The following is a 111365-nucleotide window of genomic DNA, read 5'->3' as shown; positions in this document are numbered from 1 at the left end:
TCCGCTGCGACGCGGAATTTCTCAGGGCAGAACAAGGCGGCGCCCGGCAACGCGGCGATGACTCTGCCGGCCAGCGCGATGCCGTGTTTGGTAATCGAGACGACGGCGATTTTCATGAAGTGGATGCTCTATCGGAGTCGGGTTATGGGTTTTCAGGCAGCGGGCGTTGCTGAGGCGTCGCCGGCTTCCTTACGCTTGCGGCAGCCACGGCGCAATTCGCCGCGCACGCGTTTCGGATTCTGTACCAGCATGAGCGACAGGTAATTGACCTTCTCGCCCTTGAGGCGGCTGACGTCGCGCACGATGCGCTCATCCGGCGCGCCAACCTTTTCGACAAAGACCGTGGTCGCCAGGAGATCGCGACGCTCCAGCAGGTCGACGACTTCATCCACCAGCGGTTTGACCTTGAGCAGCGCCAGGGTGTCGAACTCATCGAGGAGATGGCTAATGACTTCGACCCCGTAGGCGGCAGGAATAATGGCGAAGGTTTCATCTTCCTCGGCCAGCGTCACCCCGGTCGTAGCAGCAGCGGCAGCAAAAGAGGAAACACCGGGAATGGTCTCGACTTCGATTTCAGGCACCCGTTCGCGCACGACGCGTGCCAGGTGACCGAAGGTGGCGAAGGTCGAGGCGTCGCCTTCGACCAGGAACACCAGGTCACGGCCTTCGGCGAGGAGTTTGACGGTCTGCTCGGCGGCACGCGCCCAGGCCTTGGCCAGAATCTCGGCATCGCGGGTCATCGGAAAGACCAATTCGACTGCGTCGTCCGGCACGGCGATACCGCCGCGGGCGACGATGGACAAAGCGTAGGAGGATTCCTCGGCCTTCTTCACCGGGTACAGCCAGCGCGCGCCGGATTGCAGCGCCGCCCAGGCGCGGCGGGTGATCAGTTCGGGGTCGCCGGGGCCGAGGGAGGCACCTATCAGCTTGCCGTAGCATTTTTGTTGAGTCATTCGTTCTCCTTGTCTTGATGCCAGGCGCTCACAACCCAGACCGGGTTCTGTGCCGCCATGCGGTGCATGTCGAGAATGGGCTGGCTGCGGCTGGCTTGCAGCTGGACGACATCCCAGGCGGCGTCGATCTCCTTGAGCGTCGCCGTTGCCGTGGCAAGGTTTTCCAGCGTCACGAAATTCATCACCAGGCGGCCGCCCGGCTTCAGGCGTTTGCTGATCAGCTTGATCAGTTCCCCGAGTTCGCCGCCCGAGCCGCCGATAAACACGGCATCCGGGTCCGGCCAGGCATCGAGTCCGGCCGGGGCCTTGCCTTCCCGCAGCGTGTAGTTACCGACGCGGAATTGCGCGGCGTTAGCCCGCGCGTTGGCCGCATCGGCCGCGTTTTTCTCGATCGCCCAGACATGACCGTATGGCGCCAGCCGGGCAGCTTCGAGGCCGACCGAACCGGAACCGGCGCCAATATCCCAGACCACGGCATCCGGCCGCAGACGCAGCTTGGCAAGCGACAGGGCACGGGCTTCCTGCTTGGTGATCAGGCCCTTTTCCGGGGTACGCTGGATGTATTCGAGATCCTCCAGACCGAAACCGGGCATGTTTGCATCGCCGCTACGCTCAACCAGCGCGACGCAAGGCCCGGGAAACTGCATGTAGGCCGCCTTGGCCAGCGTTAACCCGGTGTAGATGACTTCATCGTCCAGCAGTAGCCGGCAGGCTACGGAAAGCCGGACATCGTCGTCATAACCCATGCTCAACAGGGCACGGGCCAGGCGGGACGGGTCGTTGTCCGGGCTAGTAAAGGCAAAAACCCGCCGGTTCAGCGCAATTGCCCGCATCAGCGGATAGAGGCCATGCACTGGCCCCGCGCCCGGCAGCCATTCGCCGGCATCCGCACTGTGGCATGAGGCCAGCACAACGTCGTGCCACGGTTTCTGCCAGCGGGCGAAAGCGATTTGCAGGGTCGACGGTGCCGGCAGGATGCGCACGCCGTCATGCCCCAGCTTGTCCAGCAAATAGGTGGCGATGCCATGGCACAGCGGGTCGCCGGTCGCCAGTACAGCAACCGACTGGCCGCTGGCAAGCGCCGACTTGATCCATTCCGGGCACCGGGTGAGCGCCCCATCCATGTCTCGCAAATCGGCCTGCGCCAGATACGGGCGGACCAGTTCGAGCGTGCGCCCAACGCCGATCACCAGCTCCGCCTGCTGCAAGGCCTGGCGGGCTGGATCGGCAAGTCCAGCCCAACCGTCGTCGAGGATACCGATAATGCTGACGCTCATGCCAGCGCCTCCGCTGCGTCCACTCGGCAGATGAACTGCCCTTCGAAATCACAGACCAGCACGGTGAGGTGGTAATTGCCCGGGTATTGCCCCTTCAAGCTGCGAATGGCTTTTTTCGCCAACTGGCGATGGAAGGCTTCGGCCAGGCCAAGCACAGCCAGCCGTTCGGCGGCAAAGCGCGCCGTTTCCGCAGCGCGAATTTCCTCGACCAGGTCGGCCGGCGCACCAACTTCCCGGGCCGATTCGGCAAGGATGTCGCGGTCGATTTCGGCCTTCCAGGCATGGGTTACCGATAAGCCCTGACACATCTTGGTCAGCTTGCCGACCATCGCGCCAACATAGATCCGGGGCGTTTTGTGTTTGACGGCGCTGGAGAAAGCCGCCTTGACGAAGTCGCCCATCTGCACGAAACAGGATTCGTCGAGTTCGGGCAACTGGCGCATGGCGAACTTTTCGGTACGCCCGCCGGTGGTGAACACCACGCTGGTCTGCCCCTGCTTCGCCGCGACATCGACCGCCTGCACGACGCTGGCGCGGAAGGCGGCGGTCGAGTACGGGCGGACGATGCCGGTGGTGCCGAGGATGGAAATGCCGCCGAGGATGCCGAGGCGGGCGTTCAGCGTCTTCTTCGCCATCTCGTCGCCGCCGGGCACCGAAATGCTCACTTCTAGGCCGTCGTGTTCGAGTAGTTCGCCAGCGACGGCGCGCACGTTGTCGAGAATGTTGCGGCGCGGCACCGGATTGATCGCCGGCCCGCCGACTTCCAGGCCCAGCCCTTCCTTGGTCACCACGCCGACACCCACACCGCCCTTGAGCACGATCTCGCCGGCGCGGTGCGGCAGCAGGCGGACGTCGGCGGTCAGGTGGGCGCCGTTGGTCGCATCCGGGTCGTCGCCGGCATCCTTGACGACGACGGCGTGCGCCAGCCCGGCCGCTTTCTCGACGCTGCCGTCGAGTATTGGAAAGGCCTGGTCCTGGCCGTTGGGCAGGCGGCTGACGATGGCCTCCGGCACTTCGCCCAGCAGCAGGCCGAGGCTGGCGGCGCGCGCCGCCGCCGCGGCACAGGCGCCGGTGGTGAAGCCGGTGCGATTGCCGCGCGCGCGCTTGCCGTCGCCCTTGCGGACCTTGGCGGGTTTTTCAGCGGTGCTCATGCGGCCTTTTTCTGTGCCGCTTCGGCCAGCGAGAGCATGGCGTGAATGGCAGCGACAACCAGCGTCGAGCCGCCCTTGCGGCCCTTGATCGCCACCCAGGGCACTTCATTGACGGTCATCAGCAAATCCTTCGATTCGGCCGCCGAGACAAAGCCGACCGGCATGCCGACAACCAGCGCCGGGCGCACGCCCTCCTCGCGGATCAGACGGACCAGTTCGATCAGCGCGGTCGGTGCGTTGCCGATGCCGACGATGGCGCCGTCGAGCTTACCGAGGCGCTGCGCCTTGCGCATCGCCTGCACGGCGCGGGTCGTGTCGGCGGCCTTGGCGGCCTCGATGACATCTTCGTCGGAAATGTAGTGGTGCGTGCTCAGGCCGAAATGCTGCAAGCGCGGCTTGGACAGGCCGACGCAGATCATCTCGACATCGGCGACGATGGGCGTGCCGCCCTTCAGCACGGCGTGCATGCCGGCCTGCATCGCATCCGGGTGGAAAGCGGTGAGGCCATTGAACTCGAAATCGGCGTTGGCGTGGATCATGCGGCGCACCAGCGGCCACTGCTCATCGGTGTAGCTGTGCGGACCGGCTTCCGCGTCGATAACGGCAAAGGAATCGTGTTCGATGGCCCGGCCGGCGGCGGTCAGTTGTTCGGTAATGGTGTTGGTCATGTTTCTCCCCTTGATCAGGCGTGGCTGTGGGCACAGCCATGATGTTCGTGAGCAGTGTTGTGCTCACGATGTCCATGCTGGGCGCAACCGATGGCGGTGTGGCTGTGGTCGTGCAAATGCTCTGCCTCAGCCAGTTCCCGGTACTTGCAGCCGTCGCATTCGAGCATGTCGCCAACCTGAGCATCGGACGAGACCCGGGCATCGAGCAGCTGAAAGATTCCGTCGTCGAAACCGAAATGGCTGCCCAGGCCGAAGGCAATCTGAGGATACTGATGGCGCAAACGGGCCACCTGCTCGCCGATGCGCTCGATCAGTACGCCGGTGAACAGATAGACCGGGATGATGACGATCTGCATCATGCCCAGCCGTGCCTGCCGCTGCACGACGCTTTCCAGCCGTGGCCAGGTGACGCCGGTAAAGGCGAGGTCGACCAGTTCATGCTCATTTTCCTCGTACAGCCAGCGCGCCATCTTGGCCAGTTCGCCGTTGGCGCCGGCATCCGACGAGCCACGCCCAAGCAGGATGACGCCGGTGGTTTGCGGGTCGGGCACGGCCAATTGCTTCATCTGACGGTCGAGCTGGGCTTGCAGGACAGCAAAAATCTCGCGTCCCATGCCGAGATGGCGAGTAAGAACGAACTTGACTGCGGGATGTCGGGCGCGGGCCGCTTCCACCGCCGCCGGCAATTCCATCTTGACGTGGCCGGCAGCGTTGAGGATGAAGGGAATGGCAACCACCGTCCGCGCCCCTTGGGCGGCGCGATCCAGTCCTTCCTCCAGCAAGATTTCGGCATGCTCGATGAAGCAAACCTCAATCCGCCAACCGGGATGACGCTCCCGCCATTGGGCGGCGAAGTGGATTGTTTCCTTGTTGCCGTCGCGGCCACGCGAGCCGTGGGCAACTAGGAGAATGGTGGTATCCGTATTCATGACGGGAGCTCCTGAGAAATAACTGGGGTAGCGGCCGCCTTGCGGAATCGATGGCCGAAGGCAGGGTCGTAGAGTTTGGAGCGCACCAGGTCCGTCCAGTCGGCGGCGCCCAGCGTCGGGCTGGCGACGATCATCGCCTGGCTGCCGATCTTCGCGGCCTGGCAGCGCTGCTTGATGTCGGCCAGGGTGCCGCGCACGATCTTTTCCTCGCCCGGCCAGCTCGCCTTCTGGACGACCAGAATCGGCGCATCCTCGGCCCAGCCGGCGGCGCGCAGCGCGTCCTGCACCTTGTGCAAGAGCGTGATCGACAGGTAGATGCACAGCGTGGTTTTGTGCGCAGCCAGGGCTTCCAGTTCCTCGCCCGGCGGCATCGGCGTGCGCCCGGCAACGCGGGTGAGGATCACCGTCTGCGTCACTTCCGGCAGGGTCAGCGTCTCGCCGGCCGCCGCCATCGAGGCCATCGCCGAGGAGACGCCGGGGACCACGGCCCAGGCGATGCCGGCGGCGGTGAGCGGCCGCGTCATCTCGATCAGCGCGCCGTAGAGGCCGGGGTCGCCGGTCTGCAGGCGGACCACGGTTGCATGCCGGGCGGCGGCGGCGAGCAGCCAGTCGGTCATCTCTTCGAGCGTCATGTCCTTGGAGTCGCGGATCTCGCAGCCGGCCGGCGCGTACAGCGTCGCCGCCTGATCGACCAGCGAACCGGCGAAGAGTACGGCGCCCGCCTGTTCGAGCAGCTTGCGCCCCTTGACGGTAATCAGGTCGGGATCGCCGGGGCCGGCGCCGACAAACCAGATTTTTCCGCTCATCGGCAAAATCCCACGGTCAACCGCCAAAATCGGGCAAATTTCATCGAGCTTCCTCCAGGGAAAGTTGCGCCAGCAGCGCGTCCAGGCTGCGGGCCGGTGCGCCGGCGGCGATGCCGCGCGCGGCCAGCGCGCCTTGCAGCGCAACCACCGCCGGCAGCGGCTGCCCGGCCTGTTTCAGCGCCTCGGCCTGCGTCGGCAGTTCGGCGGCGGCAAAGGACGCGAGGCAGCGGCCGGCGGCAAGCAGATGGATGTCGTCGGCCCAGCGGTAGGCGAAATCAACGTCGTGCGTGGACAGCACGATGGTGATGCCCTGCCCCGCCAGGCGGTCGAGCACGGCCAGCAGCTCGTGCTGCATGGCGGCGTCGAGCCCGGCCATCGGCTCGTCGAGCAGCAGCACTTCCGGCTGCATGGCGAGCACGCCGGCAATGCAAACGCGCTTTTTCTGGCCGAAGCTGAGGTGATGCACCGGCCGCCCGGCCTGCTCGCTCATTCCTACCGCCGCCAGCGCCTCGGCAACGCGCCCGCGCACCGTCGCCTCGTCGAGGCCGAGATTGAGCGGGCCGAAAGACACGTCCTCGACGACACTGGCCGAGAACAACTGGCGGTCCGGATTCTGGAAAACCAGCCCGACCCGCCGGCGCAAGGCGGCCAGCCCGGCGCGGCTCCTGTCGAGCGGCGCGCCGGCAAAGCGCAGGCTGCCGGCGCTCGGTTGCAGCAGGCCGTTGCAATGCATCAGCAAGGTGGTCTTGCCGGAACCGTTGGCGCCGAGCAGCGCATTGCGGCTGCCGCGGCGGATGGCCAGCGAACAGCCGTCGAGGCCGAGGCTGCCGTCGGCGTAGCGGTGGCTGAGCGAAAGCGCTTCGAGCAGCATCAGGACGCCCACCGCGCCAGGATCAGCAGGCCGCCGCCGGCCAGTACGGCGAGCGCAGTGTCGCGCCCGGCGTGGGCGAACTGCGGCGTCAGGAAGCGCAGGCTGCCGTCGCCGTTACGTGCCAGCGCCGCCAGATGCAACGCCTGCGCGCGCTGCCAGACCTGCAATGCCAGGTTGGCCGTGAGCTGCCCAAGCGAGCGCAGGCTGTGGCGCAGCGTCGCGTCGCCCAGGCGCGCCTGCTGCGCGGTGCGCACCTCGTGTACGGCCTGCGAGAAGATGAAGAGCATGCGGTAGCAGAGCACCATCAGGTCGAGCAGCACGGCCGGGCAGCGCAGGCGGCGCAGCAGCGCGATCAGGTCGGACAGCGGCGTCGTCAGCACCAGCCCGAGCAAGGCCGCCAGCGCGGCGAGCGAACGGCCGGCGAGTGCGGCGACCTGCGGCCAGGCTTCCGGCGCCCAGCGCCAGCCGCTGTCGGGATCGAGCGCCAGCAGCAGCCCGACGCAGGACAAGGCAAGAAAACCCACCGCCGGCGCCGCGACGCGCAGGTAGAGGCCCGCCGGCACGCCGGCACCAACGCAAGTCAGCATAGCGGAACACAGTGCCAAGCGCAGCGCCGCCCCCGGCGACACCGCGGCAAAAGCCGCCAGCAGCCCGGCCAGAGCGAACGCCGCCTTGGCCGCCGGGCTGACGCCGCGCCAGCGGTTGGCGTAGGCCGCCTGTTCAATCAGCATGCGGCGCCTGCTCCCTTGCTTCGCCCTGTTTGCGCAGCTTGTCGCGGGTTACCGCGCAGCCCAGCCAGTAACCGATGACGCCAGCCCCCAGCGCCGCCTGCAAGGCGAACAGCAAGGAGGCGATTTCGCCGCTGGCGGGTTCCAGCAGCGGCTCGAACCAGCGCTGGTAGTCCGGCGCAACGGTAGCGATGGCCTGTTGCGCCTTGTCGTCGGCGCCGCCGAACAACTCGCCCTCGTCGCTGCCGATGCCCAGATAAGGCACCAGCCACAGCGGCAGCACGGTCAACAGCACGACGGCGGCCAAAATCAACAGATTCTGCTTCTTCATGCCTTGCCCCCGTTTACGGCGAACAGCGGCAGCCCTTGCAGTTCCTGAGCGTTGAAGCGGGTCAGGGTATTGACCACGAGCACCGTCAGCAGCCCTTCGCTGATCGCCAGCGGAATCTGCGTGATCGCGAAGATGCCGCCGAACTTGAGCAAGGAGGCGGCAAAACCGCCGGCCGGATCGGGAAAGGCCCAGGCCAGCTGGATGGCGGTGGTCAGATAGGTGGCGAGATCGCCCAGGCAGGCGGCGGCAAAGACGCAGACGGCGAGCGACAGGCCGCAGCGGCGACCGAGGCGGAACAATCCAAAGGCGACGAAAGGCCCGACGATGGCCATCGAAAACACATTGGCACCGAGCGTCGTCAGCCCGCCATGCGCCAGCAACAGCGCCTGGAACAACAGGACGACGAAACCGACCGGCACCATCGCCAGCGGTCCGAACAACAGCGCGCCGAGCCCGACGCCGGTGGGATGCGAGCAACTGCCGGTGACCGATGGCAGCTTGAGCGCGGAGAGGACGAAGGCAAAGGCGGCGGCAACGCCGAGCAACATGCGCTGCTCCGGCTGCGCCTGCAGTTGCCGGCGCACCGAATGCACGCCCCAGGCCAGAAACGGCGCCGACGCCAGCGACCAGCCGAGGGCGTGCTCGACTGGAAGAAAACCTTCCATGATATGCATGACTTCATCCCCGAAGCATTCAGAAACACCGGGGAAGCAGACACGGATAGGGCGACGCCACGTAACAAAAGTACGCACGTATCCAAGAACCGCTCCTGTCACCCCGGAGATTGGCACTACCTGTTTCTGGGTCGGTCTTCTGGCTTACCGTCATCCTTCTCTGCGCCTTCCCATGCGAACACAGTGGCAAAAGCAGAGTCGTCAGGCCTACAGCAGCGGGGGCTGCGCCGGAATTACCACACAAAGTGGTGCACCGGCTTCCCGTTTCAATCAGCTATGGATTGGAATCAATAGCTAATACCCAAGAACGGCGGGATTGTAGCATGTGATCCACATCACGATGGCGAAAAAGCAGGCTGTAACACAGCGGTGTCGATGGACAAGATGGATACCGCCGTACTGAATGCTCTGGCAGAAAAGCCATTCACGCCGGAACGGGTCAAGCAAATTCTGACGCAGCTGCAAAAGCAGATCAAAGCCACTCAGGAAAAGGATGCTCAGGGCGTGAAGGCGTTGCAGGCTGAACTGAGCGAATTGCAGCAGACCAGCGAACGGCTCTTTGAGGCCGTGGAGAAAGGCATTCTGCCGCTGGATGAGCTTCTGCAGCAACACAGCCGGCGACTACAGACACGACGGCAGGAGGTGCTGGCTGAAATCGCCTCGCACAAACGCCGTGCCGACATGCCGGCCATTGGTCCGCGTCAGGTGAAACTATTCCGCAAGGCACTGACTGGCAATGTCTGTTGCAGAAACCAAAAAGGGCACTTCTGTTGAAGTGCCCAAATCTGTATTCGGTTGGCTCCCCGACCTGGGCTCGAACCAGGGACCTACGGATTAACAGTCCGGCGCTCTACCGACTGAGCTATCGGGGAATCGTTGCCAATGCCGTCTTGCGACAGCGGCGCGCATTATAACCAGCTTTGCGCCAAAGTACAGAAAAACTTTTTCAATCGTCGCTTTCGCCGCTGCCATCCGGCGATTCGGAGCTTTCAGCGGTATTGCCGGCAGCAGCTTTTGCCAGTTGCTCGGCAGCCCAGTTTTGAGCCCGCACTGCGCGCAATTCGGGAGTTTCCAGGCTGATGCGGCCGAGGGTGGCGGTGCGGTAGTCGTTCAGGAGAATGAGGCTGGCTTTTTCCAGATCGAACGCCCCGCCCTGCCCTTTGAGCAGACAGCCGCGTTTTCTGGCAATGGCTTCGAGCGCCGCCACACCGTCCAGCCCGTCGGTGGCAAAACCATAGCGGGCCTGCAGCAGCGCCGGATAGTGGGCGAGCAGATAATCGGCAAGCCAGGTGGCGACTTCGGTATCGATGTAGGCATTGACGCCGACAGCGTGGCTGGCAGCGAGCATCAGACCGTCTTCGGGGTGCTCGATTTTTGGCCAGAGCATGCCCGGTGTGTCGTAAATGGTCAGCCGCGAACTGATGTCGATGCGTTGCAGGCTCTTGGTAACGGCCGGCTGGTCGCCGACGGCGGCCACTTTTTTCTTGACCAGGGCGTTCATCAGCGTCGATTTGCCGACGTTGGGAATCCCCATGATCAGGAGACGCAGGGGTTTGACGGCGTCGTTGCGGTGCGGCGCCAGCTTTTGCGCCAGCCCGGGCACCTTGGCCACATCGCTCGCCTTCTTGCAGGAAATGGCGACCGCCTGCACGCCGGGTTGCCGCGAAAAATGCTCCAGCCAGGCTTTGGTCGCCTGCGGGTCGGCAATATCGGCCTTGTTGAGCAGTTTCAGGCAGGGCCGCTGGCGGGCGATGCGCAACTCGTGGATCATCGGATTGCTCGACGCCTGCGGTAGCCGCGCATCGAGCACTTCCACCACGACGTCGGCGTGGGCGAGCGTTTCGGCCGCTTTCTTGCGCGCCGAGGTCATGTGACCGGGAAACCATTGAATGCTCATCTGTGTCAGTCTCCAGTCATAGTGGGGGAAATTTCATGTTGCCGGTCCTTCGCTCAGAAAAACTGGCGCAAAGCCACCGCCAGGTGTGCGGAAATTCGTGGTCTGTCCCTGATAAAGCCGCGCCGCCACGCACAGCACTTGCCCGGCGTAAACGTAGCAACGGAAATCAGCCTTCAGTCTCTGGCGCTCGCCATCCACCTCGACCGGATGCTCGGAAGGCGGCACGATTTCCTGCGCGATGTACGGCCCTTGCAGGATTTCCTCGAACACCCGCCGTGTCAGTTTGTCGCCCCGGTAGGCTGCCCGGCTGCCAAAACCGGCCGCAGGTTTGAAGAACCAGCGCTTGCGCTCGGCCCACAAGGTATCCGCTGCAACCGACGCCACCTCGATGGTGCGCGGCACGCCGGCGAGCAGAATGGCCTGCTCACTCTCTCCTACCCCCAGCGCAGTCAGGCGCGCGGCATCGGACAACAACAGCAGACGACGTTTGTCGGCATGCGTGGCATGCACCTGCGGATGGGGCGTCAGCACTACTTGTCCGGCCAGGTAGGCGGCGCGCAACGCGGCACAGGCGGGGGTGTCGAGGTAAAAATCGGTCAGGCGGTTGTAGACCAGGTCGATTGCCGTAGCGCCACACCACAAACGCCCATCACACCATGCCAGTTCGCCCGGATCAGCGATCACGGCGGCAATGCCGTGCGCCATGAACAGCTCGCGGAACAGCTCGAATTCGGGCGCCAGGAATTGCGTCTCTGGCTGCTCATCGACAATCGCGATGCTGGTCAGCGCAGCCTCACCGCGCGCCCGTCGCCACTCTGCCGCGAACATGGCGAAGATGTCAGCACGCAGGGTCGCTGCGGCTGTTGCTGCGCCGCGCCCCTCAAGCAGGCTGGCGTTGAGCAGCGCGCCGCCGGCGTTGGTATTGATTTCAATCAGCCGTGGCCCCGTTGGGCTCAGATGGAAATCGTAGCCCATGCACACCCCCTGCGCCGCTTGCGGCAGCCGGGCAATTTCCGGTGCAGCATCCAGGGCTTCGGCACGACAGGTGGGCAGCGCCAGAACCTGTTCGCAGGCAGTAATGATGGCGCGCATGGCCGCCAGCACGTCCGCTTCAAGCGTGATGCTGGCAGCGGAAAAGAAGTGCGGCTGACGAGCTGCAAGTTGTTCGTAAGTAGTTGGCATGGCGGCAATCAACGGGACGCGGCGAAGAATTCGAGCACCGTACGCAATTCCTTGGTGCGTTGCATCGGCGGCAGACTTTGCCAAACTTTGCGGCCGTACGGTTTGGTCAGCATGCGTGGGTCGCAAATCATCAGCACACCACGGTCGCTTTCATCGCGGATCAGACGCCCGGCACCCTGCTTGACGTTAATGACGGCACGCGGCAGCTGGTATTCAATAAAGGCATTGCGCCCCTGTTTCTTCATTTCATCGATACGCGCTGACAGCACCGGATCATCCGGCGGCGCAAAGGGAATCTTGTCGATGACGACCAGCGACAGTGCTTCGCCCCGCACATCGACTCCCTCCCAGAAACTCTGGCTGCCGACCAGAATGGCCGCACCGTGAAAGCGGAAGCGCTGCAATAGATCGTTCTTGCTGCCCTCCCCCTGCACCAGCAACGGCACATCCAGGCCGGCCGCCTCGATCTTTTCCTGCAGCAGTTCGCGCGTGCGGCGCATGGCGCGCAGGCTGGTGCACAGAAAAAAGGTGCCGCCGCGCGCCGCCTGCACGGCGGGCCAGGCGGCTTCGACCACGGCTTCGGTAAATCGCCAGTCGTTTGGCTCGGGCATTCCCAACGGCGCGTACAGCACGGCCTGCTTGCCGTAATCAAAGGGGCTCTGCCAGCAGGCGGACTCCGGTTCTCCCAGGCCCATTTCGCTGCAATAGTGATGGAAGCGCCCCTGTACCGCCAGCGTCGCCGAGGTAAAAATCCAAGCGCGCGGATGCCCTCCCATCTGCTTGCGGAAAATCCCCGCCACGTCGAGCGGAGTTGCATTCAGTTGCAACGACTGGGTGAACGCCTCGCCCCAATAGACATAACCGGCTTCTTCCGGCTGCTGCCAGCGGCGCAGGTGATCCAGCAATTCGCCCGCACGCTGCCAGCACTTTTCCAGGCCTTCGGCACGTTCGGCCTGGGTTTCCAGAATGGCGGCAAAACGCTCCAGGCTTTCAATCAGCGTCGTCAGCGCCGCGTCGAATTCCGGTTTCTCATGCAACTGCGCGGCAGAAAAGCGGCCGGCATCAACGCCCACGGCAAGACGCAGGTCACGCGCCGCCTTTTCCGCCGCCTTGCCGGCCGGCGGCAGATCCAGGCAATCACGCGCATGCGTCAGCGCTTCGTTGCGCGCATCGCGCACCAGGTCCAGCACCTGCGCGGTCGAAATGCTGTCGCCAAAAAACAGGCTCGCCACTTCCGGCAACTGGTGCGCTTCGTCGAAAATCACCGTATTGCAGGCGGGCAGCAATTCCGCCATACCTTCGTCACGCAGCATCACGTCAGCAAAGAACAGGTGATGATTGACCACCACCAGATCCGCCGCCATGGCCGCCTTGCGCGCCTGCATGACGAAGCATTCCTTGTAATTCGGGCAATCCTGGCCCAGACAGTTATCGCGGGTCGACGTCACCTGCTGCCAGACCGGCGAGTTTTCATTGACTTCCAGGCACTCTGCCTTGTCACCACTGTGTGTCGTGCGCGCAAAGGCAGCGATGCGCCGCGCGTCAGCCGCATCTTCCCGGCTGAGGAAGCGCCCCTCACCCAACGCATTTTGCAGGTGATAGTGGCAGACGTAATTGGCCCGCCCCTTGAGCAGGGCGATCTGCGCCGGTGCGCGCAAAATGTCGCGCACCATGGGCAGATCCTTGTTGTACAGCTGATCCTGCAGGGTCTTGGTGCCGGTGGAAACAATCACCTTGCCGTTGGAGCGCAGAGCCGGCACCAGATAGGCAAAGGTCTTGCCCGTCCCCGTTCCGGCCTCGGCGATGAACACGCTGTTGCTCTTGATTGCTGCGGCAATGCGTTCGGCCATCTCCACCTGCTGCGAGCGGACGCGATAACCTTCAATGGCCCGCGCAAACGGCCCATCGGGCGAGAAGATTTCCTGGAGACTGGTCAAGGCGGGAATACGGGAAAAGCGCCTGAATGCGCGGGGGCATCTTACTACAGGCGGGGGCTGCCCCCGTGGCGGGCATAAAAAAAGCACCGCAGGGGTGCCTTGATCGATTACGGCCACTGAATTATTGGTTGTGCAACTGGCGCGCCCGGAGCGATTCGAACGCCCGACCCCTTGGTTCGTAGCCAAGTACTCTATCCAACTGAGCTACGGGCGCGCTGTGCAACACTGTTTCTGATTGGCGCGCCCGGAGCGATTCGAACGCCCGACCCCTTGGTTCGTAGCCAAGTACTCTATCCAACTGAGCTACGGGCGCGCTGTCAGAGCCGCGCATTATACGGAGGCAAAGGTGGATTGCAAGCTTTTTCGCCTGCCTCCCACCCTTTCGCCCCGGTCAAATGCGCAGCAAACGCGAAAAGAATCCCCCCAGCACACCCAGCTTCTTGTTCTTGAATTCAGCCGCATAGGCCTTGTCCTGCACCAGAATATGGTTGATCAACCAGTCCTTGAGGAAGTTGATCATGTCCAGGGAGACCGGTCCCCCCGCCTCGATTGACTGGCGTTCGCTGCGTACGCGTGAAATGAACTGGTCGTGCTGTTTCTTGTGTGCCTCGAAATTGCTGTAGCCATGGCTGCGCATGAAGGCTTCTTCGGCCGTGAAATGTGTCACCGTGTAGCGCTCCAGCTCATCCAGCGCATCCAGCAGCGGCGCCCCCTTTTCGCGGTTGATCACACTCGCCCACATGCCATTGATGATGTCGAACAGCACCTTGTGCTGGTCGTCGATTTCATCGAGACCGATGCTGTAGGCAGAATTCCAGTCAATCAAATGTTGCGTCACGTATATGTCTCCCCTGGTTGTTACGATCCAATAGTGAATTCAGCGTATTTCAAGCGACAAAGCGCAATGACAGATCCAGCGCTTTCACGTCCTTGGTGAGCGCCCCGATCGAAATCCGGTCAACGCCGGTTTCCGCGATGGCGCGCAGCGTTTCCAGCGTCACATTGCCGGAAGCTTCGAGCACGGCGCGTCCGGCGTTCACCCGCACCGCAGCCCGCAGGTTTTCCAATGAAAAATTGTCGAGCAGGATCATGTTCACCCCGGCATCCAGGGCCTGCTCCAGTTCGGACAGATCTTCCACTTCCACCTGGATGAACTTGCACCGCCCGGCGGCCTGTGCCGCAATCGCACGCGCGGCAGCAACGGCCTGGGGAATACCACCGGCGGCATGAATATGGTTTTCCTTGATCAGGATGGCGTCCCACAACGCCAGGCGGTGATTACCGCCGCCGCCAGCGCGCACCGCGTATTTCTGCGCAATGCGCAAGCCGGGCAAGGTCTTCCGGGTATCGACCACCTGCGCGCGCGTTCCGGCGATGGCATCAGCGTAGATGCGGGTCTTGCTCGCCACGGCCGACAATAACTGCAGGAAATTGAGCGCACTGCGTTCAGCCGTCAACAATGCACGCGCATCGCCTGCCAGCGTGCACAACACCTGCCCAGCCTCGATGCGCTCACCTTCGGCCGCCGACCACTGCACCTGCGCCGCAGGATCCAGGCGTAACACGCAGGCATCAAACCAGTCACGCCCGCACAGCACCCCTGCCTCACGCGCCACCACCGTCGCCCGTGCCGCCCGCGCCGCGGGCACCAGCGCCGCAGTAAGGTCCCCCGCACCCACATCCTCAGCCAACGCAGCATCGACGTTACGGGCAATTTCTTCTGCAAGGGGGTAATCGAATTCAACAGACATGACGCTCATCCATTAACAAACGGATCACATTGTAAGGGGGGCGAGCGAAAAGAGAATACCGGGAGTACGGTAGAAACAGCCTGTATCGGGCTGGTGGCAACACTTTGCGGCGCCCGCGCCCACACAGACTTGAGGCATGTGTGCCGTTTTGACGACGATGAAATGAGGATTACCGTTGCCCGACAGTCTCTTGCACCAGGTCCAGGAATACGATCCTGATTCAAAAAGCCTTCTGCACAACCGCGTTGCTAATCTCCGCGCAAGATACTGAATTCACGGAACAATCTACTAGGCAAAGGTACTGACAAGCGCCAATGAATATTCATTGGCTTCTGGCCTTCGGCACATTCCAATGTGACCGGACCGCACGTGCGGTAAGGTGCACCTTTTGCCAGGCGCACAAAAAGCTGAAAAACCCAGCCGTTACCGGGGCTTTCCAGATAGCGGCGTCCCGCAGCAGTGTTCGGGCCAGCCGAGTTTTGCGATTGCCAGTGGAATAGCTCAGGGCTGATGGCATAGTCGTGATAGGCAATTTGTGCGTGATAACCAGCGCTCTTATCTAGCGTAACGAACAGCAGCTCGACCCTACGCTCATGCAGGGCCAGCACTCCTGCCTGAAAAGGAGCGCGTCGTGTAGGAGTCAACCAGCCCACGGCTGTCAGGATTTCGCGGATACCGTAGGCGCCATGCAAGCAGAGCGGTACATCCTCCAGTCCTGGTATGGACCGCTGGCGCAGAACACTTCTAGCTTGCAGCACCTCGCCAAGTTCCGCTAGCTCAGCCAGATGCGCAGGATGCGCCCTCAATCGTTCGCGAAAAGCCTCACCAGTACCCAATTGGTTTTGCTGTGCATCAACCTGATAGGCCAACATTTGACATACACACTTCGCATGTTCATCTTGGGGCCGATAAGTTGCCGTCGGTTCAGCGATTTTGAATAGTTCGTCAATACGCACAGGATCGTCCACATGAAGTAACTCACCAAAGCGACGGCCGAAATAATCGTCTTCATCCCCTGCTGGCATCGTCAGCAAGCCGGCATCACGTTTCAGGTTGGCCCAACCGGATCGACCGCTATTACGGTAGAGGTCCTCCAGTTCTATTCCCTGTTCGTGCAGAAAATCAGCCAGTCGAATATCGTTGCGCCCTCTTAAGGCAGCAAAAGCCTGTAACTCCGTACGCAGACGCCGCCAGTTTTGCTGCACCAGCTTGCGCAAGCTGCGCAGTATTTGTTCGCGTGTTTGGCGCTGCAGTTGGATATGGCATCCCGGCGGCAAACTGCCAAATCCTTTTTCGACCGACTCGACCAACTGAGTGCGCGATAGGCCAGTCAGCGTGGATAACAGGCGATCAAAGCGGAACTCTTCGCGATGGCGCCCAACAAAATCAAGGATTAAGCAGCTCTCCTTGCCCTTGGCCAAACGCAGACCACGACCAATCTGCTGTTGAAATAGCACCGGGCTTTGCGTTGGACGCAAGAGCAGCAACGTATCGACCAAAGGCAGGTCCACACCTTCGTTGTAAAGATCACAGGTCACCAGTGCAGCAACCTCACCTCGTGCCAGCTTTTCAGGTGCCCGTCGCCGTTCATCTTGTGGCGTTTCACCTACCACGCATAGGGACTTTATTCCAGCCTGATTCAATTTTTCCGTCATGAATCGAGCATGAGCCACCGAGACACAAAAGAGCAGCGCTCTCCCTTTTCGTGGATCACCTGCCAACCTGTGCCATTCATTGAGCACCAGACGAGCACGAACCTCATTACCGGTCACCAGCTGATCAATTGCTGCGACCTCACCTGATTGTTGCCACGGCACTTCGGAAAAATCAGTGTCATCGTCGCAAGCGTAGTACTCGAACGGTGCCAGCAGTTGTTGCTCAAGGGCGTGCCAAAGACGTAATTCAACTGCCGGTGAACCATCCAGTCGATTCTGGAAGTAGCCCAAAATTGGTTTACCGTCGCTACGTTCCGGTGTCGCCGTTAGACCCAGCAAAATGCGCGGGGTGACTGTTGTCACGAAGGCATCAAAACGATCTGCTGCCAAACGGTGGCATTCATCTACCACCACCACATGCCAGTAATCGGCTCCGCAACGGCCCAGAAGATCACGGCTGCTGACGCTATCGATGGTGGCAAACAGGTGATCGAAACGCTCCGGCTGAACACCACCAATCAATAATTCACCGAAGGCGTGGTCGCGCAACACCTCGCGATAGGTACGCAAAGCCTGCTTCAGTATTTCTTCGCGGTGTGCGACAAACAGTAGCCGCGGCTGCCCACCGTGCAGCAGACAGATGCGTCGATAATCAAAGGCAGCCACCACCGTCTTGCCCGTTCCCGTCGCAGCGACGACCAAGTTGCGCCACCGCTCATGCTCGCGCTCTATTTCGAGTTGATCGAGCATCTCCTGCTGGTACGCCTTGGGCTCAAGATCAAAATAAGTTGGGCGAGCAATAATGTCTTCACCCGATTCGCGCTTGAGTGCCTCGCCAAGCGCCTGACGATGGAGAGGATTAGCCGGGTCATAGCGCTGAAATTCAGGGTCTTCCCATAGCGTTTCAAAATGCGCACAGGCCCGCTCGAATAACTCATTCTGGCCACGTTCGGTGAATTTCACCGTCCACTCCAGCCCCCCCCATCAGAGCAGCACCCGACAAATTCGCACTCCCCACATAAGCCGAACCAAATCCGGTCCGGCGCCGGAAAAGCCAGGCTTTAGCATGCAATCGGGTGCGACGACCATCTAGAGAAATACGGATTTCACACCCGGGCAGTCGGGCCAACTCATCCAGCGCAACAATTTCGGTGGCTCCGGTGTAAGTGGTCGTCAACACCCGCAACCTAGTCCGTGGTAAACCATCTGCGCCAATCGCTGTGACCGTTTGCAGAATATCAAGCAATTTACGCACGCCAGAATGCGTAATGAAACTGACCAGGATATCCACCTGATCACAGGCCGCCAGTTCCCGGCGCAATTCAGTCAGCAGGGAGGGGGAGCCTTTCCCTGCCGTGAATAACCAGGGTAATGACAAACCAGTTTCCGGTGCAACTGGGTACGCAGACTGCCGGTAAATAGCTCGCAGAACCTGTGGCGGCTTGACCAGCATATCAACCTCGGCAGCGCTGGTTTGCGGATTCAAACGCTGGCGCAAATTCACGAGTAGCGAATTCACCAGATCAAGCTGCGACAAAAGCTTCTCTTTGCCGTCTTCGCGTAAATCTTCAAGAATGGCCTTGAGCTGAGCCACCAGAGCATCCGCCAAATAACTCGGCGCTTCATCTTCGCGCAGCAGGTTGAGCAACCGGGTGTCTGCATTGGTCGTTGCAAACAATGATTGCCACAACTCCTCTGTAAGCAGTTGATCGTACAAACCATCTGGCAACGCCATACGTACTCCAACAATTCAGAATATTTCACCCTTGGCATTCTACTGTCCTACTCGCCGCCTTGTTGATCTGATCAAACCCTGGAGCACGCATTCGTTTGGGCAGCAGTGCTTGTGCATCAAATGATGCCCCCAAGTTTCCATGCAACATCATGCACAAAAGGCCAGCAGCGGACGCCTCCCCCCTCCCCTGCTAAAATCCGCCCCTTTCCCGCCTTTTGCCACCATTCCATGAGCAAATCTGCCGACAGCGCCAAACACACCCCGATGATGCAGCAGTACCTTGCCCTCAAGGCCAATCATCCGGACACGCTGCTGTTCTACCGTATGGGCGATTTTTATGAGTTGTTCATGGAGGACGCCGAGAAAGCGGCGCGTTTGCTGGATATCACGCTGACCACGCGCGGCCAGTCGGCGGGGGTGCCGGTGAAGATGGCCGGGGTGCCGTTTCATTCGTTGGAGCCCTATCTGGCGCGGCTGGTGAAGATGGGCGAGTCGGCGGTGATCTGCGAGCAGATCGGCGATCCGGCGACCAGCAAGGGGCCGGTGGAGCGGGCTGTGTCACGCATCGTGACGCCGGGTACGCTGACCGATGCGGCCTTGATCGACGACCGCCAGGATGTCTGGCTACTGGCGCTGGTCGTGCAGCGTACTACGGCGGGGATGGCGCGGCTCAATCTGGCGAATGGGGAATTCATCCTGCTCGAAGTGCCGGTGGAGCAGATTCCTGCCACGCTGGAGCGCATCCGGCCGGCGGAAATCCTGCACCCGGAGAGCTGGACTCCCGGAGCGGCCACGGCTGCGGCGTGCACGCGGCAGGCAGACTGGCATTTCGATATCGATTCAGCGCGCCGCCTGCTCTGTGAGCAGTTCGCGGTTGCCTCGCTCGCGGGGTTCGGGGCAGAAGGCCTGAAACCCGCCATCGGCGCGGCGGGGGCACTGCTGCAGTACGCGCAGGCGACACAATCGGGCAAGCTGCCGCATTTACGTGGCCTGACGGTGGAAATGGAGGCGGCTTATCTTGGCCTGGACCTGGCGACCCGCCGCAATCTGGAGCTCACCGAAACCCTGCGCGGACAACCCTCTCCCACCTTGTTTTCGCTGCTCGACAACTGCATCACCGGCATGGGGACGCGCCTGTTGCGGCACACCCTGCATCATCCGCTACGCGACCGCACCCTGCCGGCCGCTCGCCATGCGGCGGTGGCGGCGCTACTGGACAATTATGGCGAACTGGCCGCTGCGGTACGCAAGGCCTTGCGTGGCATGGCGGATCTGGAACGTATCGCCGGGCGCATCGCGCTCAGGAACGCCCGCCCGCGCGACTTGTCGAGCCTGCGCGAATCGCTCCTGCGGCTGCCGGAATTGCGGGCGCCGCTTGCCGGCACGGTGGCGCCGTTGCTGGCGCAGTACACCACGGCACTGACCACGCCCGACAACGCACTCGATCTGCTCAGCCGGGCCATCGCCAGCGAACCGGGGGCGCAGGTGCGCGACGGCGGGGTCATTGCCGCCGGCTTCGACCCCGAACTGGATGAGCTGCGCGCCATCAATGACAATTGCGGCACCTTCCTCATCGACCTGGAAATGCGCGAGCGTGAGCGCACCGGCATCGCCAGCCTCAAGGTCGAATTCAACCGGGTGCACGGCTTCTATATCGAAGTGACGCACGCCAATACCGACAAGGTGCCGGACGATTACCGGCGGCGCCAGACGCTGAAAAACGCCGAGCGCTACATCACGCCGGAGCTGAAAGCGTTCGAGGACAAGGCGCTGTCCGCCCAGGAACGCGCCCTGGCCCGGGAAAAGATGCTGTACGAGGGCATTCTCGATGCCCTGCTGCCTGCCGTACCGGATTTCCTGACTATCGCCCGGGCCGTCGCCGGGCTGGATCTGCTGGCCGGGTTTGCCGAAACGGCACGCCAGCGCAACTGGTGCCAGCCGCAATTCAGCGAGGAAATCTGCGTGCACATCGAAGGCGGGCGCCATCCGGTCGTGGAAAACGAACTGGCTCACCAGGCCGAAAGCTTCATCGCCAACGATTGCCAATTGCAGGAACTACGCAGGCTGCTGCTCATCACCGGCCCCAATATGGGCGGTAAATCGACCTACATGCGCCAGGTGGCGCTGATTGCCCTGCTCGCCCACATCGGCAGTTTCGTGCCGGCAACGCAGTGCGTGCTCGGCCCGCTCGACCGCATCTTCACCCGCATCGGCGCTTCCGACGATCTCGCCTCGGGCCGCTCCACCTTCATGGTCGAAATGACCGAAGCCGCCACCATCCTGCATCACGCCACGCCTCAGAGCCTGGTGCTGATGGATGAAATCGGCCGCGGCACCTCCACCTTCGACGGCATGGCGCTGGCTTTCGCCATCCTGCGTCAGTTGATCGAAAAAAACCGCAGCCTGACGCTGTTTGCCACGCACTATTTCGAACTGACCCGGCTCGCCCACGAGTATCCGGAGCTGGCGAACGTGCATTTAGGGGCTGTCGAGCACAACGACCGTATCGTCTTCATGCACGCAGTGGAAGAAGGTCCGGCCAACCAGAGCTACGGTATCCAGGTTGCCGCACTGGCCGGCATTCCGGCCAGCGTGGTGCGCGCAGCCCGCAAACAGCTGCGGGAATTCGAGCAGCGTGCCGTATTCGACCCGCACCAGCCGGATCTTTTTGCGGCGCCGCTCAGTACCATCGACAGCGCACCGGAAGAGCGCGCGCCCCACCCTGTTCTGAAAGAGCTCGCCGCCCTTGATCCGGACACGCTGACGCCGCGCGCGGCGCTGGAAGCGTTATATGCATTGAAAACCAAGCTGGCGGCGGCCTAGCCGGGCCAGCTTGCAAGCGGCCGCTCAGTCCTCGTCGTCCTCTTCGCTCTGGGCGTGGCCTTGCTCGATTTCTTCGGCGCTGGCCGGGCGGATGGCCGTAACGGTGCAGGTAAACACCAGCGCCATGCCGGCCAGGGGATGGTTACCGTCGAGCACTACCTTGTCGTTGGCGATGTCGGTGACTCGGTAGATGATGAAATCGTCGTCATCACCCTCTTCCGGCCCCCCCTCGAACTGCATGCCAACCTGCAATTCTTTGGGGAAATCGGCACGCGGCTCGATCTGCACCATTTCGGCATCGTATTCACCGAAGGCTTCATCGGGCTGCAACTTGACCTGGACTGATTCGCCAATGCTCTTGCCGTGCAGCGCTTCTTCGATCTTTGGGAAAATGTCGTCGTAACCGCCGTGCAGATAGACCAGGGCTTCGCGCCCTTCATCGACCACCTCACCATCCGGGTCGGTAACGTGGTAATCGAGGGTGACGATGTGGTTCTTGGCAACCAGTTGGCTCATGTGTCGAGTTCCTTGATGAGTTTCAACACTTCGGCCGCGTGGCCTTTGTAGTTGACGTTGTAGAGCGCCTGGCGGATGACGCCCTGGCGATCGATGATGAAAGTGGAGCGGACGATACCGTATTTTTCCTGTCCATCGACCTCTTTTGCCTGCCAGACGCCATATTTTTCGCAGACCGTGCCATCGCTATCGGAAAGCAGGGGCATACCGATGCCCTCTTTCTCGCGGAACAGCTGGTGTTTCTGGCTGTCGTCGCGATTGATGCCGAGTACCACCGCACCCAGGCGAGCAAAGTCGGCATCATGATCGGAGAAATCAGTGACCTGCTTGGTACAGCACGGCGTGCAATCCTTGGGGTAGAAAATCAGCACCACACGCTTGCCGGCGTAATCGCTGAGTCTGACCGTTTCCAGATCAGCATCGGGTAAAGCAAACTGGGGGGCCGGGTCGCCGATTTCGAGCCGCATATCGTTCTCCTTGTACACCTTGCAGGGGCGTTTTTGGGACGATTCTAGCGGAGCAAATGGGGTGTGGCTAGCAACGAAACCGATTACCAGAAATTTCCGCCAAGCCGCTCATGACAAGGGATTAGGGCGGACAGGCGCTGCACTCATGGCTGCTTTTCGGAGCGCTGCGGGCGATCGGGAATCTGCACGAAAACTTCATCCGGCTTGACCATGCCGAGCTCGAAGCGGGCCCGCTCCTCAATGGCTTCGTAACCCTGCTTGAGGTCACGCACTTCCGCGTCGAGGCCGGCATTGCGGATTTCCAGCTGCCGTGTTTCTTCCTTCTGTGCTTCCAGCTGCCGCCCGTATTCCCAGATTTTCAGCCAGCCGCCCTTCCCCAGCCACAGCGGGTACTGGAGAAGGACGAGCAAAGCCAGCAGGCCGGCGGTCAGCCAGCGCATGGAAGTGTCTTAACGCAGGTTGTAAAAGGTCTCGCGGCCCGGGTAGGACGCGGTGTCACCCAGATCTTCCTCGATGCGCAGCAGCTGGTTGTACTTGGCGATGCGGTCCGAGCGGCTCAGGGAACCCGTCTTGATCTGGCCGGCATTGAGGCCGACGGCGATGTCGGCGATGGTGCTGTCTTCGGTTTCACCGGAGCGATGCGAAATCACGGCGGTGTAGCCGGCACGCTTGGCCATTTCGATGGCGGCGAAGGTTTCCGACAGGGTGCCGATCTGGTTGATCTTGATCAGGATCGAGTTGCCGATGCCCTTCTGGATGCCTTCCTTGAGGATGCGGGTGTTGGTGACGAAGAGGTCATCGCCAACGATCTGCACCTTCTTGCCGAGGCGGTCGGTCAGCAGCTTCCAGCCGTCCCAATCGCCTTCAGCCATGCCGTCTTCGATCGAAACGATGGGGAACTGGTCGGCCAGGTTAGCGAGATAGTCGGTGAATTGCTCGGAGGTGAGCTGCAGGCCTTCGCCGGACAGATGGTACTTGCCGTCCTTGTAGAACTCGGAAGCGGCGCAATCCAGGGCCAGGAGGACGTCCTGACCGGGCACGTAACCGGCTTCCTCGATCGCCTGCATGATGACTTCCAGCGCTTCGGCGTGGCTGCCCAGGTTGGGGGCGAAGCCGCCTTCGTCACCGACGGCAGTCGAATGACCCTTCTTGTCCAGCAGCTTCTTCAGCGCATGGAAGATTTCGGCACCGCAGCGCATGGCTTCGCGGAAGGTGTTGGCGCCGACCGGCATCACCATGAATTCCTGGATGTCGAGGCTGTTGTTGGCGTGGGCGCCGCCATTGATGATGTTCATCATCGGCACCGGCATCTGCATCGGTGCCATGCCGCCGAAGTAACGGTAGAGCGGCAGGCCGGATTCTTCCGCCGCCGCCTTGGCAACCGCCATCGACACCGCGAGGATGGCGTTGGCACCGAGGCGCGACTTGTTGTCAGTGCCATCCAGCTCGATCATGGTCTGGTCGATAAAGGCTTGTTCCTGTGCATCGAGACCGATGATGGCTTCGGAAATCTCGGTGTTGATGTTCTCAACGGCCTGCATGACGCCCTTGCCGAGATAGCGGCTCTTGTCGCCGTCGCGCAGTTCGATCGCTTCACGCGAGCCGGTGGACGCACCCGAAGGCACAGCGGCACGGCCCATGACGCCGGATTCCAGCAGCACATCGGCCTCGACCGTGGGATTGCCGCGGGAATCGAGAATTTCGCGGGCGATGACATCAACGATGGAACTCATATTTCTTCCTTGTTATCAAAAGGTTGAAAGGTTTTATTAAAGTGATTTATAGGTCGGATTCTGCAAAACCTGCTGCCTTGACGGCACGATCGAGCGCCACCAGTGTCTGCAACAGGTTTTCCATACGCGCCAGTGGCCAGGAATTGGGGCCATCCGAAAAGGCTTTTTCCGGGCAGGGATGGGTTTCCATGAACAAGCCGGAAATCCCGACTGCCACCGCCGCCCGTGCCAGCACCGGGACGAATTCGCGCTGCCCGCCCGACACCGTGCCCTGCCCGCCGGGCAGCTGTACGCTGTGAGTGGCATCGAACACGACCGGACAGCCGGTCTCGCGCATGATCGCCAGGCTACGCATGTCGGAAACTAGATTGTTGTAACCGAAGGAAGCGCCGCGCTCGCAGACCATGAGGTTGTCGGCACCGCCGTTGACCTCCCGGGCCTTGGCGACGACATGCTTCATGTCGCCTGGCGCTAGAAACTGGCCTTTCTTGATGTTCACCGGTTTGCCGCAGGAGGCGACGGCATGGATGAAATCGGTCTGGCGGCAGAGAAAGGCCGGGGTCTGCAGGACGTCAACCACGCTGGCCACCTGTGCCACATCGGCCGCGTCATGGACATCAGTCAGCACCGGCACACCAATCCTGGCGCGTACCGTCTCCAGGATGCGCAGACCCCCCTCAATCCCCGGCCCGCGCACCGATTGCCCGGAACTGCGGTTAGCCTTGTCGTAGGACGCCTTGAAGATATAGGGAATTCCCAGGCGGCTACAGATCTCCTGCATCTGCCCGGCGATATCGACGCACAGCTGTTCGGATTCGGCGGTACACGGCCCGGCGATCAGGAAAAAAGGCTGGTCGAGACCGGCTTCAAAACCGCACAGTTTCATGCCTGTTTCTCCTGCTGCGCCTTGAGCGCTGCTTGTACATAGGAGGTGAACAGCGGATGACCGGTGCGCGGATTGGAGGTGAATTCGGGGTGGAACTGGCAGGCGACGAACCAGGGATGCACCACCGCTGGCAACTCGATCATTTCGCACAGATCGGTCCCCGGAGCACGCCCGGAAACGATCAGGCCCTTTTCTTCCAGCTGCCCCAGCAAGGTGTTGTTCACTTCATAGCGATGCCGGTGGCGTTCAGTGATTTCCGCTGCGCCATAAATCTGACGGGCCAGACTGCCTTCCTTCAACTGACACAACTGGCCACCGAGGCGCATGGTGCCGCCGAGATCGGAATCCTCATCGCGTTTCTCGATTTGCCCCGACGCATCGTGCCATTCGGTAATCAGGCCAATCACCGGATAAGGGGTATCGGTGACGAATTCCGTCGAATGCGCATCCTTCAAACCGGCCACATGACGGGCAAATTCCACCACGGCCATTTGCATCCCCAGACAGATGCCGAGGAACGGCTTACGCATCTCGCGCGCATAGCGGATGGCGGCAATCTTGCCTTCCGTGCCGCGCCGGCCAAAGCCGCCCGGGACCAGAATGGCATCCATGGCATCGAGTACGCCGGTGCCGTGTTTTTCGATGTCTTCCGAATCGATGTACTCGATGTCGATCTTGCTGCGGGTGTGGATGCCGGCATGCTTGATCGCCTCGATCAGCGATTTGTACGACTCGGTCAGATCGACGTATTTGCCGACGAAGGCCACGCGCACCGTATGCAGCGGATGCTCCATGGCATCGATCAGTTTCTCCCAGACGGTCAGATCCGCCGCCTTGGCGAGAATGCCCAGTTTGTGGCAGACGATTTCGTCCAGCATCTGCTCGTGCAGGGCGCCGGGAATCTTGTAGATCGAGTCGGCATCCAGACATTCGATCACGGCTTCCGGCATGACATTGCAGAACAGCGCGATCTTGCGCCGTTCTTCCGCCGGCACCGGGCGATCGGCACGGCAGAGCAAGATGTCCGGCTGAATGCCGATTTCGCGCAGCTCCTTGACCGAATGCTGGGTCGGCTTGGTTTTCAGCTCACCGGCGGTCGGAATATAGGGGAGCAGCGTCAGATGAATGAAGCAGGTGTTGTTGCGACCTTCTTCAATACCCATCTGGCGAATGGCTTCCAGAAACGGCAGCGACTCGATGTCACCGACGGTACCGCCGACTTCGACGATGGCCACGTCGGCCCCTTCGGCGCCAGCCTTGACCTTGCCCTTGATTTCATCGGTGATGTGCGGGATGACCTGCACCGTCTTGCCGAGGTACTCGCCGCGCCGTTCCTTCTTCAATACCGAGTCATAGACCTGACCGGTAGTGAAGTTGTTGCGCTTGCTCATGCGGGCGCTGGTGAAGCGCTCGTAGTGACCAAGATCGAGATCGGTCTCGGCGCCGTCTTCCGTGACGAAGACTTCGCCATGCTGGAAGGGGCTCATCGTGCCCGGATCGACGTTGATATAGGGATCGAGCTTGAGATGGGTGACTTTGATGCCGCGGGATTCCAGAATGGCCCCCAGCGACGCGGCGGCGATGCCTTTGCCCAAGGAGGACACGACACCACCCGTAACAAAAACGTATTTGGTCATGGAAAGACAGGCTGCGGGAAAGCCGAATGATAGCCGAAAGGGCGTGAAAGGTGAAACCTGAAACATGAAAACGCGCATCCCCTTTGGCGGATGTTTCACACTAAAATGGGCCTTCCCCCAACCATTCCAAGCATCCCATGTCCCAATTCTCTTTCGACGTTTCCCTTGCCGATTTTGAAGCTCAGGTCCTGCAAGCCTCCCTGCAGACACCGGTGGTGGTCGATTTCTGGGCGCCCTGGTGCGGCCCGTGCCAGACACTGAAGCCGTTGCTGGAAAAACTGGCGGCTGAATACCGGGGCCGCTTTCTGCTGGCCAAGGTGAATTCCGACGAGAACCAGGAACTGGCCGCACATTTCGGCGTGCGCAGCATTCCCACGGTCAAGGTGGTGTACCAGGGGCAGCTGGTTGACGAATTCACCGGCGCCCTGCCGGAAGGCCAGTTGCGTGCCTTCCTCGACCGCATCGCCCTGCCCGGCCAGGCGGAAGCCGGCCTGCGCGAACAGGCGGCCGCCTTGGTCGCTGACGGTCAGCTCGAAGCGGCGCTGGCCAAGCTGGTGGAAGCCAGCCAGGCGAACCCTGCCGACCAGGCCGTACAACTCGACGCCATCGATGTCCTGCTGCAACTCGGACGCAGCGATGAAGCCGCCCAGCTGCTGAGCGGCGAATTCAAGGAAGAGGCCGAGCGCGCGCAGACCCTGCGCGCCCGCCTGGCCCTGGCCCAGGGAGCGGCCGATCCGGCGCCACTGGAAGCCCGGCTGGCCGCCCACCCGGACGATCATGCCTGCCGTCTCGAACTGGCCAAGGCCTATGCCGCCCACCAGCGCTTCCGTGAAGCACTGGAAGCGGCGCTGGAAGTGGTCCGACGCGACCGCTTTTTTGGCGAAGGCGCGGGCCGGCAAACCCTGCTCGACTTTTTCACTGCCCTAGCCGGTGGTCAGCACGACGATCTGGTGCGCGAATTCCGCCGCAAGCTGTCGGCAACCCTCAACTGATCTGCCCGCACAATGCACGACGCCCTCTTCCTCAGCCCCAGCCTGCGCCGCCTGGAAACAGCCTGTGCCAGCATGCCGTTGATGCTGCGGGCGGGTACGGCTGTGGCGGCATTGGCGCGCCATTTGCAGTCGGACGACAGCGTGCCTGTACTCGTACTGGCGGGGCCCGGCAACAATGGGGGGGATGCCTTTGTTGCCGCCCGTCTGCTGCGGGCACAGGGCCGGCACGTGCAGGTTGTTGCACCCGACGGCCCCGAACACCCTCTGCCGGCAGACGCTCAGGCGGCACGGGCAGAGTTTCTCGCCAGCGGTGGCAGCATCGCCAGCGAAATCCCCGACTGTGCGACATGGGGACTGATCATCGACGGCCTGTTCGGGATCGGCCTCAAGCGAGCCCCGGCAGGCCATCACGCGGCATGTATCACGGCCATGAACCGGCTGGCACAGCGGGACAACTGCCCGCTCCTGGCGCTCGACTGTCCCTCCGGACTTGACGCTGACAGCGGTCAGGCGGCACGACCGACGGTGCAGGCTACGCATACGCTGTGTTTCATCGGCCTGCATCCGGGGCTGTACACCAACGATGGTCCGGATTACAGCGGCGACATCCAGTTGGCCCCACTCGATCTGCCGCTGGACGAAACAATCCAGCCCGACGGCCATCTGCTACGGCGCGAGACTTTTGCGACGCATCTACGCCCGCGCCGGCGCAACAGTCACAAAGGCAGTTACGGCAGCGTCGGCGTGCTCGGTGGCAGCCGGGCCATGGCCGGCGCGGCTTTCCTGTCCGCGCGGGCGGCGCTGATGCTGGGCGCCGGGCGCGTCTATCTGGGTCTGCTCGATGCCGATGCACCGAGCGTCGACCTGCTGCAACCGGAATTGATGCTGCGCCGCCCCGATCAGCTGCTGACTGCCGATCTGCACGCCCTGGCCTGCGGCCCGGGACTCGGTCAGAGCAGCGAGGCCGCCGATCATCTCGAACAGGCACTGAAAAGCCCCCTGCCCCTGGTCCTCGATGCCGACGCACTCAATCTGCTGGCGCACGACGGACGCCTGCAAGGCAATCTCTACAACCGTATCGCCCCATCCCTGCTCACGCCGCACCCGGCCGAAGCCGCCCGGCTGCTGGGCAGTTCAACGCGCGACGTACAGGCAGACCGCATCAGCGCAGCGCAGGAAATCGCCCGCAACTTCGCCTGTCCGGTTGCCCTGAAAGGCTGTGGCACGGTCATTGCCAGCCCGGAGGGTGCCTGGTGGATCAACACCAGCGGCAACCCCGGCCTGGCCAGCGCCGGCATGGGCGACGTCCTGACCGGTCTGTGCCTGGCCCTGCTGGGCCAGAACTGGCCACCACTGGCCGCCCTGCTGGCCGCGGTACACCTACATGGCGCCGCCGCCGATGCCCTGGTTGCCGACGGCAGCGGCCCCGCCGGGCTGACGGCGAGCGAAGTCATCCTCCGCGCCCGCACGCTGTTCAACAGCTGGTCGGCAGCCCACTGAGCGACATCCGGGCGCCACACGCACCAGGCGAAGACAAGGATCAGGCGCAAGGAAGCGCAGAACGCGCGGCGCCGTGCAGGCGCGCCTGCGCCTGGTGGAGGAAGTGTTCCAGCCGGCGTAGATTGGCAGTCAGCGGACCATCCAGGGGAAAATCCGCCGCCTGGGCCTGCCGACAGGACGCCAGCAGGCCGCGATAACAGGCGGCAAAGCGGCGGGGGTCGGCGGCAAAGTCGAGCACCCGCCGCAACAGGCGCTCGACCTGTTCGCGGTCGTCCAGCAGGCGCCGCGATTCCCAGTCCATGGGCTGCGACAAACCATGGCACGCATATTTAAGCGCCACGAAATCGGTGCGCTCGCCCTGGATACGGAACGCCATCACCCCGCGCGCGATGCGCTGCTCCCTGTCCATGCCGCGCCGGCCACGCAGGGCGAGGCGCACCCGTTCCAGGCTCTGGCTCATTGCCTGGGGGCGCCCCCAGGCGAGTTGGCGGGGCCGACCGGCCAGAGTTTCCTGCAACCGGGCCTGCAATTTTTCGAGTGCGGCCGCCATCTCAATGATCCAGAGGGCAGCGGAAATCGCCATCCAGCGACTGCTGGCGTGAGGCACCCCGGTGTTCACCCAGCTCACGAAATTCCAGACGCAGTTCGATGCGCCGGCTTTCCGCATCGCTGTCCTTCAGCGCATTGAAAGAGGCGCCGCTGACCAAAAACAGATCGCGCACCTGCAGCCGTTCAGCTTCGCTCAAGGCAGCCGCTGCCGGCGGGCCGGCCATGAGCACACACAGCACCCGTTCGGAGCGTTGCAGGGAAAGGTTGAGATTGTGCAGATAACTGCCCCGGGCATCGGCGAACCCTTCCACCACGATGCGTTTCAGCCATTTTTCGCCGAGCGGATCGCGGGCGGCCGCCAGCACTTTGGGCACGAAGGTGCGCAATAGCTGCGCCTGCGCCTCGTCGAGCCGGTGGCTGTTGGTGTCGAAACGGGCACGGTCACCGAAATCGACCACCCGGTCGCGCACGCTGACACCGGGAAAATCGGCGCTGGCAAGTTTCAGGCTGTGCATCAGCTGGGCGATATCCTCTTCCCGCGCCGCCTTCAGGTCTTCAGTTTCGGCAATTTCGTCGGTAATGGCCAGCAAGGCCACAGTCATGGCGACCAGGAACAACACCATCAGGGCCGTCATCAGGTCGGAAAAGGAAATCCAGAAGGGGCGTTCCGCCTCGTCGCGGCGGGCAGGTTTGGCCGCAGCCCGCTTGCCGCCCAGACTCATTTGCGCACAGCCAGGTTTTCCAGGGTGTCACCCAGCTCCTCGATAGCCCCCTTGAGGTAATCGACGGCGGTAGACAGCTCCTTGTGAAACTGGGAATTCCCCTGACGCAAGGTGCGCTCGACGTTCTCGGCAAAGCTGCCATGCGCCTCGGTCAGCACCCGGGTCACCCCTTCCAGGTAATCGCGGGCCTCAAGCTGAGCCCCGGCCAGGGCACCGCCCGCCGCCTCAAGGCGGGAGACCAGTTCGCTGGTGAGTGCGGCTTCACGCCGGGCATTTTCCATGGTGGATTTCAGATCGCCCAGCATCAAGGCGAAAGCATCCCGGGTTCGGCCCTGCTCACGCATCACATTGCCCGCCTCCGTCGCCGCTGCCGCCAGTGAAGAGGTGGCCGCCAGCAGCTGCGTGCTGGCCTGGGCAAAGGTGTCGGCAGCCCGCCCGACGCCGACGCCCGCATCCTGCAATTGTCCGGCAGCACTGCTCACGGCGCCCTGCCCGGCTCCGTCCAGGCGGGCGGCAACCCGGCCCAGCTCGCCAACCACCTTGGTCAACGATTCGGCCGTACGGGCCAGCAAGGCTTCCAGGCCGGACTGACCCTGACCAAGATTGGCTTCCATGCGGGCAACAAAACGTTCCAGCAGCGGCTCCAGCGTACGGGCCGTTGCCTCGCCCTGGCTGCTCCCGGCTTTTTCCACCGCACTGGCCATGCGCACCAGGGGCTCCCGCAGGGCCTGGCCCACCGCCAGCGAGACGGCGTTGGCAACAGCGGCTGCCATCTGCTCCTGCTGCCTGGCGAGCTGTTCGTTCTGCTGCTGTGCCAAGGCACCCAGGCTCTGACGCAATTCAACCACCAGAGCCTGGCGCAACTGGCTCCCCTGACTGGCAGAAAGTTCGCTGGCGCGCACCAGACGGGCGAGATACTCCTCTTCCACCCCACCCTCGAAGAGGCTGTCGATCAACTCGCTCAAGCGAGCGACCCTGCGGCAGGCCAGCGTCACCAGGGATTTTTCGATCCAGGTCGCAAGCATGGCCAGGGCAATCGCCAGCGCGGAAACCTGGAAGGCGTGACCAACCCCCTGGATCAAGGTCCGCAGGCTGAGGCGGACCGTATCTGCGTCGCTATTCACCTCGAAATGCGTCAGACCAACGATCAGTCCGGCAAACGTGCCGATGATGCCGATCCCGGTGAGGATGCCGGGCAGATGTTTGTAGAACTCGGTTTTCAGCGGCGTTTCCACCAGCGCCGCTTCGGTGAAATAGGTCTCGGCCATGGTCGTGGCACGCCAGGCACCGTGCCCGGCCTGGTTCTGGACAGCGCTACCGCTGATGCCGTGCAGGGTCTGGGCATATTCCCGCCACAGATGGGCCAGACGCGGCGTCACCATGACCTGCCGGGCAATCACCTCCGGATCGGCGGGCTGTCCGCCTGCCGCCAGTTTTTCCAGCTGCCCCACGGCCCGGCCCAGTTGCCGCAACAGAATCAGGGCCGGCAACACGAAGCGCAGGAGAAAACCAAGGCTGATCAGGACCAGCAGGGCAAAAACGAAACCGGTTCCCCCCGGGCCATTCCAGAGGGTGGCGAGCATGTCCATAAATCCGCTTTGAAGAGAGTGGGCACAAAAATCAAAGGCGTGATTTTAGTGCGTCCGTCATCCTTTCAGGCGCGGCAGCAGGAAAAAGTCTCGCGCGGCGCCCCTGGGGCCATGCCGACGGCAACCCTCCTCAATGCAAGCGCGCGTTCAATTCCTCGATCACCAGCGCCCACTCCGCATCTTCGATGATTTCTTCCTTGAGGAAGGCACGTTGCGCCGGGCTCCAGAAAGGGGCGCGGTAGAGCGCCACGCCGTTGGCCAATGGCCGCCGGGCAGTAATGAAATCTTCGATCTGCTGCGCTTCCGCCGGCAATCCCAGTTGCGCGAACAAATGGCTGAGGGTGTATTGACTGTTTTGCATGGCAGACCTCCCGAGTCGCACCTCAACGGACAGGGTGCATGTGTTCGATCCGTTCCGGCCAGCGGGGTTCCCAGGCGTGCCCATGCAAAACCCCGCGCAAAAAATACGGCACCCGCAAGGTGCCGTTTTTTCACCGCTCCAACCGTGACTTCCTGCCTTCACACAGCAGGAAGCAGGCCGGCATCACACCCGCTCGACGATGAACGCCTTGATCGCAGCCACGTCCGGCGCCATCACGACCACGTGTTGTGGAAGCTTTTCGATGCCGGCGAGCTCTGCCGGGCGCACCGGCTCGACATTGAGCGCTTCGCGGATGGTTTCCTCGAATTTCGCCGGCTGTGCGGTTTCCAGCACGATCATGGTCACGCCCGCTTGCCGGTGCTCCAGCGCCACCTTCAAGCCGTCGGCAGTATGCGTATCGAGCATCACGCCATACTTTTCCTGCGCCAGGCGAATGGTGGCGAGGCGGTCGGCATGCGTGCTGCGCCCGGAAACAAAGGCAAACTTCGGCAGATCAGCCCAGCAAGGCGCCTGCGACAGGTCAAAGGCTTCGCCGCCTTCGACCTTGGCCCACAATTCGCGCACTACCGCCGAATCGCGGCCAACCAGATCGAACACGAAACGTTCGAAGTTCGAGGCCTTGGAAATATCCATCGACGGGCTGGAGGTAACGCTGGTTTCGGCCGAGGTGCGCGGACGATAGACGCCGGTGCGGAAGAACTCGTCGAGCACGTCGTTCTCGTTGGTGGCCAGCACCAGCTGCTTGATCGGCAAGCCCATCTGGCGGGCGATGTGGCCGGCGCAGATGTTGCCGAAGTTGCCCGACGGCACGGTAAAGGACACCTGCTCGTCGTTCGAGCCATTTGCCCCGCCGGTAGCCAGGAAATAGCCCTGGAAGTAATAGACGATCTGCGCCGCAACCCGCGCCCAGTTGATCGAATTGACGGCGCCGATCTTGTACTGCTTCTTGAAGGCGGCATCATTGGAGACTGCCTTCACGATGTCCTGCGCGTCATCGAACATGCCGGTGACGGCGATGTTGAAGATGTTGGCATCGGTCAGCGAATACATCTGGGCGCGCTGGAAGGCGCTCATCTTGCCGTCCGGCGAGAGCATGAAGACCTTGACGTTATGCTTGCCCCGCATCGCGTACTCGGCGGCGGAGCCGGTATCGCCGGAGGTGGCGCCGAGGATGTTGATCGATTCGCCGCGCTTGTCCAGCACGTACTCGAACAGGTTGCCGAGCAACTGCATCGCCATGTCCTTGAAGGCGAGCGTCGGGCCGTTGGACAGTTCCTGCGTGTACAAGCCATCTTCGAGCTTCGTCAGCGGCGTGATCTGTGCCGCGTCACCACCGTTACGGGTAAAGCGGTACACCTCGGCAGTGTAGGTCTTGCGGACGATGGCGCGCAGATCGGCGGCCGGGATATCGTCGATGAAGCGCGACAGGATTTCGTACGCCAGGTCGGCATAGGAAAGCTTGCGCCAGGCGTCCAGATCGGCACGGCTCACCTGCGGATAGCTTTGCGGCAGATACAGGCCGCCATCCGGGGCCAGACCACCAAGAAGAATGTCGCAAAAAGCCTGGGGCGCAGCCTGGCCGCGAGTGGAGATGTAGCGCATGACGAAAATCCGGAAAGCGAAAAGCGGCGATTTTACCGCGTCCCCCGGGCAAATTCCGCACTATGTGCGTGCGATACGCAACGCCCGTAACAACTGCAGACCGAAGCCGGCAAGCGCGGCACAGAGCAGCACCGCACCCAGCAAATTGAAACCGGCCAGAATCAACACCGCAGCCGCCAGAAACGCCGCGGCCCGCCAGTGCGCGCCGACCAGCAGACAGGCACGCATGGCATCGCGCCCGGGCGGTTTGGGCCCAGGCCAGCGCCAGACGGGCAACAACTGCGCCAGTGCCGACGTCACCAGCGGCAGCAGGAACCCGGCGGCCCAGACGGCAAGCGCAGGCCGCGCCACGAGTAGCCCCGCCGCATGCAGATTGCCGGCCACCAGGCTCAAGGAAAAACCCGCCACAGCCGCGATCAACCCCGTCGCCACGCCATCGACCAGACGCTGCCGGCCAAAATGTCGCCACCAGTGCAAGGGCAGGCCCAGCACAATGGCCAGCAAAATGGCACTACCGACGACTGCCAGGGACCAGTAGAAAGCCGCGCCCACCGCCACCAGCAGCACGCCGGCCAGCAATGGCCACAGCTTGCGCGACAGCCAGGGCGCTGCCTGCGGATCGGCCTGCCCCAGCGCCGTCGGCAGCAACAGCGGAAGCGTGCCGAAAGCGGCCAGGCCCAGCAACCCCAGGGTATTAAGATGCAGGTGCAGCAGTCGCCAGCTTGCCCACTGCGCCGGCAGAAGCGGCATCAGGAGCACAGCGGCAAGCGCCGCCAACAGCAGGGCCAGCGCCGCCACGTACCAGCGCCAGCCAGGATGTGGCGTGCCCAGGCACTTGCGAGCGCGCCCCACGATCCAGACCAGCAGCGTGCTGGTCAGCAGGACTGCGAGCAAGGCCCCGGCAAACACGGCGTGATAGGGCAGGATGCCCTGCAGGGACAATACGATCAGCCCCCCCACCGCCTGCGCCAGCCAAGGCAGGCGCCCGACCCAGCGCGCGGGCTCGCCGGTGCGCGTCAGCACGGGCACGAAATGGATCATGGCGGCAAAAATCAGCGGCACGATCCCGATGGCGAAGGCCAGATGCGCTACCGCCGCCGGGCTACCCTGCCCGCTCACCGCTAGGGCAACGGCAAGAAACAAGGACAGCAAGGTGACGGTGACGGTAATCAGCACGTGTTCGGAAATACGGTAATGGCGCCCGGAGCGGGCAACAGACGCATGATAGGGCTTTACGGCCAGGCAGCAGAAACTGATCGCCCCAGGCCTGCCGAAAACGAATTCCGACAGCCCCAGGGCAAACCACCCGCATGGCCGCACAGCGAAAGCACAGCTATCCGGGTCTCGGCCTGCCCCTGAAATAGCGGCAGGCGAGTCATGGAAATTGCTGGAATATACGCTGCGTTTATTTATTTAACAATTGCTTACGAAACAATCTTAAAGTCAATTACGATAACGCCGGGTTCGCGCTGCACATATTCGATCACCACCCTGTCACCGTAACGTTGCTGCATTTGTGCCAGCAGCGGCAGCGGGTCGTGGTCATTGCAAAAGCGCATGGTCTCGCCGGGCACCAGGGAATCCAGGGCGCCAAAGATGGCCGCGTGCCGGAAACGCTTGGCAACGCCACGTGCGTCAAAGGGATAGAGGGCTTCCGGGGTGGTGTGGTTGCAGACGTGTATGGTTTTCATGAGAACTCCGTGAGTTGGATCAAAACAGCGCCGTCATTGTGCATAGCGTGCAACTGCCGCGTCTTTGATGCAGATAGGACTGCCAGAAGAAAATCCTCCGGCACGCTCCGTCACGAAAACCCACGCCACAATGCCGACCGGCGGCCTGCCGGCTTGGCAGCGCCCCACTCTACGCATAGACTAGGGTGGCCTGCAGCACATGCTGCGCACTACGCCCAAAAAGAGGAGCCGCAAGAAAATGAAGACACTGAAGCAGCTATTGGCAGAAAAAAACCGCCTACCGGTGGTCGTGTCACCCAAGGACATGGTGTTCCACGCCCTGCAGGTGATGGCGGATAACGGCGTCGGCGCCGTCCTGGTGATGGACGGAGAACGGCTGGTGGGCATCTTCTCGGAGCGTGATTACGCCCGCAAGATCGCGCTTGCCAACAAAAACTCCAAGGAAACGCCGGTCAGCGAGGTCATGACCAGCAAGGTCGCCTATGTCACCCCGGAAAACACCGTCAGCGAGTGCATGACGCTGATGACCGAACACCGCTTCCGCCACCTGCCGGTACTCGGCAATGAAGGCGAACTGCTCGGCCTGGTCTCGATTGGCGACATGGTCAAAGCCACCATCCGCGAACAGAAATTCATCATCGCACAGCTGGAGCACTACATCGCGCAGTGAATTTCAGGCCCATCAATAACAAAAAACCGCCGGACAATTTCCGGCGGTTTTTTGTTTATAAATAAAAAGTTATTACCAACAATTAAAGTATCACTGCAACTCTTCCAGGCGGATACGCTTGACCGCGCCCTTCACCGCCGACAGCGCTTCAATCTTGCCAATGGCGGCAATGGCGGCGCTTTCCAGACAGGTATGGGTGAGGATGATAATGTCGGTTTCACCTTCACCTTCTTCCGGCTCACGCTGCAGCATGGCGTCGATGGAAATCGAGTGATCGGCCAGGATGCGGGTCACGTCGGCCAGCACACCTGCCTTGTCTTCGACGCGCAGACGCAGGTAATTGCCGGTAATGACTTCACTCATCGGCAACACCGGCAGCGAAGACAGGGCATGCGGCTGGAAGGCCAGGTGCGGCACGCGATGTTCCGGATCGGCCGTCGCCAGACGGGTGACATCGACCAGATCGGCGATGACCGCCGACGCAGTAGGCTCGGCACCAGCGCCCTTGCCGTAGTAAAGCGTGGTGCCAACGGCATCGCCCTTCACCACGACGGCGTTCATGGCCCCCTCGACATTGGCGAGCAAACGCTTGGCCGGAATCAAGGTCGGGTGCACGCGCAATTCCACACCGTTTTCCTGCCGCTTGGCGATACCCAGCAGCTTGATACGGTAGCCCAGTTGCTCGGCGTACTTGATGTCCGCGGCTTCGAGCTTGGTGATCCCCTCGACGTAGGCCTTGTCGAACTGCACCGGAATACCGAAGGCAATGGCGCTCATCAGGGTTGCCTTATGCGCGGCATCGACGCCTTCAATATCGAAGGTCGGGTCAGCTTCGGCGTAACCCAGGCGCTGTGCCTCGGCCAGCACGTCGGCGAAGGGCAGCCCCTTGTCGCGCATTTCCGAGAGAATGAAGTTGGTGGTGCCGTTGATGATGCCGGCAGCCCATTCGATACGGTTGGCCGTCAAGCCTTCGCGCAGCGCCTTGATGATGGGAATGCCACCCGCCACCGCCGCCTCGAAAGCAACGGTGACACCCTTGGCCTGCGCGGCAGCAAAAATCTCGGTGCCATGCACGGCAAGCAGGGCCTTGTTGGCCGTGACGACATGCTTGCCATTGGCGATTGCCTGCATCACCACCTCGCGGGCCACACCGTAGCCGCCGATCAATTCGACGATGATGTCGATTTCCGGGTCATTGACCAGGGCGAAGGCATCATCGGTAATGCGCGCTGCGCCGCCGGTGACCTGCTCCGCTAGCGCAACATTCTTGTCGGCCACGGCCACGATGCAGATCGGACGCCCCGCACGACGGGTAATTTCCTCGGCATTGCGCTTGAGGACGTTCCAGGTACCACCGCCGACGGTGCCGATGCCGATCAGGCCAACATTGATAGGTTTCATTTTTTCTTTAGTAAGGAAAAGAGTGAAAAGAGGCAGATGCCAGAAAGTAAAACGTGAAAGCCGAGGTGCTTGTGCCTCAGCTTTCACGTTTCACCTTGCCTGCTCCGGGTCTGGAGCAGATGAAAGGTGAACCGCAGGAGAAGTCTAGACTTCTCCCTTTTCTTTTGTGCCTTCGCGGCCATGACGCAGACGGTACTGCGCGAGGAAGCCGGCCAGGCGCGAAATAGCCTCGCGCAGATCATCCTCGTGCGGCAGGAAGACAATGCGGAAGTGCTGGTTGTCAGGGAAATTGAAGCCGGAACCCTGCACCAGCATGACCCGCGTGGCCCGCAGGACTTCCATGAAAAACTGGCGGTCGTCGGCGATCGGATACATCTCCGGATCCAGACGCGGGAACATGTACAACGCTGCCTGCGGCTTGACGCAGGTCACGCCGGGAATCTGCGTGATCAGTTCATAGGCCAGATCGCGCTGGCGGCACAGACGGCCGCCCGGCTTGACCAGATCGTTGATGCTCTGGTAACCGCCCAACGCAGTCTGGATCGCCCATTGCCCCGGCACATTCGAACCCAGCTTCAGGTTAGCCAGCATGTTCAGCCCTTCGATGAAATCGCTGGCATCGGCCTTCGGCCCGGAAATGATCATCCAGCCGGCACGATAGCCGCAGGAACGATAGGCTTTGGAGAGGGAATTGAAGGTCAGGGTCAGCACATCGGTTGACAGGCTCGCCATCGAGGTGAAGGTGACACCGTCGTAGAGCACCTTGTCGTACACCTCATCGACCAGCAGCACCAGCTCATGTTCGCGAGCGATCTGGAGGATGCCCCGCAGCAGTTCGTTGGAATAGAGCACGCCGGTCGGATTGTTCGGATTGATGACCACGATGCCGCGTGTGCGCGGCGTGATGCGGGCGCGAATATCATCCAGATCAGGCAGCCAGCCATTTTCCTCGGCACAGCGGTAGTGCACCGGCGTCCCCCCGGACAACGATACCGCCGCAGTCCACAGAGGGTAGTCGGGCATCGGCACCAGCAGCTCGTCGCCATCGTTGAGCAAGGCATTGGTGGCCATCACGATCAGCTCGCTGGCGCCGTTGCCCAGATAGATGTCGTCGAGTGTCACACCGGCAATACCGAGTTGCTGGCTGTAATGCATCACGGCCTTGCGCGCCGCGAAAATCCCCTTGCTGTCGGAGTAACCGGCTGAATTCGGCAGGTTACGGATCATGTCCTGCTGGATTTCTTCCGGCGCATCGAAGCCGAACGGGGCCATGTTGCCGATGTTGAGCTTGATGATCTTCTGACCTTCATCCTCCATCTGCTTGGCAGCATCCACGATGGGACCGCGGACGTCGTAGAGGACGTTGTTCAGTTTGGCTGATTTCTTGATTTGCTTCATGGGGAAGAATCCAGGCGGGCAACCGGGAGAAAGGGCCGGGCGCAAAGGTATAATCCTACTATTCCATTTGCTGCACCGCAATGAAACTCCATCTCTCCCGAGCCGATGGGCTCAATCTGATCAAGGCCTACGAAGACGATTCCGTACGCGTCAATGGCATCGATTACGCCGGCAATCTGGTCGTCCTGCCGGAACAACTGCTGCAGGACTGGACCCTGGCCACGGCGGAGACGCTTACGGCAGACGATCTACGTCCGCTACTCGATTTGCAGGTCGAGGTGATCCTGCTCGGCACCGGCCCCCGTCTGCGCTTTCCTCCCCCACAGTTGCTGCAGCCTTTTCTCAGGCAAGGCATCGGCATCGAAGTGATGGATCGCCCGGCCGCCTGCCGCACCTACAACCTGCTTGCCAGCGAAGGCCGCAAGGTCGCAGCCGCGCTGCTGATCGCCTGAGGCAACGCCCCAGGGGCACAATTCTCAGTTGTTACCCGGCGGCGACACCACGCACCGGCAGTCCGATCCGGTGCGCCCGCGTTACAACCCGTCCGGGTTCATCGACTGCCAACGCCAGGCATCGGCACACATCTCGCTGATTCCACGCCCGGCCTGCCAGCCGAGCAATTCCCCGGCCAGCTGCGGATCGGCATAGCAGGTGGCGATATCGCCCGCGCGGCGGGCCACGATCTGGTACGGCACAGGCCGCCCGCTGGCCGCCTCGAAAGCGCGCACCATGTCGAGCACGCTATAGCCCTGCCCGGTCCCCAGATTCACCGTCAACGACTGGCCGCTGCGCGCCAGCGCTGCCAACGCCGCCAGATGCCCCTGCGCCAGATCGACCACATGAATGTAATCGCGCACGCCGGTGCCGTCGGGCGTCGGGTAATCGTTGCCGAACACCGACAATTGCGCCCGTTTCCCCACCGCTACCTGCGCCACGAAAGGCATCAAGTTGTTGGGAATACCGTTGGGGTTTTCACCAATCAAACCACTCGGATGCGCACCAACAGGATTGAAGTAGCGCAGGATGGCAATCTGCCAGTCGGTTTCGGCGCGTTGCAGATCGCGCAGCATCTCCTCGACCATCAGCTTGCTGCGTCCGTACGGATTGGTCGCCTGCAGCGGAAAATCCTCACGGATGGGAACGCGGTGCGGATCGCCATACACCGTCGCCGATGAACTGAACACCAGGCGACGAACACCGGCCTGTCGCATGGCCTGCAGCAGGCACAGGGTGCCATTGACGTTGTTGTCGTAGTAGGTCAGTGGCTGCTCGACCGACTCGCCGACCGCTTTTAGTCCGGCAAAATGAATCACCGCCTCGATCCGGTGCGCAGCAAACAGCGCGCGCAAACCGTCCGCATCGCGGATGTCGCCCTCACTGAAGGCGGGCCTGCGACCGCTGATGTCGGCAATACGTTCGAGTACTTTGGGGCTGCTGTTGGCGTAATTGTCGAGGATCAGGACATCCTGACCGGCAGCCAGAAGCTCAACCACGGTATGCGAACCGATATAGCCGGTACCGCCAGTCACGAGAATCATGAAAATCCTGCTGGAAAATTGGCGCGCCCGGAGGGACTCGAACCCCCGACCTGCCGCTTAGAAGGCGGCTGCTCTATCCAGTTGAGCTACGGGCGCTGATTGATCGTCGAGGCCGCGCAGTCTACCGCAGAAACGCAAAACGGGCGCATCAGGCGCCCGTCGTTTTTTTCCGACACCCGGTCGGTCGTTACGGCAAACCCGGCTTAGTGCACCAGGCTGGCCGAGAAAACAGCGCGGGTTTTTTCCGATACCTGGAACTCGCTGAAAGCACGCTCGATCTGTTCAACATTCGAGCCTGCATCGGCAAAGGAAATGCCGATGCTCTTGCCGTTGGCGGCCAGCGTCTGGAAGGCGTAGCGCCAGCGCTGGGCTTCGGCCAGACGTTCGCGCAGTTCGGCCTCGTTGGAAATGACGATGCCCGCTTTTTTCAGGGAATCCAGGAACTGTTCGAAAGATTCGTTGCTCAGACTGCCCATTTTATGTCTCCTAGACGTTGATTCAATGAGTGGCGGCAATCCCGCCTCGCCAGACACCATGCGATAATCGTGCCATGTCGAAAAAAACAGTCTCCCTTCCCCCGGAAATTCGCCCCGAGCAGTCCCTGGAATTACTCAAGGAACTGCATATCCTGACCCGTGACGGCAAGCTCAATCAGGACAGCCGGCGCAAGCTGAAGCAGGTCTACCATCTGGCGCAGTTCATCGAGCCGCTGCTCAACGATCTGGAAACCCTGGTCGATCACGGTGCCGGCAAATCCTATCTCGGCTTCATTCTGTACGACCTGTTCCTCAAGAGCCGCCCGACAGGCACCGTCATCGGTATCGAACACCGCGCCCAACTGGTTGAAAAATCGCAGGAATTGGCGAGCAGGCTCGGTTTCCCCAGGATGCATTTTCTGGCCTGTACGGTGGAAGAATCCTTGCATTCCACCGCCCTACCCGCCCGCGTGGATGTCGTCACCGCCCTGCATGCCTGCGATACCGCGACCGACGACGCCATCCGTTTTGCCCTGCAACGCCAGGCGCACCACATCGTGCTCGTTCCCTGCTGCCAGGCTGAAGTTGCGGCAACGCTGCGCGCTGGCAAGGCTGCGGCACTAGCCCAGACACCGCTGGCAGAACTGTGGCGCCACCCCATCCACACCCGCGAACTCGGCAGCCACCTGACCAATGTGCTGCGCTGCCTGTTGCTGGAAGCCCACGGCTACGCGGTGACGGTGACTGAGCTGGTCGGCTGGGAGCACTCGATGAAGAACGAACTGATCATCGCCAGCCGCCGCAGTGACAAACCCCGCCAGAACGCCCGCCAGCGCGCCGAAGCCATCCTGCGCGAATTCAAGCTCGAAGCGCTGACCGCGCGCTTCATTTATTGAGATAGCCATGACCGCACCCCGCCCACTGGAGCTGCTGGCTCCCGCAAAAAATGCTGCCTTTGGCTGCGAAGCCATCAAACATGGGGCCGACGCCGTGTACATCGGCGGCCCAGCCTTCGGTGCCCGCTACGGCGCCGGCAGTTCTGTCGCCGAAATCCAACAACTGTGTGATTACGCCCATAGCTACCACGCCAAGGTCTTCGTCGCCCTCAATACCATCCTCCACGACAGCGAGCTGGAAGCAGCCCGTCAGCTGGCCTGGCAGCTTTATGACGCTGGCGCGGACGCCCTCATCATCCAGGACATGGGGCTGCTCGAACTGGATTTACCACCGATTCAATTACATGCCAGCACGCAGACTGACATCCGCCACCCGGAAAAAGCCCGTTTTCTCGCCGACGTCGGTTTTTCGCAGATCGTCCTGGCGCGCGAGCTGAGTCTTGCGGAAATCCGCGCCATTGCCGCCCGCACTGACGTGGCGCTGGAATATTTCGTACACGGCGCACTCTGTGTCGCTTTTTCCGGACAGTGCTACATCAGCCACGCGCATACCGGCCGCAGCGCCAACCGCGGCGAATGCTCGCAGGCCTGTCGCCTGCCCTACAGCCTGGTGGACGACAAGGGCAGAACGATCAGCGAAAACCAGCACCTGCTGTCAATGAAGGACAACAACCAGTCGGACAATCTGCTGGCCCTGATTGAAGCCGGCGTCACCTCCTTCAAGATCGAGGGGCGCCTGAAAGACCTGGCCTACGTCAAGAACATCACCGCGCATTACCGTACCCTGCTCGATGCCATCATCGACAGCCACCCGCAGTACCACCGCGCGGCCAGCGGCCGTTCGACCTTCAGCTTCACGCCACAGCCGGAAAAAACCTTCAACCGGGGCTACACCGATTACTTTGCCGGTGGCCGCCAGGACGATATCGGCGCCTTCGACTCGCCCGCCTTTGTCGGTACCGTCGTAGGCGAAGTTACGGAAATAGGCGCAGGCTGGATCACGATCCGCAGCAGTGAAACCTTTCACAATGGCGATGGCCTGTGCTTCCACGATGCCGCAGGCGAGGTACAGGGCATGCGGGTCAACCGTGTTGACGGCCAGCGTCTGCATCTGGCCCAGATGCCCGCCGATCTGAGTCTGGGCACCACCCTGTTCCGTAACCGCGACCAGGCATTCGAACGTGCTCTGGAAAAGGACTCGGCCCAGCGCCTGATCGCCGTGCAGATCGACTTCACGGAAACGCCGTCAGCCTTCACGCTGACCCTGCGCGACGAAGATGGCATCTGCGCCAGTGCCCACCTCAACCGGGACGCATGCCCGGATATCGTCGGCGCGCAAAATCCGGCCGCTGCCCGCAGCAAGCTGGAAGAGCAGCTGCAGAAGCTCGGTGGCACCAGCTTTTGCGCCACCGGCCTGACGCTCAACCTGAAGGAAGACTGGTTCTTTCCAGTCAGCAGCCTCAATGCACTGCGCCGGCAAGCAGTTGAAGCCCTGCAGGCAGAACGTCTGGCACGGCACCCACGGCCCCTGCGCCGCGCCGCCAGCGCCGAGCCGGCCATTTATCCGCAGCAGGAACTGACTTACCTCGGTAACGTCTTCAATGCCAAAGCCCGCGCCTTCTACGAAAAACACGGGGTCCGTCTGATCGACGAAGCGTATGAAACCGGCGCGGAGAAAGGCTTGGTGTCACTGATGATCACCAAACACTGTCTGCGCCACAGCTTCAACCTGTGTCCGAAAGAGGTGAAATATCTCAAGCCGGACCCGATGACGCTGATTAACGGCAAGGAAAAACTCATCCTCAAATTTGACTGCCAGGCCTGCGAAATGCACGTCATTGGCCGGATGAAAAAAGGCGTGACGCTGAATCTCGGCATTGCGCCCTCAACCGCAGGCTGCGGTTGAGCCGGACGACTGTGCGTCTGGCGTAAAAAAACGCCCCTCTCCTACTCCGCCGGGGAGAGCAGGGTTTCCAGCGTTATTTCCACACTGTTCTCACCACAGGCCAGCCAGACCGTACCTTCCTGAATGGTGCAGTTCAGCTGCATGTTGCGTGCCGCCAGCGCGGCGAGCGCTTCACCCTCGGCGGCACCGAGGCGCAGCACGGTGAGATTGTCAAAGCGTGCCACCTCGGGCGCCATCTGTTCCCACCACACATCCACCGCCCGCCCACCATACGCGAGGACAATCGCGGCATCGGCGCGCTGCGCCCCTTTACGAATGCGTGTCAGATCGGGTTGCCCGACTTCCACCCACTGGCGCAACACCCCTCCGGCATCAATGGCCTGCAGGGCACACTCGTCATCACTTGAGAGCCCCTTGCCGAAAGCAAGATCCGGCCCGGCGAACAGGGCAAAGGCCAGGATCCGCACCATCATGCGCTGGTCGTTTTCAGAAGGGTGACGCGCCACCGTCAGGGCGTAATCGGCAAAATGACCACGGTCCAGATCGGAAACGGTGAGATTGATTTTGAAGATCGTTGCTTTCAGTGCCATGAATATCCTGTGCGAAATCCGGCCAAGGACTCAGTCGAAAAACCGTCCCAAGTGACGTACACGCGCTTCGATGCAACCGAACAGGTAGGTCATGTCCTGGCTCCAGTCCAGCCCCAGCAGGGTGCAGGCCGCCGCAGACAGATGGCGGACACTGGCAGGCGCCGGACTAGCGAGATCGAGCGCGTTGGCCAGTACTTCACCCACGTGGGTCGCAGCAACCAGCTTGTCGAGCGGCGGCTCCGGGTCGTGGTGATGGGCAATGGCGGCAACCACCGGCTCCGGCAAACCCCAGGCACTCGCCAGTACGGCACCGATCCAGCAATGGTCGGCGCCAAAATGCAGCCGCTCGGCATCAATGATGTCGAGGCCAGGATCGGCTTCCATGCTGTTGCGTACCATCTGGAATTCCAGCGGCTGACAACGTGCCATCCACAAACTGCCGATATCGTGTACCAGACCACACACTAGGGCGATATCAGCAGAAAATTGCCCCTGGCGCGCCAATTCCTGCGTCGCGACCCCCACCGCCACACTGTGACGCCAGAAATTGCGATCCATGCGGCAGGCCCGCGAAAACTCGGCGATGCTCACAGTCAGCGCGATTTCTCGTAGCCGCGCCATGCCGATCAGGGACAGGGCGACCTGAATGTCACGAATTTCACGCCGTCCGGAACCGGCCGAGGCGGCCGCATTGGCCATGGAAAAAATCCGGGCGGTGATCACCGGATCCTTGGCGACCAGATCGCTCAGCGTGGATAGCGCGGCAGACTCATCATCCAGTGTGTGCAGAATGTCCTTCACCACCAGGGGAAACGCCGGCAGCAAGACGGCGCGCTGCACAATTTGGCCAGGCAACAGATGCAACGGCATCACAAACTCCGGTAAGCCAGCACGGCAGCGTGCAAACCCGCCAGCGCCGGATCGCGCAGGTCCGCCTGGGAAAAAATGCAGGTCAGACGCTCGGCATCAGCCGCCAATTCAGCTTCGCGCTCCGCTTCGGTGCGTTCATCCTCAGCGCGGATGCAGACAAACTCGACTTGACGCAGCCTCATCTGACGCAGGTTCGTTTCAGTCAGCGCATGTCCCGCCGGCAAGGTGAAATCGATGATTCCCTGCTTGGTCACTACCAGCGGCTTGCCCAGAACCATCCCCTCCACCACCTCAGCCATGGACAAAAAGCGCAACCGCTCTGGCATGCCGAACCTCTTTTTTTGTTCCTGATACCCGGCATCGTAACGGCTTGGTGTTGTGCGTCAAGGTGAAGCGCGCTGCATCGCTCCGGGGCGCCCTGCCAAGGCGCAACAAAAACCCGGCCGCGGCCGGGTTTTTGTCACTGCCAGCACGGGCAGATCACTCCTCTTCTTCGTCTTCCTCAAATTCAGCCGGCAGACGGTGCGCAATCCCCTTGTGGCAATCGATGCAGGTCTTGCCTTCGGCCTTGGCTGCCATGTGTTTCTTGTACGGCGTCTTGCGCTGCAATTCCTCGCTCATGGCATCGAAATTGTGACAATTGCGGCATTCGCGCGAATCGCTGCTCTTCATGCGTTCCCACTCGCGGCTCGCCATTTCCATGCGGTGGCCTTCGAATTTTTCCTTGGTATCGATGACGCCAGTGATCTTGCCCCAGACTTCCTTGCTCGCCTTGATCTTGCGGATGATCTTGTGCGTCCAGTCTTTGGGCACATGGCAATCCGAACACACCGCGCGCACACCGCTGCGGTTCTTGTAGTGGATGGTTTCCTTGTATTCCACATACACGTTGTCGCGCATTTCGTGACAGCCGATGCAGAACTCCATCGTATTAGTGGCTTCCATCGCCGTGTTAAAGCCCCCCCAGAACAGGATTCCGGAAAAGAAACCGGCCACCAGCAGTGTCAGCAGCGAATACTTCACGCTGGGCCGGCGCAAGGCCCCCCAGCAGCGGCGCAATGCGCCTTGATTGTCTTGATTCATTTCGCCCCCCAGGCGTTTTTGGTGTCCCGCCCGGCGGGGCACCGGACTGTCTCTTACAGTGACAGGATGTACTGGATCATGTTCTTGACCTGAGCTTCATCTTTGGCTGGCGAGGTCTTCACGATCTTATGTTCCTCTTCCGAACCATCCGACAACTTGACCTTGGGAGCGGTCGTCAGGTGGGTGAGCAATTTACTTTCCGAATCAGCCTTGCCCTTGAATTTGCCAGCGATCTTCTTGAACGAGGGGCCATCCTTGTCCTTGTCCATGCCGTGGCACTGGGTACACTTGTTTTGCTTCATCAAGTCCTTGGCGGCAGCTTCATCAAAGGCCTGCGCCCCGGTAGCGAACAGGGCTGCAGCAACACCGGCAACCAGTACGGAGGTGGTTTTGTGCAATTTTTTCATTTCTCTCTCCCGAAAATGACGACCGAGCACTCGCTCGACCCTGTGCGTTATTTTCGGGAGCCGTCAGGCAAATTTCCTTGATCTGTGTCGCAAAGATCAGCGTGGATGCAAAAAAGCTGTCCGCACGCTGATCTCTGGCAGCAGAAAAAGCCTGACGTCTCAAGCGCCTTTCATCTTGTAATAAGCAAGATAGGCCCAACAGGCAGCACAAAAGCCGGTGGTCACATCGAGAAAAGCAAAAATCAGGATGGCCCATCCAGGAATCATGCCGATGCTGGAATCAAGTAGCCAGGTAACAAACATTGCCGTACCGGCCACGCAGGCAATCTTGTCGGCAAACATTTTGGAGCCGGCATTCTGCATCTTGCTCAGCTTCAGCGTTCTGGTGATGCTGGCAAAGAGCTTGTAAGACAAGCACTTGTGCGGCGAGACAAAGCCGCGGATGAAGCCGCCCAGGGCAAGAAAAATCGCCACCCACTTGTAGGGAGTGAACAGATAAATGGCGGCGATGGTCATGCTCATCAATGCCTGCAGGCGGTAGGCGTTGGAGCAGACAGGGGCAATATCGAAGCGCAACATGGTAATTACTCCGCGTTTAATAATAGAACGCTTATATTATAACTTGCCAATATTGCGCACACAAACACTATTTGCCTCCCCTTCTTTGGGGCGTATCACGGCAGTAGCGGCAACATGCGCTCCAGATAAGGTTGCCAGCCGGGAAGCTGCAGGCAGAAATCCCGTTCCAACTGCCGGCAATCCAGTCGTGAATTGGCCGGACGGCGCGCCGGCGTCGGATAGGCCGAACTGGGAATCGGCTGGATAGCGTCGGCGTGCAACCGCAATGCCCGCCCCTGTTCGCTGGCCAGACGGACGATCTCCCGCGCAAAAGCACACCAACTCACCGGCTGGGCAGCACTCAAGTGGTACAACCGATGCGCCGGGGTGTGCGCTCCGGCATGCAGCCACTGCTGCAAAGCCAGCGCCGTCACATCGGCAATCAGCGCGGCCGGCGTCGGGCTGCCGATCTGATCATCCACCACCGTCAACTGCTCGCGCTCACCGGCCAGGCGCAGAATGGTCTTGACGAAGTTGGCGCCATGTTCGCCAAATACCCAACTGGTGCGGAAAATCAGTGACTGCAGGCCATCCACCGTCTGGATACCCTGTTCCCCAGCCAATTTGCTGCGACCATACACACTGTGTGGCGCAGTCGGATCATCTTCACGGTAAGGCCCGGGTTTCGTTCCATCGAAAACGTAATCGGTCGAATAGTGCACCAGGCGGGCGCCACAGGCGCGTGCCGCCAGGGCCAGCTGGCGAGGCGCTTCGGCGTTGATGGCATGCGCCAGAGCCGGTTCGCTTTCGGCCTTATCCACCGCAGTGTACGCCGTGGCGTTCACAATCACGTCGGGCGCCACGGCGGCCACCCGTTCCCCCAGCGTCACCGTATCGGCCACATCGCAGGCCGCACGCCCCCAGGCCACCACTTCGCCCAGAGGCGCCAAGGCGCGTTGCAGTTGCCAGCCCACCTGACCGTTTTTCCCCAGCAGCAAAATCTTCATCATTCATCCCTTGCCATCACAGCGGGCGGCAAGTATGCCATTCACGCCGGCCCCACGGCAGGGCTTTTTGCTTATCGCAGGCGCTTCATTTATCCTCTGCCCTTCCCCAACGCACCTGCAAAAAAATGAGCATCAGCATCAAAACGCCGGAACAGATCGAAAAAATGCGTCTCGCCTGCCGCCTGGCCGGCGAGGTCCTCGATTACATCGAGCCTTTCGTCAAAGTCGGCGTCACCACGGAAGAACTGGACCGCCTCTGTCACGATTACATGGTGAATGTCCAGGGCTGCATTCCAGCACCGCTCAATTACGCGCCTTCCGGCTACGACCCCTACCCCAAATCCATCTGTACCTCGATCAACCAGCAGGTCTGCCACGGCGTACCCGGCGACCGGGCGCTGAAAAATGGCGACATCATCAACCTTGACATCACGACCATCAAGGATGGCTGGCACGGCGACACCAGCCGCATGTTCATTGCCGGAGAAGGCTCGATCCAGGCCAAACGCCTGTGCGAAATCACCTTCGAGTGCATGTGGCTGGGCATTTCTGCCGTGCGCCCGGGCGCTCATCTGGGCGACATCGGCGCGGTCATTCAGAAATACGCTGAAAAAAACGGCTATTCGGTAGTGCGTGAATTCTGCGGCCACGGCATTGGGGAAAAGTTTCACGAAGACCCGCAGGTGCTGCACTACGGCAAAGCTGGTTCGGGGCCGGTGCTCGAACCGGGGATGATTTTCACCATCGAACCGATGATCAACGCCGGCAAGGCCGCCATCCGTGAAATGCCCGACGGCTGGACCATCGTCACCAAGGATCGCAGCCTGTCTGCCCAGTGGGAACACACGGTGCTGGTCACCGACAGCGGCTACGAAGTACTCACCGCCTCCACCGGCAGCCGGCCCAAGCCCAACTGGATCACCTGATGCCCTTCCCGGTCGCCGCTCTACGCCAGCAATGCAAGGCGCAGCAAAGCGCCCGGGAAACGCGCTATCTGCAGGACAACGATGCGCCGGCCCTGCTCCGGGCGCGGGCGGCCGATGTCGATGCGCTACTGAGCGAATTATGGGCGGCCAGCAGCTTTCCCGTGGCTGCCACACTGGCGGCAGTGGGCGGTTATGGCCGGGGCGAACTGTACCCGGCCTCCGACATTGATCTCCTGATTCTCCTGCCACAACCGGCCAGTGCCAGTACGGCACGAAAAATCGACGCCCTGCTCGCCTGCCTGTGGGATCTCGGCCTGGAAATCGGCCACAGCGTCCGCACCATCGACGAATGCCTGATCGAGGCTGCCGCCGACCTGTCGATCCAGACCGCGCTCTCGGAAGCACGCTTTCTGGCCGGCAACAGCAAGAATTTCAATCGCTTTCAGAAAAATTTCAGCCGCCATCTCAACGTGCGCAGCTTTTTCGATGCCAAGCTGCTCGAACAGAAAGACCGCCACCAGCGCCACGACGAAACCCCTTACAACCTGGAACCCAACATCAAGGAAGCACCGGGCGGGCTACGCGACCTGCACACCTTGCTCTGGATCGCGCACGCCGCCGGCTTCGGCACCACCTGGGCCGAGCTGGCCGCCAGCGGCATGGTCAGTCCGGAAGGACAGGTACTCGGGCAACAGCTGGAAGACTTCCTGCGCCATCTGCGCATCCGCCTGCATCTGCTGGCCGGGCGTCGCGAGGAACGGCTGCGCTTCGATTACCAGCGTGCCCTGGCCGAACGTTACGGCTATACGGACAGCAGAGAGAAGCTCGCCTCCGAGCAACTGATGCAAGCCTATTACCGCAACGCCAAGACCCTGGTCATGTTCAACGCCATCGTGCTGCAGAACATGGAAGATGCACTGTTTCCGGAAAACCGCCAGCACGCCCGCGACTACGACGCCGATTTTGAACTGGTCGGCAATCAGCTCGCCATCCGCCGACTGGAAGATTTCAAAGCCCGGCCGCAGCTGATTTTCAAGGCTTTCCGCATCCTGCAGCAGAATCCGGCCCTGCAGGGCATGACGGCGCCGACGCTACGCAGTCTGTGGCATGCCCGCCAGGTGATCGACGACACGTTCCGCGCTGACCAGAACAACCGAGCCCTTTTCCTCGAATTGCTGCAAAACGACAACGGTGTCGTCAGCGAATTCACGCGCATGAATCAGCTCGACATCCTCGGCGCCTACCTGCCCAATTTCGGGCGCATCGTCGGCCAGATGCAGCACGACCTGTTCCATGTTTACACCGTCGATCAACATACCCTGCAGGTGCTGCGCAACCTGCGCCGCTTCACCCAGAGCGAGTTTGCCCACGAATACCCGGAATGCTCGCGCATCATCAACGAATTCGAGCGGCCCTGGCTACTCTACATCGCCGCCCTCTTTCATGACATCGCCAAAGGGCGCGGCGGCGATCATTCAGAAAAAGGCACCGTTGATGCAGCCGAATTCTGCAGCCAGCATGGCCTGTCCACAGACGACAGCGAACTGGTGGTGTGGCTGGTACGCCAGCACCTGCGCATGTCACTGATTGCGCAAAAGGAAGACACACACGACCCGGAAGTGATTACCCGGTTCGCCGGCCTGGTCGGTGACGTGCGCCACTTGCAGGCACTCTATCTGCTGACGCATGCCGATATCCGCGGCACCAGTCCGAAGGTGTGGAATGAATGGAAAGGCAAACTCCTTGCCGATCTCTACCACGCCACCCTGCACCATCTCAGCGGCGATACCGACGAGCCCGCCGCACACGGCATCATCGCCGAACGTCAGGCAGAAGCGATGCGGCAGCTGCGCTTCTTTGCTCTTTCCGATACCGTGCATGAACGCCTGTGGAGCCAGCTCGATACCGTTTATTTCCTGCGCCACTCGGCCGAGGAAATCGCCTGGCACACGCGCGCCCTGCACTACCGCATCCATAACCAGCAGCCGGTCGTCCGTGCCCGCCTGGGCGAACTCAGCAACAGCGTCCAGGTGATGGTGTACACCCTCGACCAGCCCGACCTCTTTGCCCGACTGGCGGGCTTCTTCGCCCGCGCCGGCTACAGCGTTGTTGACGCCAAGATCCACACCACCGCTCATGGCTACGCGCTCGACAGTTTCATCCTGCTGGCAGTGGACGCCCAGGAAGTGCAGCGCGAAACTCTGGATTACATCGAACACGAACTGGAAGAACACCTGCGTCGCCAGTTGCCGCCGGAAGCACCCGCCCCCGTGCGTCTGTCACGCCAGCTACGGCATTTTCCGATCAAGCCGGAAGTCCGTATCCGGCCAGACGACAAGGGCACCCAGTACATCCTGTCACTGGTCGCTGCCGACCGCCCCGGGCTGCTCTACAGCATCGCGCAGACCCTGGCCGAACACGGGGTACAGGTCCACACCGCAAAAATTGCCACCCTCGGCGAACGGGCCGAAGACGTCTTCCTCGTCAGTGGTGACGACCTGAACGACCCCGCTCGCCGCATCCGTCTGGAAACCGTGCTCATGGAACGACTGCAGGTCTGAGCCAGGACGCCAGCCCTCTGTTCCCGCCACACCCAAAGCTTCAAGGCCTTGCTCAGGCCGCGTCCGCGCCTTGCCATTTGAGCTCTCCGGCAGGGACAACAAATGGCAGCCTGTTTTCTGCGGGCGCCAGCGGACAGGTGGCAAACGCAGTGAACGCGCAAGGCGGATTGAAGGCCCGGTTGAAATCAAGGCGAATCCTGCCCGCCTCCGCCGGCCCTGCCTTGAGGAAACGCCCGGCACCATAGGTTTCGCGGCCGCTACTGCGGTCGCGGAAAACAAAGAAAACCTCATGTTCGCTCACCGACGTCGGCAGCAGCTCGACTTGCTGACCGGCCACCCTAAACACGGCCTTGTGCGCCACCGTCACCGGCTGCAATTCCCCCGTCACATCCGGCACCTGCAGAACCAGGGGCGTCTCCAGCGGCAACCATGCGGCATCAACAATCCAGGCCGGGTCTTCCGGATAATGTCCGACCCCGGCAAACGGCTGCCGCGCCGCCCAGGCACGGTCGCGAATCCGGGCAGCAAAACGGCCCTGGCGTTCGATCACGAAAATAGACAACGCACCTTGCTCGACATGATCTGGCTGGACACCGCGATCCGTCCGCAACCGCTGTGCCCTGCCACCAGCCGGTTGCCAGAAAACCGCACCGTCACGCCGGATCAGATCCCCCAAAAATGCCGGCCCCGAGGGCAAGCGAACCGTGCAGCCGGCATCACTGCCCACCGCACTGGTTTCAGCATCTAGCCAGAACAAACCAACCAGACCAAGCCAGCTGTCCGGCCCGGCAAGTTCCGCGTGGCGCGCTTGTCGCCATTGCTCCAAAGTCATCGCAATCCCTTATTCTTCCTGCGCAAACAACAAGGCGGGCCACACTGGCCCGCCCTGCTTATCGGCGCCCGCTTTCAGCCCTTGCTGAAACGCAAACCTTCATCTGCACAATCGATCCGGATCGTATCCTTGGCCGCAAACTGTCCTTCAAGGATGGCCTTGGCCAGCGGATTCTCGATCTGCTGCTGAATGGCCCGCTTGAGCGGACGCGCGCCGAAGACCGGGTCGAAGCCGGCGCGGGCAATTTCGACCAGAGCCGATGCGTCGACCACCAGTCCCATCTCCAGTTGCGCCAGACGCTTCTCCAGATACGCCAGCTGGATGCGGGCGATACCGGCGATGTGCTGCTCGTCCAGGCTGTGGAAGACCACCACTTCATCGATACGGTTGATGAATTCAGGGCGGAAATAGGTCTTCACTTCCTGCATCACCGCATCTTTGACGCTACCGTAGGCTTCCCCGACCATCTGCTGGATCATCTGGCTGCCCAGATTGGAAGTCATGACGATGACGGTATTCTTGAAATCCACCGTCCGCCCCTGACCGTCGGTCATGCGGCCATCGTCAAGCACTTGCAGCAGAACGTTGAACACATCCGGATGGGCCTTTTCCACCTCGTCGAGGAGAATCACGCTGTAGGGTTTGCGCCGCACCGCCTCGGTCAGGGTTCCCCCCTCCTCGTAGCCAACGTAGCCGGGAGGCGCGCCGATCAGACGGGCCACCGAATGCTTCTCCATGAACTCGCTCATGTCGATGCGGATCAGATGATCCTCGGCATCGAACATGAATTCAGCCAGTGCCTTGCACAACTCCGTCTTGCCAACGCCGGTCGGCCCCAGGAAGAGGAAGGAACCATAGGGACGATTGGGGTCGGACAGTCCGGCACGCGAACGGCGGATGGCATCGGCCACCAGACGTACAGCCTCGTCCTGGCCGACGACACGATTGTGCAGGCGTCCTTCCATGTGCAGCAGCTTGTCGCGCTCACCCTGCATCATCTTGCTCACCGGAATGCCGGTCGCCCGGCTGACCACCTCGGCGATTTCCTCGGCGCCAACCTGAGTACGCAACAGCTTGTTCTTCGCTGCGCCACCGTCCCCCTCGGCTTCCGCCTTCTTCAACTGCGCCTCCAGCTGCGGCAGCTTGCCATATTGCAGTTCGGCCACCTTGTCCAGTTTGCCTTCGCGCTGCAGACGCGCGATCTCCGCCCGTAGCCGGTCGATTTCTTCCTTGATCTGAGCCGACCCAAGCACTGCCGACTTCTCGGCCTTCCAGATTTCTTCCAGATCGGAATACTCCTTGGTCAGCTTGGTGATTTCTTCCTCGATCAGGGCCAGGCGCTTGCGCGACGCTTCGTCCTTCTCCTTCTTGACCGCCTCGCGCTCGATCTTCAGCTGAATGATGCGGCGATCGAGTTTGTCCATCGCCTCCGGCTTGGAGTCGATTTCCATCTTGATGCGCGCCGCAGCCTCGTCAATCAGGTCGATCGCCTTGTCCGGCAAGAAGCGGTCGGTGATGTAGCGATGGCTCAACTCGGCAGCGGCGACGATGGCCGGGTCGGTGATATCCACGCCGTGGTGCAGCTCGTACTTCTCTTGCAGGCCGCGCAGGATGGCGATGGTCGATTCCACGCTGGGCTCTTCCACCAGGACTTTCTGGAAACGCCGCTCCAGCGCGGCGTCCTTCTCGATGTACTTGCGGTATTCATCAAGCGTCGTCGCGCCGATGCAGTGCAGCTCGCCACGCGCCAGCGCCGGCTTCAGCATGTTGCCCGCATCGATAGCACCGTCCGCCTTGCCGGCCCCGACCATGGTATGGATTTCGTCGATGAACAGGATGATGCGGCCTTCGTCCTGCGCCACCTCCTTCAACACCGCCTTCAGGCGTTCCTCGAACTCGCCGCGGTACTTGGCGCCGGCGAGCAGGCCGGCCATGTCGAGCACCAGCACCTTCTTGCCCTTCAGGGTTTCCGGCACTTCCTCGTTGACGATGCGCTGCGCCAGACCTTCGACGATGGCCGTCTTGCCGACGCCCGGCTCGCCGATCAGCACCGGGTTGTTCTTGGTACGGCGCTGGAGAATCTGGATGGCACGGCGGATTTCATCGTCGCGGCCGATCACCGGGTCGAGTTTGCCCTGAGCCGCCCGTTCGGTCAGGTCAACACAGTATTTCTTCAAGGCTTCACGCTGCCCTTCCGCATCCTGATTATCGACCCCATGGCCACCGCGCACAGCAAGAATCGCTGCTTCCAGCGCCTTTCTCTGCAAACCATGCTGACGCGCCAACCGCCCAGTCTCCCCCTTGTCTTCACAGAGGGCGAGCAGGAACATCTCGCTGGCGATGAACTGGTCGCCGCGCTTCTGCGCCTCCTTGTCGGTCAGGTTGAGCAGGTTGGCCAGATCACGCCCCACCTGCACATCGCCACCGTGCCCCTCGACCTTCGGCAGCCGTTGCAAGGCCTGCTCCAGATCCCGCTTGAGCACCGGCACATTGACACCGGCCCGCCCCAGCAGCGATACCGTGCCTCCTTCTTCCTGGTTCAGGAGCGCCAGCAGCAGATGCTGCGCTTCGATGAATTGTTGGTCGTTGCCGTTGGCGAGGCTCTGCGCATCCGCCAGTGCCTCTTGAAATTTGGTGGTGAGTTTGTCGAGTCGCATGAAAATCTCCTTACCCAGTCAGTTCGAATGGATGTCAGATAAGGGAGAATTGATCAATTTCAAGTGACAATTTGTCATAATTTCACCCCAAATCCCTATTGAAAAGCTAAAATCCGCCGAGCAGAGTCCGGCCAAGGCCGGCTAATCACATAAAAACCGTTCGTGTAAGGGAAAAACTCATACCTGGCTCGACCTTGACGCTGCGCGGCAAGCTGACCGCGATGACATTGGCCACCATTATCGCCCTCGTCGTGTTGTTCGTTTTTCTTCTCATTGACGGCAAGCAGCGCATGATGTTGGACCGCCAGGACAAGGTGCGCAACCTGGTCGAAGTCGCGCATGCCACGGCAGCTCATTTCGAGGCGGAAGCGCGCGCCGGACGCATGGACGAAGCCGAGGCGAAGCGTAGTGCCATGGCCGCCATCCGCGACATGCGTTACGACAAGATCGAGTACTTCTGGATCAATGACCTGAACGACATCATGGTCATGCATCCGTACAAGCCGGAACTGGATGGCAAAAAGCTGGACCAGATGAAAGACGCCAACGGCAAGCTGCTGTTCCTTGAATTCAACAAGGTCGTCCGCGCCCAAGGGGCCGGGTTTGTCGATTACCTCTGGCCCAAACCCGGCGCCGCAAACAACGACGGTGTGCCCAAAATTTCTTACGTCGCCGGCTTCCAGCCGTGGGGCTGGGTCATCGGTTCCGGCATTTACATCGACGACGTCGATGCCGCCTTCCGCCGCGACGCCCTCAAGCTTGGCCTGTGGGGCGCAGCCATTGGCGGCTTCATCGCCATTTCGCTGTTACTCGTCTCGCGCAACATCATCAACACCCTGGGCGGTGACCCGGCGGTTGCCACCTCGGTGACCCGGCGCATCGCTGCCGGCGACCTGTCCACCAATGTCAGCTGCCCTCCGGGCGACAGCCTGCTCGCCGACATCGGCCGCATGCAGGACACCTTGCGCGCCATGATTTCCACCATCCTGGATAATGCCGAGCACGTCTCCTCAGCCGCTAATCAACTGCTGAGCGCTGCCGAAGAAGTTGCCGACCGCTCGCAACGCCAGAGCGATGCGGCGTCCTCAATGGCAGCTTCGGTTGAGGAAATGGCCGTAAGTATTGACCAGGTGCGGGAGAACGCCACCGAAGCGCACAGCATTTCGGAAAACTCAGCCAGCGTTTCGGAAAAAGGCGCCGCCGTCATTCACTCCGCCGCCAGCGAAATGCGCCAGATTTCCGAAGCCGTGCAGGCATCTTCCGAAATCGTCGAAGACCTCGGCCGCCAATCTGACCAGATCACTTCCATCGTCAATACCATCCGCGAAATTGCCGACCAGACCAACCTGCTCGCCCTCAATGCAGCCATCGAAGCGGCACGGGCCGGTGAGCAAGGCCGCGGCTTTGCCGTGGTAGCCGATGAAGTGCGCAAACTCGCCGAACGCACCAGCCTGTCCACCACCGAAATCGCCACCATGGTGACACGCATCCAGCAAGGCACGCGCGGCGCGGTAGCGAGCATGCAAGCCGGTGTAGCCAAAGTTGGCAGCGGCGTCGAGTTGGCCAGCCAGGCGGGTGAGTCGATCAACAGTATCCGTGATGGCGCGCAGCGCGTCAGCCAGGTGGTCAACAGCATTTCCGATTCAATTTCCGAGCAAAGCCACGCCAGCAACGACATTGCGCACAAAATCGAAACCATCGCCCAGATGTCGGAAGAAAGTGCCGCCGCCGTCCGTCACACGGCAGATGCCGCCCGCCGCCTGCACCAGCTCTCCGGCGAACTCCACGCTGCTGTAGCCCAGTTCAAGACCTGACAACAAGCACCAGAAAAATCAAGCCATCCACTACTGGATGGCTTTTTTTCGCCCTTACCACTGGCGCAGGCAAACTGTCTCGCCCATACCTGTTGGCAATCGCATCGCTCGCAACAGCCTGCCGGCGCCAACATTCATTGACGTCACGCGAGATAGCGCTACGATGCCGCCGGATTGCCACTCAGACGCCCGACAGGCTGACGACCTCGGCAAAATCGGGATAGCGGAACTTCACCGTCCATCACTGTGTGCCGCTTCGATGTGCCAGCAATGAGAAACCGCTCATTGCATTCGTGCTGCTGGTGTTGCCACACCATTTACACGTGGCGCAGTTGTTGATGGGCGCGGCACGTCATGGAACGAAATCAGCAAAAAAACCCCGGATACACCTCCATGTATCCGGGGTTTGTACGGGGCAGCGGCCTTGCGTCCGCTTCCGCAGGTGTTGGTTCTACAGCATGCCTAGCGTACGCGGCAGCCAGAGGGAGATTTCCGGCACATAGGTCACCAGCACCAGGAACACCAGCATCGACAGCAGCCACGGCCAGACCGCGATCGTCAATTCGGTAATCCCCATCTTGGTGATGCCAGAAGCCACATACAGATTCAGACCGACCGGCGGGTGGCACATGCCAACTTCCATATTCACCACCATGATGATGCCGAAGTGCACCGGATCAATCCCCAGGGTCATGGCGATCGGGAACAGGATCGGCGCCAAGATCAGGACGATCGAAGACGGCTCCATGAAGTTGCCCATGATCAGCATCAGGATATTGGCCATGATCAGGAATCCGATCACGCCGATACCCGTGCCCATCATAAAGTCAGCCATGGCCTGCGGAATGTTCTCGTGCGTCATGAGGAAGGAGAACAGCACCGCATTGGTGATGATGTACAGCAGCATGGCGCTCATGTTGGCCGAATTGAGCAATACCTTCGGCACATCGGAGAGGCGCAGGTCCTTGTAGATGAACACGGCCACGATGAAGGCATACACCGCGCTCATTGCAGCTGCTTCGGTCGGCGTGAAGATACCGCTATAGATACCGCCCATCACCACCACGATCAGGAACAGCCCCCAGGCCGATTCCTTGAGTGCCAGCAGACGCTCTTTCCAGGTCGCTTTCTTCATGCGCGGATAACCGAACTTGCGCGCCCGGTTCCAAGTCACGAAGCCAAGGAAAGCTGCCAGCATCAGGCCAGGAATGACCCCCGCCATGAACAGGGCGCCCACCGACGTGTTGGTCGACACCGAGTACATCACCATGACGATGGACGGCGGAATCAGGATACCCAGCGCCCCAGAAGTGGTAATCACACCGGCCCCGAACTTGTTCGGGAAACCCTGCTTGACCATAGCCGGCAGGATGATGGCGCCGATCGCCACCACGGTCGCCGGGCTGGAGCCCGATACGGCAGCAAACAGCGCACAGGCGACCACACCGCCCAGCCCCAGACCGCCGTGCCAGTGGCCGACCATCGAGGTGGCGAAGTTGATCATTCGCCGCGCCACACCGCCATGAGTCAGAAAGTTACCGGCGAGGATGAAGAACGGAATCGCCATGATCTCGAACTTCTCGATCCCCGTGAACAGCTTCAAGGCCACCGACTCGATCGGCACCTGCGTCATGGTGAACAGGAAGGTCAGCACGGTCAGACCGAGCGAGATGGAAATGGGCATCCCGGTCAGCATCAAGACAGCCAGGAGAGCGAAAATGATGAGGGCGCTCATTATTTGTCCTCCTTGCGGGCAGCAGCATTGTCCTTGCTGCCCTCGTCGCCATACTGTTGGTGCTTCATGTCGTGCGGATGCAGATCGTCGCCCATATCGTAAGGATTGGCATCTACCGGTAGCACTTCTTCCTCGATCCCGTCGACATGGCCATGATCGTGGTGCGGCAGCTCACCGGTACGCACGAAGGAATGGATCACCTGCAGGAAACGGAAGCACATCAGGTAGGAGCCGAGCGGCACGGCGGAATAAACGATCCAGGTCGGCCATTCAAGGTCGGGCGTGACCGGGCCTTCGTACATGTCGCCGGTATCGAGGCCAAACCAGGAAAAAATCTGGTAGTGCGCACCGTTTTCGAGCACGAAGGTCGCCCCCAGGGTGCCGACGATAAAGGTAAAGAAAGCACCGGCCGACAAGCCGAAGATGATGAATTTTTTGCGATTATTTGCCTTCAGGCGGTTGATCAGCACATCAACCCCGACGTGAATACCGGTCCGCACACCGTAAGCCGCGCCAAATTTGGCCATCCACACGAACATGATGATGGTCAGCTCCTGCGCCCATCCCATGTTGATTTCCAAGAGCCAGTCCTGCACGCCGGGAATGTCCCAGCCGCTACCGAAGCGATGCACCACCGATAAAAAAATGATCAGCGTCGCGGCGCCCATGAGGAAGGCAATCAGCCACTCCTCCAGATGATCGAGAAATTTCATGAAACCTCCTCGTTGTAAACAACTTCCGCCGGAAATCTCCGGCGGAAGTACCTGAATCGCTGCGGTTTACAGCGCGTTCGGATTGAAGCCCGTAGCCTGGTAAACCGACTCGATGGTCTGCTTGCCAACGCGGCTTTCCATCTTCTTGTGCACCGGCACCAGCGCCTTCTTGAACGCCGCACGCTCGGCCGCCGTCGGGGTATGAATTGCGGTACGGCCGCTCTTCTTCACCGCTTCCAGCGACTGATCGTTCTCCACCTTGGCAATCTGGTTGGCATAGCGGGTGGACTGCACCATGGCCTCATCCAGTTGCTTGCGAACATCAGCCGGCAAACCGTCCCAGAACTTCTTGTTCACGATCACGGCATAGCCCAGGTAACCGTGGTCGGTCAGCGTCAGGTGCTTTTGCACTTCATGCATCTTCTGGGTGTAGAGGTTGGAAATTGGGTTTTCCGTACCATCGACCACACCCGTCTGCAGTGCCTGATAGACCTCGGAGAACGCCATGACCTGCGGCAGCGCCTTGAGGGCACGAACCTGCTCTTCCAGTACTTTCGAAGACTGGATACGGATCTTCTTGCCCTTCATGTCTTCCGGCATGCGGATCGGCGTATTCGCCGAGAACGACTTGAAACCGTTGTCCCAGAACGCCAGGCCGCTGATACCCTTGGGTTCGAGCTTGGCCAGCAACTGCTTGCCCACCGGACCGTTGGTCACCTTGTGCAGGTCATCGTAGTTATCGAAGATGTAGGGCAAATCGAACACTTCGAATTCACGTACGCCCAGCGGGCCAAATTTAGCCAGCGACGGCGCCAGCATCTGGACAGCGCCCAGCTGCAGTGCTTCCATTTCTTCCTTGTCCTTGTACAAGGTCGAATTGGCGTAGACCTCAACCTTGACCTTACCCTGCGTCAGTTCGGCAGCCTTCTTGGCAAAGAACTCGGCAGCCTTGCCCTTGGGCGTATCGCCTGCAACAACGTGGCTGAACTTGATGACGATAGGTTGCTGCGCATAGACACCCAGCGACACGGTGCAGGCAAACAGGCCGACCAGAAGCTTGGAAATTTTCATTGATTTCTCCTCTTTGTAATGGAATGCCGCAAAGAACCATTGCTGGCGGCGCAAAGTATTACGAAGGGCAGAAATCTTGGATATTGTGGTTTTCCACATCCGGCACGCCGGGTTAACATCGCCGGATGTCTGCCCTTCCCCATCCCGCGCACCCTTTAGACCCGCCGCCGAGCAAACGCCGCCTGTCCTGGCTGCTCGTTTTCCCCAAGCTGGCAGTGGCGCTACTCATCCTGGCCCTGATCACCCTACTCTGGCTGTTGCAGAAGAGCGACCGTGAAGAAAGGCACAACATTCTGGTCAAGGACGTGCTGTGGCTGGAACAAAGCCTGCGTTTTCACCTGCAGAATCACCGCGAACAGTTGCAGCAACTGGCCAGTGAGCTATCCGAAGAGCCCCGCAGCAGCGAACAAACATCACTTTTTCGTCTGCGCGCAGCGCATTTCCTGAAGAACAATCCCGATATTGCCCGCCTGGGCTGGCTGGATGCCACTGCAGAAAACATCATCACCCTGCCCGCGCATCGTCCCCAGTCGGCAAACTCACCGCAGGCACAACTTCTGCACGACAGCTTCGACATCGCCCGCCGACTGGGCAAGGCGGTGTACAGCCTGCCATACCTGAATGCGCCACTGGAAGGGCAGATCCACCTGCTGCTTCCCATCTACCGGCACGACCAGCTGATCGGCATGCTGCAGATCACCTACCGCCTGAATGTACTGTTGAGCAGCCAGATTCCCTGGTGGTTTACCGAAAAATACAAGGTCGAGATCGTGGATGACAACGACCAGGTGTTAGCCAGTAAAACGCACATCGAAGGCACCAGCAGCGACTCCTACCTGATTCCCTTCGATCCGCCGGGGCAGGGTTTACGCTTGAAAATCAGCGACTACCCAAGTACCCAGAGCCCGCTGCAGAACATGCTCACCGTTGCCATCCTGCTTCTGGCTCTGGGGGTATTTGCCAGCCTGTGGCTGGTGCGCGGCCTGATGAAGAAGAGCACCCGTGCCGAAGCCGCCCTGCGCGCCGAACACGCTTTTCGCACCGCCATGGAAAACTCGCTCACGGTCGGCATGCGCGCCCGCGATCTCGAAGGACGGATCATTTACGTCAACCCGGCCTTCTGCAAGATGACCGGTTTCAGTGCCAGCGAACTGGTCAACCACGACCCTCCCATGCCCTACTGGGCACCTGAACACATGGACGAAGCCCGTGCCATGCACCAGACCGTGCTCGCCGGACTGGCGCCGGAGGAAGGTTTCGAACTCACCTTCATGCGCAAGAATCGAGAACGCTTCGAAGCGCTGGTCTATGAAGCCAAATTGATCGATGGCAACGGCCGACATACCGGGTGGATGGCCTCGGTGCTCGACATCACCGAACGCAAACGGGCAGAGGAACTGGCCCGCCAGCAGCAGGAACAACTGCAGTTCACCGCCCGCCTAGTGACCCTGGGCGAAATGGCCTCCACCCTGGCGCACGAACTGAACCAGCCGCTGGCTGCCATTGCCAGCTACAACACCGGCTGCCTTAACCTGCTGTCCACAGAAAACTTCTCCTGCGCCGAATTGCGCCCCACCCTGGAAAAAATCGCCACCCAGGCACAACGCGCCGGCCGCATCATCCGCCGCGTGCATGATTTCGTCCGCCGTAGCGAACCAAAGCGGGCGCCCTGCAAACTGCGCGACATCATCGACGACTGCCTCGCCTTCATCGAACCGGAAGCACGCAAGCGGCAGATCCGCATCGAAACCATCCTGCCCGCCCTCCCCACAGTATTCGTCGATCGCCTGCTGATCGAACAAGTCCTGCTCAACCTCTTGCGTAATGGCCTCGATGCCATGGCCGACACCCCGGCTCCTCACCGCCTGCTGCAACTCAGCGTCCACCTCACACCGCAGGAAGTACGCCTGACTGTCGGCGACTATGGCTGCGGCATCCCAGCTGAAATCGAAGACAAGCTCTATACCGCATTCTTTACGACCAAAAGTGAAGGCATGGGCATCGGCCTATCGATCTGCCGCTCCATCATCGAATTTCACCGTGGCCGCCTGTGGGCGGAAAAGCACCCGGACTCACCGAGCGGCAGCGGTACCCTCTTCACGTTCTCCCTCCCTCTGGAGCCCACGCCTGAATGAACACCCCGCAAGCCCACCTGGTCGACGACGACGACGCCATCCGCGATGCCCTCGCCTGGCTGCTCAAATCGCGCGGTCTACCCACGGCCACTTACGCCAGCGCTGAAGATTTTCTTGCCAGCTGGACTCCGGACACCTGCGGCTGCCTGCTGCTCGACATGCGCATGGAAGGCATGAGCGGTCTGGATTGCTTCGATGCCCTGCTGGCGCGTGGCGCAGCCTTGCCCGTCATTTTCCTCACCGGCCACGGCGATGTTCCGCTGGCCGTCGCCACACTCAAACGCGGCGCCTTCGATTTCTTCGAAAAACCCTTCAACGACAACGAACTTGCCACCCGTGTCGGCGAAGCCATGGTGCACGACGCCCACCGGCGCGCCGTGCACGCCAGCGCCGATTCGATCAATCTCCGCATCCAGAGTCTGTCCCCCCGGGAACGGCAGATCATGGACGGCATCCTCGCCGGCAAATACAACAAGGTGATTGCCGATGAACTCAACATCAGCATGCGCACGGTTGAAGTCCACCGCGCCAACCTGTTCGAGAAAATGCAGGTCAAGACTGCAGTAGAACTGGCTAATCTGCTGAAATCCCCTCAGGCATGAATCGCCCTGCCCATATTCCTGCTTCCCATGCCGGTTTTTTTTCGCTAGCATTCCGCCACGCTTTCTGACGTGGAAATCCCGTCAGCATCCCCGGGCCCGACCCGGCTCCACCTTCCCACTGAAAGGCCATCATGAGCGCACATATCCACTACGTCACTGACGCCACGTTCGAGGCCGAAGTCCTCCAGTCCGAGCAACCAGTGCTCGTCGATTACTGGGCCGAATGGTGTGGCCCGTGCAAGATGATCTCCCCCATCCTGGACGAAATTGCCACCGAATACGCAGGCAAACTCAAAGTCGCCAAGGTCAACATCGACGACAACCAGGAAACCCCCGCCAAATACGGCATCCGTGGCATTCCCACGTTGATGGTGTTCAAGAACGGCAACATCGAAGCCACCAAGGTTGGCGCCCTCTCCAAATCGCAACTTGCCGCTTTCATTGACAGCGCACTGTAATCCCCTTAGTCTTGCCGCCTGAAAGTGCAATCCGCACTTTCAGGCTGACGCCAGCAGGTCCAAACAGCAATAACGCCCCTGCTCCCCCAGCGTCCTCATTCAACACACCCCAAAGCGCCTGCTTTACGCCACAGCCCTGCCGGCAACCGCCGCATCCTTTTCTGCTGCCTGGCGTCTTCCCTACATTCCCCATGCAACTCTCTGAACTCAAGACCCTGCACGTCAGCCGACTGCTCGACATGGCAACCGAACTCGCCATCGAAAATGCAAACCGCATGCGCAAGCAGGAGCTCATCTACGCCGTCCTCAAGGCCATGGCCAAGAACGGCGCGACCATTCATGGCGACGGCACCCTGGAAGTCCTTTCCGATGGCTATGGTTTTCTGCGCTCGGCAGACACCTCCTACCTCGCCAATCCGGACGATATTTTTGTCTCACCTTCGCAGATCCGCCGTTACAACCTGCGCACGGGGGACACCATTGCCGGTGAAATCCGCACCCCAAAGGACGGCGAACGCTACGTTGCCCTGACCAAAGTCAGCAGCATCAACGGCTTCCCGCCGGAAGCGAACAAAACCAAAATCATGTTCGAGAACCTGACGCCGCTGCATCCAACGCGTCACTTCAAGCTCGAACGCGACGTCAAGTCGGACGAAAACATCACCAGCCGCGTCATCGACATGATTTCGCCGATCGGCGCGGGGCAGCGTGGCCTGATCGTTGCCCCACCGAAAACCGGCAAGACGGTCATGCTGCAGAACATCGCCCACGCCCTCGCTGCCAATCATCCGGAAGTCGCCCTCATCGTACTGCTGATCGATGAACGCCCGGAAGAAGTCACCGAAATGACGCGCACGGTCAAGGGTGAGGTGGTCGCCTCAACCTTCGACGAACCGGCCACTCGCCACGTCGCCGTGGCCGAGATGGTGATCGAGAAAGCCAAGCGTCTGGTCGAACACAAACGCGACGTGGTGATTCTGCTCGACTCGATCACCCGCCTGGCGCGCGCCTACAACACCGTCCAGCCAGCTTCCGGCAAGGTCCTGACTGGCGGCGTCGATGCCAACGCCCTGCAGAAGCCGAAGCGCTTCTTCGGCGCCGCGCGCAACATCGAGGAAGGCGGCTCGCTGACCATCCTCGCCACCGCCCTGATCGACACCGGCAGCCGTATGGACGAAGTGATCTACGAAGAATTCAAGGGCACCGGCAACTCGGAAATCCACCTCGACCGCCGCATGGCCGAGAAGCGGATGTACCCAGCCATCAACGTCAATCGTTCCGGCACCCGCCGCGAAGAATTGCTGCTCAAACCCGATGTGCTGCAGAAGATGTGGGTGTTGCGCAAGCTCTGTTATCCGATGGACGATCTCGAAGCGATGGAATTCCTGCTCGACAAGGTCAAGTCCACCAAGGGCAACGCCGAATTCTTCGATGCCATGCGCCGCGGTTGAATCAGACAAATCGTATGACCGACACCAGAAACCGGGGCAAGCAAACCAGCCCCGGTTTTTTCTGCCCTATTCAGCAGGCATACACAGGCGTAGTCCGGCGATTTGGGCGCCTTAGCATCACACGCTGCCCGGGAGCTCGGCACCTGACCAAGCACGCCGCCCTCCCCCATCGCCTCGCTGCGGAGCACAAAAGGCGGAACAGTGCACAAAAAAGGCCCTTGAAAATCAAGAGCCTGTTTTTTTCCATGGTGCCCAGGAAGGGACTCGAACCCCCACGTATTGCTACGCCAGAACCTAAATCTGGTGCGTCTACCAATTTCGCCACCTGGGCGGGCGGGACGCATTCTAGCATCGAGCCTGACAAAAACCCATGAGTGTTGATCATTACGAAAACTTCCCCGTGGCATCGTTGCTGGTGCCGCCGCATTTACGTCGACCGATTGCGGTGATCTACCATTTTGCGCGCAGCGCCGATGATCTGGCCGACGAAGGGACGGATCCGCCGGCTGCACGACTGGCGGCCCTGGCGGCGTATCGCGCGGAGCTGGAACGGATTGCCGCAGGAACACTGCCGCAGTTACCACTGTTTGCCGATTTGGCGCAGGTCATCCGCGACCACAAGCTTCCACTGCAGCTCTTTCACGATTTGCTCGATGCGTTCGCGCAGGACGTCGTGAAAACCCGTTATGCGAACTATACGGAACTGCTCGATTACTGCCGACGCTCGGCCAATCCGGTCGGGCGGCTGGTACTGCATCTGTTCGGGCGCACGGAAAGTGCCCGCCTGCAGGAATCCGATGCCATCTGTACTGCCCTGCAGCTGATCAACTTCTGGCAGGACGTGGCGATCGACTGGAAAAAAGACCGGGTCTACCTGCCGCAGGAAGATTTGACGCGCTTTGGCGTGGGCGAAAGCGACATCGCGGCTGGCCGCATGACCCCCGCAATGCGCGAGTTGCTGGCATTCGAATGCGAGCGGGCGCGGCAACTGATGCTCGCCGGCGCCCCCCTGGTGCACCATCTCCCCGGCCGCCTGGGTTGGGAAATCCGCCTGACTGTACAGGGCGGTCTGCGCATTCTCGAACGCATCGATGCCGTTGCGGGCGATGTATTCGCACATCGCCCGCAACTCACAGCATCTGACTGGCTGGTGCTCTTGTGGCGATCATTTAGAATGTGAGCCCATGACTCCAGACCAATACTGCCAGGAGAAGTGCGCCACCAGCGGCTCCTCCTTTTATTACAGCTTTCTGTTCCTGCCCCCGGCCCGCCGCCAGGCGATCATGGCCCTGTATGCCTTCTGCCGCGAAGTCGATGACGTGGTGGACGAATGCAACGACCCGGCGCTGGCATCCACCAAACTTGCCTGGTGGCGGATGGAAGTGGAGCGCATCGCCAGCAAGCAGGCGACGCACCCGGTGGGGCTGGCCTTGCAGGCGGTTTCCCCCGAAATCGAGATTAGCGCAGCCCGTCTCAACGAAATCATCGACGGCATGGAAATGGACCTGCAGCAAACCCGCTATCTCGATTTCACCGGACTGTCGCTGTACTGCTATCGGGTCGCCAGTGTGGTCGGCCTGCTCGCCGCCGGAATTTTTGGTTATCGGGATGCGCAAACGGAAAAATACGCGCACGACCTGGGCATGGCTTTCCAACTCACCAACATCATCCGCGATGTCGGCGAAGATGCCCGACGCGGCAGGATTTACCTGCCCATCGATGAACTCAAGCAGTTCAACGTGCCGGCCGCCGATATCCTGAACGCCCGCTACTCCGACAATTTCACTGCCCTGATGCAGTTCCAGTATCAACGGGCAGAACGCTATTACCAGGATGCACTCGCGCATCTGCCTGCCTGTGACCGCAAGAGCCAGCGTCCCGGCCTGATCATGGCGGCGATTTACCGTACCTTGCTGGAAGAAATCCGCGCCGAAAACTTCCAGGTGCTGCACCAACGCATCTCCCTGCCGCCCACGCGCAAACTCTGGCTGGCAGCCAAAACCTGGATCAAGGGCTGAATTGGGCGAGCAGGCGCGCATCGCCGTCATCGGCGCCGGCTGGGCTGGCATCGCGGCGGCGGTGACCTGTGCCGACGCCGGCGCGGCGGTTACCCTGTTCGAAGCCGGCCGGGGCGCGGGCGGACGTGCCCGCTCGGTGAATATTGCCGGGCGCACGCTGGACAATGGCCAGCACATCCTGCTCGGCGCCTATCACGAAACGCTCGCACTGATGCGCCAGGTGGGCGCCGACCCACAGCGCATGTTCAGCCGTCGGCCGCTCTGCCTGCTGGAAGGCGACACTTTCCAGCTACGCCTGCCCAACCTGCCTGCCCCGCTACATCTTGCCGCCGGTCTGCTCGGGGCGCACGGGGTCAGCTGGCGGGAAAAAATCCGCACTGCACTCTGGATGCAGGGCATCAAGTGGCGAAAATTCCGCCTCGACCAAACACAGAGTGTCGCCGAATGGCTCGACGCCGCCGGGCAAACCGGTGCGTTACGCCGGCATTTATGGGAACCGCTCTGCCTGGCTGCACTGAACACAGCTCCCGAGCAGGCCTGCGCGCAGCTCTTTGCGCATGTCCTGCGTGACAGTCTGGGCAGCCCGCAGCGAGAAGCTACCGACCTCCTGCTGCCACGTGTTCCGTTTGGCGAACTGCTACCGGAACCGGCTCTCGCCTGGCTGGCGCAGCGCGGAGCCGATCTTCGGCTGGGGCAGCGCGTACGCCAGCTGGCCGGAACCCGGATCGATGACGAGGACTTTTCCGCCGTCATCGTCGCGGTGGCACCGCACCACCTCAGCCGCCTGCTGCCGGCAGTGCCCGACACATTCAGCTACGAACCCATCGCCACGGTCTACCTCGATTACGGCGCCCAGACCGTACTGCCCTTCCCGCTCCGCCACCTCGGCGCTGGTACGGCGGCCTGGGCGGTCGATCGCGGCCAAGGCATGATCGGCTGTGCCATCAGTGGCCATGGCGACTGGGAAACCCTTGCCGACAACGCCCTCGCGGCCCGCATGGCGGACGCATTGGGACTGGGAGCACCGCACTGGCAGCAGGTCATCCGGGAAAAACGCGCCACCTTCAGCGCCCGCCCTGGCCTGCGCCGTCCGGATTACCGGACGGATCACCCGTGCGTTTTTCTAGCAGGCGATTACACCTGGGCCGATTACCCTGCCACACTGGAAGGCGCCGTCCGCAGCGGCCGGCGTGCAGCGTTTGCCGCCATTCAGGCCAGCAAGCGCCCGGCCTGAAGCTGCAACACCCGCTGACAACGGGCGGCAAGGGCGGCATCGTGCGTGACCAGAATCAGCGTCGTGCCTTCGCGGGCGTTCAATTCAAACATCAGATCGATGATCTGGGCGCCGGTCACCGCATCGAGATTGCCGGTCGGCTCATCGGCCAGAACCAGCGAGGGCTGCGGCGCAAAAGCACGCGCCAGAGCCACGCGCTGCTGCTCTCCGCCAGAAAGATGTTTCGGATAGTGATGCAGGCGCTCGCCCAGCCCGACGCGCTGCAGCCAGGTGTGCGCCACGGTTGAGGCATCGCTGCGGCCCGCCAGTTCCAGCGGCAGCATCACGTTCTCCAGAGCGGTCAGCGCCGGCAGCAGCTGGAAGGATTGAAAGACAAACCCCAGCCCGCGCCCGCGCAAGGCGGCACGAGCGTCTTCGTCCAGACCAGAGAGCGGCTGCCCGGCCAGCACCACCTCACCTGCCGTCGCCACATCGAGTCCGGCCAGCAAACCGAGCAGGGTCGACTTTCCCGAACCGGAGGCACCAATGATCGCCACCGTTTCCCCCGACATGACGGAAAAGGAAATCTGCTGCAGAATCACCAGCGGCATTCCGCCGTTATCGACCTCCTTGCCCAACTCCCTCACTTCCAGCACGAGCTGATCCGACATGCGTTTTCTCCTTGTTGTCCTGGCCCTGTTCGCCACCTGCGTCTTCTCCCCTGCCCTGGCTGCCCCGGCCACCATTGTGGTGCTGGGCGATTCACTTTCCGCAGGTTACGGCATCGCCCAGAGTGAAGCCTGGCCGTCGCTGCTACAGCAGCGTCTGCGGCAACAAGGCGCGAATTATAGCGTCGTCAACCATTCGATCTCCGGCGAAACGACCGCCGGCGGGCGTTCCCGCCTGGCAACAGCGCTGCAGAAAGACAAGCCGCAGATCCTCATCATCGCCCTCGGCGCCAATGACGGCTTGCGCGGTCTTCCGCTCACCCAGATGCAGGACAACCTGCGCGCCATGATCCGCGCCGGCCGCCAGAGCGGCGCCCGGGTCCTGCTGATCGGGATGCGCCTTCCGCCTAACTACGGCCCCTATGCGGAGGATTTCTTTCAGCGTTTTGCGCGTCTGGCAGACAGCGAAAAAACAGCTTACCTGCCTTTCCTGCTCGAACCGCTCAACACCCGCCCCGAGCTCTTTCAGAATGACCGCCTGCACCCTAACGCGGCGGCGCAGCCGTTACTGCTCGACCACATCTGGCCAGCACTGCGCCCCTTGCTCAAGAAGTGAGGCAGCGCCTCACTCGCCGATGACATCCGCTCCGGGCGGCGGGGTAAAGGTGAACAAACTGGCCGGCAGCTTGGGATTGCGCTCGTGCTTGCTGAAATATATGCGCGTCACCTGGCCGAAATTGTCGTGCAGCGCCATGACCCGCAATTCCTTGCCGGCCAGACCGATGCGGATTTTCTCGAAATTGCTGTCGCTTGCCTTGGGTACGGCCTCGACCCAATTCAGGCCATCGCTCTCACCGTCCTCACGCAGGGTGAAATTCTTTTCCAGCGCCGTGCGCCCAGCCAGCAGCGCGGCCGGAGAATCCCCGGAATTCAGGTCGTTCTGGCGAATGGTCACCTGCGCCAGTTCCGGATCGTACACCCAGACTTTTTCGTTATTGCCCACCACCAGTTGCGGATAAGGCTTGCTCACCTCCCAGCGCAGCTTGCCCGGCCGCACGACCGACAACACGCCCCAGGATTCCTGTGCCTGCACGCCCTGACGGTTGCTGATCGTCTGCCGGAATTGCGCCTGGAAACTCTGCGTTTCATTGAGAAACGCCTGCAACTGCTCAACCGAACCCGCCAGCGCCAGCAACGGCGAAAAGATGAGAAGCGTGCCCAGAGCCAGGCGACTCAGCGAAGGTGTCTTGTTCATGGTGTTAGACCTGCATGCAAAATTGGAAAATGCCCGCAAGCTTACGACATCCCAGCGCAGATCGTTGCCGCCGGCGTGTAAGAAAGCGTAATCGGCATACTGATTTTTCGCCCGGCATAAACCGCCTCAATGCCCCAGGCGCAAACCCCCACGGGCTTTGTGGCACACTACGCGCCCTATGAACGGTGGCCAGCGGGCTGCTGCTCTGTTGTTGATTATTCGAGGAATGACCATGGCCAATCTGCCCGAACATCTCAAATACACCGCTGCCCACGCTTGGGTGCTGGACCATGCCGACGGCACCGTCAGCGTCGGCATTACCGACCACGCGCAAGAAACGCTGGGCGACCTGGTGTTTGTCGAATTGCCGGCCATCGGGGCGCATGTCGCCGCAGAGGCGCAGATTGCCGTCGTTGAATCCGTCAAATCGGCCTCCGACGTGTACGCGCCACTCTCCGGTACGGTCACGGAGATCAACGCAGCGGTGATGGATAACCCCGAACTGGTCAATCAGGACGCCTATGCTGCCTGGTTGTTCAAACTGCGCCTGGATGACCCGGCCGAACTTGAGCAGCTTCTATCGGCAGCTGCTTACCTGAACACTACGACCTGAGCCGTGCCCGCTGCACCCTTCCCCAGCCACTGGCCGCAGGTACCCGCCTGCTACCAGTGGCTGTCGCTTGACCGACGCGGACAGTGGCGACTGCAAGGCGAGCGCATCAGCCATCCCGGCCTGCTCGCATTCCTGCAGCAGCACTATCAGAGCGCTCCGGACGGCTGCTGGTTCGTACAGAACGGGCCACAAAAGGTGTACGTCGACCTGGCGGCGACACCGTGGGTATTCCATCGCGAAGGAGACGCCGTGCTGGCACACACGGGCGCCAGTGCGGGCGAGATTCATGCGCTCTTCCTGGATCGCGAAGGCAGCCTGTACCTGCAAACCACGCTTGGTTTCGGGCTGCTCGACGACCGCGATCTGGCGTCCTGGCTCGGCGAATGCCAGCCTGGCGACGACGCAAGCTGGGACGCCCTGCTGGCCGGGAAAGCGATCCGCATCACCTGGCGTGATCTGCCGCTCACCCTGATCGACGCCGCCGAACTACCGCAACGCTTTGCCTTCAACCCGCACCCCCGCCCCGAATAAGCCAACCAGCAGGAAAAACCGCCACGATAGGCGCAGGGGCGACGGTGTCAGATCAGCCGCCTTCGGCTTCATCCTCGTCGTTCGCCTGCAACCACCACAGCAAATCCTCACCTTGCAGCGGGGTGGGAATCATCTGGTTCTGCTTCCAGCGGAAAACCGGCCCGAACGGCACGTACCGCGCCAGCACCTGCCCTTGCCGGCTGACGCCAAAAAATGGCCAACCGGAACGGATCGCATCCCTGATCTGTTCGTGCGTCATGAGTTCTCTCCTTGGTAAGCACCGAGCGCACACCGCCCACACCTAACAACACGCAGGCAGCATTCGGTACTGCCTACGATTGCCCTTACGCCGCAATGCCCGGCTTTGTAAATTCCTGCTTCAGATCGTAAGCTGGCATCCACCGACCGTCAATCAACCGGAGCCCCCATGGCCACACACGCTGCCCGTTTACCGACCTTCTTCATTTCCCACGGGGGCGGTCCCTGGCCCTGGATGGCGGGGATGGTCGAAGGCCCCTATGCTGCCCTGGCCGATTCACTGCGCCGCATGGCCGCCGATGCCGGCGGTCAGCCACGCGCCATCCTGATGCTGTCGGCACACTGGGAGGCGCCGGCATTCACCGCACAAAGTCATCCTCAACCGGGCATGATCTACGACTATTACGGTTTCCCGGAGTACACCTACCGGATTCACTACAGCGCCCCAGGCAACCCGGAACTGGCGGCGCAGGTGGTGCAGTTGCTGCGCGCAGCCGACCTGCCTGCAACCGTCGATCCGCAGCGAGGTTACGATCACGGTATGTACACGCCCATGGCTGTCGCCTACCCCGCTGCCGACATGCCAGTCGTGCAGCTTTCCCTGCTGCAGAATCTCGACCCCGCAACGCATCTCCAACTGGGCCGTGCCCTGGCACCGCTGCGTGACGAAGGTGTGCTGCTGATCGGCAGCGGCTTAAGTTATCACAATCTACGCGCCTTCGGTCCAGCCGCGGCCGATGTTTCAAAGCGTTTCGACACCTGGTTGCAGGACACCCTGCGGCTTTCCCCCGCTGAGCGCACGCAAGCCCTGCTCAACTGGGAAAACGCCCCCGCCGCTCGGCAAGCGCATCCCCGGGAAGAACATTTGCTCCCTCTCTTCTTCGCCGTTGGCGCCGCTGAAGAAGAACCCATGCATGTGGTCTATCACGAGGATGACTTCATGGGAGGGGTTGCGGCATCAAGTTTCCGCTTCGGCTCCCCGGCAGGATAACGCTGACTGTCCGAACACGATTCAGCGCGCCACCTCGATCACACTTGCCAGCAAGGCAGCCAGTAGATTGGCCGTACTCGCAAAGCGGTCACGATCAGGGTTGTATTCGACGATTTCGAGTGCCGTGAAACCTGGCAGACCGGCAATCCACCTGAGCGCCGTCCGCACATCCTCGGCACTTAAACCGTCAGGCTCGGGCGAACCGACGCCAGGGGCCAACTGGGGGTCGATGGCATCGAGGTCAAGTGTGACGCCGAATGGCCCGCCCCCGGTAGTCACAATCGCCAGAGCACGATCCAGGCAAGCCGAGAAACCGTCGCGCTCCAGCTCGCCAGCGGCAATCACCCGCACCCCCAGGCGCTGCAGCAGCTGACATTCCTCGGGCTCGAAGCTGCGCGCACCAAACACCACACTGCGTCCAGGATCGATCTGCCTACCGGGGATTCCCAGGTGCAACAGGCGTTTGTCACCTTGTCCCAGCAAACAGGCGAGCGGCATGCCATGTACTGCACCGGAATAGCTGCTGGCCGGCGTATGGCTGTCGAGATGGGCGTCAATCCACAGTAGCCCCGGGGGAGTGCCGAGATGACGCGCGACACCGCTCCAGGTGCCAATCGCCACCGAATGATCTCCCCCCAGCACCAGCGGAAAATCCCCCGCATCCAGTGTGGTCGCCACAACATCTGCCAGCCTGCGGCACACGCTGGCAATGCGCTGTATGGGCGATGCCTCCTGCGGCGCAAACAAGGTTTCACCCCAGTGCACATGCGCCCGCCCGCTCATCACCTGCCAGGCATGTGAGCGATGAAAGGCTAGCGGCCCCGCAGCGCAACCTTGATCCTGCGCCCCGACACCACTGGCCGCACCGATCACCCGAAATCGCCGTCCTTCCGACATGCTGCGCTCCATTTGCATTTAACCTGCCCTGCGGCTAGGATCGAGTTTCCACGCACCCACCCTAAGGAGTTCGTTCATGAAGGTCAAGGCAACGATTCAACGTGGTACCCGCTACCTGTGCACCAAGATCGGCGAGATCGTCATCGCCGTGGAACAAGTGGCGGTCGTCAAAGGTTTGGCCATGTGGGAAGTGGAGCGTGAAATCGCTGCCGGCATCAAGAAACGCATGATCGTTTCGCAACGCGCGCTGCTGCCGCTGCAAGCGGCCTGAGTCTTGCCCCGCACCGAGATTTCATGACCGGATCCGCCGCCGCGCCTGTCAGCTGTACCTTGAGTGCGGCGCTGCGGCAAGAACTCGACACCCTCGCCGCTGCCGGTCTGCACCGCCAGCACCGCATCCTGGAGTCACCCTGCGGACGGGAAATCCAGGTGGCCGGGCAAAAACTCATCAACTTCGCCAGCAACGACTACCTCGGACTGGCCGCCCATCCGGTGCTGGCGACGGCGCTCGCAGAAGGAGCCCAGCGCTGGGGTGCCGGCAGCGGTGCTGCGCACCTGCTGAGCGGTCACCTGACGCCACACTCCGAGCTGGAAGCGGCATTGGCAGACTTCACCGGTTTTGCCCGAGCACTTACCTTCAGCAGCGGCTACCTCGCCAACCTGGCTGTCACACCCACCCTGGCCGGGCGCGGTGCCGCCGTGTTTGCCGACAAACTCAACCACGCCTCCCTGATCGACGCCATGCAACTGGCAAAAACCCAGGGCGCGCACGTACAACGCTACCCCCACGCCGATCTGGCGACCCTGGAACGGCTGCTTGCCGACAGCACCGCCCAGCGCAAACTGATCGTCACCGACAGCATTTTCAGCATGGACGGCGACCTGGCGCCCCTGCCGGCGCTGCTTGCCCTGGCCCGCACTTACGACGCCTTCCTCATCGTCGATGACGCGCACGGTTTTGGTGTATTGGGGCCGCAAGGCCGGGGCAGCCTGGCGCATTTTGCGCTGCCAGCAGATCCACGCCTGATCCTCATGGGGACTCTGGGCAAGGCCGCCGGCGTCGGCGGTGCCTTTGTCGCGGCTTCGGCAGAAGTCATCGAGACCCTGATCTGCCGCGCCCGCAGCTACATCTTCACCACCGCCAGCCCGCCAGCCATTTCCTGTGCGCTGCTGGCGAGCCTGCGCCTGATCGAACAGGGTGATGCGCTGCGTCAGGCCCTGTTTGCACGCATCCAGCAATTGCGCCTGGGCCTGCAAGCACTGACCGCAGCCAGCGCCTGGCGCCTGCCGGCGTCGCTGAGCGCCATTCAGCCGCTCATCATCGGCCCCAATGAAGCCTGCCTGCAACTGGCCAACGCCTTGATGGAAAAAGGATTCTGGGTGCCTGCCATCCGCCCGCCCACCGTCCCGCAAGGGAGCGCACGCCTGCGCATCTCACTCTCTGCAGCCCACACGCCGGCTGACATCGACGGCCTGCTGGCGGCCCTGCAGGCGCTTGCAAACTAGCCCCCCCGGAACGGCGTACCGGTCCGGGCGCAACTCAGGCTGATGGTCTGGCTGGACGTAAGCGGACTCAGTCGTTCAGTTCAATCTGCCCGCTGACCTGGGTCGTCAATAGACTCTCTCCGGCTTCCAGCGGCGCTGGTGCAGCATCGGCCGCCATCATCCTGGCCGCACGAAACACCGGCATCGGCACCTGCCCGCCCTGTTGCGCTACGGTAAGCTGCTTGATCTTCCAGGATTTACCCAGGGCAGAGGCAATCACCTCGGCCCGCGACTGAAATGCCTTGATGGCGTCACGGGTCGCATCGTCTTCGGTACGGCGGCGGGTTTCAGGCGAAGGCATCTGCACCACCTGCGCCACCGCCAGCCGACGCTGCTGTAATTCGCCGATGAGATGTGACACGGCGGCCAGATCGCGCGACTCCAGCACCAACTCGCTGCGCATGCGCCAGGTCTCGATTTTCTGTTTTTCGCCATAGACCGGATAAGTCGACTGATTGCCGCTCTTAACCGAAACCTGCGGCCGGCTGCCGATCAATTGCAAGGCTGCATCGATGTCCCGATTCACCTGCCGGGCAATGTCGGCGGGGTTGCTGCCCTGCGCTTCGCTATAAACGACGGCGCGCACCTGATCGTTGCTTGCCGTCCGCGACGCTTCTGCCGCCAGATCGATGAGCGGGCCTGCCCACACGGGTGAAGCCAGCAGATAACCGGCCAGAACCAGGGAAACACGACGCATGGGAACACTCCTGCACAATTGGAAAGCGGCCATCTTAACCAGCAGTGACAGGAGTAGTGTGGGGAAAAAGGTAAAAACTTGTTGCCTCTAAAACGATATGACTCGTTTTCCTTGTCCCCACCCCTGCCTTTTGTAATACTTGCCGCCCATGAGTCCGGCCATTCCCCTCGTGCTGCCCGAGCAGCACAACCAGAACGACACCCCTGCCGAAGGCACTCGGCGCATCATCGATGGTGCCGAGCGCGTGTTTTACGACGGCTACTGGATCAAGGTCTATGTCGTCCCGGCGGATACGCTCGAAGCGAAAAAACGCCTGATCGATGCGCTCACCCGCCGCCTCTTCAATCATACCGAGCATGGCCTGAACATTCCCGGTACCCGGCTGGGAGAAGCGCGCCTGGCATTCGAGCGGGAAACCGATCCGGCCCGTCGCCGCATCAAGGGCGCCATGCTGGCGGGCGCTCTGTTCAACCGGGCAGCAGATATCTTCCGCAAGCTGGTTGAGTTACAGACCTGCGGCATCGAAATCCTGAGCGACAATCCGCTCATGCGTGAATGCGGACGCTGCCTCCTGGAAGCCATGGAACTGGGCAAGAATGTCCTGCACCGCAGCGGCGAGGAAGGCATCGACGAGCTTTGGGGCGAGCCCTTCCGCGCCTTTTCGATTCCGCTGGAAGACTTCTACGAGAGCCGTTACATCAAGATCGGCCAGACCATGCGCGACATTGACCGGATCGCTGCAGCCATGATCGGTAACCTGGCCCGTCTGCCCGCCTTTACTGCCGCCGAGCCCGCCATTATCGAACTGGCCAGCACGGCGAAGATCAAGACGGAAACCTTGCGCACCGACCCGGATATCTTTGATGTCTGGTCAAGCATGGTCACCGCTGGCGAACGCCTGACCAATCTGGTGCCACAACCGACGGCAGCAACCGGCTGCAGTGTCTGCCACGACGCGATGGAAGGCTTGCACCTTCTACGCCAGGGCCGTGATCTGATCTTCTACATCACCCGCGCCCGCACACCCATGCCGAAAAGCACGCGCGAATACATTTCTCGCTGTGAAATCTACCGCGAAACCGGACACGCACCGCTCGCCTTTTTCTGCCACGACTAGGCAAGTTTTCGCCCTGCCTGGCGCCTGCATCGGCGCAATGGACCCAACATAAACGGGGCTTCCGCCTCAGTTTGCAACACAGCGGTTACGGCCGCCGGATTTCGCCTCATACAGCAGATCATCCGCCATGCGGAAGGTTTCCTTGACCCAGCCAACTGCCGGCATGACGCGAATGGCGCCGACAGAAACCGTCACGCGACCGGCTTCATTCTTTTCGTGCGGCAGATTGAGCGCCGCCACCGCGTCCACCACCAATTTGCCGGCACGCTGGTGGCCGTCCACACCCGCCTCCGGGATCACGATGGCGAACTCCTCGCCACCGTAACGGGCTGCAAACACGCCGCGAGCCCAACCTTCGGCGTTGATCTGTTCGGCCACTTCTTCCAGACGGGCCGCCACCTTGCACAAGCAATCGTCGCCCGCCAGATGGCCGTAGTGGTCGTTGTATTTCTTGAAATGATCGACGTCGATCATCAGCAAACCGAAGGAATAACCGTTCTGTACGGCACTTTCCCACAGCAGGTCGACCCGCATGTCCATGGCCCGGCGGTTGTACAACCCCGTCAGGCCGTCGTGATTGGCCTGATCCTGCAGCCGGTTGTTGGCCTGAGCCAGGCGCGAACGCAGGGTGGCAATGCGGCTCATTGCCTTCATCTTGGCCTGCAGCACGCTCTCGGCCACCCCCTTGGAGATGAAATCGTCACCGCCGGCTTCGATCGCAGTTACCAGATTGTCATCGCTGTCAGTGGCGGTCACGAAGATGATCGGCGTCCATGCCCACTGCTCATGCCCTTCCAGACTGCGAATCCGGGTCGTGGTCTCGAACCCGTTCATGCCCGGCATTTCGATGTCCATCAGGATGAGATCGAAACTTTCTTTCTGGAAGAGTTCGATCGCCGTCGGCCCATTGATGGCATGACGCACTTCGTGCCCGAACGACTCCAGACGTGCCGTCGTAATCATGGCAATCGCGCGCGAATCATCCACCAGGAGAATTTTCATCGTTATAGGTTCCTCCGACCAAACCCGGGCAAGGATACCTTCTGCGCCAGTTTATGGATAGTACAAAAGGTCACACCCGCCGCTTTTTGCCATGAAAACCTCACATTTCATTTACAGTTCTTGACATAGCCATGGCCCAGCGGCCGCTAACATGCTGCGATGCTTTTCCATGCAGCACCATGAATCTCTCACACAAATTCATCCAGATTATTCGCAGCGGCCGTCTCAATGCACTGCGCCGCCTCTTTGACGCCGGTCTGCAACTGGACCTGCACGACCTGCAGGGTGACGCCGCGCTGGCAATGGGCATGGCCTGTCACATGGGGCACAAGGAAATCGTGCGCGAGCTATTTACGCGTGGCGTTCCGCTCAACCTGCCCGACAACCGTCATCCCACCTCACCGCTGAGCATGGCCATTCGCGGCAAACAGCCGGAAACGGTCCGCCTTCTGCTCGAGCTGGGGGCGGAATTGCCAGACGATCTGCCCTGCGGCCTATCTGCCAACGAAATCATGATTGCCCGCTGGAAGGCACAACGTGACGGCCATGCCCGCATACCCAAGCTCGCCCCTTTCACTTTGCCGGATATCGAGGAAATCGAGCTCGCGGGATGTGCCGGCATCGACACATCGGTCCTGGAAAGCGACGTCATGCAACTGAGCCGCAACATGCGCTGACAGCGGCACGCGCTTCGTCATCAGGGTGTAACACACGGCACGCAGACTACTGCAATTTGCCCCCTCACACCGACCATGACGCCTATACTTGCGCCATTGCCCTCCAATCCATGCGCCATGATTCCCGTTGCTCCGCCTCGCTTCCCGCCACAGAACTACCTCAACCGTGAACTGTGCCTGCTGGCATTCAACCGCCGGGTGCTGGCACAGGCTGCTGATGAACGGATACCGCTGCTGGAACGACTGCGTTTCCTTTCCATCGTCTCCAGCAATCTCGACGAATTTTTCGAGATCCGTGTCTCCGGGCTGAAAGAGCAGATTCGCTCACAGATGTCGCTCGCCACCATCGATGGCAAGACCGCGCAGGAGACCTTTCGTCTGGTCGCCGCTGAAACGCACGCCATCGTCGAGGAACAGTACGCTCTGTTGAACGAAGTCATTCTGCCCGCGCTGGCGCAGGAAGGTATTCGCTTTTTCCCCCGCGCGGCCTGGAATGAAGCGCAACGAGAGTGGATACGCAATTTTTTCCAGCGCGAAATGGTGCCGGTCCTAACCCCGATCGGACTCGATCCGTCGCACCCCTTCCCGCGCGTACTCAACAAGAGTCTTAATTTTGCTGTGGAACTGGAAGGCAAGGATGCCTTCGGCCGCAGCTCCAAGATCGCCATCGTCCAGGCGCCGCGCGTCCTGCCGCGAGTCATCCAGCTGCCGGAGGAACTTGCCGGCTGTGCTTACGGATTTGTTTTTCTTTCGTCCATCCTGCACGAGTTCGTCAACGAGCTGTTTGTCGGCATGAGCGTGCTGGGCTGCTACCAGTTCCGCGCCACCCGCAACTCCGATCTATTCGTCGATGAAGAGGAAATCACCAATCTGCGCACCAAGCTGCAGGGAGAATTGCCGCAGCGCCATTTTGGCGATGCCGTTCGGCTCGAAGTCGCCAACAACTGCTCGCCCCCCATCACCGATTTCCTGCTCGCCCAGTTCGGGCTGCAGGAGGTCGACCTTTACCGGGTCAATGGCCCGGTCAACCTGGTCCGCCTGATGCAGGTGCCAGACCGGGTGGACCGCCCGGACATGAAGTTTTCCTCTTTCCTGCCCGGCATTCCGAAAAACCTGGGCAAGGGAAGCAACATTTTCGCCAGCATCCGCCGTGGCGACATCCTGCTGCACCATCCATACCAATCGTTCGTCCCGGTCATCGACCTGCTCAGCCAGGCCGCCGTCGACCCCAGCGTGGTCGCCATCAAGATGACGGTGTACCGCACCGGCACCGATTCGGTACTGATGGAATCGCTCATCCGCGCCGCGCAGAATGGTAAGGCAGTGACGGTAGTAGTGGAACTGATGGCACGCTTTGACGAAGAAGCCAACATCGGCTGGGCCACCAAACTCGAGCAGGTCGGCGCACACGTGGTGTATGGCGTCGTCGGTTACAAGGTGCACGCCAAAGCGCTCCTGATCGTGCGCCGTGAGGACGGACAGCTGCGCCACTATGCCCACCTCGGCACCGGCAATTACCACCCGCGTACCGCCCGCCTCTATTCCGATTTCGGCCTGCTTACCGCCAATGAAGAACTCACCCACGACGTATCGGAAGTCTTCAAGCAGCTGACCGGTCTAGGCAAGGCTCGTACCCTGCGCCATCTGTGGCAGGCCCCGTTCACCCTGCAACCGAATATCGTCGCTGCCATCCAGGCCGAAACGGAGGCTGCCAAACGCGGCGAAAAGGCACACATCATCGCCAAGATGAACTCGCTGGTCGAACGCGAAGTCATCCAGGCGCTCTATGACGCCTCACAGGCTGGCGTGACGGTTGAACTGATCGTGCGCGGCATCTGCATGCTGCGCCCCGGCGTACCCGGTCTGTCGGAGAACATCCACGTCTGTTCGGTCATCGGCCGCTTCCTGGAACACCACCGGGTGTTTTATTTCTACGCGGGCGGACAGGAACTGGTTTATCTCTCCTCCGCCGACTGGATGGAACGCAATTTCTTCCGCCGCATCGAACTCGCCTTCCCGATGCTCGATCCCAAACTGAAAAAGCGGGTCATCAACGAAGGCCTGAAGCCTTACCTGCAGGACAATCAGCTGAACTGGGACATGGACGGCAACGGGCACTACCAGCGGCGACGCAAGCCGCGCAGCAAACCACACAACGCGCAAGGGGAACTGATGTTGCTGCTCGGCGGCTGAGCCTGCCGCAGTCCAGCCTGGCCGGAGGCGGGCCTGGCACGGAAATAGTGCGCCGGGAGAGCGGTTTTCCGGCTGGACAGGAGATTACTTGTCTTCCTTGTCCGCCGTCGGAAAGCCGGTAAACATTGAGCGCGTCTGGGTTTGCAGCTGATCCTGCATGGACTGGAACATTTTCTTCGACTGATCCATGTAGGTAGACATCACATTCTGCATGGCCGGCTGCTGGAAGTTGAGGAACTGGTTCCAGAAATCAGCCTGGATATGCGAGGCATCGCTGCCATAGACATTGCGCGTCTGCTCCTGCAGTTTCTGCTGGAACTCGATAAAGGTACGCATGTTGTTTTCCAGGTAGCGGCCCAGCATGTTCTGCGAGGCACTACCGTAGAAACGGATGAAACCGGAAAGCAATTCACAGGAAAACAGGGGCACACCGCCAGTTTCCTCTTCCAGGATGATCTGCAGCAGGATGCTGCGCGTCAGATCTTCGGCAGTTTTGGCATCAAGCACCTTGAAGCCTTCGTATTTCAGCACCAGCTCCTTGACGTCACCCAAGGTAATGTACGCACTGGTTTTGGTGTCATAAAGACGACGATTGGGGTACTTCTTGATCAAACGAACCGGTTCAGACATGCCGAATGCCTCAAATACCTTTGTGTGCAATGCAGCATTATAGCCCCATCCAGCAGGCGAAAAAAGCGTGATTTGCCACTCCGCGCAGGTCAAACCCTCTGTTTATAGTCGCCTTTCCTCCCGCTTTCTCCTTGTTCCACTGCGCCGAATCGGCGAAAATTACCCGTTTCGCAGCTTGCTGCCCTATCTGCCAACCGATTCACCAAGGATTATTCATGTCCGCACCCTCGCAATCCAACGCCGCTGATCAGCATCTCGACGAAAACCACATCATGGCCGAACGCCGCGCCAAGTTGGCCGAGCTGCGCCAAGCAGGCATCGCCTTCCCCAATGATTTCCTGCGCGAAAACCTCGCGCAGAAGGTGCACGACGGTTACGGCGCAAAAACGGCGGAAGAACTGGAAAGCCTGCCGGTCGAAGTCAAGATTGCCGGCCGCATGATGCTGAAACGGGTCATGGGCAAGGCAGCCTTTGCCACGCTGCAGGACGTCTCCGGCCGCATCCAAATCTATGTCGCACGCGACAAGGTGGGCGAGGAAATCTACGCTGGCTTCAAGACCTGGGACCTGGGTGACATCCTCGGCGTGGTCGGTACGCTGATGAAAACCAAGACCGGCGAACTCACGGTTGCCGCCAGCGAAATCCGTCTACTGACCAAATCACTGCGGCCGCTGCCCGATAAATTCCACGGTCTGGCCGACCAGGAAATGAAATACCGGCAACGCTACGTCGACCTCATCATGAACGAAGAAACACGCTTCGTTTTCCGCGCCCGCTCCGCCATCGTCGCCTCGATCCGCAATTACATGCTCGGCCACGGCTTCATGGAAGTGGAGACGCCGATGATGCACCCGATCCCCGGCGGCGCTTCCGCCAAACCCTTCGTGACGCACCACAACGCACTCGACATGCAGCAGTTCCTGCGCATCGCCCCGGAGCTGTACCTCAAGCGTCTGGTGGTTGGCGGTTTCGAAAAAGTGTTTGAAATCAACCGCAACTTCCGCAACGAAGGGCTGTCGCCGCGCCACAATCCCGAATTCACCATGATGGAATTCTACGAGGCGTATGCGAACTACCACACGCTGATGGATTTCACCGAAGGGCTGATCCGCCAGTCCGCCCGCGAAGCTCTGGGCAAGGAAGTTTTTGAATATCAGGGGCGGGTACTCGACCTGTCCAAACCCTTCCACCGCCTGACGATCTGCCAGGCCATCCAGCGCGAACAACCGGATTTCACCGATGCGCAGTTGGCCGACCCGGAATTCCTCAAAACCAAGATCAAGGCCTTTGGCGAGCCAGTCAAGCCAGGCGGCCTCGGCAGTCTGCAGCTGCAGCTGTTCGAAGCCTGCGCTGAAGCCAAGTGCTGGGAGCCAACCTTCATCATCGATTATCCGGTCGAAGTGTCGCCGCTGGCCCGCGCCTCCGACAGCAACCCCGAAATCACCGAACGCTTCGAGCTGTTCATCGTCGGCCGCGAAATCGCCAACGGCTTCTCCGAGCTGAACGACCCAGAAGATCAGGCGGCCCGCTTCCTGGAGCAGGCCAAGGCCAAGGACGCTGGCGACGAAGAAGCCATGTACTACGACGCCGACTTCATCCGCGCTCTCGAATACGGCCTGCCGCCGACGGGTGGCTGCGGCATCGGCATCGATCGACTGATCATGCTGCTGACCGACAGCCCGGCCATCCGCGACGTCATTCTGTTCCCGCAGATGCGTCCCGAATAAGGACGACCGACGGCACATCCCATGGCAGTCCTGACCCCGGCGCGCCTCGAATTCAACCCGGATGGCACGCCGGTGTCCGCCGCCTACGGCGATGTTTATCATTCCGCCCACGGCGGCCCAGCGCAGGCACGGCATGTCTTTCTTGCCGGCAACGACCTGCCCCGGCGCTGGCAAGGCAGGGATCGCTTTGTCATTCTGGAAACCGGCTTCGGCCTCGGCTTGAATTTCCTCGCCACCTGGCACGCCTGGCAGGCCGACCCACTACGTAGCCGACGGCTGCACTTCGTTTCCTACGAAAAGCACCCTTTCAGCGCCGCTGATCTGGCCATTGCCCAGCGGGCCTGGCCTGAATTTTCCGCCCTCGCCGCACAGCTGCAGCAGCAGTGGCCGGTGCTGACGCCCGGCGTACATCGCCTCTATTTTGCCCAACGCCAGGTCGTTCTGACACTCTTTTTCGGTGATGCCAGCCACTTGCTGCGCGCCACCGATGCCGCCGTCGACGCCTTCTATCTAGATGGTTTCTCGCCGGCAAAAAACCCTGACCTGTGGTCAGACAACGTGTGCAAGGCCATTTCCCGTCTGGCTGCGCCCGGCGCCACCCTGGCCACCTGGTCGGTCGCCGGCGCCTTGCGGGAAGCACTGCGGGCAGCCGAATTCGATCTGCACAAACGCCCTGGCTTTGCCGGCAAACGCGAGATGCTCTGCGGCCAGCTACGCTCGCGCCGCCCCGACCGCCATCAGCCGCCTGACGAACGCCGAGCGGCCATCATCGGTGCCGGCATCGCCGGTTGCACCACCGCCCACGCCCTGGCCGCCGCCGGCTGGCAAGTGGACATTTACGACCAGGCGGCGGCGCCGGCCACCGGCGCGTCCTGCAATCTGGCCGGGATGCTGCGCCCCCTACCCAGTGCCGATGACAACTATCTCTCCCGCCTCACCCGCGCTGGCTTTCTTGCCACCCGCGCCTTGCTCGCCGAACTACCGGCAGCTCGCTGGGCGCCGTGCGGGGTCCTCCACCTGGCGCGCGAAACCATGCACGCAGCAACGCAGCAGCGGGTGGTGGACAACCTGCAGCAGCCCGCCGAACTACTGCAGTTTCTCGACCGCGACCAGGCCAGCGAACTGCTCGGCTGGCCGGTCGATATCGGCGGCTGGTGGTTTCCCGGTGGCGGCTGGGTGAATCCAGCTTCCGTCTGTCGTGCTGCGCTGGCTGCTTTTCCGGAGCGCATCCGCAGCCACTATGCCGTGCCGATCACGCACTTCGAACACACCCCCGAAGGCTGGCGCCTGCATGCGGCAGACGGCTCGGCCAGCAGCCCCGTCCCGACCCTCATCATCGCGGCGGGGGTCGGCGCCACCGATTTTGCGCAGTTGAACTGGTTGCCGCAGAAGTCCGCCCGCGGGCAGGTCAGCCATCTTCCTGCCGGGCCGTCGCTGCCGTTTGTCGTCAATCGCTATGCTTATGCCCTGCCGCAGATTGATGCGCACCGCCTGATCGGAGCCACCCTGCAATACGCCGACAGCGATCCCTCCGTGCGCACGACCGACCACGCCGACAATCTTGCCCGGCTGCAGCTTGGCCTGCCGGCCTACGCTGCGACAGCAGCACTCGATCCGGCAACGCTGACGGGCCGGGTAGGCTGGCGCCCGATGTCGCCGGACCGGCTACCGATCGTCGGCGCAGTGCCTGCCCCGCAATCCATCCACGGCACCCCGCGCCTGCCCGCCCTGCCCCGACAACCCGGTTTATGGTGTGTCCAGGGCTTCGGTAGCCGTGGCATCGTCTGGTCGGCGCTGATGGCAGATCTGCTGCTGTCGCGCCTCGAAGGCGAACCCTTGCCTCTGGAAACCGATCTCGTGGCCGCCATTGATCCCGGCCGCTTTTTGCTGAAACCGGATCTCGGGTCGCAGGCCAGCGGCGGGCGCACAGCACTGCGCTGAATCATCACTGGCAGGCAAGACAGCGCCCCACTCGCCTTTGCAACAGACTGCCGACACCGGCGCCCCTGCTACTCAAACGCCCAGACGCCCCTGGCGATAATCGCTGATGGCCTGATAGATTTCCTGCTCATCATTCATCACGAACGGGCCGTGCTGCACAATGGGCTCCTGCAACGGCTTCCCCGCCACCAGCAGCAGACGGCTGTCTTCCCTGGCCAACAGGCGCACGCCATCGGCCGCTGGATCAGTGTCGAGCACCCCCAGCTGCAAGGCAGTCACCATCTCGTCAGCAACCGTCACCGCCCCACGGTAAACGACGATGAAGGCGTTGAGCTCTGCCGCCAGCCGTTCCTCGAAAGCCACACCCGCGGGCAAGGCGATGTCCAGATACAAAGGCTGCGTCTGCGGGCGACTGACGGCCCCCTGTACATCGCGGCTGGTACCGGCAATCACCGTCACGGCAGCCCCTGCCGCAGTGCGATAGGCCGGCAGTTCGGCAGCTGCAAAATCCCGATACCACGGCACGCACATCTTGTCGGCTGCCGGCAGGTTGAGCCAGAGCTGAAAACCTTCCATGCGCCCGGCCGTCTGTTCGGGAATCTCGGAATGGATGACGCCACGCCCGGCCGTCATCCATTGCACGCCACCAGGCCCCAGCACCCCTTCATGCCCGGCACTGTCGCGATGGCGCATGCGACCATCGAGCATGTAGGTGATGGTTTCAAAACCACGGTGCGGGTGATCAGGAAAACCGGCGATGTAATCCTCCGCATCGTCGCTGCCGAAGGCATCAAGCATCAGGAAAGGATCGAGCCGGCGTTGCAGCTTCTGCGTCAGCAGACGGGTCAGGCGGACCCCTGCCCCATCGGAAGTGGCGTAGCCGGCCACCAGCGCCTCGATCCGACGACTGCGCTGGAGCGGCGGTGACAGTTCGGCGGCAAGCATGGTGTTCTCCTTGGCTTATTTACTGCGGCGGGTGCTCAATCGAACAGGCGCGCCAGATCGGCTTCAGCTTCGGCAAAACCCTGCGCCGTCGCCTCGGGCCCCATGTTGAGACCTTCCGCGTGCACAAAATCGATCTCGCTAATGCCCACGAAACCAAGAATGGTTTTCAGATACGGCACCTGGCTGTCCAGTGGCGTATCGCGATAGCGCCCGCCCCGTGCCAGGCCGATGTAAGCACGCTTGCCCTTGAGCAAACCTTCCGGCCCGTTGGCGGTATAGCGGAAAGTGACGCCGTTGCGGGCAATGGCATCGAACCAGTTCTTCAGCTGCGCCGGAATGCCGAAGTTGTACATCGGCACCGCCAGCACCAGCACGTCTGCTGCCTGCAACTCGGCAATCAGCGCATCGTCGAGCGCCACGCGGGCGGCCTGCTCCGGGCTGCGCTGCTCGGCAGGCGTGAACAAGGCCGCCAGCGCCGTACCGTCCAGGATGGCCGGCGGGGTGGCACCGAGATCGCGCACAGTGAGGCGGGCAGCCGGATGCTTGGCCTGCAGCCGGGCCACGATACTGTTGGCAACGCGAGTGGAATTGGCATCCGTCGCACGGATGCTGGCATTGATTTGCAGAATGTTCATTTTTTTCTCCATCTGGAAAATTGGCACGGAGTCATTGTATTACCCGAAAATAAGTTGATTAACCCAATCAAATGGGTAACATTGTTCCGTATATGGAACAATTTAACGCCAACGATCTGCTCATCTTCGCCCGCGTCGCTGATACCGGCAGTTTCAGCCGCGCGGCCGAGCAGCTCGACCTTCCCAAGTCCACCCTGTCGCGGCGGATCAGTCTGCTCGAAGAACGGCTGGGGGAACGACTCCTTCTGCGCAGTACCCGCCGCCTGAGCCTGACCGACTATGGCCAGCAATTGCTCGAACACGCCCGCCAGGTCGTCGCCGAAGTCGATGCCGTGCGCGCCCTCAGCGAATTCCGCCAGGCCCGCCCCAGCGGCCGATTGCGGGTCTCCATGCCCAACGATTTCGCCACCCTGCTCCTCAGCGACATGCTGGCGGCCTTCATCACCCTACATCCGGCGGTCACGCTCGAACTCGACCTGTCCCCGCGGCGCGTCGACCTTCTCGCCGACAACATCGACCTGGCCATCCGCATGGGCGATCTGCCGGACGACAGCCTACTGGCGGCGCGCAAACTGGCCGAATTTCCCGGCGGCCTCTACGCTGCCCCGCACTACCTCGCCGAGCACGGCGAGCCGCAGCACCCGGATGACCTCATGCGCCACCACACCCTGCGCCTTTTTGCACGCAGCAACGAAGCGGACGTCTGGCAACTTCACTGTCCGCAACTGCCCACCGCCCAGCAGCACTGGCGCGGCGCACCACCCGCCCGCCTGCAGGCCAACTCGCCCGAACTCCTGATCCAGCTGGCCCGCGCCGGTGCCGGCATCACCGCCGTCCCCGATTACTTCGCCCTGCCCTGGGTACGCCAGGGCGGACTACGTCGCATCCTGCCCACCTGGTCCCTCCCCAGCCACACCGCCTGGGCCGTCTTCCCCGGCCGCCGTCTGATGCCCGCCAAAACCCGGGCCTTCATCGACATGCTACAAACGGCACTGGGGGGAACGGGCTAGGCGCATTGCCCGATCATCACACCGATTTTTACCGGACGACCTGCTTACCTGAGTTCGCCTTTTTCCATACATCTACCCGTTGTCCGTCTTGCGTTCAGAAACCAGTAGACAGCGCACATTCTCGTACCCCACTTCCTCCAGCACCATGCGCCGCGCGTCGTTGATATCATCGGCATTGCGCACAAAATACAGCTGCGTTTGGTTGTCATTGAAGCGCGCAGCCGCAATGTAATCGCCCCGCTTTTTCGGTATCGTTTTGCTTTTCCGCCCTCGGGGTTTACTGCTCTCGTTTGCCGCCATACCACCTCCAGGAAATATCAGAACCCGCAGGCGCGAACACTATACGCATGCCATATGCAAGTCAAACAGTTTCCCACATGACATATTTCCCCATCCGCAATCGAGACTTCCCGCGTCCTTGGCGGGAAAAACCAACACCGTTGCGTAGCCAGCGATAACGATGGCAAGACTATTATGTTGCGTTGCAGCATAATATCCCTTATGGTTTGCTGAATTGCTGCTTCGCCCGAGCTTGCCGGCGAGCAAAGCACCCCACCGAATATCCTGTCTTTCCGGAGCCATCGCATGAGCGACATTGATCTGAAACAGTTCTTTCTCGAACAAGTCCCCCTGTTTTCCAGTTTCTCGGCAGAAAAAATCGAGGAAATCCTCACCCGTTCCCGCCTGGCTACATTCGAAGGCAATGAGGCAATGCTGGAAACCGGTGATGAAACGCAGCATTTCGGGGTGATGATCAGTGGCCATGCCGAGGTTTCAACCAGCGACAACACCGGTTCCCGCCACGTCGTGGCGCAATTGGGACCGGGTGATGTGTTTGGCGTGATGGCCTTGCTGACGGCGGAAAAAATCGCCGCCGACGTGATTGCCGGTAATCGTTGTTTTGTCCTGTTGGTACCGCAAACCGTGTTTGCCTCACACATTCTGGCCAATCCGAAAGCCGTGGCGTATCTCTCTCGGCAACTGGCAGAACGCACCCGCGCCATGACGGCAAGTGAAAAAGCGGAACAACTGGGCGGGTCCGGCCTGCTCGCACTGCACAGCGCACAGGCGGGCAAGGTAGTGGCCCTGAATGTGGGTTTGCAGCAGATTCATTTTGGCATCTACGACACGCGCGAAAGCGGCGCCGACATCCTCGGCGTGGTGGAAGCAGCGGATACGCCTGCAGCCCATCTCACGGTCCGCGTCGGGCCGCAACAAAAAACCCTGCAGTGCTCCGAATTCAGGCTATCTGGCCTGTTTGCTGCAATTACCGAAGCGACCGCCCTGCTCGGTCAAGCGTTCACCTTCCACCCGGCCGATGTCGTGGCGATCGGCCACCGCGTGGTGCATGGCGGCAACCGCTTTGCCAGCGCCGTCGTCATCACACCAGAGGTGATTGCCGACATCGAAACACTGGCGACCTTTGCGCCGCTGCACAACCCGGCCAATATCGCCGGCATCCGCGTGGCACAAAAAGCATTTCCCAACGTACCGCAGGTCGCCGTATTCGACACAGCCTTTCACCAGACACTCGCCCCCTACGCGTACCTTTATGGCTTGCCCTACGAGTTGTACAAGCAGCATGGCATCCGCCGCTACGGCTTTCACGGCAGTTCGCACCGCTACGTATCGCTGAAGGCGGCGGAAGTGCTAGGCCGGCCGCTGGGTGAGCTGGAAATCGTCTCCTGCCATCTTGGCATCGGCGCCTCGCTGTGCGCCATCGACCATGGCCGCTCGGTCGACACCAGCATGGGCATGACACCGACTGACGGCCTGATCATGCCCAGCCGCTCTGGCAGCATTGACCCAGCAGTCATGCTGCACCTGATCGAAGCACACGGCATGACACCAGCAGCGCTGTCGAACCTGATCAACTGCGAAAGCGGCATGAAGGGAATTTCCGGCATTTCCGGGGACATTCACGCCATCGAGGCAGCCGCTGCGGCAGGCGACCACCGCGCCTTGCTGGCACACAAAGCCTTCTGCTACCAAGTGCGCAAGAACATCGGTGCCTACGCAGCAGCCATGGGCGGCATCGACGTTCTGGCCTTCACTGGCGACATCGGTGAAAGCAGCGCCACCGTGCGCAGCCTGGCGTGCCAGGGACTGGCCTGGATGGGTATCCGCCTGGATGAGGAAAAGAACCGCGCACTGGGCAAGAACCTCGGAAAATTCGAATCGCACGCCCTGATTTCAGCCGACGACTCGCCGGTCAAGATCATGGTCATCGCCAACGACGACGAGCGCCTGGTCGCCTGGGAAGCATTGCGCGCCATCGAGCGCAACAGCTTGCTGCAGGAAGCGCAGGCGGAAGATACCCCGGCCATTCCGGTGGAAATTTCCGCCCACCACGTACACCTCTCGCAAGCCGACGTGGAAGCTTTGTTCGGCCCCGGCCATCAGCTGACACCGATGCACGAATTGTCTCAACCCGGCCAGTATGCCTGCGAGGAAAAGGTGCACCTGGTCGGCCCCAAAGGGCGAATTGCCAACGTGCGCGTGCTTGGCCCGACCCGCAAGGAAACCCAGGTCGAAATCGCCATGACCGAGCAATTCAAGCTGGGTGTTCAGCCGCCCATCCGCCAGTCGGGCGATCTCACCGGCACCCCCGGGCTGACACTCGAAGGACCGCACGGCAGCACCCAGATCGAACGCGGCGTCATCTGCGCCCAACGCCATATCCACATGTCGCCGGATGACGCCCTGCGTTTCCGGGTGCGTGACAACACCGTGGTGCGCGTGCGCATCGCCGGTGAACGGGAACTCATTTTCGGTGACGTCGTCGTCCGCGTGAATCCGGCTTTCCGCCTGGCCATGCATATCGATACCGACGAAGGCAACGCCGGCAATATCCGCACCGGCATGCTGGGGTACATCGAGGGCATCGAGAGCCGGCCTTAGCCGAAACAGTTACCGCCGCGACGGGACACACCGTGCGCAAGCAGAACCGGTATGATGCCTGCTGGTTCATTCATGGAGCGCATCATGTCGAGCACAGTCACCGTCAAGGAAAATGGCCAGGGCCGGTATCAACAGGAAATCCGTGCCGGCAAGCATCAGTATCTCGCCGACGAACCCGTCGACATGGGAGGGGCTGATGCCGGCCCGGCCCCTTTCGATTTCATCATGTCCGGTCTGGGTGCCTGCACCTCGATGACCTTGCGCATGTACGCCGAGCGCAAGGAATTACCTCTGCGCCAGGTCACGGTCGAACTCTCACACCACAAGGTCGAGATCGATGGCGTCAAACGCGACTGCATCCAGCGCAGCATCACCCTGGATGGCGACCTGACCGCCGAGCAGCGTCAACGGCTGCTGGAAATTGCCAATAAATGTCCGGTGCATCGGGCGTTGTCGCAATCTTTCCTGCTTGATTGCAGCCTCACACCATAACCCTGATCGCTGTGCGGATATGCGACAATTCCGCACGCCAAAATTCCTGACACATCCGCTTGTTGAGAGGGTCTCATGTTGGAACAGCATTACCTGACCGCACTATTCGAACCCAAGTCCGTTGCCGTCATCGGTGCTTCGGATCGGGAAAATTCGGTTGGCAACATCATTTTCAAAAACATCCTCAGCTCCGGTTACAAAGGGCGTCTGTACGCCATCAACCCCAAGCATGAGACCATCCAGGGCCAGCCGGCCTACAAATCGATCGAGGAAATCGGCGCCCGCGTCGAAATGGCGGTGATCGCCACCCGCCCGCAAACGGTGCCGCAGATCATCGAACAGTGCGGCCGCAGCGGCGTCAAGAACGTCATCATCATCGCCGCCGGCTTTTCCGAAAGTGGCCACGTTGGCGCCGCGCTGGAACGCAAGGTGATGGAAATCGCCCGCTCCTACAGCGTGCGTGTACTCGGCCCCAACTGCCTGGGCATCATCCGCCCCGAACTGGGCCTGAATGCCACCTTCACCAAGATCACCGCCGATCCAGGCAATCTCGCTCTGGTCTCGCAATCCGGTGCGATGTGCTCGGCCGTGCTCGACTGGGCCAAGGCCAACCAGGTCGGCTTCTCGTCGGTGATCTCGCTGGGCATGACCGCCGATGTCGACTTCGGGGAAATCCTCGACTACCTGATCTACGACAGTCGCACCCACTACATCCTGATGTACGTCGAAGGCATCCGCCACGCCCGCCGCTTCATGAGCGCTCTGCGCTCGGCGGCACGGATCAAGCCGATCATCCTGCTCAAGGCCGGCCGACATGAGGCTGGCTCGCACGCGGCGCGTGTGCACTCGGGGATGAGTGCCGTCTCCGACACCGTGTTCGATGCTGCCATCCGCCGCGCCGGCGTCGTCCGTGTTAAGAACGTTGGCCAACTGTTCTATGCCGCCAAAGCGCTGGCCTCCAAATTCCGGCCGCAAGGCGACCGCCTGGCCATCATCACCAACGGTGGCGGCCCGGGCGCCATGGCCGCCGACCGTGCCGGAGATCTGGACATTCCGCTCGCCGCCCTGTCTACCGAAACCATCGGCAACCTGAACAAGGTGCTGCCTCCCCATTGGTCGCACAATAATCCCATCGACATTGGCGGTGATGCCACGCCGGAACGCTACCGTGACGCCCTGCTCGCCATTTCGCAGGACCCCAACGTGGACAGCACCCTGGTCATGCTGTCACCACAAGCCATGACCGACCCCATGGGCGTGGCCCAGGCCATCATCAGCATTTCCGACAAGCTCAACCGGCGTGTCATCTGCTGCTGGATGGGTGAAGCACAGGTCGCTGAGGCGCGCAAACTGCTCGAGGATTCGGGGATCCCAGCCTTCCGCATGCCGGAAACCGCCATCGAACTGTTCCATCACATTTCCAAGTATTACCGTAACCAGAAATTGTTGCTGCAGACGCCGGAACCCACCCGCCAGCATGGCCGCCCCGAAACCGAAGGGGCCAAGATGCTGATCGAGGCCCTGCTCGCCGAGCGGCGCAAGGTGCTGTCGGAAATGGAATCAAAGGCCATCCTGCGCGCCTTCAAGGTGCCAGTTGCCCAGACCATGGTCGCCCGCACCGCCACCGAAGCCTTGCTGCTGGCGGAACAGATCGGTTTCCCGGTGGCCATGAAGGTGGACTCCCCCGATCTGCGCCACAAATCGGATGCCGGCGGCGTCCGCCTGAACATCCTCAATGCCCCGGCTGTCCGCAATGCCTACCACGACATCGTGGACACCGTGCAAAAGCGCCATCCGGAAGCCAAGATCAACGGCGTCTCGATCGAACCCTTCCTGTCCCGCCCGCACGGCCGCGAAATCATGATCGGCGTCTTGCGCGATCCAATCTTCGGGCCGGTCATCACTTTCGGTGCCGGCGGTTTCGACAACGAAATCTTCTCCGACCGCTCGGTCGCCTTGCCGCCGCTCAACAAATTCCTGGCCAAGGACCTGATCGAATCGACCCGCACGTCGAAAATACTCGATCAGTTCCGCAACCTGCCGCCCGTGGATCGTGACGCACTGAAGGAAGTTCTCCTGTGCATCTCCGAAATGGTCTGCGAGTTGCCGTGGATTGTTGAAATGGACCTCAATCCGCTGATCGTCGACGAGCATGGCGCCATCGCTGCTGATGCACGCATCGTCATTGACCACGCCACCAATACGTCTGGCGACCGCTACTCGCATATGGCGATCTACCCCTACCCGGTGCATCTGATCCAGGAATGGACAATGAACGACGGCAAGCAGGTCATCATTCGTCCGATCCGCCCGGAAGACGCTGAAATGGAGCAGGAATTCGTCAAGAGCATGTCCGACGAATCCCGCTACTACCGCTTCATGGATACGCTGCGCGAGCTGACGCAGACCATGCTGGTCCGCTTCACGCAGATTGACTACGACCGCGAAATGGCGATGATCGCCACCATTCAAAATGAAGAAACCGGCAAGGACGAACAGATCGGCGTCGCCCGCTACGTTCTCAACCCGGATGGAGAATCCGTGGAATTCGCCCTCGCCGTCGGTGACGACTGGCAGAAATGCGGTGTTGGCCGCCGCTTGATGACGGCCATCATCGACTGCGCCCGCACCAAAGGCTATCGCGCCGTGGTAGGTGACGTGCTGTCAACCAACAGCAAGATGTTCCGCCTGATGACCAGTCTCGGCTTCTCCATTCATCCGCACCCTGACGACACCGCGGTAAAGCGTGTAGTCAAGCCGCTGACAGGCTGATGCGTTCTTCGCGACAACAAAAAACCGGTGCTAGCGCCGGTTTTTTTCTGCTGCGAACTTATTTCGCCAAGAGGGTCAAAAAGGATATCAACTAGTTTGAAGCTCTGATCGGCCCGTTTCCAAATCTGCCTCCCCCTGCCCTCAGACCGGGGCAAGGCCGGCCAGTTCGCGCGTCAACGCGGCCGCCGGGATTTCACGGCAGCCGCTGGCGTTCTGGCCGCACCATAGCGGCGAATAGTCGCTGCTGCCATGGGCCTCGGCCGCCGCGCGCAGTGGAGCCATGTACGGCACGCCCAGAGGAAAGGGCGGCGCATCCGGATGGATCGGTCCCCAGCGGCGGATGGCGTGATTGACAATACCCCGCGCGGGGCGGCCACTGAACACGTTGGTCAGGGCCGTATGCACCCGGCTCGGACTTTGCAGCGCCTGTCGGTGCAACGGGCGGGTATCGGCTTCAGGACATAGCAGATAGGCGGTGCCTGCCTGTACAGCGGACGCTCCCAGAGCAAGCGCGGCACGGACAGTGCGCGCATCAGCAATGCCTCCGGCAGCAATGACCGGCACACGCACCGCCGCGACGATTTGCGGCAGCAGCGCGAAAGTACCCACCTGCGTGGTCAGGTCATCGGTCAGAAACATACCGCGATGCCCGCCGGCTTCCGCTCCCTGGGCGATGATGGCATCAACACCCTGTTTCTCCAGCCACACGGCTTCCTCCAGGGTGGTAGCCGAGGACAACACCTTGCATCCGAGCGCCTTGACCCGGGCCAATAGCTCAGGCGCCGGCAGGCCAAAGTGAAAACTGACCACGGCAGGACGAAAGGCGTCCAGCACTTCGGCCAGAGTCTGATTGAAAGGGAGGTATCCCGAAGGTGTTGGGATATGCGCCGGATCAATGCCCCACTGACGGTATTCCGGTTGCAGCTGCCTGAACCAAGCCGAGTCCGGTCCAATATCTTCCTGTGGAGGAGAGTGGCAGAAGAAATTGAGGTTGTAGGGCTGAGTGCTCTGTGCCTGCAACTCCATCAGCGCCTTGCTCAGGGTTTCGGGCGAATAGGCCGCGGCAGGTATGGCGCCGAGTCCTCCGGCACCACTGACGGCGGCGGCCAGACGCGGCCCCTGGACGCCGGCCATCGGTGATTGCAGGATCGGAAGTTTTATTCCGAGCATTTCGCATAGTGACATTCGGTCGAGCTCCTATCGTAACAGGTCCGATTATGCAGAAAGATGAAAAACCAGTCCAAGCTGCGGAATGGACGCAGCTGACAGGCTGATGCGTTCTTCGCGACAACAAAAAACCGGCGCTAGCGCCGGTTTTTTTCTGCTCGAACTTACTTCGCCGAATTACTCGCCGAAGAAATTCACGTCGTAAGGGTAAGGCTTCTGGGGCACCTTCGACGCATTATTACGCGCCGTGGTATCGGTATCCTGCTGCTTGTCCCACCACAGGGCGCGGCCTTCCTTCTGACTGGCGACCCAGGACGGATTTTTTTCCAGCTGCTCATTCATCCAGCGCGTGTGATCGGACACGTAGCCACTATCGACGACACCCATTTCTTCCTCGCTATCCAGCAAAAAATAATGGCTGCGATTCTAGCACGTCAATGCAGGTAGATCGGTGCTGCACTGCCGCTGCAGTAATCATCGAGGAATTCATCAATGGTCTCGATATCGCGCCGCCCGGCGGGGATCTGGTTGATCGCTGCCTCAAAACAATTGGCTTCGATACCGTGCAGGAACAGCATCCGGCCACTGGTTTTATCCACCAGTTCGAACCCCTGGCACACCGGATAGGCCAGAACTGAAAAATGCTCACTGTTGTAAACGACGTTCATGGAACAACTCCCAGACTCCTGCGCACGCCGCGCACGACATCATTTACGGCCGCATTCCATATTTTTCAAGGGTAACAACGAATTGATACAAATCATTGCAGAAAATCATCAAGCACTTATAATTCGCAACAAACAAGCCTGCGATAGCGGCTACTCCGGTTTGGGGAAACTGGACGCCGCAGCCACACACCGGAGACGACATGAATATTCATGTAGCGATGGCGGCAGTGCTGTGCCTGGCATTAGCCCCCCTTGCAACCCATGCCAGAGACATTCCCTCTGTGCCGCAGGCAGGAAAAGCGGCTCACAGCGAGCGCGAAGCCACCACTGACCACGGTACGCTGGAGGCGCTCAAAGGTCCCTTCAAGAATGGCCCCGAAGTCACCAAAGCCTGTCTGAGTTGCCACAACACAGCGGGTCACCAGGTGATGAAAAGCATTCACTGGACCTGGGAAGCAAAGAATCCAACCATTGACAAAACCCTGGGCAAAAAACTGGTCGCCAATAATTTCTGCGGCTCCATTCTTTCCAACGAAAGCCGCTGCACCAGTTGTCACGCGGGTTACGGCTGGACAGACAAGAACTTCGATTTCAGCAACCAGGAAAATGTCGACTGTCTGGCCTGCCACGACACTACTGGCACTTACCGGAAATTCAGCACCAACGCCGGCCATCCACTGTACGAGGATATCGACAGTTTTGAGCCGATGGAAGGACCGCCTGGCGCGAAATCCTTCAAGGCCCCCGATCTGACCAATATTGCCCAGCATGTCGGCCCATCAGGGCGTAGCAACTGCGGCAACTGCCACTTCAACGGCGGTGGTGGAGATGCCGTAAAGCACGGCGACCTCGATTCATCCTTGAAGAACCCGCCGAAAGAACTTGATGTACACATGGCCAAAGACGGTGCCAACATGGTCTGTTCTGATTGCCATACGTTCAACAGCCACCAGCCATCCGGCAGCCGCTATGCAGCAACGGCCAAAGATCCGCACGGTCTCGACCTGCCCCGGAACGATCACAACCAGGCAACCTGCGAATCCTGCCATAGCAGCTCGCCCCACCAGCAAGCCAGGCTGAACATGCACACAGGCAAGCTCGCCTGTCAGACCTGTCACATTCCCGCATTTGCCCGTGGAGGTGTCGCCACAAAAACCCTGTGGGACTGGTCTACCGCCGGCAAGAGGGATGCCAACGGCAAGCCCCTGTTCATCAAGGATGACCACGGCCACCTGAAATATTCGGCTGCCAAAGGCGATTTTGCCTATGGTGAAAACGTGCGTCCGGAATACAAGTGGTACAACGGCGTCGTACATCAACTCACTTTTACCGACCGGATTGACGACACCAAAGTCCTCGAGCTCAACCGGGTAGAAGGTTCGGCCCAAGACCCCAACGCCCGCATCTGGCCGTTCAAGGTAATGCTGGGCAAACAGGCCTACGACACAGAAAACAAAACCCTGGTGGTCAATCACGTATACGGTGACGACGATACGTCGTTGTGGAAAAACTACGATTTCTCCAAGTCGATTCAGGCTGGTATGGATTATGCCGGTCTGCCCTACAGTGGCAAGTTCGGCTTCATTGAAACACGCATGAACTGGTTCATCACCCACATGGTTGCCCCCAAGGAAAAAGCCGTTCCCTGCGCCGAGTGCCACATGCGTGGCGAACAAGGGCGCCTGGCAGCCATTACCGACCTGTACTTACCCGGGCGCGACCGCAATCGCTGGGTCGATCTGTTCGGCACCCTCGCCATCGTCGGCGCCATCGGCGGCAGTACCGTGCATGGACTGATCCGCATCCTGACCCGCCGCCGCAAGGAGAATGCACAATGAGCGCCGAACGCATCTACATCTACAAGCGCTACGAGCGTTTCTGGCACTGGTCACAAGCCCTGCTCATCATCGCCATGATGGTTACCGGTTTTGAAGTACACGGCAGTTATCACCTGCTCGGTTTCGGCCAGGCGGTGCACTGGCACAGTCTGGCCGCGTGGACCCTGCTCGTCATCTGGGCCTTCACCATTTTCTGGCAATTCACCACCGGCGAATGGCGGCAATACCTGCCTTCACTGCAGAACATCCCGGCCATGATCCGTTTTTACGCTTACGGAATATTCAAGGGGGAACATTCGCCCTACCACAAAACTGCTGCCCAGAAACACAATCCGCTGCAACGCCTGACCTACCTCGCGTTGCTGGCGGTGATCTCACCGCTGATCTGGGGCTCTGGCCTGCTCTACCTGTTTTATGCCGAATGGGGAAATTTCGGGCTGGACAAATACCTGAGTCTGGAGTGGGTGGCCGTAACCCATACCCTGGGCGCATTTCTCATCACTGCCTTCTTTTTCGTGCACGTCTACCTCACCACCACCGGCCACACCGTCTTCGCGCACATCAAGGCGATGATTACCGGCTGGGAGGAAATCGAAGAAAACAGCAAACACTGATTGACTGCAATCCCACTTCCCCGGGCAGGCTGCGGTCTGCCTTTTTCATGGAAATTTTTTGCCAATAATGACGCGACTGACGTTTGTGTCACACAAAAAGGCAAGCAAGCCACCACGGAACAGGCAACACGCCATAAAAACCTTTCAAATCACAGAATTAGCAAATAAAAAACTTGGCACAACTCTTGATAAAGCCATCCATACCAGCCGGCCCCTCATCGCGGCTTCGTTCTCACAGGAGGCAATATGTCGCACTGCATGTGTCACGGAAATTCCTTTACCACTGGCAACATCGACCCGGCCCGCCGCCAGTGGATCATAGCCACTGCCGGCGTGGGCGGCATTCTCGGCATGACGGCGCTGATCCCCTTCGTTTCCAGCCTGCTCCCTTCCGAGCGTGCCCTGGCCGCCGGCGCACCGGTGGAAGTCGACATTGGCCGCCTGCAAGCGGGCGAAATGCTGGTGGTCGAATGGCGCGGCAAGCCGGTGTGGATTCTCAACCGCACGCCGGAAATGCTCGCAGCCCTAAAAAAAGCCGAACCCATGCTGGCCGACCCCGCCTCCCGCGTCGCCTCACAGCAACCGGAGTACGCAGCCAATCCCACCCGTTCACGGGTGCCGGAGATGCTCGTCGTCATCGGCATCTGCACCCATCTTGGCTGCTCTCCTTCCAATGCTTTCACACCGGGCGATCCCGCCCTTGGGGCCGATTGGCCCGGCGGATTTCTCTGCCCCTGCCACGGTTCCACCTTCGATTTCGCCGGGCGCGTGTTCAAGAACAAGCCCGCGCCGACCAATCTGGAGGTGCCGCCGCACCAATATCTAAGCGACACCCGCCTGCTCATCGGCAGCGATGAAGCCAGCAAAACCTGAATCCTCAACCCCAGAAAACACCATGCGCATCGCCATCACCAGCCAAAACCGCCACAGCATCACCGAACACGCCGGCAAATGCCGCAAATTCTGGATTTACGACGTCCGGGAACAGCGAGTGACAAACAAGCAACTTGTCGAACTCCCCGGCGGACAGAGCCTGCATGCCCAAAAAAACGGTCTACCGACGGCACTATCGGACATCAACGTGCTGATTAGCGGCAGCATGGGACGCCCCCTGTATCTGCGCCTGCGCGAACAGGGCATCCTTCCGCTGATTGCCTGCGAGGACGATCCAGATCGCGCGGTGCAGGATTTTCTCACCGGCAAGCTGTTCACCTGTAGCCCGAACGCACCACACGCCCGGCATCATGACCACCACTACGATTGCGAGGAAAACACACCATGAAACACACCCTTCTCAACGACAAATACCCCGTTTTTTCGCTGGAGATCGAGAAAAGCGAAATCCGCTACCGCTCGCTTCCCGCCTTGATCGATTACTTCAAGGAAAAAATTGCAGAAAACCCCAAGGTACAGTTCCTCACCGTATTCGACCATTTCGCCCATACCAGCCGGATCGGAGGCGAAATCATGCCCGGCCTGGTAGGGGCCGTCGACATCGTATTCTGCTTTGGCTTTGCCATTCCCAATCCGCTGGTACTGGCGGTGCGCCCACGTGCAATCGGCATCGCCGATCTGGGAGAACGCTTTGTCATCAGCTTCATGGAAGCACCGATGGTGCCGGCCAATCAGGCGATGCGGGCCTGGGTCATGGATTTGAAGGATGCCTAAAAATCAGGCAGCACGCTGACGGATGAAAGCAATCACCTCTTCGGCCGGTAGCGGCCGGCTGAAATAATAGCCCTGTACCAACTGGCAACCGCGCAATTTCAGGTAATCAAATTGTGACTCAGTTTCCACCCCCTCGGCCACCAACTCCAGATTAAGTGCATGCCCGAGGCCGATAGTGGCATCGCAGATCACCTCACCATCGGCATTCTGGCCAATGTCGGTAACGAAGGAGCGATCCAGCTTCAATTTGTCGAGCGCGAACATGCGCAGATAGGCGAGCGAGGAATAACCCGTGCCGAAATCGTCCAGAGCGACCTGAATCCCCATCGCGCGCAACTGGTCGAGAATGCGGACGGTTTCATCTGGCTGCGCCATGGCAACCGATTCGGTGATTTCAAAAATCAGCCAGGAAGGATCCAGTTCGAAGCGTTCGATCAGGGCTTCGGCCCGCGCCAGCAACTCACCACTGCGAATCTGCACAGCGGAAATATTGATCGCCATATTCACGTTCTGCAGCCCCTGGCGACGAAACTCTGCCAGTTGCCGGAAAGCCTCGGCCATCACCCAGGCACCGATCGGTTCGATCAGCCCGGTTTCTTCTGCCACACCAATGAACATCCCTGGCGGCAGCAAACCGCGTGCCGGATGCTGCCAGCGAATCAAGGCTTCGACGCTGGCCACCGCTCCACTTTCAGCATCGATCACCGGCTGGTAATGCAGCACGAACTCATCCGCGCCCAGCGCCTGGCGCAGGGCGTGCTCGATTTCCAGGCGTTCCACCGCCACGCTGTTCATGCGGCTGTCGAAAAACTGGAAGCCGTTCCTTCCTTCTGCCTTGGCGTGATACATCGCTGCCTCAGCATTTTTCATCAAGGTTTCACGATCCGGCCCGTCATTCGGGAAAATTGCCACACCAATACTGGGCGTGGCATACAGGGTGTGTTCCCCGAGAACATAAGCCTCGCCCAGTACTTTCAGCAATTTTTCCGCCACCTGGGCCGCAGTGTTGGCATAGCCCACTCCCGTCAGCATGACAACGAATTCATCGCCGCCCAGGCGAGCCACCAGGTCGCTCTCGCGTACCGTCCGCCGCAGACGCTGGCTGACCTGAATCAACAACTCATCACCGACGGGGTGCCCCAAGGTTTCGTTGATCACCTTGAAGCGGTCAAGATCGATGAACAGCAGCGCCACATGATGCGTTTCGCGGCGAGCCACGGCCAACGCATGATCAAGCCGGTCATCCAGGCTGAAACGGTTGTTCAGGCCGGTCAACATGTCATGATGGGCGATGTATTCAAGCTTGGCCTGGGTGGCTTTCTCAGCAGAAATATCCTTGAAGTTGGCGATGTGGTATTGCACCGCCCCGACCTCGTCGTAGACCACGGATATCGCCAACAGCTTGGGATAAACCGCACCATCCTTGCGCCGATCCCAGATTTCGCCCTGCCACCGGCCGGTGCTCTGCAGGGCTGCCCACATGGCCTCATACTCCGCGCGGCTGGTACGCCCGGACGACAAGAGGCGCGGATTCTTTCCCAGCACATCGTTCCTGGCATACCCCGTCAGCTCAGAGAAAGTGGGATTGACGTCGAGGATGCGATTGCCCGGATCAGTAATCATCACCGCTTCACCACTATGCTCGAAAACCTGATGCAACAGACCGACACGCTCCTTCAACCACTCGCTCACCTGCCATTGCAAGGCAAAAACCGTGAGCGAAACAATGCCCAGACACAGCAGCAAAACAGCAAACAAAGGCAGCCAGCCCAACCAATAAAGCGGCAGCATGCAGGCCAGCAGGAAAAACGCACACCAGACCCAAAGCGTGAACAGCGTTTTACGTTTCACCCGTACCCCCTCCTTGGCAACACCCGCGGATTACCCTGCTCGTACACCTGGAAGCGGCAATTCACCGATTGCCCGGAAATCCGCTCCAGGTATCTCGCCTGCCGCTCCTGCACCAGCCCCCAGTCGGCCAGGGGAATCGCCGCGGGCAAGAGCGTATCCCCGGCAAAATCTGCTTCAATTCGGGTCAGGTAGAAATAACGGCAATATGGCCAGGCTGCCGCATAGATCGACGCCCCGCCAATCACGAATACCTGTTTTCCCGTTGCGCAGGCGGCATGCAGAGCACTTTCAATATCCGGCATGCGACGACAGCCGGCTCGTAGCGGCAGGTCGGCAGCACGGGACAACACAAAGGAATCCTCTGGCACCACGTCCATTGACGCATAGGTCAACCGGCCCATCACCAGCGCCGCACCCGCAACAGTACGTTCGAAATACGCCAGTTCCTCCGGAATATCCCAGGGTAGCCACTGTTCGCGCCCCAGCATGCCATTGGCAGCAACAGCGGCGATGGCGGCAATCATGCCTGCGTTTGCAGCCACTGCTCGCGTGTCAGCGTCAGCGTGATCGCTGGCACGGCCTGACCTTTATAGACATGCGGCTTCTGCATCCTGACGGTCGCCATGCTGACTGGCGCAATGGCAAAAATCGCCCCCATCAACTCCAGAATGCTCGACTCCAGGCACTCGCAGTGCCCATTTTCTTCCAGCTTGCGAATAGCCAGGAAGATCACCTCGTAATTGATGACCTCGTTGATGTCATGCGGATTACGAATCGCCGTCACCGGCGCCCAGGCGTCAACATGCACGGCGACCGCTTGCGGACCATGTTTTTCCAGGTGATGACAGCCGGTCCGCAGCTGTATCGTCGCATCCACCGAAGCACACCAATGACCGTCCAGCACCTGATTCCACCCTTCGCCAAAAGCAGGCACATTACCAGAGCGCCGAAACAGTTAAAAGACACTGTGCCCGGACTGCACAAAAAAAAAGGGCGCCGTAGCGCCCTCTACACCAGAGAAAACCACAATCAGGCTGTGGTACTGATGATCTTCCCTGTTTCCTGCCCTTGCGCATTGACCACCATGCGCGGCGCTTCGCTATTACTCGCTTCGACAGGACGCGGCTGCTCGACCGGAACCGGCTGCGCAGCCTGCACGCCACCCGTTACGGTAGTTGTGGCAGGAACATATGCACCCGATGCGCCAACGCTTGCGATATCCATGATCGACTCCTTTACTGCAATCAACTTACGCCCTCAGTCTACACGATCGACGCAAATCGTCCAGTAAACTAACGCCCATGCAGCCTACCGAACGCCCCCACATCCTGTCGCTCATCCCACCGATGACACAGTTGAACGTCCCCTACCCGGCCACTGCCTATCTGACCGGATTCCTGCGTGATCGGGGTTATCCCGCACGGCAGGCCGACCTGGCCATCCTGCTGGTACTTGATCTGCTCTCACCGTCGGGACTGGGGACCTTGCGCGAGGCGGCAGAGGCCCTACCGCGCAAACGCCGTTCGGCAAGCCTGAAAGGCTTCCTCAACGAATTTCCCCGTTATCTGCAAGTCACCGGCCCGACCCTGGCCTTTCTGCAAGGGCGTGACCCTTCACTGGCGCAACGCATCGTGTCGCGCAGCTTTCTGCCGGAAGGACCGCGTTTTTCGGCCCTCGATCACTATCTCGACGATGGCAGCGGCGACCCGCTGGCCTGGGCCTTTGGCGCACTCGGCCTACATGATCGGGCACGCCATTTCGCGACACTGTTCCTCAACGACCTGGCAGACGTCATCCGCGATGCCGGTGATCCACGTTTCGAATTCATCCGCTACGGCGAATCGCTGGCGCAAAGCCAGGGGAGTTTCGCGCCACTCGCCGCTGCGCTGGCGGCAGCACCGAGCCTGGTCGATGCGAGTCTCGAGCGTCGCCTGCTGAGTGTGCTGGCAGAAGACATGCCACAGCTGGTCCTGTTCTCGGTCCCTTTCCCCGGCTCCGTCTATGCCGCTTTCCGCATGGCCCGGAGCATCAAGGAAAAGCACCCGGACATCGTCACCGTGCTTGGCGGTGGCTGGGTCAACACCGAATTGCGCGAACTTGCCGAGCCCCAGGTATTCGACTTTTTCGATTACGTCACCCTCGATGACGGCGAAAAACCCTTGCTTGCCCTGCTCGAACACCTTGCCGGCAGTCGCCCGCAGGAACAGCTGGTGCGCACCTATGTGCGTACAGCGGGCCGCGTCCGCTACATCCACTGCGGCGAACCCGACATTCCCTTTGCCGACACCGGCACGCCGACCTGGGACGGGCTACCCCTGGATCGCTACCTGTCCCTGCTCGACCTGCTCAACCCCATGCACCGCCTGTGGTCCGACGGGGGCTGGAACAAACTCACGGTCGCCCATGGGTGCTACTGGAAGAAATGCAGCTTCTGCGACATCAGCCTCGATTACATCTCCCGCTTCGAAGCCATCAATGCCAGCCAGCTGGTGGACCGGATGGAGCGCATCAGCGCTGAAACTGGCCGCAGCGGCTTTCATTTCGTCGATGAGGCCGCCCCGCCCAAAGCTTTGCGCGCCATGGCGGCGGAACTCAAGGCGCGGCAGCGGGTGGTCTCGTGGTGGGGTAATGTCCGCTTCGAGAAAGCCTTTACGCCGGAAGTCTGCCAGGAGCTCGCCGCGAGCGGCTGCATCGCGGTTTCCGGCGGTCTGGAAGTCGCCTCCGACCGCTTGCTGGCGTTGATGAAAAAAGGCGTCTCGGTTGATCAGGTGGCACGGGTGACACGGGCCTTCAGCGACGCCGGCATTCTGGTGCACGCCTACCTGATGTACGGTTTCCCCAGCCAGACCGTACAGGACACGGTCGATGCGCTGGAATACGTACGCCAGCTGTTTGCCGCCGGTTGCATCCAGTCCGGCTTCTTCCACCGCTTTGCCTGCACGGTGCATTCACCGGTCGGTAAAAACCCTGCCGAGTATGGCGTCACCCTGCACCCCGCACCTTTCGCCGGTTTTGCCAAAAACGATGTGGCTTTTTCCGACCCCGGCGGCGTCGACCACGACAGTCTCGGGCGCGCCCTGAATAAAGCGCTCTACAACTACATGCATGGCGTCTGCCTGGACGACGATGTGCGTGGCTGGTTTGAACAACGCGTTCCCCGCCCCCGCGTCAAACGCGATTTCATCGCCCGCGCGCTGGCACTCTAAGTGCCTGGCTGCAGTTGCCTATATAGCCAGCCTCCCTCCTGACCAATAGCGCCCGAACGGTTGAAAACATGCCACGCCAGGGAATTGGCAAAGTGAAGGCATGCACAAATTCTGTCAGATCATACGCGCTAACGGCTACAAACCGCGGGCCCAGGCGGGTCGTAACGGTGCCTGGCCTGCCTGGGCGGCGTCGATCTCGGCCAGCAAACGCGCCTTGTCAGCCCCCAGGGTGCCTTTCAGGATCAACCAGTTGGAGGCATGGTCGGAGCGGAAAACAGTACGCCGGAGTTCCAGCGCGCTGATGAAATGCCGCATTTCGGCAAACAACGCCGGCTGTTCCAGAGGTTCCCAGTTCGGGAAACCGGCACGGAAACGGGCTTCGCCGAGGGGAAAACTGACCACCAGGGTAGACAGATATTCCGGCTGCGCCGCATTGATCAGACGGGCTGAGTTTTCAGCATGCTGCAACGACAACGACTGCCCGCCCAGACCATTCAGGATCATTACCGAGCGGCTGATGCCCGCCGCGCCAAGTTTTTCCAGGGCATCCAGAGTCGTGGCATAGGTTTCACCCTTGTTGACCGCCGCCAGCACCTCGTCATCCCCCGATTCAGCACCCAGATAGACCAGTCCGAGTCCGGCCGCAGCCAGAGCCTGCAATTCGGAAACGCTCTTCTTGGCCAGGTTGCGCGCCAGACAGTAGCTGGAAACGCGGCGCACTGCCGGCAGATGTTCGCGAATGGCCGCAAGAATGTTCAGCAGACGCCGGGTAGGCAGAACCAGAGCGTCGCCATCGGCCAGAAAAATCCGCCGCAGCTGGCTACCGTAACGCGCGCCCAGGGCCCGGATGTTGTCCAGCACTTCCGCTTCGCTACGCGCCCGGAATTTCTTCTGCGGCGCAGTGTACATCTCGCAGAAAGTACATTGATTCCAGGAGCAGCCATCAGTCACCGGCAGAATCAGGGACTCCGCTTCAGAAGGCGGACGGTAGACCGGTTCGACGTAACGGATCGGAATCATGCGCCTGCCGTCCGGGCCCGGAATACGTCTGGCACCCTGGCCTTGCAGCGGGCGCTGTAATCGAAGAAAACGATGCCCTGCTTGCCCCGTGCGACCTCGCGGCCACTGCTGGTTTCCACCGCGAGCCAGACCAGATCGCAGCCGTAATCGTTGAAATCGGCGGTCGCCAGCGACAGGCGCAGCGTGTCGCCGTAGAAGGCTTCCGAACGGTATTGCACGGCGGCATCAGCAACGACGATACCGACGCCATCGACATCGAGTTCGCTCCAGCCGAAGTGACGGAAAAACCGCACGCGCGCTTCGGCAACCAGCATCAACAACGCAGCGTTATCGAGATGCTGACCATAATTGATGTGCTGGATGTAGAGCGGCAGTTCGGTGGAAAAAACGAATTCATCCGGGACTACGATCTTGATACGCGCCATGTGGCTTCCTTTGCTGACTGTAACTGTCGCCTTCAGCCCATGCAGACATGCCCCAGCGTACGCAGGGCAATGCCGACACAGGCACCGCAGGCGGCCGGCTTCCAAACCTGAGCGATGCGCGGGCCGGCAGAAATGAGCACGGCCACACCGGGCAAATCGAATGGAGAAATAAGGAAACCGGCACTCTGGTTGAGCAGTTCAATGCTGATCTGCCCGGCACGGCGCATTTCATCGACCACGCCCATCATCGCCGTACCCCCCGCCAGGTACTTGGTCAGCGCCGGCAGCACCAGCATCCGATCGATGCCTGCCCAGTCCAGCAGCGGCGCCAGCAGGGCCGTCAGGGCGTCAATCGCACCGTAGGCACGCAGCACGCTGACGGCAACCAGGGACAGTACCAGCATGGGAATCGCCCCGGTCGCCAGGCGGAAGGCTTCCGCCCCGGCACGATTGATGACATCGAGAATGCCTTTGGCGCTATCTGCCACCGGGTGGTCGAGATGCTCGTCCAGCACGCCTTCGGCAGAAGACAGCCGGCGCCCAAAGAAATAATAGGTGGCGCTGGCCGCCGCCAGTCCGCCCAGCAGCGACCACAGCAAAGTCAGCCCGATATCCAGCCCCATCGCCAGCATCGGCAAGGCCGCATTGGCCTGGGACATGGCAAACACCATGGCCAGCGTGGCCGCAATGTGGCGGTCGGAGGCACCGCGCTGGGCCATCATCACCAGCGTCGCCAGCGGCGCGGCAAAACTGACGAAATTGATCTGCAGGGCCGCAAACACCCCCAGTCCGGTCAACCCGAAAGGTTTCACCACCGGGGCCGTCTTATCCACCAGCCAGTCGAGCACCCCGCGCGCTTCGAGAAAGCGCATCAGGGACAGCATCACCACCATCACCGGCAGCAGTACGAACAGGGACAGCTCGACCGCCGAGCGCCCTGCCCGTAGCAGGACTTCGATCAGGACATCCACTCAGCCTCCCTGCTTGATCGCCAGCACTGCCTGATTGCGCAGCGTGCGCAGCAACGACAATTCCTTCTCGGGAATGATGATGCTGTTGGCGGCATCGGCATCGGCATAAATCAGCGCCACCGGCTTGCCCTTGATGGTCAGCGGCAGCAGGATGAACGAGCGGGCGGGCGTCAGCTTGTGGTACCACTCAGGAATGCGCGCTGCAATCTTGGGATCGTCGGTATCGCTGATGAGAATATCGGCACCGCGTGCGCAGGCAGCGAAAAACACGTCATTACCGTGCTCCAGTGAGAAACGGAAACTGCGCGACAAGGCGACACTATCCGGTCCCAGGCCAAAGCGCCCCTGCATGCTGTTGCTGCGCGCATCGCGGATGCACAGCAGGACACGCTTGAACCCCATGGCGCGGTACATGGTTTCGAGAATGATGCGCAGGATGTCGTTGAGCTTGAAATCATCGACCAGACTGTTGCTAATGTCCTGAATGCCGGCGGTCAGCACGGCCTGGGCGTCAGGCTGCTCGGACAGGGTCGGCGCATCGGCCAGTACCCCCTCTCCTTCATGCAATACCGTGCCGCTGAAGGTGCTGGCAGTACCGGCGTCCTCCCCGTCCGGCGCATTGTCGCTGACGAAATTCTGGATCTGCCGGCCAAAAGCCGTTTGCTTGACGTTCAACTGGATGATGCGGGCAAACTCACCCACTTCGGCAATCGAACGATGCAGGCTCTGGTTCAGCTCTTCGTCTGCGACCGGCAGGGCAGTGGCAAATCGCATCTGGATTTTCTTCATTTCCCGCACGCGGGTTTCCGGCGTGGCATCACCGAGCATGTCACACAACTGCTCGGCCATGCCGGACAGCACTCGCAGCCGTTCTTCGGCACTGGCCGGGTGCCGCACCCGGCCTGCCGGCAGGTCGCGCATGGAGTCGACGATCAGTTGCGGGAAGCCCCATTGCCGGGCGATTGCCACGCCGAGATCCTGCAAGCCGATCCCCAGCACCGAGCGGGCGGCGGTTTCCTCGCTGCAGTTCTTCTGCAGCATTTGACGGCGGATTTCGTCGCTTTCCTCAGGGAAATAATAGAGCGCCAGCAATCGCCCCAGACCGTGGAACAGCGCGCAGATGAAGGCCTGCTCAGGGTCGGCCAGGCGGGTGAGTTGGCTCAGGTCGCGCGCCAGCACGGCGGCCAGATTGGTGCGCAGGAAAGCTTCCTTCAACTGGCCGGCATTCCCCTTGTTCTGCAAATGTTCGAATAGAAGGACCGTAATCGCGATGTTGCGTACCGCTTCAAACCCCAGCACGATCACCGCCCGCGAGACGGTGCTGATGTTGCCGCCACCGGCGGTGCGGAAATGCACCGAATTGACCAGGCGCAGGATTTTATTAGTCAGTGCGAAATCACGCAGAATGGTGCTAGAAAGACGGTTGACGCTTTCCGTTTCGCTGTTGGCAATGCGGTTGATCGCCGTAACCGATTCGGACAGGGCGGGAAAATCGCTCTTGTGGCGCATGCGACGCAACAGGAATTCCACTGTCGCCTGCGCATTGACCTCGCCACTCGGCACCTCCAGCGGCGGCTCGAGATAATCGTCGAGCGCGGCGGCAAATTGTTCGGCACTCTGATAGCGTAGCGCCGGATCGACGGCCAGCGCCTTGTGGGTAATCGCAGCCAGACGTTCATCCACTGGTATCTCGGCGGGCAGACGCACGGTCTCGCTGGCCACGCGCTGCAACAAACCTTGCAGGTCCCCACCACTGAAGGCACGGCGGCCAGAGAGCATCTCGTAAAGGATGAGGCCGGCGGTAAAGACGTCGGAACGTTCACTCAATTCGCGCCGCAGCACATACTCCGGCGCCATGTAATTGGGGGTGCCGGAAAGTTGATCCATGCGCTCGCTCGGCGCATCGACCGGAGTAGCAATGCCGAAATCCATGACCCGCGGCGTGTCGTCCGCATCGAGCAGGATATTTGACGGTTTCAGATCGCGGTGAATGACCCCGGCTGCGTGCGCCTGCGCCACCGCCTCCAGGATGTCGCGCATGATGCCGGCTGCGCGCACCGGCTGCAGGGCACCATGAATGCGCAGGAACTCGGCCAGGTTACGCCCGGGCACATATTCAAATACGAGGTAAAGATCACCCTCTTCCTCGCCGGCCTCGAATATCGGTACCAGATTGGCGTGACGCAAGCGGCTGACTGAACGCGCCTCCGCCAGCAGCGCCCGATTCTGCCCCGGTTTGGGCTGCTGGAAATGCAGGGTCTTGATCGCCACCTCGCGCTCCAGCTGCGGGTCCCAGGCACGATAGACCACGCTCTGCGCACCACGCCCGAGTTCGCCACGAATTTCAAAACGACCGATTTTTTGCATCATGCATCCAGTTCGGCAGTCCAGGCCAACTCCGGGGTGCCCGCCGCAGTCCCCCACAGGATTGCATTTTGGCCGTAATCGGCCGCCAACGCCAGTGCATCGAGGCGTTCGAGATCGGGCACGAACACACTTTCTTCCACCGGCCACGCAGCATCATCGGCAATGTTCTCGCCACTGAAGGTATCGTAATTCCCCTCCAGCAAGTCAGCGACCAAGGCCGCCTGTTGTTCGGCGTTGCGCTCGACCGAGGCGACGCTACCCGGATTGCAGGCCGTCAGCACGGCAAAACAACGGGCACCAGTGGTCGCCAGCCAAGCGGCGAGTCGTGCATCCGTTTTGCCGACCCGCAAATCGATCACGCCGCCCGGCAGATAGACCCGGTAACAGGTCGCGGCATAGGCCGCGGCCAATTCACTCTGTGTCATGGTTGATCATCCCGCCACGGCAGCTCAATGCAGATTGAACATGACCTGGCCACCGGCAGGTGCCGCCTGCCCGGCCTTGGCGGGCACCAGGAATACCCGCTCAGGATCAACCTTGCCCTCCTCCACCAGCCAGCGTTGCACGCTTTCCGCACGCTGATTGGCCAGCGCGCCCAGATCACTGTCCGCCGCCGGTATATTGGCCAGCAGCAGGCGCTCCATTTCCTCTACCGGCAAGGTTTTCTGCAAACCGACAAAATTGCGTGGTTTGGGAAACTTTGCGGCCTTGTACACCCGGGTCAAGTAGCTGGCATATTCTTCCGGCGCGATACGCACATCACGCATTTCAATACTGTCGCCCCCTTTTTTCTGCAGGTCGGCCAATTTTTCACGCCGCATCAGGCGCTCGACCCCCACCCGCTTGATCCCTTCACGGTCGATTTCGGCGTCGGCAAAGCCAGTGATGTCAAGTTTGAGCGCGTCGCGTTCATTCATGGCCTTGGCCAGCGCCTGCAACTTCTTCTGTGCCGCGGCATCGGGGAGCCAGCGTCCCGGTTCGAATGCAATGCTCGACAGTTCCTGCCCATCACCGAACATCGAACCAAGCAAGGCGAAAGGCGAGGTCACCGCCTTGACGAAAAGATTGACGATCACCTTGACGATCAAGCCCCCGAGAGAAAACTGCGGATCGTCCAGGGAGCCGGAAATCGGCAGGCGGATATCGATTTCGCCCCGGTTGTTGCGCAGCAGGGCAATGGCCAGATTCACCGGTAGGCTGGTGGCATCCGGGCTGTCCACCTTTTGCCCGAAGTTGAACTGGTCGATGAAGAGATGGTTTTCCGCACTCAACACCCGGTTTTCCAGCTTGTACGCCACATCCAGGCTGAGTTTCCCTTTCTCGATCAGGTAGCCGGCGTATTTGCCCGAATACGGCGAGAAACCCGTCAGATCCACCCCTTTCACTTCTGCCTTCAGATCGAGGAAGGATTCAGCTGCCAGCGGATTCAGTTTTGCCGTCACCAGCACGGGCG

At 61.0% G+C, this 111365-nt stretch carries 109 protein-coding genes, 5 tRNA genes and 1 riboswitch (2 of these 115 cut by a window edge); of the genes, 39 read left to right on the top strand and 75 right to left on the bottom strand.

The window, feature by feature from the left end; genetic code table 11:
* The 11 genes in view from JYJ39_RS06640 to JYJ39_RS06590 are tightly spaced (at most 40 nt apart) and all read right to left on the bottom strand, a layout consistent with a single transcriptional unit that may run on beyond the window.
* A protein-coding gene (locus JYJ39_RS06640; RefSeq protein ID WP_205203069.1) for a cobalamin biosynthesis central domain-containing protein crosses the window boundary here: on the bottom strand, window positions 1-116 show its beginning. It extends 628 nt beyond the left edge of the window; 116 of the gene's 744 nt are visible here — the first part of the coding sequence; it begins with the start codon at window positions 114-116; its stop codon lies off the left edge, out of view.
* A 36-nt stretch (window positions 117-152) separates the two neighbouring features.
* Complete coding sequence (cobI, locus tag JYJ39_RS06635) at window positions 153-953, bottom strand: precorrin-2 C(20)-methyltransferase (RefSeq protein ID WP_205203067.1); 801 nt, start codon at window positions 951-953, stop codon at window positions 153-155.
* A complete protein-coding gene (gene cbiE, locus JYJ39_RS06630; RefSeq protein WP_205203065.1) occupies window positions 950-2230 on the bottom strand; it encodes a precorrin-6y C5,15-methyltransferase (decarboxylating) subunit CbiE in 1281 nt (426 codons plus the stop codon). The genes cobI and cbiE overlap by 4 nt, the downstream gene beginning before the upstream one ends.
* Window positions 2227-3381, bottom strand: coding sequence for a cobalt-precorrin-5B (C(1))-methyltransferase (locus JYJ39_RS06625; protein WP_205203063.1), 1155 nt, complete (start codon window positions 3379-3381; stop codon window positions 2227-2229). Before JYJ39_RS06625 ends, cbiE begins: the two co-directional genes overlap by 4 nt.
* Complete coding sequence (locus JYJ39_RS06620; RefSeq protein WP_205203061.1) at window positions 3378-4049, bottom strand: precorrin-8X methylmutase; 672 nt, start codon at window positions 4047-4049, stop codon at window positions 3378-3380. Before JYJ39_RS06620 ends, JYJ39_RS06625 begins: the two co-directional genes overlap by 4 nt.
* Window positions 4050-4063: 14 nt before the next feature.
* Entirely contained in the window at window positions 4064-4978 is a 915-nt protein-coding gene (locus tag JYJ39_RS06615) for a sirohydrochlorin chelatase (RefSeq protein WP_205203059.1), read from the bottom strand.
* Entirely contained in the window at window positions 4975-5784 is an 810-nt protein-coding gene (gene cobM, locus JYJ39_RS06610; RefSeq protein WP_205203057.1) for a precorrin-4 C(11)-methyltransferase, read from the bottom strand. The genes JYJ39_RS06615 and cobM overlap by 4 nt, the downstream gene beginning before the upstream one ends.
* Before the next feature lie 40 nt (window positions 5785-5824).
* Window positions 5825-6655 (bottom strand): energy-coupling factor ABC transporter ATP-binding protein, encoded by an 831-nt coding sequence (locus JYJ39_RS06605; RefSeq protein ID WP_205203056.1) that lies wholly within the window; start codon window positions 6653-6655, stop codon window positions 5825-5827.
* Entirely contained in the window at window positions 6655-7386 is a 732-nt protein-coding gene (gene cbiQ / locus JYJ39_RS06600; RefSeq protein ID WP_205203055.1) for a cobalt ECF transporter T component CbiQ, read from the bottom strand. The genes JYJ39_RS06605 and cbiQ overlap by 1 nt, the downstream gene beginning before the upstream one ends.
* Window positions 7376-7714 carry an energy-coupling factor ABC transporter substrate-binding protein gene (locus tag JYJ39_RS06595; protein ID WP_205203054.1) on the bottom strand — a complete coding sequence of 113 codons (339 nt, stop codon included), beginning with the start codon at window positions 7712-7714 and terminating at the stop codon, window positions 7376-7378. The genes cbiQ and JYJ39_RS06595 overlap by 11 nt, the downstream gene beginning before the upstream one ends.
* Window positions 7711-8388 carry an energy-coupling factor ABC transporter permease gene (locus JYJ39_RS06590; RefSeq protein WP_205203053.1) on the bottom strand — a complete coding sequence of 226 codons (678 nt, stop codon included), beginning with the start codon at window positions 8386-8388 and terminating at the stop codon, window positions 7711-7713. Before JYJ39_RS06590 ends, JYJ39_RS06595 begins: the two co-directional genes overlap by 4 nt.
* A gap of 112 nt (window positions 8389-8500) precedes the next feature.
* A riboswitch (cobalamin riboswitch) is annotated at window positions 8501-8708 on the bottom strand.
* Between the two features lie 55 nt (window positions 8709-8763).
* Between JYJ39_RS06590 and JYJ39_RS06585 the strand changes: the two genes are divergently transcribed.
* A complete protein-coding gene (locus JYJ39_RS06585) occupies window positions 8764-9162 on the top strand; it encodes a hypothetical protein (RefSeq protein WP_205203052.1) in 399 nt (132 codons plus the stop codon).
* A gap of 22 nt (window positions 9163-9184) precedes the next feature.
* On the opposite strand, the gene JYJ39_RS06580 is transcribed toward JYJ39_RS06585, so the two are convergent.
* From JYJ39_RS06580 to JYJ39_RS14020, 10 genes are all read right to left on the bottom strand, one after another.
* A tRNA-Asn gene (locus JYJ39_RS06580) sits at window positions 9185-9260 on the bottom strand.
* A gap of 74 nt (window positions 9261-9334) precedes the next feature.
* A complete protein-coding gene (gene ylqF, locus JYJ39_RS06575; RefSeq protein WP_205203051.1) occupies window positions 9335-10285 on the bottom strand; it encodes a ribosome biogenesis GTPase YlqF in 951 nt (316 codons plus the stop codon).
* A gap of 33 nt (window positions 10286-10318) precedes the next feature.
* Window positions 10319-11467 carry a hypothetical protein gene (locus JYJ39_RS06570; RefSeq protein ID WP_205203050.1) on the bottom strand — a complete coding sequence of 383 codons (1149 nt, stop codon included), beginning with the start codon at window positions 11465-11467 and terminating at the stop codon, window positions 10319-10321.
* Window positions 11468-11475: 8 nt separating this feature from the next.
* Complete coding sequence (locus JYJ39_RS06565) at window positions 11476-13404, bottom strand: ATP-dependent DNA helicase (protein ID WP_240189570.1); 1929 nt, start codon at window positions 13402-13404, stop codon at window positions 11476-11478.
* A gap of 137 nt (window positions 13405-13541) precedes the next feature.
* A tRNA-Arg gene (locus tag JYJ39_RS06560) sits at window positions 13542-13618 on the bottom strand.
* A 22-nt stretch (window positions 13619-13640) separates the two neighbouring features.
* Window positions 13641-13717, bottom strand: a tRNA-Arg gene (locus JYJ39_RS06555).
* 78 nt (window positions 13718-13795) lie between these two features.
* Entirely contained in the window at window positions 13796-14242 is a 447-nt protein-coding gene (locus JYJ39_RS06550) for a bacteriohemerythrin (protein WP_240189569.1), read from the bottom strand.
* 49 nt (window positions 14243-14291) lie between these two features.
* Window positions 14292-15155, bottom strand: coding sequence for a carboxylating nicotinate-nucleotide diphosphorylase (nadC, locus tag JYJ39_RS06545; protein WP_205203048.1), 864 nt, complete (start codon window positions 15153-15155; stop codon window positions 14292-14294).
* A 248-nt stretch (window positions 15156-15403) separates the two neighbouring features.
* Window positions 15404-17773: a DUF3427 domain-containing protein gene (locus tag JYJ39_RS06540; RefSeq protein WP_240189568.1), complete on the bottom strand. Its 2370-nt coding sequence runs from the start codon at window positions 17771-17773 to the stop codon at window positions 15404-15406.
* Window positions 17745-18545 carry a hypothetical protein gene (locus JYJ39_RS14020; RefSeq protein ID WP_240189567.1) on the bottom strand — a complete coding sequence of 267 codons (801 nt, stop codon included), beginning with the start codon at window positions 18543-18545 and terminating at the stop codon, window positions 17745-17747. Before JYJ39_RS14020 ends, JYJ39_RS06540 begins: the two co-directional genes overlap by 29 nt.
* 228 nt (window positions 18546-18773) lie before the next feature.
* Between JYJ39_RS14020 and mutS the strand changes: the two genes are divergently transcribed.
* Window positions 18774-21368: a DNA mismatch repair protein MutS gene (mutS, locus tag JYJ39_RS06535; RefSeq protein ID WP_240189566.1), complete on the top strand. Its 2595-nt coding sequence runs from the start codon at window positions 18774-18776 to the stop codon at window positions 21366-21368.
* A gap of 24 nt (window positions 21369-21392) precedes the next feature.
* On the opposite strand, the gene JYJ39_RS06530 is transcribed toward mutS, so the two are convergent.
* The 6 genes from JYJ39_RS06530 to JYJ39_RS06505 all read right to left on the bottom strand — a co-directional run bounded on the left by JYJ39_RS06530 (window position 21393) and on the right by JYJ39_RS06505 (window position 26607).
* Window positions 21393-21884 carry an FKBP-type peptidyl-prolyl cis-trans isomerase gene (locus tag JYJ39_RS06530; RefSeq protein ID WP_205203046.1) on the bottom strand — a complete coding sequence of 164 codons (492 nt, stop codon included), beginning with the start codon at window positions 21882-21884 and terminating at the stop codon, window positions 21393-21395.
* Window positions 21881-22351, bottom strand: coding sequence for a peroxiredoxin (locus JYJ39_RS06525; RefSeq protein WP_205203044.1), 471 nt, complete (start codon window positions 22349-22351; stop codon window positions 21881-21883). Before JYJ39_RS06525 ends, JYJ39_RS06530 begins: the two co-directional genes overlap by 4 nt.
* A 143-nt stretch (window positions 22352-22494) precedes the next feature.
* Window positions 22495-22791 carry a cell division protein FtsB gene (gene ftsB, locus JYJ39_RS06520; protein WP_205203043.1) on the bottom strand — a complete coding sequence of 99 codons (297 nt, stop codon included), beginning with the start codon at window positions 22789-22791 and terminating at the stop codon, window positions 22495-22497.
* A gap of 9 nt (window positions 22792-22800) precedes the next feature.
* Window positions 22801-24084, bottom strand: a complete 1284-nt coding sequence (eno, locus tag JYJ39_RS06515; RefSeq protein ID WP_205203041.1) for a phosphopyruvate hydratase — start codon at window positions 24082-24084, stop codon at window positions 22801-22803.
* A gap of 46 nt (window positions 24085-24130) precedes the next feature.
* Window positions 24131-24970, bottom strand: a complete 840-nt coding sequence (gene kdsA / locus JYJ39_RS06510) for a 3-deoxy-8-phosphooctulonate synthase (protein ID WP_205203039.1) — start codon at window positions 24968-24970, stop codon at window positions 24131-24133.
* Window positions 24967-26607: a CTP synthase gene (locus JYJ39_RS06505; protein WP_205203037.1), complete on the bottom strand. Its 1641-nt coding sequence runs from the start codon at window positions 26605-26607 to the stop codon at window positions 24967-24969. Before JYJ39_RS06505 ends, kdsA begins: the two co-directional genes overlap by 4 nt.
* Before the next feature lie 137 nt (window positions 26608-26744).
* On the opposite strand from JYJ39_RS06505, the gene trxA (JYJ39_RS06500) reads away from it, so the two are divergent.
* The gene (gene trxA / locus JYJ39_RS06500; protein ID WP_205203035.1) at window positions 26745-27599 is read left to right on the top strand and encodes a thioredoxin; all 855 of its coding nucleotides are present in this window, start codon (window positions 26745-26747) and stop codon (window positions 27597-27599) included.
* 12 nt (window positions 27600-27611) lie between these two features.
* Window positions 27612-29099, top strand: a complete 1488-nt coding sequence (locus JYJ39_RS06495) for an NAD(P)H-hydrate dehydratase (RefSeq protein WP_205203033.1) — start codon at window positions 27612-27614, stop codon at window positions 29097-29099.
* A 40-nt stretch (window positions 29100-29139) separates the two neighbouring features.
* Here JYJ39_RS06495 and JYJ39_RS06490 read toward each other — a convergent pair whose 3' ends face one another.
* The 7 genes from JYJ39_RS06490 to JYJ39_RS06460 form a co-directional block, all read right to left on the bottom strand.
* The gene (locus JYJ39_RS06490) at window positions 29140-29682 is read right to left on the bottom strand and encodes a hypothetical protein (protein ID WP_205203031.1); all 543 of its coding nucleotides are present in this window, start codon (window positions 29680-29682) and stop codon (window positions 29140-29142) included.
* On the bottom strand, window positions 29651-30370 hold the full coding sequence (locus tag JYJ39_RS06485; protein WP_205203029.1) for an OmpA family protein: 720 nt from the start codon (window positions 30368-30370) through the stop codon (window positions 29651-29653). Before JYJ39_RS06485 ends, JYJ39_RS06490 begins: the two co-directional genes overlap by 32 nt.
* On the bottom strand, window positions 30367-31953 hold the full coding sequence (locus JYJ39_RS06480) for a hypothetical protein (protein WP_205203027.1): 1587 nt from the start codon (window positions 31951-31953) through the stop codon (window positions 30367-30369). Before JYJ39_RS06480 ends, JYJ39_RS06485 begins: the two co-directional genes overlap by 4 nt.
* Before the next feature lie 136 nt (window positions 31954-32089).
* Complete coding sequence (locus JYJ39_RS06475; protein ID WP_205203026.1) at window positions 32090-32320, bottom strand: DUF2789 domain-containing protein; 231 nt, start codon at window positions 32318-32320, stop codon at window positions 32090-32092.
* Window positions 32321-32503: 183 nt separating this feature from the next.
* Window positions 32504-33943, bottom strand: coding sequence for a threonine synthase (thrC, locus tag JYJ39_RS06470; RefSeq protein WP_205203025.1), 1440 nt, complete (start codon window positions 33941-33943; stop codon window positions 32504-32506).
* A gap of 60 nt (window positions 33944-34003) precedes the next feature.
* On the bottom strand, window positions 34004-35119 hold the full coding sequence (locus JYJ39_RS06465) for a hypothetical protein (protein WP_205203024.1): 1116 nt from the start codon (window positions 35117-35119) through the stop codon (window positions 34004-34006).
* Between the two features lie 248 nt (window positions 35120-35367).
* Window positions 35368-35634, bottom strand: coding sequence for a DUF2249 domain-containing protein (locus JYJ39_RS06460; RefSeq protein ID WP_205203023.1), 267 nt, complete (start codon window positions 35632-35634; stop codon window positions 35368-35370).
* A 238-nt stretch (window positions 35635-35872) separates the two neighbouring features.
* On the opposite strand from JYJ39_RS06460, the gene JYJ39_RS06455 reads away from it, so the two are divergent.
* Complete coding sequence (locus JYJ39_RS06455; RefSeq protein WP_205203022.1) at window positions 35873-36304, top strand: CBS domain-containing protein; 432 nt, start codon at window positions 35873-35875, stop codon at window positions 36302-36304.
* A 90-nt stretch (window positions 36305-36394) separates the two neighbouring features.
* Here the strand turns inward: JYJ39_RS06455 and JYJ39_RS06450 are convergent, their stop codons facing one another.
* A complete protein-coding gene (locus JYJ39_RS06450) occupies window positions 36395-37705 on the bottom strand; it encodes a homoserine dehydrogenase (protein ID WP_205203021.1) in 1311 nt (436 codons plus the stop codon).
* Window positions 37706-37849: 144 nt separating this feature from the next.
* Window positions 37850-39103: a pyridoxal phosphate-dependent aminotransferase gene (locus JYJ39_RS06445; RefSeq protein WP_205203019.1), complete on the bottom strand. Its 1254-nt coding sequence runs from the start codon at window positions 39101-39103 to the stop codon at window positions 37850-37852.
* An 80-nt stretch (window positions 39104-39183) separates the two neighbouring features.
* Here JYJ39_RS06445 and JYJ39_RS06440 point away from each other — a divergent pair, with 80 nt between their 5' ends.
* Window positions 39184-39555: an Mth938-like domain-containing protein gene (locus tag JYJ39_RS06440; RefSeq protein WP_205203017.1), complete on the top strand. Its 372-nt coding sequence runs from the start codon at window positions 39184-39186 to the stop codon at window positions 39553-39555.
* An 81-nt stretch (window positions 39556-39636) separates the two neighbouring features.
* On the opposite strand, the gene galE is transcribed toward JYJ39_RS06440, so the two are convergent.
* The 3 genes from galE to JYJ39_RS06425 form a co-directional block, all read right to left on the bottom strand.
* Window positions 39637-40647: a UDP-glucose 4-epimerase GalE gene (gene galE, locus JYJ39_RS06435; RefSeq protein WP_205203092.1), complete on the bottom strand. Its 1011-nt coding sequence runs from the start codon at window positions 40645-40647 to the stop codon at window positions 39637-39639.
* A gap of 13 nt (window positions 40648-40660) precedes the next feature.
* Window positions 40661-40737, bottom strand: a tRNA-Arg gene (locus JYJ39_RS06430).
* 107 nt (window positions 40738-40844) lie between these two features.
* Window positions 40845-41117: a hypothetical protein gene (locus tag JYJ39_RS06425; RefSeq protein WP_205203015.1), complete on the bottom strand. Its 273-nt coding sequence runs from the start codon at window positions 41115-41117 to the stop codon at window positions 40845-40847.
* 74 nt (window positions 41118-41191) lie between these two features.
* On the opposite strand from JYJ39_RS06425, the gene JYJ39_RS06420 reads away from it, so the two are divergent.
* Together JYJ39_RS06420 and JYJ39_RS06415 are read left to right on the top strand one after the other, a co-directional pair.
* Window positions 41192-42013, top strand: coding sequence for a class I SAM-dependent methyltransferase (locus JYJ39_RS06420; RefSeq protein ID WP_205203013.1), 822 nt, complete (start codon window positions 41192-41194; stop codon window positions 42011-42013).
* 7 nt (window positions 42014-42020) lie between these two features.
* Window positions 42021-43919: a peptidase U32 family protein gene (locus JYJ39_RS06415; RefSeq protein ID WP_205203011.1), complete on the top strand. Its 1899-nt coding sequence runs from the start codon at window positions 42021-42023 to the stop codon at window positions 43917-43919.
* A 41-nt stretch (window positions 43920-43960) separates the two neighbouring features.
* Here JYJ39_RS06415 and JYJ39_RS06410 read toward each other — a convergent pair whose 3' ends face one another.
* From JYJ39_RS06410 to rfbD, 7 genes are all read right to left on the bottom strand, one after another.
* Complete coding sequence (locus JYJ39_RS06410; RefSeq protein ID WP_205203010.1) at window positions 43961-44509, bottom strand: YaeQ family protein; 549 nt, start codon at window positions 44507-44509, stop codon at window positions 43961-43963.
* Window positions 44510-44539: 30 nt separating this feature from the next.
* On the bottom strand, window positions 44540-45379 hold the full coding sequence (locus JYJ39_RS06405) for an HDOD domain-containing protein (RefSeq protein WP_205203009.1): 840 nt from the start codon (window positions 45377-45379) through the stop codon (window positions 44540-44542).
* Window positions 45379-45705 (bottom strand): hypothetical protein, encoded by a 327-nt coding sequence (locus JYJ39_RS06400; protein WP_205203008.1) that lies wholly within the window; start codon window positions 45703-45705, stop codon window positions 45379-45381. Before JYJ39_RS06400 ends, JYJ39_RS06405 begins: the two co-directional genes overlap by 1 nt.
* Before the next feature lie 154 nt (window positions 45706-45859).
* On the bottom strand, window positions 45860-46462 hold the full coding sequence (locus tag JYJ39_RS06395) for a NapC/NirT family cytochrome c (protein WP_205203007.1): 603 nt from the start codon (window positions 46460-46462) through the stop codon (window positions 45860-45862).
* A gap of 53 nt (window positions 46463-46515) precedes the next feature.
* Window positions 46516-46869: a c-type cytochrome gene (locus JYJ39_RS06390; RefSeq protein WP_205203006.1), complete on the bottom strand. Its 354-nt coding sequence runs from the start codon at window positions 46867-46869 to the stop codon at window positions 46516-46518.
* Between the two features lie 159 nt (window positions 46870-47028).
* On the bottom strand, window positions 47029-47448 hold the full coding sequence (locus JYJ39_RS06385) for a DUF4395 family protein (RefSeq protein ID WP_205203005.1): 420 nt from the start codon (window positions 47446-47448) through the stop codon (window positions 47029-47031).
* Window positions 47449-47543: 95 nt separating this feature from the next.
* Window positions 47544-48434 carry a dTDP-4-dehydrorhamnose reductase gene (gene rfbD / locus JYJ39_RS06380; RefSeq protein ID WP_205203091.1) on the bottom strand — a complete coding sequence of 297 codons (891 nt, stop codon included), beginning with the start codon at window positions 48432-48434 and terminating at the stop codon, window positions 47544-47546.
* A 5-nt stretch (window positions 48435-48439) separates the two neighbouring features.
* Between rfbD and map the strand changes: the two genes are divergently transcribed.
* Together map and JYJ39_RS06370 are read left to right on the top strand one after the other, a co-directional pair.
* Window positions 48440-49360, top strand: coding sequence for a type I methionyl aminopeptidase (map, locus tag JYJ39_RS06375; RefSeq protein ID WP_275887960.1), 921 nt, complete (start codon window positions 48440-48442; stop codon window positions 49358-49360).
* Entirely contained in the window at window positions 49360-51921 is a 2562-nt protein-coding gene (locus JYJ39_RS06370; RefSeq protein ID WP_205203003.1) for a [protein-PII] uridylyltransferase, read from the top strand. The genes map and JYJ39_RS06370 overlap by 1 nt, the downstream gene beginning before the upstream one ends.
* A 52-nt stretch (window positions 51922-51973) precedes the next feature.
* Here JYJ39_RS06370 and JYJ39_RS06365 read toward each other — a convergent pair whose 3' ends face one another.
* Window positions 51974-52753, bottom strand: coding sequence for a DUF1684 domain-containing protein (locus tag JYJ39_RS06365; RefSeq protein WP_205203002.1), 780 nt, complete (start codon window positions 52751-52753; stop codon window positions 51974-51976).
* A gap of 74 nt (window positions 52754-52827) precedes the next feature.
* On the bottom strand, window positions 52828-55410 hold the full coding sequence (gene clpB / locus JYJ39_RS06360; RefSeq protein WP_205203000.1) for an ATP-dependent chaperone ClpB: 2583 nt from the start codon (window positions 55408-55410) through the stop codon (window positions 52828-52830).
* A gap of 221 nt (window positions 55411-55631) precedes the next feature.
* On the opposite strand from clpB, the gene JYJ39_RS06355 reads away from it, so the two are divergent.
* Complete coding sequence (locus JYJ39_RS06355; RefSeq protein ID WP_205202998.1) at window positions 55632-57224, top strand: methyl-accepting chemotaxis protein; 1593 nt, start codon at window positions 55632-55634, stop codon at window positions 57222-57224.
* 451 nt (window positions 57225-57675) lie between these two features.
* Here JYJ39_RS06355 and JYJ39_RS06350 read toward each other — a convergent pair whose 3' ends face one another.
* The 3 genes from JYJ39_RS06350 to JYJ39_RS06340 all read right to left on the bottom strand — a co-directional run bounded on the left by JYJ39_RS06350 (window position 57676) and on the right by JYJ39_RS06340 (window position 60743).
* Entirely contained in the window at window positions 57676-58959 is a 1284-nt protein-coding gene (locus JYJ39_RS06350) for a TRAP transporter large permease (RefSeq protein ID WP_205202996.1), read from the bottom strand.
* The gene (locus tag JYJ39_RS06345) at window positions 58959-59672 is read right to left on the bottom strand and encodes a TRAP transporter small permease (RefSeq protein WP_205202994.1); all 714 of its coding nucleotides are present in this window, start codon (window positions 59670-59672) and stop codon (window positions 58959-58961) included. The genes JYJ39_RS06350 and JYJ39_RS06345 overlap by 1 nt, the downstream gene beginning before the upstream one ends.
* Window positions 59673-59738: 66 nt before the next feature.
* Entirely contained in the window at window positions 59739-60743 is a 1005-nt protein-coding gene (locus JYJ39_RS06340) for a TRAP transporter substrate-binding protein (RefSeq protein WP_205202992.1), read from the bottom strand.
* A 125-nt stretch (window positions 60744-60868) separates the two neighbouring features.
* Between JYJ39_RS06340 and JYJ39_RS06335 the strand changes: the two genes are divergently transcribed.
* The 4 genes from JYJ39_RS06335 to rho all read left to right on the top strand — a co-directional run bounded on the left by JYJ39_RS06335 (window position 60869) and on the right by rho (window position 65389).
* Window positions 60869-62878: a sensor histidine kinase gene (locus tag JYJ39_RS06335; protein ID WP_205202990.1), complete on the top strand. Its 2010-nt coding sequence runs from the start codon at window positions 60869-60871 to the stop codon at window positions 62876-62878.
* Complete coding sequence (locus JYJ39_RS06330) at window positions 62875-63480, top strand: response regulator transcription factor (RefSeq protein ID WP_205202988.1); 606 nt, start codon at window positions 62875-62877, stop codon at window positions 63478-63480. The genes JYJ39_RS06335 and JYJ39_RS06330 overlap by 4 nt, the downstream gene beginning before the upstream one ends.
* A 131-nt stretch (window positions 63481-63611) precedes the next feature.
* A complete protein-coding gene (trxA, locus tag JYJ39_RS06325; RefSeq protein WP_205202986.1) occupies window positions 63612-63938 on the top strand; it encodes a thioredoxin TrxA in 327 nt (108 codons plus the stop codon).
* A 191-nt stretch (window positions 63939-64129) separates the two neighbouring features.
* A complete protein-coding gene (rho, locus tag JYJ39_RS06320; protein WP_205202984.1) occupies window positions 64130-65389 on the top strand; it encodes a transcription termination factor Rho in 1260 nt (419 codons plus the stop codon).
* Window positions 65390-65635: 246 nt separating this feature from the next.
* On the opposite strand, the gene JYJ39_RS06315 is transcribed toward rho, so the two are convergent.
* Window positions 65636-65720, bottom strand: a tRNA-Leu gene (locus tag JYJ39_RS06315).
* Window positions 65721-65759: 39 nt separating this feature from the next.
* On the opposite strand from JYJ39_RS06315, the gene hpnC reads away from it, so the two are divergent.
* Genes hpnC through hpnE form a run of 3 tightly spaced genes read left to right on the top strand, consistent with a single transcriptional unit; the run spans window position 65760 to window position 68641 of the window.
* Window positions 65760-66569: a squalene synthase HpnC gene (gene hpnC, locus JYJ39_RS06310; protein ID WP_205202982.1), complete on the top strand. Its 810-nt coding sequence runs from the start codon at window positions 65760-65762 to the stop codon at window positions 66567-66569.
* A gap of 4 nt (window positions 66570-66573) precedes the next feature.
* Window positions 66574-67407, top strand: coding sequence for a presqualene diphosphate synthase HpnD (gene hpnD / locus JYJ39_RS06305; RefSeq protein WP_205202980.1), 834 nt, complete (start codon window positions 66574-66576; stop codon window positions 67405-67407).
* A gap of 1 nt (window position 67408) precedes the next feature.
* Window positions 67409-68641 (top strand): hydroxysqualene dehydroxylase HpnE, encoded by a 1233-nt coding sequence (hpnE, locus tag JYJ39_RS06300; protein WP_205202978.1) that lies wholly within the window; start codon window positions 67409-67411, stop codon window positions 68639-68641.
* Here the strand turns inward: hpnE and JYJ39_RS06295 are convergent.
* Entirely contained in the window at window positions 68617-69291 is a 675-nt protein-coding gene (locus JYJ39_RS06295; protein ID WP_205202976.1) for an ABC transporter ATP-binding protein, read from the bottom strand. The genes hpnE and JYJ39_RS06295 overlap by 25 nt on opposite strands.
* Between JYJ39_RS06295 and JYJ39_RS06290 the strand changes: the two genes are divergently transcribed.
* Window positions 69290-69904 carry an arylesterase gene (locus JYJ39_RS06290; RefSeq protein ID WP_205202975.1) on the top strand — a complete coding sequence of 205 codons (615 nt, stop codon included), beginning with the start codon at window positions 69290-69292 and terminating at the stop codon, window positions 69902-69904. The genes JYJ39_RS06295 and JYJ39_RS06290 overlap by 2 nt on opposite strands.
* 9 nt (window positions 69905-69913) lie before the next feature.
* Here JYJ39_RS06290 and lolA read toward each other — a convergent pair whose 3' ends face one another.
* On the bottom strand, window positions 69914-70543 hold the full coding sequence (gene lolA, locus JYJ39_RS06285; protein ID WP_205202974.1) for an outer membrane lipoprotein chaperone LolA: 630 nt from the start codon (window positions 70541-70543) through the stop codon (window positions 69914-69916).
* 232 nt (window positions 70544-70775) lie between these two features.
* On the opposite strand from lolA, the gene gcvH reads away from it, so the two are divergent.
* Window positions 70776-71156, top strand: coding sequence for a glycine cleavage system protein GcvH (gene gcvH / locus JYJ39_RS06280; RefSeq protein ID WP_205202973.1), 381 nt, complete (start codon window positions 70776-70778; stop codon window positions 71154-71156).
* Between the two features lie 3 nt (window positions 71157-71159).
* On the top strand, window positions 71160-71687 hold the full coding sequence (locus JYJ39_RS06275) for a DUF2946 family protein (protein ID WP_205202972.1): 528 nt from the start codon (window positions 71160-71162) through the stop codon (window positions 71685-71687).
* A 52-nt stretch (window positions 71688-71739) separates the two neighbouring features.
* On the opposite strand, the gene JYJ39_RS06270 is transcribed toward JYJ39_RS06275, so the two are convergent.
* The gene (locus tag JYJ39_RS06270) at window positions 71740-71946 is read right to left on the bottom strand and encodes a hypothetical protein (RefSeq protein WP_205202971.1); all 207 of its coding nucleotides are present in this window, start codon (window positions 71944-71946) and stop codon (window positions 71740-71742) included.
* 168 nt (window positions 71947-72114) lie between these two features.
* Between JYJ39_RS06270 and JYJ39_RS06265 the strand changes: the two genes are divergently transcribed.
* Window positions 72115-72936, top strand: a complete 822-nt coding sequence (locus JYJ39_RS06265; RefSeq protein WP_205202970.1) for a DODA-type extradiol aromatic ring-opening family dioxygenase — start codon at window positions 72115-72117, stop codon at window positions 72934-72936.
* 21 nt (window positions 72937-72957) lie between these two features.
* On the opposite strand, the gene JYJ39_RS06260 is transcribed toward JYJ39_RS06265, so the two are convergent.
* A complete protein-coding gene (locus JYJ39_RS06260) occupies window positions 72958-73833 on the bottom strand; it encodes an arginase (protein ID WP_240189565.1) in 876 nt (291 codons plus the stop codon).
* Between the two features lie 76 nt (window positions 73834-73909).
* On the opposite strand from JYJ39_RS06260, the gene JYJ39_RS06255 reads away from it, so the two are divergent.
* Both JYJ39_RS06255 and bioF read left to right on the top strand, forming a co-directional pair.
* A complete protein-coding gene (locus tag JYJ39_RS06255; protein WP_205202968.1) occupies window positions 73910-74104 on the top strand; it encodes a hypothetical protein in 195 nt (64 codons plus the stop codon).
* Between the two features lie 23 nt (window positions 74105-74127).
* On the top strand, window positions 74128-75339 hold the full coding sequence (bioF, locus tag JYJ39_RS06250; protein WP_205202966.1) for an 8-amino-7-oxononanoate synthase: 1212 nt from the start codon (window positions 74128-74130) through the stop codon (window positions 75337-75339).
* Window positions 75340-75406: 67 nt separating this feature from the next.
* On the opposite strand, the gene JYJ39_RS06245 is transcribed toward bioF, so the two are convergent.
* Window positions 75407-76075, bottom strand: a complete 669-nt coding sequence (locus JYJ39_RS06245) for an SIMPL domain-containing protein (protein WP_205202965.1) — start codon at window positions 76073-76075, stop codon at window positions 75407-75409.
* A gap of 148 nt (window positions 76076-76223) precedes the next feature.
* Between JYJ39_RS06245 and JYJ39_RS06240 the strand changes: the two genes are divergently transcribed.
* On the top strand, window positions 76224-77192 hold the full coding sequence (locus tag JYJ39_RS06240) for a hypothetical protein (RefSeq protein WP_205202962.1): 969 nt from the start codon (window positions 76224-76226) through the stop codon (window positions 77190-77192).
* Between the two features lie 66 nt (window positions 77193-77258).
* Here the strand turns inward: JYJ39_RS06240 and JYJ39_RS06235 are convergent, their stop codons facing one another.
* A complete protein-coding gene (locus tag JYJ39_RS06235; RefSeq protein WP_205202960.1) occupies window positions 77259-78194 on the bottom strand; it encodes a GGDEF domain-containing response regulator in 936 nt (311 codons plus the stop codon).
* A gap of 179 nt (window positions 78195-78373) precedes the next feature.
* On the opposite strand from JYJ39_RS06235, the gene JYJ39_RS06230 reads away from it, so the two are divergent.
* Together JYJ39_RS06230 and ppk1 are read left to right on the top strand one after the other, a co-directional pair.
* Window positions 78374-78871 carry an ankyrin repeat domain-containing protein gene (locus JYJ39_RS06230; protein ID WP_205202958.1) on the top strand — a complete coding sequence of 166 codons (498 nt, stop codon included), beginning with the start codon at window positions 78374-78376 and terminating at the stop codon, window positions 78869-78871.
* 117 nt (window positions 78872-78988) lie between these two features.
* Window positions 78989-81064, top strand: a complete 2076-nt coding sequence (gene ppk1 / locus JYJ39_RS06225) for a polyphosphate kinase 1 (RefSeq protein WP_205202956.1) — start codon at window positions 78989-78991, stop codon at window positions 81062-81064.
* Between the two features lie 84 nt (window positions 81065-81148).
* On the opposite strand, the gene phaR is transcribed toward ppk1, so the two are convergent.
* Entirely contained in the window at window positions 81149-81694 is a 546-nt protein-coding gene (gene phaR / locus JYJ39_RS06220; protein WP_205202954.1) for a polyhydroxyalkanoate synthesis repressor PhaR, read from the bottom strand.
* 215 nt (window positions 81695-81909) lie between these two features.
* Here phaR and lysS point away from each other — a divergent pair, with 215 nt between their 5' ends.
* Together lysS and mnmC are read left to right on the top strand one after the other, a co-directional pair.
* The gene (lysS, locus tag JYJ39_RS06215) at window positions 81910-83421 is read left to right on the top strand and encodes a lysine--tRNA ligase (RefSeq protein ID WP_205202952.1); all 1512 of its coding nucleotides are present in this window, start codon (window positions 81910-81912) and stop codon (window positions 83419-83421) included.
* 21 nt (window positions 83422-83442) lie between these two features.
* Window positions 83443-85362 (top strand): bifunctional tRNA (5-methylaminomethyl-2-thiouridine)(34)-methyltransferase MnmD/FAD-dependent 5-carboxymethylaminomethyl-2-thiouridine(34) oxidoreductase MnmC, encoded by a 1920-nt coding sequence (gene mnmC / locus JYJ39_RS06210; protein ID WP_205202950.1) that lies wholly within the window; start codon window positions 83443-83445, stop codon window positions 85360-85362.
* 72 nt (window positions 85363-85434) lie between these two features.
* Here the strand turns inward: mnmC and JYJ39_RS06205 are convergent, their stop codons facing one another.
* Both JYJ39_RS06205 and JYJ39_RS06200 read right to left on the bottom strand, forming a co-directional pair.
* Window positions 85435-86307, bottom strand: a complete 873-nt coding sequence (locus JYJ39_RS06205) for a pirin family protein (RefSeq protein WP_205202948.1) — start codon at window positions 86305-86307, stop codon at window positions 85435-85437.
* Window positions 86308-86342: 35 nt separating this feature from the next.
* Window positions 86343-86942, bottom strand: a complete 600-nt coding sequence (locus JYJ39_RS06200; protein ID WP_205202946.1) for an FMN-dependent NADH-azoreductase — start codon at window positions 86940-86942, stop codon at window positions 86343-86345.
* Window positions 86943-87034: 92 nt separating this feature from the next.
* Here JYJ39_RS06200 and JYJ39_RS06195 point away from each other — a divergent pair, with 92 nt between their 5' ends.
* Entirely contained in the window at window positions 87035-87952 is a 918-nt protein-coding gene (locus JYJ39_RS06195) for a LysR family transcriptional regulator (RefSeq protein ID WP_205202944.1), read from the top strand.
* A 72-nt stretch (window positions 87953-88024) separates the two neighbouring features.
* Here the strand turns inward: JYJ39_RS06195 and JYJ39_RS06190 are convergent, their stop codons facing one another.
* On the bottom strand, window positions 88025-88252 hold the full coding sequence (locus tag JYJ39_RS06190; protein WP_205202942.1) for a hypothetical protein: 228 nt from the start codon (window positions 88250-88252) through the stop codon (window positions 88025-88027).
* Window positions 88253-88537: 285 nt separating this feature from the next.
* On the opposite strand from JYJ39_RS06190, the gene JYJ39_RS06185 reads away from it, so the two are divergent.
* The 3 genes from JYJ39_RS06185 (at window position 88538) to JYJ39_RS06175 (ending at window position 94117) form a co-directional block, all read left to right on the top strand.
* The gene (locus JYJ39_RS06185) at window positions 88538-90853 is read left to right on the top strand and encodes an acetate/propionate family kinase (protein WP_205202940.1); all 2316 of its coding nucleotides are present in this window, start codon (window positions 88538-88540) and stop codon (window positions 90851-90853) included.
* Window positions 90854-90904: 51 nt separating this feature from the next.
* On the top strand, window positions 90905-91345 hold the full coding sequence (locus tag JYJ39_RS06180) for an OsmC family protein (protein WP_240189564.1): 441 nt from the start codon (window positions 90905-90907) through the stop codon (window positions 91343-91345).
* Between the two features lie 75 nt (window positions 91346-91420).
* Window positions 91421-94117, top strand: coding sequence for a bifunctional acetate--CoA ligase family protein/GNAT family N-acetyltransferase (locus tag JYJ39_RS06175; RefSeq protein WP_205202938.1), 2697 nt, complete (start codon window positions 91421-91423; stop codon window positions 94115-94117).
* A gap of 141 nt (window positions 94118-94258) precedes the next feature.
* On the opposite strand, the gene JYJ39_RS06170 is transcribed toward JYJ39_RS06175, so the two are convergent.
* The 3 genes from JYJ39_RS06170 to JYJ39_RS06160 all read right to left on the bottom strand — a co-directional run bounded on the left by JYJ39_RS06170 (window position 94259) and on the right by JYJ39_RS06160 (window position 95952).
* Window positions 94259-95302 carry an NAD(P)H-dependent flavin oxidoreductase gene (locus tag JYJ39_RS06170; RefSeq protein WP_205202936.1) on the bottom strand — a complete coding sequence of 348 codons (1044 nt, stop codon included), beginning with the start codon at window positions 95300-95302 and terminating at the stop codon, window positions 94259-94261.
* A 159-nt stretch (window positions 95303-95461) separates the two neighbouring features.
* On the bottom strand, window positions 95462-95671 hold the full coding sequence (locus JYJ39_RS06165; RefSeq protein WP_205202934.1) for a DUF3460 family protein: 210 nt from the start codon (window positions 95669-95671) through the stop codon (window positions 95462-95464).
* 47 nt (window positions 95672-95718) lie between these two features.
* On the bottom strand, window positions 95719-95952 hold the full coding sequence (locus tag JYJ39_RS06160) for a DUF3567 family protein (protein WP_205202932.1): 234 nt from the start codon (window positions 95950-95952) through the stop codon (window positions 95719-95721).
* Window positions 95953-96152: 200 nt separating this feature from the next.
* Here JYJ39_RS06160 and JYJ39_RS06155 point away from each other — a divergent pair, with 200 nt between their 5' ends.
* The 5 genes from JYJ39_RS06155 to JYJ39_RS06135 all read left to right on the top strand — a co-directional run bounded on the left by JYJ39_RS06155 (window position 96153) and on the right by JYJ39_RS06135 (window position 100072).
* Window positions 96153-97790, top strand: a complete 1638-nt coding sequence (locus tag JYJ39_RS06155) for a tetrathionate reductase family octaheme c-type cytochrome (RefSeq protein ID WP_205202931.1) — start codon at window positions 96153-96155, stop codon at window positions 97788-97790.
* Window positions 97787-98404, top strand: coding sequence for a cytochrome b/b6 domain-containing protein (locus JYJ39_RS06150; protein WP_205202929.1), 618 nt, complete (start codon window positions 97787-97789; stop codon window positions 98402-98404). The genes JYJ39_RS06155 and JYJ39_RS06150 overlap by 4 nt, the downstream gene beginning before the upstream one ends.
* 246 nt (window positions 98405-98650) lie before the next feature.
* A complete protein-coding gene (petA, locus tag JYJ39_RS06145; RefSeq protein ID WP_240189563.1) occupies window positions 98651-99277 on the top strand; it encodes a ubiquinol-cytochrome c reductase iron-sulfur subunit in 627 nt (208 codons plus the stop codon).
* A 22-nt stretch (window positions 99278-99299) separates the two neighbouring features.
* A complete protein-coding gene (locus JYJ39_RS06140) occupies window positions 99300-99686 on the top strand; it encodes a NifB/NifX family molybdenum-iron cluster-binding protein (protein WP_205202927.1) in 387 nt (128 codons plus the stop codon).
* Window positions 99683-100072 carry a DUF6858 family protein gene (locus tag JYJ39_RS06135; RefSeq protein ID WP_205202925.1) on the top strand — a complete coding sequence of 130 codons (390 nt, stop codon included), beginning with the start codon at window positions 99683-99685 and terminating at the stop codon, window positions 100070-100072. The genes JYJ39_RS06140 and JYJ39_RS06135 overlap by 4 nt, the downstream gene beginning before the upstream one ends.
* Window positions 100073-100075: 3 nt before the next feature.
* Here JYJ39_RS06135 and JYJ39_RS06130 read toward each other — a convergent pair whose 3' ends face one another.
* The 4 genes from JYJ39_RS06130 to JYJ39_RS06115 form a co-directional block, all read right to left on the bottom strand.
* A complete protein-coding gene (locus JYJ39_RS06130) occupies window positions 100076-101923 on the bottom strand; it encodes a putative bifunctional diguanylate cyclase/phosphodiesterase (RefSeq protein WP_205202923.1) in 1848 nt (615 codons plus the stop codon).
* Window positions 101920-102447 carry a dihydrofolate reductase gene (locus JYJ39_RS06125; RefSeq protein ID WP_205202921.1) on the bottom strand — a complete coding sequence of 176 codons (528 nt, stop codon included), beginning with the start codon at window positions 102445-102447 and terminating at the stop codon, window positions 101920-101922. The genes JYJ39_RS06130 and JYJ39_RS06125 overlap by 4 nt, the downstream gene beginning before the upstream one ends.
* A complete protein-coding gene (locus JYJ39_RS06120; RefSeq protein ID WP_205202919.1) occupies window positions 102444-102857 on the bottom strand; it encodes a dihydroneopterin aldolase in 414 nt (137 codons plus the stop codon). The genes JYJ39_RS06125 and JYJ39_RS06120 overlap by 4 nt, the downstream gene beginning before the upstream one ends.
* 95 nt (window positions 102858-102952) lie before the next feature.
* Window positions 102953-103147: a hypothetical protein gene (locus JYJ39_RS06115; RefSeq protein ID WP_205202917.1), complete on the bottom strand. Its 195-nt coding sequence runs from the start codon at window positions 103145-103147 to the stop codon at window positions 102953-102955.
* A gap of 77 nt (window positions 103148-103224) precedes the next feature.
* Between JYJ39_RS06115 and JYJ39_RS06110 the strand changes: the two genes are divergently transcribed.
* Window positions 103225-105129, top strand: a complete 1905-nt coding sequence (locus JYJ39_RS06110; protein WP_205202916.1) for a B12-binding domain-containing radical SAM protein — start codon at window positions 103225-103227, stop codon at window positions 105127-105129.
* A 135-nt stretch (window positions 105130-105264) separates the two neighbouring features.
* Here the strand turns inward: JYJ39_RS06110 and JYJ39_RS06105 are convergent, their stop codons facing one another.
* The 6 genes in view from JYJ39_RS06105 to JYJ39_RS06080 are tightly spaced (at most 32 nt apart) and all read right to left on the bottom strand, a layout consistent with a single transcriptional unit that may run on beyond the window.
* On the bottom strand, window positions 105265-106149 hold the full coding sequence (locus JYJ39_RS06105) for a radical SAM protein (RefSeq protein ID WP_205202915.1): 885 nt from the start codon (window positions 106147-106149) through the stop codon (window positions 105265-105267).
* Window positions 106146-106574 (bottom strand): acyl-CoA thioesterase, encoded by a 429-nt coding sequence (locus tag JYJ39_RS06100; protein WP_205202914.1) that lies wholly within the window; start codon window positions 106572-106574, stop codon window positions 106146-106148. The genes JYJ39_RS06105 and JYJ39_RS06100 overlap by 4 nt, the downstream gene beginning before the upstream one ends.
* 32 nt (window positions 106575-106606) lie before the next feature.
* Window positions 106607-107545 (bottom strand): nucleoside recognition domain-containing protein, encoded by a 939-nt coding sequence (locus JYJ39_RS06095; RefSeq protein WP_205202913.1) that lies wholly within the window; start codon window positions 107543-107545, stop codon window positions 106607-106609.
* Window positions 107546-109915, bottom strand: coding sequence for a serine/threonine protein kinase (locus JYJ39_RS06090; protein ID WP_205202912.1), 2370 nt, complete (start codon window positions 109913-109915; stop codon window positions 107546-107548).
* Window positions 109912-110337 carry a DUF3293 domain-containing protein gene (locus JYJ39_RS06085; RefSeq protein WP_205202911.1) on the bottom strand — a complete coding sequence of 142 codons (426 nt, stop codon included), beginning with the start codon at window positions 110335-110337 and terminating at the stop codon, window positions 109912-109914. The genes JYJ39_RS06090 and JYJ39_RS06085 overlap by 4 nt, the downstream gene beginning before the upstream one ends.
* 24 nt (window positions 110338-110361) lie before the next feature.
* Window positions 110362-111365, bottom strand: the 3' end of a protein-coding gene (locus tag JYJ39_RS06080) for a DUF748 domain-containing protein (protein WP_205202910.1). Its footprint extends 2392 nt past the window's final position; 1004 of the gene's 3396 nt are visible here — the last part of the coding sequence; the start codon falls outside the window, past its right edge; the stop codon is at window positions 110362-110364.

The sequence above is a fragment of the Azonexus hydrophilus genome (assembly GCF_905120355.1).
Taxonomy (GTDB): Bacteria; Pseudomonadota; Gammaproteobacteria; order Burkholderiales; family Rhodocyclaceae; genus Azonexus.
Note: the sequence above shows the minus strand (reverse complement) of the source record. Positions and strands in the feature narration are given on the sequence as shown.

What these genes read in the sequence shown, in the direction of transcription:
- cobI (WP_205203067.1), bottom strand. Translation starts at nt 953, where the DNA reads ATGACTCAACAAAAATGCTACGGCAAGCTGATAGGTGCCTCCCTCGGC.
- cbiE (WP_205203065.1), bottom strand. Translation starts at nt 2,230, where the DNA reads ATGAGCGTCAGCATTATCGGTATCCTCGACGACGGTTGGGCTGGACTT.
- JYJ39_RS06625 (WP_205203063.1), bottom strand. Translation starts at nt 3,381, where the DNA reads ATGAGCACCGCTGAAAAACCCGCCAAGGTCCGCAAGGGCGACGGCAAG.
- JYJ39_RS06620 (WP_205203061.1), bottom strand. Translation starts at nt 4,049, where the DNA reads ATGACCAACACCATTACCGAACAACTGACCGCCGCCGGCCGGGCCATC.
- JYJ39_RS06615 (WP_205203059.1), bottom strand. Translation starts at nt 4,978, where the DNA reads ATGAATACGGATACCACCATTCTCCTAGTTGCCCACGGCTCGCGTGGC.
- cobM (WP_205203057.1), bottom strand. Translation starts at nt 5,784, where the DNA reads ATGAGCGGAAAAATCTGGTTTGTCGGCGCCGGCCCCGGCGATCCCGAC.
- JYJ39_RS06605 (WP_205203056.1), bottom strand. Translation starts at nt 6,655, where the DNA reads ATGCTGCTCGAAGCGCTTTCGCTCAGCCACCGCTACGCCGACGGCAGC.
- cbiQ (WP_205203055.1), bottom strand. Translation starts at nt 7,386, where the DNA reads ATGCTGATTGAACAGGCGGCCTACGCCAACCGCTGGCGCGGCGTCAGC.
- JYJ39_RS06595 (WP_205203054.1), bottom strand. Translation starts at nt 7,714, where the DNA reads ATGAAGAAGCAGAATCTGTTGATTTTGGCCGCCGTCGTGCTGTTGACC.
- JYJ39_RS06590 (WP_205203053.1), bottom strand. Translation starts at nt 8,388, where the DNA reads ATGCATATCATGGAAGGTTTTCTTCCAGTCGAGCACGCCCTCGGCTGG.
- JYJ39_RS06585 (WP_205203052.1), top strand. Translation starts at nt 8,764, where the DNA reads ATGGACAAGATGGATACCGCCGTACTGAATGCTCTGGCAGAAAAGCCA.
- ylqF (WP_205203051.1), bottom strand. Translation starts at nt 10,285, where the DNA reads ATGAGCATTCAATGGTTTCCCGGTCACATGACCTCGGCGCGCAAGAAA.
- JYJ39_RS06570 (WP_205203050.1), bottom strand. Translation starts at nt 11,467, where the DNA reads ATGCCAACTACTTACGAACAACTTGCAGCTCGTCAGCCGCACTTCTTT.
- nadC (WP_205203048.1), bottom strand. Translation starts at nt 15,155, where the DNA reads ATGTCTGTTGAATTCGATTACCCCCTTGCAGAAGAAATTGCCCGTAAC.
- JYJ39_RS14020 (WP_240189567.1), bottom strand. Translation starts at nt 18,545, where the DNA reads ATGGCGTTGCCAGATGGTTTGTACGATCAACTGCTTACAGAGGAGTTG.
- mutS (WP_240189566.1), top strand. Translation starts at nt 18,774, where the DNA reads ATGAGCAAATCTGCCGACAGCGCCAAACACACCCCGATGATGCAGCAG.
- JYJ39_RS06530 (WP_205203046.1), bottom strand. Translation starts at nt 21,884, where the DNA reads ATGAGCCAACTGGTTGCCAAGAACCACATCGTCACCCTCGATTACCAC.
- JYJ39_RS06525 (WP_205203044.1), bottom strand. Translation starts at nt 22,351, where the DNA reads ATGCGGCTCGAAATCGGCGACCCGGCCCCCCAGTTTGCTTTACCCGAT.
- ftsB (WP_205203043.1), bottom strand. Translation starts at nt 22,791, where the DNA reads ATGCGCTGGCTGACCGCCGGCCTGCTGGCTTTGCTCGTCCTTCTCCAG.
- eno (WP_205203041.1), bottom strand. Translation starts at nt 24,084, where the DNA reads ATGAGTTCCATCGTTGATGTCATCGCCCGCGAAATTCTCGATTCCCGC.
- kdsA (WP_205203039.1), bottom strand. Translation starts at nt 24,970, where the DNA reads ATGAAACTGTGCGGTTTTGAAGCCGGTCTCGACCAGCCTTTTTTCCTG.
- JYJ39_RS06505 (WP_205203037.1), bottom strand. Translation starts at nt 26,607, where the DNA reads ATGACCAAATACGTTTTTGTTACGGGTGGTGTCGTGTCCTCCTTGGGC.
- trxA (WP_205203035.1), top strand. Translation starts at nt 26,745, where the DNA reads ATGTCCCAATTCTCTTTCGACGTTTCCCTTGCCGATTTTGAAGCTCAG.
- JYJ39_RS06495 (WP_205203033.1), top strand. Translation starts at nt 27,612, where the DNA reads ATGCACGACGCCCTCTTCCTCAGCCCCAGCCTGCGCCGCCTGGAAACA.
- JYJ39_RS06490 (WP_205203031.1), bottom strand. Translation starts at nt 29,682, where the DNA reads ATGGCGATTTCCGCTGCCCTCTGGATCATTGAGATGGCGGCCGCACTC.
- JYJ39_RS06485 (WP_205203029.1), bottom strand. Translation starts at nt 30,370, where the DNA reads ATGAGTCTGGGCGGCAAGCGGGCTGCGGCCAAACCTGCCCGCCGCGAC.
- JYJ39_RS06480 (WP_205203027.1), bottom strand. Translation starts at nt 31,953, where the DNA reads ATGCTCGCCACCCTCTGGAATGGCCCGGGGGGAACCGGTTTCGTTTTT.
- JYJ39_RS06475 (WP_205203026.1), bottom strand. Translation starts at nt 32,320, where the DNA reads ATGCAAAACAGTCAATACACCCTCAGCCATTTGTTCGCGCAACTGGGA.
- thrC (WP_205203025.1), bottom strand. Translation starts at nt 33,943, where the DNA reads ATGCGCTACATCTCCACTCGCGGCCAGGCTGCGCCCCAGGCTTTTTGC.
- JYJ39_RS06460 (WP_205203023.1), bottom strand. Translation starts at nt 35,634, where the DNA reads ATGAAAACCATACACGTCTGCAACCACACCACCCCGGAAGCCCTCTAT.
- JYJ39_RS06455 (WP_205203022.1), top strand. Translation starts at nt 35,873, where the DNA reads ATGAAGACACTGAAGCAGCTATTGGCAGAAAAAAACCGCCTACCGGTG.
- JYJ39_RS06450 (WP_205203021.1), bottom strand. Translation starts at nt 37,705, where the DNA reads ATGAAACCTATCAATGTTGGCCTGATCGGCATCGGCACCGTCGGCGGT.
- JYJ39_RS06445 (WP_205203019.1), bottom strand. Translation starts at nt 39,103, where the DNA reads ATGAAGCAAATCAAGAAATCAGCCAAACTGAACAACGTCCTCTACGAC.
- JYJ39_RS06440 (WP_205203017.1), top strand. Translation starts at nt 39,184, where the DNA reads ATGAAACTCCATCTCTCCCGAGCCGATGGGCTCAATCTGATCAAGGCC.
- JYJ39_RS06425 (WP_205203015.1), bottom strand. Translation starts at nt 41,117, where the DNA reads ATGGGCAGTCTGAGCAACGAATCTTTCGAACAGTTCCTGGATTCCCTG.
- JYJ39_RS06420 (WP_205203013.1), top strand. Translation starts at nt 41,192, where the DNA reads ATGTCGAAAAAAACAGTCTCCCTTCCCCCGGAAATTCGCCCCGAGCAG.
- JYJ39_RS06415 (WP_205203011.1), top strand. Translation starts at nt 42,021, where the DNA reads ATGACCGCACCCCGCCCACTGGAGCTGCTGGCTCCCGCAAAAAATGCT.
- JYJ39_RS06410 (WP_205203010.1), bottom strand. Translation starts at nt 44,509, where the DNA reads ATGGCACTGAAAGCAACGATCTTCAAAATCAATCTCACCGTTTCCGAT.
- JYJ39_RS06405 (WP_205203009.1), bottom strand. Translation starts at nt 45,379, where the DNA reads ATGCCGTTGCATCTGTTGCCTGGCCAAATTGTGCAGCGCGCCGTCTTG.
- JYJ39_RS06400 (WP_205203008.1), bottom strand. Translation starts at nt 45,705, where the DNA reads ATGCCAGAGCGGTTGCGCTTTTTGTCCATGGCTGAGGTGGTGGAGGGG.
- JYJ39_RS06395 (WP_205203007.1), bottom strand. Translation starts at nt 46,462, where the DNA reads ATGAATCAAGACAATCAAGGCGCATTGCGCCGCTGCTGGGGGGCCTTG.
- JYJ39_RS06390 (WP_205203006.1), bottom strand. Translation starts at nt 46,869, where the DNA reads ATGAAAAAATTGCACAAAACCACCTCCGTACTGGTTGCCGGTGTTGCT.
- JYJ39_RS06385 (WP_205203005.1), bottom strand. Translation starts at nt 47,448, where the DNA reads ATGTTGCGCTTCGATATTGCCCCTGTCTGCTCCAACGCCTACCGCCTG.
- rfbD (WP_205203091.1), bottom strand. Translation starts at nt 48,434, where the DNA reads ATGAAGATTTTGCTGCTGGGGAAAAACGGTCAGGTGGGCTGGCAACTG.
- JYJ39_RS06370 (WP_205203003.1), top strand. Translation starts at nt 49,360, where the DNA reads ATGCCCTTCCCGGTCGCCGCTCTACGCCAGCAATGCAAGGCGCAGCAA.
- JYJ39_RS06365 (WP_205203002.1), bottom strand. Translation starts at nt 52,753, where the DNA reads ATGACTTTGGAGCAATGGCGACAAGCGCGCCACGCGGAACTTGCCGGG.
- clpB (WP_205203000.1), bottom strand. Translation starts at nt 55,410, where the DNA reads ATGCGACTCGACAAACTCACCACCAAATTTCAAGAGGCACTGGCGGAT.
- JYJ39_RS06355 (WP_205202998.1), top strand. Translation starts at nt 55,632, where the DNA reads ATGACATTGGCCACCATTATCGCCCTCGTCGTGTTGTTCGTTTTTCTT.
- JYJ39_RS06350 (WP_205202996.1), bottom strand. Translation starts at nt 58,959, where the DNA reads ATGAGCGCCCTCATCATTTTCGCTCTCCTGGCTGTCTTGATGCTGACC.
- JYJ39_RS06345 (WP_205202994.1), bottom strand. Translation starts at nt 59,672, where the DNA reads ATGAAATTTCTCGATCATCTGGAGGAGTGGCTGATTGCCTTCCTCATG.
- JYJ39_RS06340 (WP_205202992.1), bottom strand. Translation starts at nt 60,743, where the DNA reads ATGAAAATTTCCAAGCTTCTGGTCGGCCTGTTTGCCTGCACCGTGTCG.
- JYJ39_RS06335 (WP_205202990.1), top strand. Translation starts at nt 60,869, where the DNA reads ATGTCTGCCCTTCCCCATCCCGCGCACCCTTTAGACCCGCCGCCGAGC.
- JYJ39_RS06330 (WP_205202988.1), top strand. Translation starts at nt 62,875, where the DNA reads ATGAACACCCCGCAAGCCCACCTGGTCGACGACGACGACGCCATCCGC.
- trxA (WP_205202986.1), top strand. Translation starts at nt 63,612, where the DNA reads ATGAGCGCACATATCCACTACGTCACTGACGCCACGTTCGAGGCCGAA.
- rho (WP_205202984.1), top strand. Translation starts at nt 64,130, where the DNA reads ATGCAACTCTCTGAACTCAAGACCCTGCACGTCAGCCGACTGCTCGAC.
- hpnC (WP_205202982.1), top strand. Translation starts at nt 65,760, where the DNA reads ATGAGTGTTGATCATTACGAAAACTTCCCCGTGGCATCGTTGCTGGTG.
- hpnD (WP_205202980.1), top strand. Translation starts at nt 66,574, where the DNA reads ATGACTCCAGACCAATACTGCCAGGAGAAGTGCGCCACCAGCGGCTCC.
- JYJ39_RS06290 (WP_205202975.1), top strand. Translation starts at nt 69,290, where the DNA reads ATGCGTTTTCTCCTTGTTGTCCTGGCCCTGTTCGCCACCTGCGTCTTC.
- JYJ39_RS06295 (WP_205202976.1), bottom strand. Translation starts at nt 69,291, where the DNA reads ATGTCGGATCAGCTCGTGCTGGAAGTGAGGGAGTTGGGCAAGGAGGTC.
- lolA (WP_205202974.1), bottom strand. Translation starts at nt 70,543, where the DNA reads ATGAACAAGACACCTTCGCTGAGTCGCCTGGCTCTGGGCACGCTTCTC.
- gcvH (WP_205202973.1), top strand. Translation starts at nt 70,776, where the DNA reads ATGGCCAATCTGCCCGAACATCTCAAATACACCGCTGCCCACGCTTGG.
- JYJ39_RS06270 (WP_205202971.1), bottom strand. Translation starts at nt 71,946, where the DNA reads ATGACGCACGAACAGATCAGGGATGCGATCCGTTCCGGTTGGCCATTT.
- JYJ39_RS06265 (WP_205202970.1), top strand. Translation starts at nt 72,115, where the DNA reads ATGGCCACACACGCTGCCCGTTTACCGACCTTCTTCATTTCCCACGGG.
- JYJ39_RS06260 (WP_240189565.1), bottom strand. Translation starts at nt 73,833, where the DNA reads ATGTCGGAAGGACGGCGATTTCGGGTGATCGGTGCGGCCAGTGGTGTC.
- JYJ39_RS06255 (WP_205202968.1), top strand. Translation starts at nt 73,910, where the DNA reads ATGAAGGTCAAGGCAACGATTCAACGTGGTACCCGCTACCTGTGCACC.
- bioF (WP_205202966.1), top strand. Translation starts at nt 74,128, where the DNA reads ATGACCGGATCCGCCGCCGCGCCTGTCAGCTGTACCTTGAGTGCGGCG.
- JYJ39_RS06245 (WP_205202965.1), bottom strand. Translation starts at nt 76,075, where the DNA reads ATGCGTCGTGTTTCCCTGGTTCTGGCCGGTTATCTGCTGGCTTCACCC.
- JYJ39_RS06240 (WP_205202962.1), top strand. Translation starts at nt 76,224, where the DNA reads ATGAGTCCGGCCATTCCCCTCGTGCTGCCCGAGCAGCACAACCAGAAC.
- JYJ39_RS06235 (WP_205202960.1), bottom strand. Translation starts at nt 78,194, where the DNA reads ATGAAAATTCTCCTGGTGGATGATTCGCGCGCGATTGCCATGATTACG.
- JYJ39_RS06230 (WP_205202958.1), top strand. Translation starts at nt 78,374, where the DNA reads ATGAATCTCTCACACAAATTCATCCAGATTATTCGCAGCGGCCGTCTC.
- ppk1 (WP_205202956.1), top strand. Translation starts at nt 78,989, where the DNA reads ATGATTCCCGTTGCTCCGCCTCGCTTCCCGCCACAGAACTACCTCAAC.
- phaR (WP_205202954.1), bottom strand. Translation starts at nt 81,694, where the DNA reads ATGTCTGAACCGGTTCGTTTGATCAAGAAGTACCCCAATCGTCGTCTT.
- lysS (WP_205202952.1), top strand. Translation starts at nt 81,910, where the DNA reads ATGTCCGCACCCTCGCAATCCAACGCCGCTGATCAGCATCTCGACGAA.
- mnmC (WP_205202950.1), top strand. Translation starts at nt 83,443, where the DNA reads ATGGCAGTCCTGACCCCGGCGCGCCTCGAATTCAACCCGGATGGCACG.
- JYJ39_RS06205 (WP_205202948.1), bottom strand. Translation starts at nt 86,307, where the DNA reads ATGCTTGCCGCCGAACTGTCACCGCCGCTCCAGCGCAGTCGTCGGATC.
- JYJ39_RS06200 (WP_205202946.1), bottom strand. Translation starts at nt 86,942, where the DNA reads ATGAACATTCTGCAAATCAATGCCAGCATCCGTGCGACGGATGCCAAT.
- JYJ39_RS06195 (WP_205202944.1), top strand. Translation starts at nt 87,035, where the DNA reads ATGGAACAATTTAACGCCAACGATCTGCTCATCTTCGCCCGCGTCGCT.
- JYJ39_RS06190 (WP_205202942.1), bottom strand. Translation starts at nt 88,252, where the DNA reads ATGGCGGCAAACGAGAGCAGTAAACCCCGAGGGCGGAAAAGCAAAACG.
- JYJ39_RS06185 (WP_205202940.1), top strand. Translation starts at nt 88,538, where the DNA reads ATGAGCGACATTGATCTGAAACAGTTCTTTCTCGAACAAGTCCCCCTG.
- JYJ39_RS06180 (WP_240189564.1), top strand. Translation starts at nt 90,905, where the DNA reads ATGATGCCTGCTGGTTCATTCATGGAGCGCATCATGTCGAGCACAGTC.
- JYJ39_RS06175 (WP_205202938.1), top strand. Translation starts at nt 91,421, where the DNA reads ATGTTGGAACAGCATTACCTGACCGCACTATTCGAACCCAAGTCCGTT.
- JYJ39_RS06170 (WP_205202936.1), bottom strand. Translation starts at nt 95,302, where the DNA reads ATGTCACTATGCGAAATGCTCGGAATAAAACTTCCGATCCTGCAATCA.
- JYJ39_RS06165 (WP_205202934.1), bottom strand. Translation starts at nt 95,671, where the DNA reads ATGGGTGTCGTCGATAGTGGCTACGTGTCCGATCACACGCGCTGGATG.
- JYJ39_RS06160 (WP_205202932.1), bottom strand. Translation starts at nt 95,952, where the DNA reads ATGAACGTCGTTTACAACAGTGAGCATTTTTCAGTTCTGGCCTATCCG.
- JYJ39_RS06155 (WP_205202931.1), top strand. Translation starts at nt 96,153, where the DNA reads ATGAATATTCATGTAGCGATGGCGGCAGTGCTGTGCCTGGCATTAGCC.
- JYJ39_RS06150 (WP_205202929.1), top strand. Translation starts at nt 97,787, where the DNA reads ATGAGCGCCGAACGCATCTACATCTACAAGCGCTACGAGCGTTTCTGG.
- petA (WP_240189563.1), top strand. Translation starts at nt 98,651, where the DNA reads ATGTCGCACTGCATGTGTCACGGAAATTCCTTTACCACTGGCAACATC.
- JYJ39_RS06140 (WP_205202927.1), top strand. Translation starts at nt 99,300, where the DNA reads ATGCGCATCGCCATCACCAGCCAAAACCGCCACAGCATCACCGAACAC.
- JYJ39_RS06135 (WP_205202925.1), top strand. Translation starts at nt 99,683, where the DNA reads ATGAAACACACCCTTCTCAACGACAAATACCCCGTTTTTTCGCTGGAG.
- JYJ39_RS06125 (WP_205202921.1), bottom strand. Translation starts at nt 102,447, where the DNA reads ATGATTGCCGCCATCGCCGCTGTTGCTGCCAATGGCATGCTGGGGCGC.
- JYJ39_RS06115 (WP_205202917.1), bottom strand. Translation starts at nt 103,147, where the DNA reads ATGGATATCGCAAGCGTTGGCGCATCGGGTGCATATGTTCCTGCCACA.
- JYJ39_RS06110 (WP_205202916.1), top strand. Translation starts at nt 103,225, where the DNA reads ATGCAGCCTACCGAACGCCCCCACATCCTGTCGCTCATCCCACCGATG.
- JYJ39_RS06105 (WP_205202915.1), bottom strand. Translation starts at nt 106,149, where the DNA reads ATGATTCCGATCCGTTACGTCGAACCGGTCTACCGTCCGCCTTCTGAA.
- JYJ39_RS06100 (WP_205202914.1), bottom strand. Translation starts at nt 106,574, where the DNA reads ATGGCGCGTATCAAGATCGTAGTCCCGGATGAATTCGTTTTTTCCACC.
- JYJ39_RS06090 (WP_205202912.1), bottom strand. Translation starts at nt 109,915, where the DNA reads ATGATGCAAAAAATCGGTCGTTTTGAAATTCGTGGCGAACTCGGGCGT.
- JYJ39_RS06085 (WP_205202911.1), bottom strand. Translation starts at nt 110,337, where the DNA reads ATGACACAGAGTGAATTGGCCGCGGCCTATGCCGCGACCTGTTACCGG.